The 110,641-nt window shown below is 72.9% G+C and carries 101 protein-coding genes and 4 pseudogenes (1 of these 105 cut by a window edge); 42 read left to right on the top strand and 63 right to left on the bottom strand.

The genetic code is table 11. The features are described from left to right. Together ACIF9R_RS22735 and ACIF9R_RS22730 are read right to left on the bottom strand one after the other, a co-directional pair. Positions 1–506: the 5' portion of a ribonuclease H gene (locus tag ACIF9R_RS22735; RefSeq protein ID WP_399982977.1), read on the bottom strand. 190 nt of this gene lie to the left of the window's left edge; the window shows 506 of its 696 coding nt (coding positions 1–506); the start codon lies at positions 504–506; the stop codon falls past the left edge of the window. Between the two features lie 42 nt (positions 507–548). Beyond that, positions 549–1,343, bottom strand: coding sequence for a VOC family protein (locus tag ACIF9R_RS22730; RefSeq protein WP_399982974.1), 795 nt, complete (start codon positions 1,341–1,343; stop codon positions 549–551). A 164-nt stretch (positions 1,344–1,507) separates the two neighbouring features. On the opposite strand from ACIF9R_RS22730, the gene ACIF9R_RS22725 reads away from it, so the two are divergent. Beyond that, positions 1,508–2,434, top strand: coding sequence for an SGNH/GDSL hydrolase family protein (locus tag ACIF9R_RS22725; protein WP_399982972.1), 927 nt, complete (start codon positions 1,508–1,510; stop codon positions 2,432–2,434). Between the two features lie 51 nt (positions 2,435–2,485). Here ACIF9R_RS22725 and ACIF9R_RS22720 read toward each other — a convergent pair whose 3' ends face one another. After that, the gene (locus ACIF9R_RS22720; protein WP_399982969.1) at positions 2,486–2,968 is read right to left on the bottom strand and encodes a VOC family protein; all 483 of its coding nucleotides are present in this window, start codon (positions 2,966–2,968) and stop codon (positions 2,486–2,488) included. Between the two features lie 213 nt (positions 2,969–3,181). On the opposite strand from ACIF9R_RS22720, the gene ACIF9R_RS22715 reads away from it, so the two are divergent. Continuing rightward, entirely contained in the window at positions 3,182–3,841 is a 660-nt protein-coding gene (locus ACIF9R_RS22715; protein WP_399982967.1) for an ATP-dependent Clp protease proteolytic subunit, read from the top strand. After that, positions 3,841–4,440 carry a ClpP family protease gene (locus tag ACIF9R_RS22710; protein ID WP_399982964.1) on the top strand — a complete coding sequence of 200 codons (600 nt, stop codon included), beginning with the start codon at positions 3,841–3,843 and terminating at the stop codon, positions 4,438–4,440. Before ACIF9R_RS22715 ends, ACIF9R_RS22710 begins: the two co-directional genes overlap by 1 nt. Positions 4,441–4,455: 15 nt before the next feature. Here ACIF9R_RS22710 and ACIF9R_RS22705 read toward each other — a convergent pair whose 3' ends face one another. Next, entirely contained in the window at positions 4,456–4,851 is a 396-nt protein-coding gene (locus ACIF9R_RS22705; RefSeq protein WP_399982961.1) for a helix-turn-helix domain-containing protein, read from the bottom strand. Positions 4,852–5,087: 236 nt separating this feature from the next. Between ACIF9R_RS22705 and ACIF9R_RS22700 the strand changes: the two genes are divergently transcribed. Then, positions 5,088–5,972: a SigB/SigF/SigG family RNA polymerase sigma factor gene (locus tag ACIF9R_RS22700; protein WP_399982958.1), complete on the top strand. Its 885-nt coding sequence runs from the start codon at positions 5,088–5,090 to the stop codon at positions 5,970–5,972. 24 nt (positions 5,973–5,996) lie between these two features. On the opposite strand, the gene ACIF9R_RS22695 is transcribed toward ACIF9R_RS22700, so the two are convergent. Beyond that, entirely contained in the window at positions 5,997–6,452 is a 456-nt protein-coding gene (locus ACIF9R_RS22695) for an ATP-binding protein (RefSeq protein WP_399982956.1), read from the bottom strand. Between the two features lie 146 nt (positions 6,453–6,598). Here ACIF9R_RS22695 and ACIF9R_RS22690 point away from each other — a divergent pair, with 146 nt between their 5' ends. From ACIF9R_RS22690 to ACIF9R_RS22680, 3 genes are all read left to right on the top strand, one after another. Further along, positions 6,599–7,183 (top strand): PRC-barrel domain-containing protein, encoded by a 585-nt coding sequence (locus ACIF9R_RS22690; RefSeq protein ID WP_399982953.1) that lies wholly within the window; start codon positions 6,599–6,601, stop codon positions 7,181–7,183. Next, complete coding sequence (locus ACIF9R_RS22685) at positions 7,180–7,623, top strand: PRC-barrel domain containing protein (protein WP_399982950.1); 444 nt, start codon at positions 7,180–7,182, stop codon at positions 7,621–7,623. The genes ACIF9R_RS22690 and ACIF9R_RS22685 overlap by 4 nt, the downstream gene beginning before the upstream one ends. A gap of 177 nt (positions 7,624–7,800) precedes the next feature. After that, positions 7,801–9,072, top strand: a complete 1,272-nt coding sequence (locus ACIF9R_RS22680) for a streptophobe family protein (RefSeq protein ID WP_399982948.1) — start codon at positions 7,801–7,803, stop codon at positions 9,070–9,072. A 42-nt stretch (positions 9,073–9,114) separates the two neighbouring features. Here the strand turns inward: ACIF9R_RS22680 and ACIF9R_RS22675 are convergent, their stop codons facing one another. Beyond that, positions 9,115–9,525, bottom strand: coding sequence for a hypothetical protein (locus ACIF9R_RS22675; RefSeq protein ID WP_399982945.1), 411 nt, complete (start codon positions 9,523–9,525; stop codon positions 9,115–9,117). 509 nt (positions 9,526–10,034) lie between these two features. Beyond that, positions 10,035–11,027: an L-glyceraldehyde 3-phosphate reductase gene (gene mgrA / locus ACIF9R_RS22670; RefSeq protein ID WP_399982942.1), complete on the bottom strand. Its 993-nt coding sequence runs from the start codon at positions 11,025–11,027 to the stop codon at positions 10,035–10,037. Between the two features lie 127 nt (positions 11,028–11,154). On the opposite strand from mgrA, the gene ACIF9R_RS22665 reads away from it, so the two are divergent. Together ACIF9R_RS22665 and ACIF9R_RS22660 are read left to right on the top strand one after the other, a co-directional pair. Next, complete coding sequence (locus tag ACIF9R_RS22665) at positions 11,155–12,039, top strand: LysR family transcriptional regulator (RefSeq protein WP_399982940.1); 885 nt, start codon at positions 11,155–11,157, stop codon at positions 12,037–12,039. A 27-nt stretch (positions 12,040–12,066) separates the two neighbouring features. Next, positions 12,067–12,582, top strand: coding sequence for a DinB family protein (locus tag ACIF9R_RS22660; protein WP_399982937.1), 516 nt, complete (start codon positions 12,067–12,069; stop codon positions 12,580–12,582). Here the strand turns inward: ACIF9R_RS22660 and ACIF9R_RS22655 are convergent. The 7 genes from ACIF9R_RS22655 to ACIF9R_RS22625 all read right to left on the bottom strand — a co-directional run bounded on the left by ACIF9R_RS22655 (position 12,564) and on the right by ACIF9R_RS22625 (position 19,885). Further along, positions 12,564–13,643: an adenosine deaminase gene (locus ACIF9R_RS22655; protein ID WP_399982935.1), complete on the bottom strand. Its 1,080-nt coding sequence runs from the start codon at positions 13,641–13,643 to the stop codon at positions 12,564–12,566. The two genes, ACIF9R_RS22660 and ACIF9R_RS22655, sit on opposite strands and share 19 nt — an antisense overlap. A gap of 47 nt (positions 13,644–13,690) precedes the next feature. Next, positions 13,691–14,083, bottom strand: coding sequence for a VOC family protein (locus tag ACIF9R_RS22650; protein WP_399982932.1), 393 nt, complete (start codon positions 14,081–14,083; stop codon positions 13,691–13,693). A gap of 107 nt (positions 14,084–14,190) precedes the next feature. Next, a complete protein-coding gene (locus ACIF9R_RS22645) occupies positions 14,191–15,561 on the bottom strand; it encodes a phospholipase (RefSeq protein ID WP_399982930.1) in 1,371 nt (456 codons plus the stop codon). 98 nt (positions 15,562–15,659) lie between these two features. Then, positions 15,660–16,559 (bottom strand): glycoside hydrolase family 19 protein, encoded by a 900-nt coding sequence (locus tag ACIF9R_RS22640; RefSeq protein WP_399982927.1) that lies wholly within the window; start codon positions 16,557–16,559, stop codon positions 15,660–15,662. Between the two features lie 232 nt (positions 16,560–16,791). Next, positions 16,792–16,968 carry a hypothetical protein gene (locus tag ACIF9R_RS22635; protein ID WP_399982925.1) on the bottom strand — a complete coding sequence of 59 codons (177 nt, stop codon included), beginning with the start codon at positions 16,966–16,968 and terminating at the stop codon, positions 16,792–16,794. A 156-nt stretch (positions 16,969–17,124) separates the two neighbouring features. Further along, positions 17,125–19,212, bottom strand: coding sequence for an MMPL family transporter (locus ACIF9R_RS22630; protein WP_399982923.1), 2,088 nt, complete (start codon positions 19,210–19,212; stop codon positions 17,125–17,127). A 163-nt stretch (positions 19,213–19,375) separates the two neighbouring features. Continuing rightward, positions 19,376–19,885, bottom strand: coding sequence for a MarR family winged helix-turn-helix transcriptional regulator (locus tag ACIF9R_RS22625; protein WP_399982920.1), 510 nt, complete (start codon positions 19,883–19,885; stop codon positions 19,376–19,378). Positions 19,886–20,044: 159 nt separating this feature from the next. Between ACIF9R_RS22625 and ACIF9R_RS22620 the strand changes: the two genes are divergently transcribed. Both ACIF9R_RS22620 and ACIF9R_RS22615 read left to right on the top strand, forming a co-directional pair. Then, positions 20,045–20,485, top strand: a complete 441-nt coding sequence (locus ACIF9R_RS22620) for an SPW repeat protein (protein WP_399982918.1) — start codon at positions 20,045–20,047, stop codon at positions 20,483–20,485. Between the two features lie 131 nt (positions 20,486–20,616). Beyond that, positions 20,617–20,880 carry a GlsB/YeaQ/YmgE family stress response membrane protein gene (locus ACIF9R_RS22615; RefSeq protein ID WP_399982915.1) on the top strand — a complete coding sequence of 88 codons (264 nt, stop codon included), beginning with the start codon at positions 20,617–20,619 and terminating at the stop codon, positions 20,878–20,880. Positions 20,881–20,927: 47 nt separating this feature from the next. Here the strand turns inward: ACIF9R_RS22615 and ACIF9R_RS22610 are convergent. Further along, positions 20,928–21,320 (bottom strand): annotated as a pseudogene (locus ACIF9R_RS22610) (epimerase); the annotation flags it as partial. A 9-nt stretch (positions 21,321–21,329) separates the two neighbouring features. Next, positions 21,330–22,115 (bottom strand): GNAT family N-acetyltransferase, encoded by a 786-nt coding sequence (locus tag ACIF9R_RS22605; protein ID WP_399982913.1) that lies wholly within the window; start codon positions 22,113–22,115, stop codon positions 21,330–21,332. Positions 22,116–22,198: 83 nt separating this feature from the next. Here ACIF9R_RS22605 and ACIF9R_RS22600 point away from each other — a divergent pair, with 83 nt between their 5' ends. Next, the gene (locus ACIF9R_RS22600) at positions 22,199–22,693 is read left to right on the top strand and encodes a nucleoside deaminase (RefSeq protein ID WP_399982911.1); all 495 of its coding nucleotides are present in this window, start codon (positions 22,199–22,201) and stop codon (positions 22,691–22,693) included. Between the two features lie 494 nt (positions 22,694–23,187). Here the strand turns inward: ACIF9R_RS22600 and ACIF9R_RS22595 are convergent, their stop codons facing one another. Further along, entirely contained in the window at positions 23,188–23,880 is a 693-nt protein-coding gene (locus tag ACIF9R_RS22595; RefSeq protein WP_399982908.1) for a chaplin, read from the bottom strand. A gap of 274 nt (positions 23,881–24,154) precedes the next feature. Between ACIF9R_RS22595 and ACIF9R_RS22590 the strand changes: the two genes are divergently transcribed. The 3 genes from ACIF9R_RS22590 (at position 24,155) to ACIF9R_RS22580 (ending at position 28,955) form a co-directional block, all read left to right on the top strand. After that, positions 24,155–25,759 (top strand): alpha/beta hydrolase, encoded by a 1,605-nt coding sequence (locus ACIF9R_RS22590; protein ID WP_399982906.1) that lies wholly within the window; start codon positions 24,155–24,157, stop codon positions 25,757–25,759. A gap of 346 nt (positions 25,760–26,105) precedes the next feature. Beyond that, positions 26,106–27,206 carry a chemotaxis protein gene (locus ACIF9R_RS22585; RefSeq protein WP_399982903.1) on the top strand — a complete coding sequence of 367 codons (1,101 nt, stop codon included), beginning with the start codon at positions 26,106–26,108 and terminating at the stop codon, positions 27,204–27,206. 330 nt (positions 27,207–27,536) lie between these two features. Further along, on the top strand, positions 27,537–28,955 hold the full coding sequence (locus ACIF9R_RS22580) for a PP2C family protein-serine/threonine phosphatase (protein ID WP_399982901.1): 1,419 nt from the start codon (positions 27,537–27,539) through the stop codon (positions 28,953–28,955). A 21-nt stretch (positions 28,956–28,976) separates the two neighbouring features. Here ACIF9R_RS22580 and ACIF9R_RS22575 read toward each other — a convergent pair whose 3' ends face one another. After that, a complete protein-coding gene (locus tag ACIF9R_RS22575; protein ID WP_399982899.1) occupies positions 28,977–30,467 on the bottom strand; it encodes a hypothetical protein in 1,491 nt (496 codons plus the stop codon). 234 nt (positions 30,468–30,701) lie between these two features. On the opposite strand from ACIF9R_RS22575, the gene ACIF9R_RS22570 reads away from it, so the two are divergent. Both ACIF9R_RS22570 and ACIF9R_RS22565 read left to right on the top strand, forming a co-directional pair. Next, on the top strand, positions 30,702–31,829 hold the full coding sequence (locus ACIF9R_RS22570; RefSeq protein WP_399982897.1) for an aminoglycoside phosphotransferase family protein: 1,128 nt from the start codon (positions 30,702–30,704) through the stop codon (positions 31,827–31,829). Positions 31,830–32,064: 235 nt separating this feature from the next. Continuing rightward, positions 32,065–34,044 carry an N-acetylmuramoyl-L-alanine amidase gene (locus ACIF9R_RS22565; protein WP_399982895.1) on the top strand — a complete coding sequence of 660 codons (1,980 nt, stop codon included), beginning with the start codon at positions 32,065–32,067 and terminating at the stop codon, positions 34,042–34,044. Positions 34,045–34,110: 66 nt separating this feature from the next. Here the strand turns inward: ACIF9R_RS22565 and ACIF9R_RS22560 are convergent, their stop codons facing one another. From ACIF9R_RS22560 to ACIF9R_RS22530, 7 genes are all read right to left on the bottom strand, one after another. After that, the gene (locus ACIF9R_RS22560) at positions 34,111–34,608 is read right to left on the bottom strand and encodes a hypothetical protein (RefSeq protein ID WP_399982892.1); all 498 of its coding nucleotides are present in this window, start codon (positions 34,606–34,608) and stop codon (positions 34,111–34,113) included. Positions 34,609–34,941: 333 nt separating this feature from the next. Next, on the bottom strand, positions 34,942–35,844 hold the full coding sequence (locus ACIF9R_RS22555) for a universal stress protein (protein WP_399982889.1): 903 nt from the start codon (positions 35,842–35,844) through the stop codon (positions 34,942–34,944). Positions 35,845–35,992: 148 nt separating this feature from the next. Continuing rightward, a complete protein-coding gene (locus ACIF9R_RS22550; protein ID WP_145870994.1) occupies positions 35,993–36,235 on the bottom strand; it encodes a DUF397 domain-containing protein in 243 nt (80 codons plus the stop codon). A 202-nt stretch (positions 36,236–36,437) separates the two neighbouring features. Next, entirely contained in the window at positions 36,438–37,016 is a 579-nt protein-coding gene (locus ACIF9R_RS22545; protein ID WP_399982887.1) for a TetR/AcrR family transcriptional regulator, read from the bottom strand. A gap of 124 nt (positions 37,017–37,140) precedes the next feature. Then, on the bottom strand, positions 37,141–38,709 hold the full coding sequence (locus ACIF9R_RS22540) for a phytoene desaturase family protein (protein WP_399982885.1): 1,569 nt from the start codon (positions 38,707–38,709) through the stop codon (positions 37,141–37,143). A gap of 49 nt (positions 38,710–38,758) precedes the next feature. Continuing rightward, positions 38,759–41,032 (bottom strand): tetratricopeptide repeat protein, encoded by a 2,274-nt coding sequence (locus tag ACIF9R_RS22535; protein WP_399982883.1) that lies wholly within the window; start codon positions 41,030–41,032, stop codon positions 38,759–38,761. A gap of 115 nt (positions 41,033–41,147) precedes the next feature. Further along, positions 41,148–41,519: a ferredoxin gene (locus ACIF9R_RS22530; protein WP_399982880.1), complete on the bottom strand. Its 372-nt coding sequence runs from the start codon at positions 41,517–41,519 to the stop codon at positions 41,148–41,150. A 126-nt stretch (positions 41,520–41,645) separates the two neighbouring features. On the opposite strand from ACIF9R_RS22530, the gene ACIF9R_RS22525 reads away from it, so the two are divergent. The 7 genes from ACIF9R_RS22525 to ACIF9R_RS22495 all read left to right on the top strand — a co-directional run bounded on the left by ACIF9R_RS22525 (position 41,646) and on the right by ACIF9R_RS22495 (position 47,601). Continuing rightward, the gene (locus ACIF9R_RS22525) at positions 41,646–42,026 is read left to right on the top strand and encodes a DUF6479 family protein (RefSeq protein ID WP_399982877.1); all 381 of its coding nucleotides are present in this window, start codon (positions 41,646–41,648) and stop codon (positions 42,024–42,026) included. Positions 42,027–42,238: 212 nt separating this feature from the next. Further along, positions 42,239–42,745, top strand: a complete 507-nt coding sequence (locus tag ACIF9R_RS22520) for a SigE family RNA polymerase sigma factor (RefSeq protein ID WP_399982874.1) — start codon at positions 42,239–42,241, stop codon at positions 42,743–42,745. A gap of 11 nt (positions 42,746–42,756) precedes the next feature. Further along, positions 42,757–43,269: a cellulase gene (locus ACIF9R_RS22515; RefSeq protein ID WP_399982872.1), complete on the top strand. Its 513-nt coding sequence runs from the start codon at positions 42,757–42,759 to the stop codon at positions 43,267–43,269. A 144-nt stretch (positions 43,270–43,413) separates the two neighbouring features. Beyond that, on the top strand, positions 43,414–44,715 hold the full coding sequence (locus ACIF9R_RS22510) for a glycosyltransferase (protein ID WP_399982870.1): 1,302 nt from the start codon (positions 43,414–43,416) through the stop codon (positions 44,713–44,715). Then, positions 44,712–45,986 (top strand): hypothetical protein, encoded by a 1,275-nt coding sequence (locus ACIF9R_RS22505; RefSeq protein WP_399982868.1) that lies wholly within the window; start codon positions 44,712–44,714, stop codon positions 45,984–45,986. Before ACIF9R_RS22510 ends, ACIF9R_RS22505 begins: the two co-directional genes overlap by 4 nt. A 27-nt stretch (positions 45,987–46,013) precedes the next feature. Further along, the gene (locus ACIF9R_RS22500) at positions 46,014–47,117 is read left to right on the top strand and encodes a CapA family protein (protein ID WP_399982865.1); all 1,104 of its coding nucleotides are present in this window, start codon (positions 46,014–46,016) and stop codon (positions 47,115–47,117) included. 97 nt (positions 47,118–47,214) lie between these two features. Next, the gene (locus ACIF9R_RS22495) at positions 47,215–47,601 is read left to right on the top strand and encodes a hypothetical protein (protein ID WP_399982862.1); all 387 of its coding nucleotides are present in this window, start codon (positions 47,215–47,217) and stop codon (positions 47,599–47,601) included. Positions 47,602–48,196: 595 nt separating this feature from the next. Here the strand turns inward: ACIF9R_RS22495 and ACIF9R_RS22490 are convergent. The 10 genes and pseudogenes from ACIF9R_RS22490 to putP all read right to left on the bottom strand — a co-directional run. Continuing rightward, positions 48,197–48,448, bottom strand: a pseudogene (locus ACIF9R_RS22490) (CBS domain-containing protein); the annotation flags it as partial. A gap of 17 nt (positions 48,449–48,465) precedes the next feature. Further along, positions 48,466–49,491, bottom strand: coding sequence for a hemolysin family protein (locus tag ACIF9R_RS22485; RefSeq protein WP_399982860.1), 1,026 nt, complete (start codon positions 49,489–49,491; stop codon positions 48,466–48,468). Further along, on the bottom strand, positions 49,488–50,825 hold the full coding sequence (locus ACIF9R_RS22480; RefSeq protein WP_399982857.1) for a hemolysin family protein: 1,338 nt from the start codon (positions 50,823–50,825) through the stop codon (positions 49,488–49,490). Before ACIF9R_RS22480 ends, ACIF9R_RS22485 begins: the two co-directional genes overlap by 4 nt. A gap of 181 nt (positions 50,826–51,006) precedes the next feature. Next, the gene (locus tag ACIF9R_RS22475; protein ID WP_399982854.1) at positions 51,007–51,774 is read right to left on the bottom strand and encodes an ABC transporter permease; all 768 of its coding nucleotides are present in this window, start codon (positions 51,772–51,774) and stop codon (positions 51,007–51,009) included. Beyond that, the gene (locus ACIF9R_RS22470; RefSeq protein WP_399982852.1) at positions 51,771–52,709 is read right to left on the bottom strand and encodes an ATP-binding cassette domain-containing protein; all 939 of its coding nucleotides are present in this window, start codon (positions 52,707–52,709) and stop codon (positions 51,771–51,773) included. The genes ACIF9R_RS22475 and ACIF9R_RS22470 overlap by 4 nt, the downstream gene beginning before the upstream one ends. A gap of 89 nt (positions 52,710–52,798) precedes the next feature. After that, positions 52,799–53,464 (bottom strand): response regulator, encoded by a 666-nt coding sequence (locus ACIF9R_RS22465; protein ID WP_399982849.1) that lies wholly within the window; start codon positions 53,462–53,464, stop codon positions 52,799–52,801. Next, the gene (locus ACIF9R_RS22460; protein WP_399983082.1) at positions 53,461–54,621 is read right to left on the bottom strand and encodes a sensor histidine kinase; all 1,161 of its coding nucleotides are present in this window, start codon (positions 54,619–54,621) and stop codon (positions 53,461–53,463) included. Before ACIF9R_RS22460 ends, ACIF9R_RS22465 begins: the two co-directional genes overlap by 4 nt. A gap of 164 nt (positions 54,622–54,785) precedes the next feature. After that, a complete protein-coding gene (locus ACIF9R_RS22455) occupies positions 54,786–55,781 on the bottom strand; it encodes an Acg family FMN-binding oxidoreductase (protein ID WP_399982847.1) in 996 nt (331 codons plus the stop codon). Between the two features lie 273 nt (positions 55,782–56,054). Then, positions 56,055–56,492 (bottom strand): annotated as a pseudogene (locus ACIF9R_RS22450) (pyridoxamine 5'-phosphate oxidase family protein); the annotation flags it as partial. Positions 56,493–56,639: 147 nt separating this feature from the next. Beyond that, positions 56,640–60,197 (bottom strand): sodium/proline symporter PutP, encoded by a 3,558-nt coding sequence (gene putP, locus ACIF9R_RS22445; protein WP_399982844.1) that lies wholly within the window; start codon positions 60,195–60,197, stop codon positions 56,640–56,642. Between the two features lie 398 nt (positions 60,198–60,595). Between putP and ACIF9R_RS22440 the strand changes: the two genes are divergently transcribed. After that, positions 60,596–61,564 (top strand): sporulation protein, encoded by a 969-nt coding sequence (locus ACIF9R_RS22440; RefSeq protein WP_399982841.1) that lies wholly within the window; start codon positions 60,596–60,598, stop codon positions 61,562–61,564. A gap of 146 nt (positions 61,565–61,710) precedes the next feature. Here the strand turns inward: ACIF9R_RS22440 and ACIF9R_RS22435 are convergent, their stop codons facing one another. Together ACIF9R_RS22435 and ACIF9R_RS22430 are read right to left on the bottom strand one after the other, a co-directional pair. Beyond that, positions 61,711–62,643 (bottom strand): M56 family metallopeptidase, encoded by a 933-nt coding sequence (locus ACIF9R_RS22435; RefSeq protein ID WP_399982839.1) that lies wholly within the window; start codon positions 62,641–62,643, stop codon positions 61,711–61,713. 5 nt (positions 62,644–62,648) lie between these two features. Then, complete coding sequence (locus ACIF9R_RS22430) at positions 62,649–63,038, bottom strand: BlaI/MecI/CopY family transcriptional regulator (RefSeq protein WP_399982836.1); 390 nt, start codon at positions 63,036–63,038, stop codon at positions 62,649–62,651. A 149-nt stretch (positions 63,039–63,187) separates the two neighbouring features. On the opposite strand from ACIF9R_RS22430, the gene ACIF9R_RS22425 reads away from it, so the two are divergent. After that, complete coding sequence (locus ACIF9R_RS22425; protein WP_399982833.1) at positions 63,188–63,385, top strand: twin-arginine translocase TatA/TatE family subunit; 198 nt, start codon at positions 63,188–63,190, stop codon at positions 63,383–63,385. Positions 63,386–63,424: 39 nt separating this feature from the next. On the opposite strand, the gene pflA is transcribed toward ACIF9R_RS22425, so the two are convergent. From pflA to ACIF9R_RS22410, 3 genes are all read right to left on the bottom strand, one after another. Then, positions 63,425–64,171, bottom strand: a complete 747-nt coding sequence (gene pflA, locus ACIF9R_RS22420) for a pyruvate formate-lyase-activating protein (protein WP_399982831.1) — start codon at positions 64,169–64,171, stop codon at positions 63,425–63,427. Beyond that, entirely contained in the window at positions 64,168–66,426 is a 2,259-nt protein-coding gene (gene pflB / locus ACIF9R_RS22415; RefSeq protein WP_399982828.1) for a formate C-acetyltransferase, read from the bottom strand. The genes pflA and pflB overlap by 4 nt, the downstream gene beginning before the upstream one ends. 190 nt (positions 66,427–66,616) lie before the next feature. Beyond that, the gene (locus ACIF9R_RS22410) at positions 66,617–67,540 is read right to left on the bottom strand and encodes a universal stress protein (protein ID WP_399982826.1); all 924 of its coding nucleotides are present in this window, start codon (positions 67,538–67,540) and stop codon (positions 66,617–66,619) included. A gap of 254 nt (positions 67,541–67,794) precedes the next feature. Here ACIF9R_RS22410 and ppdK point away from each other — a divergent pair, with 254 nt between their 5' ends. The 3 genes from ppdK to adhE all read left to right on the top strand — a co-directional run bounded on the left by ppdK (position 67,795) and on the right by adhE (position 74,273). Continuing rightward, positions 67,795–70,491 carry a pyruvate, phosphate dikinase gene (gene ppdK, locus ACIF9R_RS22405; RefSeq protein ID WP_399982824.1) on the top strand — a complete coding sequence of 899 codons (2,697 nt, stop codon included), beginning with the start codon at positions 67,795–67,797 and terminating at the stop codon, positions 70,489–70,491. Positions 70,492–70,592: 101 nt separating this feature from the next. Then, the gene (locus tag ACIF9R_RS22400) at positions 70,593–70,997 is read left to right on the top strand and encodes a hypothetical protein (protein WP_399982822.1); all 405 of its coding nucleotides are present in this window, start codon (positions 70,593–70,595) and stop codon (positions 70,995–70,997) included. Between the two features lie 630 nt (positions 70,998–71,627). Further along, positions 71,628–74,273, top strand: coding sequence for a bifunctional acetaldehyde-CoA/alcohol dehydrogenase (gene adhE, locus ACIF9R_RS22395; RefSeq protein ID WP_399982819.1), 2,646 nt, complete (start codon positions 71,628–71,630; stop codon positions 74,271–74,273). Positions 74,274–75,315: 1,042 nt separating this feature from the next. Here adhE and ACIF9R_RS22390 read toward each other — a convergent pair. From ACIF9R_RS22390 to ACIF9R_RS22380, 3 genes are all read right to left on the bottom strand, one after another. Then, on the bottom strand, positions 75,316–76,035 hold the full coding sequence (locus ACIF9R_RS22390) for a CBS domain-containing protein (protein ID WP_399982817.1): 720 nt from the start codon (positions 76,033–76,035) through the stop codon (positions 75,316–75,318). Positions 76,036–76,141: 106 nt separating this feature from the next. Further along, positions 76,142–77,212, bottom strand: a complete 1,071-nt coding sequence (locus tag ACIF9R_RS22385) for a zinc-dependent alcohol dehydrogenase family protein (RefSeq protein WP_399982814.1) — start codon at positions 77,210–77,212, stop codon at positions 76,142–76,144. Between the two features lie 30 nt (positions 77,213–77,242). After that, positions 77,243–77,971 (bottom strand): CBS domain-containing protein, encoded by a 729-nt coding sequence (locus ACIF9R_RS22380; protein ID WP_399982812.1) that lies wholly within the window; start codon positions 77,969–77,971, stop codon positions 77,243–77,245. Positions 77,972–78,437: 466 nt separating this feature from the next. Between ACIF9R_RS22380 and ACIF9R_RS22375 the strand changes: the two genes are divergently transcribed. Then, entirely contained in the window at positions 78,438–79,415 is a 978-nt protein-coding gene (locus ACIF9R_RS22375) for an Acg family FMN-binding oxidoreductase (RefSeq protein WP_399982810.1), read from the top strand. Between the two features lie 227 nt (positions 79,416–79,642). Then, on the top strand, positions 79,643–81,559 hold the full coding sequence (locus ACIF9R_RS22370) for a PAS domain S-box protein (RefSeq protein ID WP_399982808.1): 1,917 nt from the start codon (positions 79,643–79,645) through the stop codon (positions 81,557–81,559). Positions 81,560–81,665: 106 nt separating this feature from the next. Here ACIF9R_RS22370 and ACIF9R_RS22365 read toward each other — a convergent pair whose 3' ends face one another. Beyond that, the gene (locus ACIF9R_RS22365; protein ID WP_399982806.1) at positions 81,666–82,274 is read right to left on the bottom strand and encodes a hypothetical protein; all 609 of its coding nucleotides are present in this window, start codon (positions 82,272–82,274) and stop codon (positions 81,666–81,668) included. A 290-nt stretch (positions 82,275–82,564) separates the two neighbouring features. Between ACIF9R_RS22365 and ACIF9R_RS22360 the strand changes: the two genes are divergently transcribed. Beyond that, positions 82,565–83,254: a hypothetical protein gene (locus tag ACIF9R_RS22360; RefSeq protein ID WP_399982802.1), complete on the top strand. Its 690-nt coding sequence runs from the start codon at positions 82,565–82,567 to the stop codon at positions 83,252–83,254. Positions 83,255–83,287: 33 nt separating this feature from the next. Here ACIF9R_RS22360 and ACIF9R_RS22355 read toward each other — a convergent pair whose 3' ends face one another. The 3 genes from ACIF9R_RS22355 to ACIF9R_RS22345 form a co-directional block, all read right to left on the bottom strand. Next, entirely contained in the window at positions 83,288–84,661 is a 1,374-nt protein-coding gene (locus ACIF9R_RS22355; protein WP_399982799.1) for a PP2C family protein-serine/threonine phosphatase, read from the bottom strand. Between the two features lie 383 nt (positions 84,662–85,044). Continuing rightward, positions 85,045–85,542 (bottom strand): flavodoxin domain-containing protein, encoded by a 498-nt coding sequence (locus tag ACIF9R_RS22350; RefSeq protein WP_399982796.1) that lies wholly within the window; start codon positions 85,540–85,542, stop codon positions 85,045–85,047. Between the two features lie 138 nt (positions 85,543–85,680). Beyond that, positions 85,681–88,089: a glycoside hydrolase family 65 protein gene (locus tag ACIF9R_RS22345; protein ID WP_399982794.1), complete on the bottom strand. Its 2,409-nt coding sequence runs from the start codon at positions 88,087–88,089 to the stop codon at positions 85,681–85,683. 668 nt (positions 88,090–88,757) lie between these two features. Here ACIF9R_RS22345 and ACIF9R_RS22340 point away from each other — a divergent pair. Both ACIF9R_RS22340 and ACIF9R_RS22335 read left to right on the top strand, forming a co-directional pair. Then, positions 88,758–89,444 carry a DUF4389 domain-containing protein gene (locus tag ACIF9R_RS22340; protein WP_399982792.1) on the top strand — a complete coding sequence of 229 codons (687 nt, stop codon included), beginning with the start codon at positions 88,758–88,760 and terminating at the stop codon, positions 89,442–89,444. A 42-nt stretch (positions 89,445–89,486) separates the two neighbouring features. Then, positions 89,487–90,002, top strand: coding sequence for a flavodoxin domain-containing protein (locus tag ACIF9R_RS22335; protein WP_399982789.1), 516 nt, complete (start codon positions 89,487–89,489; stop codon positions 90,000–90,002). 150 nt (positions 90,003–90,152) lie between these two features. On the opposite strand, the gene ACIF9R_RS22330 is transcribed toward ACIF9R_RS22335, so the two are convergent. Both ACIF9R_RS22330 and ACIF9R_RS22325 read right to left on the bottom strand, forming a co-directional pair. Further along, the gene (locus tag ACIF9R_RS22330; protein ID WP_399982787.1) at positions 90,153–90,347 is read right to left on the bottom strand and encodes a hypothetical protein; all 195 of its coding nucleotides are present in this window, start codon (positions 90,345–90,347) and stop codon (positions 90,153–90,155) included. Between the two features lie 18 nt (positions 90,348–90,365). Then, positions 90,366–90,722 (bottom strand): OsmC family protein, encoded by a 357-nt coding sequence (locus tag ACIF9R_RS22325; protein WP_399982784.1) that lies wholly within the window; start codon positions 90,720–90,722, stop codon positions 90,366–90,368. Between the two features lie 144 nt (positions 90,723–90,866). On the opposite strand from ACIF9R_RS22325, the gene ACIF9R_RS22320 reads away from it, so the two are divergent. Continuing rightward, positions 90,867–91,772, top strand: a complete 906-nt coding sequence (locus tag ACIF9R_RS22320; protein ID WP_399982781.1) for a universal stress protein — start codon at positions 90,867–90,869, stop codon at positions 91,770–91,772. Positions 91,773–91,774: 2 nt separating this feature from the next. Continuing rightward, the gene (locus tag ACIF9R_RS22315) at positions 91,775–92,656 is read left to right on the top strand and encodes a universal stress protein (RefSeq protein WP_399982778.1); all 882 of its coding nucleotides are present in this window, start codon (positions 91,775–91,777) and stop codon (positions 92,654–92,656) included. A 39-nt stretch (positions 92,657–92,695) separates the two neighbouring features. On the opposite strand, the gene ACIF9R_RS22310 is transcribed toward ACIF9R_RS22315, so the two are convergent. Further along, a complete protein-coding gene (locus ACIF9R_RS22310; protein WP_399982775.1) occupies positions 92,696–93,283 on the bottom strand; it encodes a rhodanese-like domain-containing protein in 588 nt (195 codons plus the stop codon). Positions 93,284–93,435: 152 nt separating this feature from the next. After that, positions 93,436–93,786, bottom strand: a complete 351-nt coding sequence (locus tag ACIF9R_RS22305) for a rhodanese-like domain-containing protein (protein ID WP_399982772.1) — start codon at positions 93,784–93,786, stop codon at positions 93,436–93,438. A gap of 333 nt (positions 93,787–94,119) precedes the next feature. Between ACIF9R_RS22305 and ACIF9R_RS22300 the strand changes: the two genes are divergently transcribed. Continuing rightward, positions 94,120–94,374: a lipopolysaccharide assembly protein LapA domain-containing protein gene (locus tag ACIF9R_RS22300; RefSeq protein ID WP_399982769.1), complete on the top strand. Its 255-nt coding sequence runs from the start codon at positions 94,120–94,122 to the stop codon at positions 94,372–94,374. A gap of 82 nt (positions 94,375–94,456) precedes the next feature. Here the strand turns inward: ACIF9R_RS22300 and ACIF9R_RS22295 are convergent, their stop codons facing one another. Continuing rightward, positions 94,457–95,353: a universal stress protein gene (locus ACIF9R_RS22295; RefSeq protein WP_399982767.1), complete on the bottom strand. Its 897-nt coding sequence runs from the start codon at positions 95,351–95,353 to the stop codon at positions 94,457–94,459. A 19-nt stretch (positions 95,354–95,372) separates the two neighbouring features. Next, positions 95,373–96,254 carry a universal stress protein gene (locus ACIF9R_RS22290; protein WP_399982764.1) on the bottom strand — a complete coding sequence of 294 codons (882 nt, stop codon included), beginning with the start codon at positions 96,252–96,254 and terminating at the stop codon, positions 95,373–95,375. A 325-nt stretch (positions 96,255–96,579) separates the two neighbouring features. Between ACIF9R_RS22290 and ACIF9R_RS22285 the strand changes: the two genes are divergently transcribed. Then, positions 96,580–97,320 (top strand): CBS domain-containing protein, encoded by a 741-nt coding sequence (locus ACIF9R_RS22285; protein WP_399982762.1) that lies wholly within the window; start codon positions 96,580–96,582, stop codon positions 97,318–97,320. Positions 97,321–97,677: 357 nt separating this feature from the next. Here the strand turns inward: ACIF9R_RS22285 and ACIF9R_RS22280 are convergent, their stop codons facing one another. Further along, positions 97,678–98,724 (bottom strand): alcohol dehydrogenase catalytic domain-containing protein, encoded by a 1,047-nt coding sequence (locus tag ACIF9R_RS22280; protein WP_399982759.1) that lies wholly within the window; start codon positions 98,722–98,724, stop codon positions 97,678–97,680. A 479-nt stretch (positions 98,725–99,203) separates the two neighbouring features. Between ACIF9R_RS22280 and ACIF9R_RS22275 the strand changes: the two genes are divergently transcribed. After that, positions 99,204–100,079: a pyridoxamine 5'-phosphate oxidase family protein gene (locus tag ACIF9R_RS22275; protein WP_399982757.1), complete on the top strand. Its 876-nt coding sequence runs from the start codon at positions 99,204–99,206 to the stop codon at positions 100,077–100,079. Positions 100,080–100,528: 449 nt separating this feature from the next. Here ACIF9R_RS22275 and ACIF9R_RS22270 read toward each other — a convergent pair whose 3' ends face one another. From ACIF9R_RS22270 to ACIF9R_RS22255, 4 genes are read right to left on the bottom strand one after another with little or no spacing between them, the layout of a single operon-like run. Continuing rightward, entirely contained in the window at positions 100,529–101,185 is a 657-nt protein-coding gene (locus ACIF9R_RS22270) for a potassium channel family protein (RefSeq protein ID WP_399982754.1), read from the bottom strand. Further along, on the bottom strand, positions 101,182–101,841 hold the full coding sequence (locus ACIF9R_RS22265) for a potassium channel family protein (protein ID WP_399982752.1): 660 nt from the start codon (positions 101,839–101,841) through the stop codon (positions 101,182–101,184). Before ACIF9R_RS22265 ends, ACIF9R_RS22270 begins: the two co-directional genes overlap by 4 nt. Next, entirely contained in the window at positions 101,838–104,687 is a 2,850-nt protein-coding gene (locus ACIF9R_RS22260) for a cation-translocating P-type ATPase (RefSeq protein WP_399982750.1), read from the bottom strand. Before ACIF9R_RS22260 ends, ACIF9R_RS22265 begins: the two co-directional genes overlap by 4 nt. Positions 104,688–104,730: 43 nt before the next feature. Next, complete coding sequence (locus tag ACIF9R_RS22255) at positions 104,731–104,943, bottom strand: hypothetical protein (RefSeq protein WP_399982748.1); 213 nt, start codon at positions 104,941–104,943, stop codon at positions 104,731–104,733. 129 nt (positions 104,944–105,072) lie between these two features. Between ACIF9R_RS22255 and ACIF9R_RS22250 the strand changes: the two are divergent. After that, positions 105,073–105,213: pseudogene (locus ACIF9R_RS22250) on the top strand (IS3 family transposase); the annotation flags it as partial. A 353-nt stretch (positions 105,214–105,566) separates the two neighbouring features. Here the strand turns inward: ACIF9R_RS22250 and ACIF9R_RS22245 are convergent. After that, entirely contained in the window at positions 105,567–105,800 is a 234-nt protein-coding gene (locus ACIF9R_RS22245; protein WP_399982746.1) for a DUF2249 domain-containing protein, read from the bottom strand. 125 nt (positions 105,801–105,925) lie between these two features. Here ACIF9R_RS22245 and ACIF9R_RS22240 point away from each other — a divergent pair, with 125 nt between their 5' ends. Next, on the top strand, positions 105,926–106,399 hold the full coding sequence (locus ACIF9R_RS22240; RefSeq protein WP_399982743.1) for a hemerythrin domain-containing protein: 474 nt from the start codon (positions 105,926–105,928) through the stop codon (positions 106,397–106,399). A 59-nt stretch (positions 106,400–106,458) separates the two neighbouring features. On the opposite strand, the gene fdxA is transcribed toward ACIF9R_RS22240, so the two are convergent. Then, entirely contained in the window at positions 106,459–106,779 is a 321-nt protein-coding gene (gene fdxA, locus ACIF9R_RS22235) for a ferredoxin (protein ID WP_399982741.1), read from the bottom strand. A 125-nt stretch (positions 106,780–106,904) separates the two neighbouring features. Between fdxA and ACIF9R_RS22230 the strand changes: the two genes are divergently transcribed. Then, positions 106,905–107,612, top strand: a complete 708-nt coding sequence (locus ACIF9R_RS22230; RefSeq protein WP_399982738.1) for a helix-turn-helix transcriptional regulator — start codon at positions 106,905–106,907, stop codon at positions 107,610–107,612. 366 nt (positions 107,613–107,978) lie between these two features. Here the strand turns inward: ACIF9R_RS22230 and ACIF9R_RS22225 are convergent, their stop codons facing one another. The 3 genes from ACIF9R_RS22225 to ACIF9R_RS22215 all read right to left on the bottom strand — a co-directional run bounded on the left by ACIF9R_RS22225 (position 107,979) and on the right by ACIF9R_RS22215 (position 110,501). Next, positions 107,979–108,893 carry a universal stress protein gene (locus tag ACIF9R_RS22225; RefSeq protein ID WP_399982735.1) on the bottom strand — a complete coding sequence of 305 codons (915 nt, stop codon included), beginning with the start codon at positions 108,891–108,893 and terminating at the stop codon, positions 107,979–107,981. Positions 108,894–108,908: 15 nt separating this feature from the next. Then, positions 108,909–109,796 carry a universal stress protein gene (locus ACIF9R_RS22220; RefSeq protein WP_399982732.1) on the bottom strand — a complete coding sequence of 296 codons (888 nt, stop codon included), beginning with the start codon at positions 109,794–109,796 and terminating at the stop codon, positions 108,909–108,911. A 270-nt stretch (positions 109,797–110,066) separates the two neighbouring features. Then, positions 110,067–110,501: a cobalamin B12-binding domain-containing protein gene (locus tag ACIF9R_RS22215; protein WP_399982730.1), complete on the bottom strand. Its 435-nt coding sequence runs from the start codon at positions 110,499–110,501 to the stop codon at positions 110,067–110,069. Positions 110,502–110,641 lie beyond the last annotated feature (140 nt).

The raw sequence follows: 110,641 nt of genomic DNA, 5'->3' as shown, positions 1-110,641 counted from the left end.
CCCGCCGGGCGGTCCGGGGCGGCCGGCGGTTCCGGCGAACCCTGCTCGCTGCCGGCGTTCTCCTGCACGACGGCCGCCCGGCTCGCCGCGCGGTCGGCGAAGTCGTTGAGCCGGTCGCCGTCGACCTGGTGGGCGGGAACGTAACGGAACTCCACCGAGCGGTCCTGCAGCAGGTCGTCGATGCGCACGACGAGTTCCTGGTTGGCGACCGGTTTGCCGGCCGCCGTGCGCCACCCGTTGCGCTTCCAGCCGGGCAGCCAGGTGGTGACGGCCTTCATGGCGTACTGCGAGTCCATCCGCACCTCGAGCGGTACGGCGGGGTCGGTCGCCGCCAGCAGCCGTTCCAGGGCGGTGAGTTCGGCGACGTTGTTGGTGGCCGTGCCCAGCGCCCCCGCCTCCCAGCGGACCGGCGTCCCGGACGCGTCGGCGACCACCCAGGCCCAGCCGGCGGGCCCGGGGTTTCCCTTCGAAGCCCCGTCGCACGCGGCCACAACTCGTTCACACATGCGCCCGATCATGCCATGACCGGCCGGCCGGCACGTCTCCGCTCAGTCCACGTCGGTGGTCCTCGGCATCTCACCCGTGGTGGCCGTGACGTCGATCACGGAGAAGTCCGCGCCCTGCGGGTCGCTGATCGCCGCGAACCGCCCGAACGGGGTGTCCATGGGGCCGAACCGCAGCACACCACCCCGCTCGGTCGCCCGGGACACCGCCTCGTCGCAGTCGGCGACGGTGAAGTAGACGTTGATGTACGGCGGCACCTCGGGCGGGAAGTCGTCCGTCATCCGCATCCGGCCGAGCACACTGCGCTCCCCCAGGTCGTAGATCCTGAAGTCCATCCCGCCCTCGAGCTGCCTGGAGCGGTAGGAGAAGACGGCGGGGAAGAACGCGTCGGACTTCTCCGGCTCACGGGTGAAGACCTCGGCCCAGCAGTACGCGCCCGGTTCGGCCATGGCCCCGAAACCCTCGTGGGTGCCGGCCTGCCAGAGGCCGAAGACGACCCCGCCGGGGTCGCGAGCCAGGCACATGGTGCCGAAGTCGCCGACCCTCATCGGCTCCATCAGCAGCTCACCGCCGTTGTCCCGGATCCGGGCGGCGACATCGGCCGCGTCCCGGGCCGCGAAGTACAGACACCACTGCGAGCTGCCCTCCTGGCCGGGCACGGTCGGAACGACGGCCGCCACCGCCCTTCCGTCGGCGTAGGCCTGGGTGTAGTCGCCGGACTCCGGCGAGGTCTCGCCGAAGGTCCAGCCGAGAACGGCACCGTAGAAGTCCTTGGCCCCCTCGATGTCGTCGAACATCGCGTCGGCCCAGCACGGGGCCCCTTCGGGCGATACGGCCATGGCTGCGGCCCTCTCCGGACGGGTGTCGGTCCGTTCTCCTCACGCTAGCCACCGGCGTCCCCGCCCGCGCGCCGAACCGGCCCGGCCGGAACTGTCCCTTCCCCGACGGCCCCGGCTGTGCTTGCCTGGGGAGCCGTTTCGCCGGCCGGGGGGAGAGCCGCCGCATGCGCAGGGCCTGGATCGTATCCGTGGCACTCGCCACGGCGCTGCTCGGTGCGTGCACCGACCCGTCGTCCGGGCCGGAGGCCGGGCCGCCTCCGGCCGCCGCGCCCGAACCGTCGGCCACCACGCACCAGCGGCCACCCGCCGCGTCCGTGCCGCCCGACCCGTCCGCACCGGCCGTGGACCCGCCGGTGGTGCTGTATCTGGGGGACTCCCTGGCGATGGAGAACCAGAAGGTGCTCGGCGCGGAGCTGCGCGGACGGTTGCGCGCCCGCTACACCAGCGTGCCCTACTCCGGCACGACGCTCTGCGACTACCTGGAGGGATCCGCCGAGCGGTCCCTGGTGCCTCCGGCGGACAAGGCGGCCGCGCTGGTGCGGAGGCTGCGGCCGGATTTCGTGGTGCTGCAGTTCTGGGGCAACGCCTGGGGATACACGCCGTGCATGGAGGGACTCACCTACGACGGCGCGCCGGCGCGGTACCTGGAGCGGTACGCGGCCGACGCGCGGCGCCTGACCGAGCAGATCCGCTCGGCGGGCGGCAGCCGGGGCCCTCGGATCGTCTGGGTACTGCAGGGTCCGGACCCGGTCACCCCCGAGCGGGTGCGCCGGGTGAACGAGCTCTACGAGCGGCGGGCCGACGGCTCCGGAGAGCTCGTCGCCGACGCGGGGAGGACGGTGAGCCCCGAGGGAGCCCGCTACACCTGGGCGCAGTATCTGCCGTGCGACGCCCATGAGCGTGCCCACCCCGGCCACTGCACCGACCCCGGGCGGGACCGCACGGCCCTGCACCGCGACGACGACCCTCTCCATTTCTGCCTGGCGCCCACGACCTCCACGCCCAGGCCGTGCCCGGTCTCCTCCCCCGGCATCCTGCGCATCGCGCGGGCGATCACCCGGGTGATCGGCGAGCAGGTCCGGGGCGGCTGAGCGGTCCTGGCCGAGGCCAGGGAACGGCGGGGCCCCGCCCCGCCCCCGGCGTCACTCACCCGTGTACGCCTTCTCCAGGGCGGCGACGTCGAGCTTGCCCATCGACAGCATGGCCTTCATGGCGCGGTCCGCCTTCTGCCGGTCCGGGTCGCTGATCATCTCGGTCAGCCGGACCGCGTTGACCTGCCACGAGACGCCGAACCGGTCCTTGAGCCAGCCGCAGGGGCCGTGTTCGCCGCCGCCCTCGACGAGCTTCTCCCAGTAGTGGTCGATCTCCGCCTGGTCGGCGCAGTCGAGCTGGAACGAGATCGCCTCGCTGAACGTGAACTCGGGTCCGCCGTTCAGGGCGACGAACTTCTGGCCGTTGGCCGTGAACTCGACGGTGAGCACGGAGCCCTCGGCGCCGGGTGTGGCGTCGGTGTTCCGGACGGTCGCGCCGAGGCTCGAGTTCTTGAAGACCGAGACGTAGAAGTTCGCGGCCTCCTCCGCCTGGCCGTCGAACCAGAGACACGTGGTGAATCCGTCGGTGGTCATGAGTACCTCCTGGGCGTCGAACGCGGTCATCGGTGTAGACCGGCCCGGGTCGGAGAACTCATCGGTGGGCGTGGAACGGGCGGGCGGCGGGCGCTCTGCCCGTGGCGAATCTGCCGCGGGCAGAGAGGTGCCCGTCCGCCGCCCCGGCCGGTCGACAGTGGAGGCACGCGGCTCTGCCGGCCGCGTTCCGACCGACGACCACCAGGAGCGCCGATGTCCCCACTCACCGCCGTCCCCCGGCCGGCCCCGCCACAGCCCCGGGCCGAGGAGGGCGGCACCCCGCCGACCCGGTACGACGACGATCTCGCCGCCCAGCTGCTCGCGCAACGGATCGTGCTGCTCGGCACCCAGGTCGACGAGGTCTCCGCCAACCGCGTCTGCGCGCAGTTGCTGATCCTGTCCGCCGAGGACCCCCGCACCGACATCAGCCTGTACATCAACAGCCCCGGCGGCTCGGTGCACGCGGGGCTGGCCATCTACGACACGATGCGGCTGATCCCCAACGACGTCTCCACGCTGGCGATGGGCTTCGCGGCCAGCATGGGCCAGTTCCTGCTCTGCGTCGGCACGGCCGGCAAGCGTTACGCCCTGCCGCACGCGCGCGTCATGATGCATCAGCCGTCGGGCGGCATCGGCGGCACCACCGCCGACATCGAGATCCAGGCGGAGAACCTGGAGTTCACCAAGCGGACCATCGAGCGGATCACCGCCGAGCACACCGGGCAGAGCGCCGCGACCATCTCCCGGGACGGTGACCGGGACCGCTGGTTCACGGCCGAGCAGGCCCTGGAGTACGGGATGGTCGACCGGGTGGTGGAGTCGCTCGACGACGTCCGCCCGGCCGCGGCACGGCGCGCGATCGGACTGCGGTGATGGGGACGTACACGATTCCGAACGTCGTCGAGCGCACGCCGCGGGGCGAGCGGTCCTACGACGTGTTCAGCAGGCTGCTCGCCGAGCGGATCATCTTCCTCGGGACCGAGATCGACGACGGCGTCGCCAATGTCGTCATCGCGCAGCTGCTCCATCTGGAGTCGGCGGCCCCGGAGAGCGAGCTCGCGGTCTACATCAACTCCCCCGGCGGCTCGTTCACCTCGCTCATGGCGATCTACGACACGATGACGTTCGTACAGGCGCCGATCTCGACGTTCTGTGTCGGGCAGGCGGCCTCCACGGCGGCCGTGCTGCTGGCCGGCGGCGACCCGGGGCGGCGGTTCGTGCTGGAACACGCGCGGGTGCTGCTCGGGCAGCCGGCCGCGGGCGGCGCGCGCGGCACGGCGTCCGATCTGTCGCTCCGGGCCAAGGAGATGGTACGGATCCGTTCCCAGGTGGAGGAGGTGCTGGCGCGGCACACACACCACGACGTGGAGACCCTGCGGGCGGACATGGACCGCGACAAGGTGTTCACCGCCGAAGAGGCCGTGGCGTACGGCCTGGCGGACGAGGTACTGGCCCGGCGCCTGCGGGGGTGAGGCGCCGGGCACGGGTCAGGCGGCCAGGCACATCCCGTCGCGCGCGGGGCCGGGCACGACCCGGGGGGCGGGAGCCCGCCGGGCGGTGACGCGGACCAGCTCGCCGTGGGCCCGCGACAGCAGGTCGCCCAGGCCGAGACCGAGCGCGTGGGCGGCGGCCGCGAGGACCTCCGAGGAGGCCTCCTTGCGGCCCCGCTCCACCTCCGAGAGATACGGCATGGAGATGCGGGCCTCGTCGGCGACGTCCTTCAGCGTCCGCTCCTGGGCGAGCCGCTCCGTGCGCAGCACGTCACCGACGAGGTCGCGCCACAGGGGCTCTCTGGGTGGGGGTGCCGGGGCCGGCCGGGCCGGGGCGGGTCGCAGGGGGACGACGCGGGCGTGGGGGGCGTGGTGCGGCGCTCGATCGGTCACCTGCTCAGCCTAGGAATTCCGGGCCGGAGGGGAAGGGAGCGGCGTTCCGCCCTGAGTGAAGACGGTCCGGCACGCCGGGCCGGCTGCCGCGCCGGGTGTGCTGCCGTACCCTCGGAGGTGGGCAGGAGGACCGTGAGCGCCGCGTGCCGGCCGCTCGGAGATTCCGTGTGCATGGGTCCGCGCAAGCCGGGTACTCGCGAGGCACAGGGCAGCCGTGACATTCGTGGGGAGAGGAAATGAGGACCGCCGTGATCCGGTCGCAGGCGCGGGCAGTCGATGAGCGGACCGAGGCCGCGGCGGGTGACGGAGCACCGCTGGACGTGGATCCCCGGACCGTCGCTCCGCGTGACGCGAGGACGTTGTCCCGGCACTTCTTCCGCCGCCTTGCGGAGCTGGAGGAGGGCACGCGCGAGTACCAGTACGCGCGCAACACCCTCATCGAGATGAACATGTCCCTCGTGCGGTTCGCGGCCGGGCGGTTCCGCGGCCGGGGCGACGACATGGACGACATCGTGCAGACCGGCATGATCGGTCTGATCAAGGCGATCGACCGGTTCGAGCTGTCGCGCGAGGTGGAGTTCACCTCGTTCGCCCTGCCGTACATCGTGGGTGAGATCAAGCGGTTCTTCCGCGACACCACGTGGGCCGTGCATGTGCCGCGGCGGTTGCAGGAGCTGCGGGTCGAGCTGGCCAAGGCCCGCGAGGAACTCGCCGGCCGGCTGGACCGGGAGCCCACGGTCGCCGAGCTGGCCACGCTGATGAACCTCACCGAGCGGCAGGTCGTCGAGGGGCAGATCGCCGCCAACGGGTACACCTCCTCGTCGCTGGACGCCGCCCTCACCGGAGACGGCCCGGACAACGGCGAAGCCGTCCTCGCGGACTTCATCGGGGTGGAGGAGGAGGGGCTGCGGCTCATCGAGGACTTCCACACGCTGGCCCCGCTGATGGCGGAGCTCAGCGACCGCGACCGGGAGATCATCCATCTGCGGTTCGTGGAGGAGGCCACCCAGGCGGAGATCGGTGAGCGCCTCGGCTGCACGCAGATGCATGTGTCGCGGCTGATCAAGCGGATCATCACGCGGCTGCGCGAGGGCATGCTGGGCGACCTCGGCTGCGCCTGACGGGACGGGCGGGACGCCTGCCCCTCATGTGCCGTCGAGACTCAGTACGGCGCGTACCCGCTTGCCGACCGGCACCCGTTCCACGCCGACGTCCTGTGCCAGCGCCCGGACGATCTCCAGCCCGTGCCGCCCGACGCGCTCGGGGTCACGGGGAAAGACGCGGGGCAGCGTGTCACTGCTGTCGTAGACCGCCACGGTGAGCGAGGTGTCCGTACCCTCGAGCTCCAGGATGTACGGTCCCCCGCTGTGCCGGTCCGCGTTGGTGACCAGTTCACTCACCACCAGCAGCACCGCGCCGTCGGACCGCGCGTCGATCGAGGCGTCCCACTGGGTCCTGAGCTGCTCCAGGAACTCCGCGGCGAAGGCCCGCGCCTCGGCGATGCACCCCGGTTCGCCGGTGAAGTGCGCCGCCCGCCGCAGCGGTTCCACGGGTACGCCGAAACCAGTGGGTATCACTGCCCCGTCCACGTGATAGGTCATGCGTTGTCTCTCTGCGTAGCCGGCCCGGCCGGATGATCTGCATCAGTCCTGGTACCCCGGGTCCGGCGGCACAGTCCACCTGATCCGTGTTCGGCCTCGTACCGCGGGGAACCCGGATTCCGCCGGGTCCGGCGGAAGGGCGTGCCATGTACGAACTGGCGGGGGTGCGGAGCCTGGCGACGCTGCCCGTGGTGACGCTGGGCGGTGACGCCGTGGCCCATGTCAAGGACACCGTGTTCGACACCTCGGCCGGGCGGATCGAGAGCTTCACGCTCACCGGCCGGACCCTGCTGTCGGGGCCCCTGCCGCAGTATCTGCCCTGGCCGGCGGTGCACTGTCTGGGTCACCGGGCGGTCATGGTCCGCGACGCGGGAGCACTGTGCGGCATCCGGCTTTCCGCGGCGCGCCGCGAGGCGGTGCGCGGACGGCTGCTGGGGGCGCAGGTGGTGACCGACGAGGGCGAGACGGTGGGGACGGTGCTCGACATCCTGGTCGAGGGCGGCACCAGCGGACGGCTGGTCGCCTTCCGGCTGGCGGCGCACCGTGAGCTGGTGCACGGCTCCCGGCACCGGCGGCACCGGGTGTACGTGCCCCGGGGCGAGGCCCTGACCGTCACCGGCCGGACCCTGGTGATCCCCGCGCACGCCACGACGTACGTCACCGACGACCTGCCCGCCTTCACGGCCCGCGTCGGTGCCCGCCACGATCCCGGACGGGGTGCGGCCCGATGATGCTGTTCTCCCGGGTGCGGGGGCTGCCGGTACTGGCTCCGGGCGGCGCCGGCCGGGTCGGTGTGGTGCGGGCGCTGACCGTCGACGGGGCTCCCTGGCGGGTGACGTACGCCCTGATGGCGCGGGGGCGGCTGCGCAGAGGCGTGCCCGTGGCCTGGGACGCCCTGCGCGCGGCCGGCCCCGGTGCACTGGTCGTCCTCCGGGCCGGCGGCCCGGACGAGGTACCCGCCCACCATGAGCTGGTGGGGAGCAGAGTGCTCACGGAGTGCGGTGAGGAGGGCGGCACGGTGCTCGACGCGGCGTTCGATCCGGTCACCGCCCGCATCGAGGCGGTCCTGACGACACTCGGCGAGGTGCCGCCCGGCCGTCTGATGGGTCTCGGTGACCACGCTCTGGTGATCCGTGACCGTCACGCGCGTCACGGGGGCCGGGGGTTGTAGGCCTCGCGGCGGCGTCATCGTCACCTGCCCGCCCGCCTGCCCATCCGACCGCCCGCCTGCCCATCCGACCGCCCGACCGCCGGGCCGCCGGGCCGCCGGGCCGCCGGACCGCCTGCCCGGCGACGCGGACGGACCTCCCGGCAGGCGACGCCGACGCGGGCTGCTTAGCGTGCACACGTGAGTGCACGCACCTCCTCCGGCCGCACCGTGTCCCGCCACGGCTGGGCGCAGGCCTTCGTCACGGTCCTCGGCACGGTGGCCGCCATGGGTGCGGTCGCCGCGCTCGGGCTGTGGGCGGCCAGCGCCCCCGACCTGCCGGGGGGCGCCTTTCCCCAGGTGGTCGCGGCGACGGTGGTGACGGCGGTCGGCGGCACCGTGAAGCTGTCCGGCGACGCCGGCGGACTGGCCGGAACCGAGGGTGGTCTGGCGGTCGTCCCGCTGTCCGTCACGCTCACCGGAGCGCTGATCATCGGCTGGGGGTTTCTGCGTCCCCAGCGCCACCGGGCGGTCGCCGACGCGCCCGAGCTGGGCGGGTGGGCGGCGAGGATCGCCGTGCTGTGGCTGCTCGCCCTGCTCGGCCTGGCGCTCGCCGCACGACACACCTTCGAGATCTCGCTCGGCGACGGTCCGCTCGGCGACCTAGGGGACCTGTTCGGTTTCAGACCGGTGGTCGGGTTCGCCGCCGATGTGCCGCTGACCGTCCTGATCGGCCTGGTCTGGCTGGCGGGGGTGCTGCTGGTGTCGCTGGCGGTGTCCCGGGACGCGCCGCTGCCGGCCGGGCTGTCGCGCTTCCGGGCGTCGGTGCGTCCCGCCGCGCTCGCGATGGTGCGCCTGCTGCTCGCCGCCGTGGTCATCGCTCTCGTCGTCGCGCTGGTCGTCGCCGCCACCCGGGGCCACCCGGTCGAGACGTTCGCGGTCATCCTGCTGGGCCTGCCCAACGTGGCCTGGCTCGCGTTGACCGTCGGGCTCGGTGCCACCTGGGACGGCCGGGTGGAGGGGCCGTTCGGGCTGCCCATGCCACAGGTGCTCGACGAGGTGCTGCGCACCCCGGACGTCTCCGAGCTGAACCTGGGCACGCTCGTCGAGCACGACGGGGGCACCTGGTGGTGGCTGCTGGTGGGGGACGCGGTGCTGCTGCTGACCGTCGCGTTCGTGATGGCCGCCCTGTCACCGCCGCGCGTCCGGGTCTGGCAGCACGCCGTGCGCCTGGCGCTGGCGCTGGCGCTGACGGTGCTGATGATCTGCCTCATGGTCCGTATCTCCGCGCGGCTCGGTCTGTCCGTGCTCGGCATCGGTGACCTGGGCGAGGGGTTCTCCGGAGAGGTACTGCTGACACCACGGCTGTGGAGCGCGCTGGGGCTGGCTCTGCTCTGGGGGCTGGCCGCCGGGTTCGCGGGGGCGTCGATGGCGCGTGCGGCGCGCCGGCGGGACGGTGGAACAGACCCCTGATCCGGAACGGAGCTCCGAACCCTTCACCGGGAGCGGGAGCGCTCAGGCGACCGGGACGCCGAGCGTGCGGGCGGCGCGCTGGATGCGCAGCGCATCCACGGACTCGGCCAGCAGTTCGTACTCGGTGGTGTCGTCGCCGGTGGCGAGACGCACCAGACGTCCGGCGGCGAGCGCCTCGGCCACCTCTTCCTGCCGGGCGTCGTCACCGCACCACCTGCGCAGTACGGCGGGTACATCGGGCACGTCGTCGGCGACGGGGACGAGCGCGCCCGGTGGTAAGTGCTCGGCGTCGGGCCGCGGGTCGAGCCGCTCGGCGATCCAGGAGGCGCGGTCGCGCAGCCACCACAGGGCGAGGGCGAGGGTGGGGGCCCGGTAGGTGCCCAGCGGCACGCCGATGCGACGGCCGTCGCAGACCCCGTACGCCGTGACATGGCACAGGAATTCGTCGTGCACGTTCCCGTTCCCTCCCCCGCTGCGTTGCTCGCCCGCCGGGCCGGGCCGGCTGCCCGCCTCGTGGCTCGCATGCTGTGCGTGAGGGCGCCGTCGCGCGGTGTGAAGCGCTCTCGTTGTCGAGTATGTTCACCGCTGAATCACTGTCACCATGTGTTTCCGGCCAGTCTCCTGGCATATTCATGGCGATGCCTGGCCGAAACGATTCGGCTGCCGACCGGCCGACCGCATGCCCCCGCAGGTGACGGCCTTGTCCACGGGCCGTGGGCAGGGCGTACGCACCACCGGTCACCGGGACCGGAACGCGCCCACGGCCCCGCGGGGATCCGACACCGACGGCGCCCGGGCGGCCGCGAGGGTCCGGACGGCGGACGGCTCGGCTTCCGTGGCCGGGGCGGATGCGCTCACCCGCGACGCCGGGAGCCGGGGCCGTGTGGTGTACGGCTTCCCGGATCGGTTGCCCGCGAGGGCGTGACGCCGGCTTCCTCGGCCCCGCCCACCGCTGCCGTGCCCTACCGCCGCACGAAGGCTTCGATGCGGGACAGCTCCTCGTCGGTGAAGTCGAGATTGCGGGTGGCGGCCACGCTGTCCTCGAGCTGCCGCGGGCTGCTGGCACCGACCAGGGCGGAGGTCAGCCGGCCGCCGCGCAGGACCCAGGACAGTGCCATCTGCGCCAGGGTCTGCCCGCGGGACGCGGCGATCTCGTTGAGCGCCCGCAGCCGGCCCACCAGTTCCCCAGTGAGCGCGTCCGTGTGCAGGAAGGGGCTGTCGCTCGCGGCCCGGGAGTCCTCGGGTATGCCGTCGAGGTAACGTGCGGTCAGCAGTCCCTGCTCCAGCGGGGAGTAGGCGATGGAACCGACCCGGAGTTCGTCCAGGGTGTCCATCAGCCCCTCGTCCTCCGGGCGGCGGTCGAGCATCGAGTAGCGCGGCTGGTTGATCAGCAGCGGGGTGCCCAGCTCACCCAGGATGCGGGCGGCTTCGCGGGTCTGCTCCGCGGAGTAGTTGGACACGCCGACGTACAGCGCCTTGCCCTGCTGGACCGCCGAGTGCAGGGCACCCATCGTCTCCTCCAGGGGAGTCTCCGGGTCGAAGCGGTGCGAGTAGAAGATGTCGACGTGATCCAGGCCCATGCGGCTCAGGCTCCGGTCCAGCGAGGACAGCAGGTACTTGCGCGAGCCCCATTCGCCGTACGGGCCCGGCCACATCAGGTAGCCGGCCTTGGTGGAGATCACCAGCTCGTCGCGGTACGGCGCGAAGTCGGCCTTCAGCGCCTCGCCGAGGGCGGACTCGGCCGCGCCGGGCGGCGGCCCGTAGTTGTTGGCCAGGTCGAAATGGGTGACACCCAGGTCGAAGGCGCGGCGCAGGATGGCGCGCTGGGTCCCGGCCGGACGGTCGGGTCCGAAGTTGTGCCACAGGCCGAGCGAGAGCGCGGGGAGCTTCAGGCCGCTGCGTCCGGTGCGCCGGTAGGGCATGTCCGCGTAACGGTCGGGGTGTGCGGTGTACAACGCGACTCCAGAGTGGTCGGCACACGTCTTGGCGGTTCCGTCGAACCACCGCCCCACTCTGTCGTGACCTGCGGGCAGTGGTCCAACAGGAGAATCCGATGGAATTCAGCGGATACGCTTCTCAATCATGGAACTGCGTCACCTCCAGCACTTCGTCGCCGTCGCCGAGCACCAGCACTTCACCCGCGCGGCGGAACGGCTGATGGTCTCCCAGTCGGGCCTGTCCGCGTCCATCCGCGCGCTGGAGCGCGAGCTGCGGACACCGCTGTTCGTCCGGACGACCCGCAGGGTGACGCTCACCGAGGCGGGGCGGGCGCTGCTCACGGAGGCGGAGCGGATCCTGGCGCAGGTGCGGGCGGCGCACGAGGCGGTGGCGGCGGTGCAGGGCGTGCTGCGCGGCACCCTCGCGCTGGGCACCGAGCAGTGCATCGCCGGGGTGCACGTGGCGGAGCTGCTCGCCACGTTCCGCCGGCTCCACCCGGATGTGGAGATCCGGCTGCGGCAGTGGGGCTCGGCCGCGCTGGCCGAGGAGGTCGCGGCGGGCCGGCTGGACCTTGCCTTCGCCTACCGGACGGAGGCGGACCCGGAGCAGCTTCGGTCGGTGCCCCTGACCAGCGAGCCGATGACCGTGCTGTGCCATCCGGACCACCGGCTCGCACGCGCCGGGGTGCCGCTGACGCCGCACGGCCTGGCCGACGAGGTGTTCGTCGACTTCCACCCCGACTGGGGTCCGCGCCGTGCCACCGACACCGCCTTCGCCGCCGCGGGCGTACGGCGCACCGTGGCGCTGGAGGTGAACGATGTGCACAGCCTGCTCGATCTGGTCGAGCGGGACCTGGGCATCGCCGTCGCGCCCCGGCACTTCCGGCACAAACGCGAGACCCTGACCGCGCTGCCGTTGAAGGGCACCGACGAGGCCGCGTACGAGACGGTGGCCCTGGTGCCGTCCCCGCGGGCGGCCAGCCCGGCGGCGCGGGCGCTGATGGCCCTGCTGGACAGCGGGGACGCGTGAGAGGCCCGGATGCGCGAAGGTGGAGGCATGCATGCCAAGGACATCCTCATCGACGGCTTCGGCCGCATCCGGGAAGAGGTCCACGCCGCCGTCGAGGGCCTCGGCCCCGACGCACTGAACGCCCGGCCGGGCCCCGGCGCGAACTCCGTCACCTGGCTGGTCTGGCACCTCACCCGGGTCCAGGACGACCACATCGCCGACGCCTTCGGTCTCGACCAGGTGTGGCTCTTTGACGGCTGGGAGAAGCGCCTGGCGTTCGGCCTGCCCCGGCACGACACCGGGTACGGCCACACGTCGGCACAGGTCGGCAAGGTACGGGTCGACTCCGGTGATCTGCTGACCGGCTACCACGACGCGGTGCACGAGCAGACGCTGGACGCGCTCCGGTCCCTCACCGCCAAGGATCTGGAACGGGTCGTCGACGAGCGCTGGGATCCCCCGGTGACCATGGGGGTACGGCTGGTCAGCGTCCTGTCCGACGATCTGCAGCACGTCGGACAGGCCGCGTATGCGCGAGGGCTGGTTCAGAGCGCCGGGGCGTAGCCGGGCAGGATCACGTCCCGGATGAGGGCGGCGCGCTCGTCGAACGGGAGGAACGCGCTCTTCACCGCGTTCACCGTGACCGTCCGCAGATCCTCGGCCGTCCAGCCGGCCTGTTCGACCAGCAGGGACATCTCCCGGGTCATGGTGGTGCCGGAGACGAGACGGTTGTCGGTGTTGAGGGTGACGCGGAAGCCGAGGTCCTTCAGCGCGGTGATCGGGTGTTCGGCGATCGAGCCGGCGGCGCCGGTCTGCAGATTGGAGGTGGGGCACATCTCCAGGGCGATCCTGCGGTCACGCACCCAGCCGGCGAGACGGCCGAGCTTGCCGGCCGCGAGGTCCGGGATGTCCTCGGTGATGCGCACGCCGTGCCCGATGCGCTGGGCGCCGCAGACCTGCAGGGCCTGGTGGATGCTGGGCAGGCCGTGGGCCTCACCGGCGTGGATGGTGAACGGGACGTTCTCGCGCCGCAGGTGCTCGAAGGCGGCGAGGTGGTCGGCGGGCGGGAAGCCGTCCTCGGCGCCGGCGATGTCGAAGCCGACGACCCCGGCGTCCCGGAAGGCGACGGCCAGGTCGGCGGCCTCACGGACGCGGTCGAACATCCGCATGCCGCAGAGCAGGGTGCCGACCCGGACGGGCGTCCCGGCGGCGGCCGCCTTGGCCATACCGGCGGCGAGCCCCTCCTGGACCGTTTCCACGACCTCGCCCATCGTCAGCCCGCCCCTGGTGTTCAGCTCGGGGGCGTAGCGGACCTCGCCGTAGACGACGCCGTCGGCGGCGAGGTCGAGGACGTACTCCTCGGCGGTGCGCAGCAGGCCCTCACGGGTCTGCATCACGGCGAGCGTGTGCTCGAAGGTGGCTATGTAGCGGACCAGATCACCGGAGTTCGCGGCCTCGACGTACCAGGCGGCGAGCTCGTCGGGGTCGGTGGTGGGCAGGGTGTGGCCGGCCGCCTCAGCGAGCTCCACCACGGTGGCGGGGCGCATCCCGCCGTCGAGGTGATCGTGCAGGACGGCCTTGGGGAGGCGGCGGATCAGAGCGTCATCTACGCGCGTAGCGGTCATGGTGGAGCCTTCCTCGAGCGGGCGGGTTCGTGGTGTGCGAAGAGGGTTCAGGCGGCGGGCTGGAGCAGGTCCCAGCGGTTGCCGTACAGGTCCTGGAAGACGGCGACCGCACCGTACGGCTCGTGGCGCGGCTCCTCCAGGAAGCGCACGCCGGCGGCGGTCAGGCGCGCGTGATCGCGGGCGAAGTCGTCGGTGTGCAGGAAGAAGCCCACCCGCCCGCCGGTCTGGTCGCCGATCCGGGCCCGCTGCGTCTCTCCCCTGGCGCGGGCGAGCAGCAGTCCCGTGCCGGTGTGCCCGGCGTCCGGTTCGACGACGACCCAGCGGCCACCGTCCGGCCGGGGCGTGTCCTCGGCGAGCCGGAAGCCGAGGGCTCCGGTGTAGAAGCGGATCGCCTCGTCGTAGTCGTCGACGACGAGGGTGACCAGGGGGATGCGTCTCATCGCGACCTCACAGGTGGGATTGACCGGAGAGGTTATACGTAAAACCATCGCGTACGCCACTCCCGCCCCCGGGGGCGGTTTCCCCGGGGGCGGGAGTGGCGGTGCGGCTACGGATAGGTGTACGTGTTGAGCGCGGTGACGGCGGCCGCGGGGTCGCCGCGGTCGTAGTGGTCCACGGCGAGGTAGGTGGGCTTCTTGCGGGCGGCCGGCTGGCAGAAGCGGCGGGCCCGGTCGGCGAGCTTGGAGTTGTCGGTGCCGGCCGTGGAGGTGAGCGCCGTGTCCCTGAAGTGGTTCATGACGAACAGGGGGCGGAAGCCGGGCTCGGTGCGGGTCAGCGGGATGTTGGTGCCCGCGTCGTACCAGCGGCTGTAGCAGGACCAGTCGGAGGTTCCGGCGCCCGGACCCATGGACCAGTGGTTCTCGACGGTCCATTCACGCTGGTACATCACGCCGAAGGTGTCCCGGGTCAGGCCCGCGGCCCGGTCGGCGTCCCGGCTGTGGTCGCTGAAGATCAGCAGCCGCTGTCCGGCGGCGGCCAGCTGCCCCATGGCCGGCCAGCCGTTCTCACGGACGCCGGTGCGGTCCGGCCGGTACAGCACCTCCGACAGCCCCTGGACACGGGCGAGTTCGGCACGCAGTACACCCGGTTCGACGTAGTCCTCCAGGAACACGGTGACGAACTGGTCGGGGTGGGCACGCAGGAAGTCGACCATCCGCTGGAGATCGACCCACAGGGCGACGGGCCGGCGGACCAGGGTGCAGCTGTTGTGGCAGAGGATCGCGCCGTCCGGGGTCTGGTGGATGTCCAGCATGAATCCGCGTACACCGTCGGCGAGTTGACGCTCGATGCCCCGGCTCTGGTTGGGGAAGAGGTCGACGAAGGGCGGGGCGAAGCCGCCGTCGACGCCATTGGCGTAGGCGTTGTGGGCGGTGAGGAAGGTGACCTGGTCCAGGGTGCGCCGGTCCTGCGGCGGCATGGGACCGGTGACCGGGTCGACCGGCGTGAGGTACCAGGTGGCGAGGTCGCCGGTGCCGGTGCCGACGGTGAGCCGGGCGGGGTGGTTGGCGCCGGAGGGTTTCGGGGCGACGGTGAGGCGGCGGTCGGTGCCGGGGACGGCCAGCGTGAACCGGTCGGCGCCGGCCGGGGCGATCGCCCAGCGCGCTTCCGGGTCCGCACACGTGACGGTCGCGGCACGGTCGCCGGTGCGGCCGAGGCAGCTGCCGGGGCTGTCGGTGTTCTCCAGGGTGCCGTCGGCGCGCAGGTTCCACTGCTGGCGGTCCTCGTTGCCGCGCGGTCTGTGCTGCTCGACCGCACCGGCGGCGTCGGCGGCGTTGAGTCCGGTCGTCGCGCTCTGGACGTAGTACGTGCCGGGTGGTGGAACCGCGTCGGCGGCCGAGACGGGCGCCGGTGCCACGACCGTCGCGGCCAGCGCGGCGGCCGAGACGGTCGTGGCGAGGAGGGCGTGGGGGGTGCGCATGGGGATGCCCCTTCGTCCGGGCACGGCCGGGCGCGCGCGGGACGCGCGGCAGCCGTACGGATGGTCAGGGGCATGACACCATGGAGCACGGCCCCGCGTCAGCAGTACAGGTTGCCGCCCGGTGTCGTTCCCAGGAGCTGGGTGAACTGCTGATACTTGGTCACCCTGCTCTGGACCTGCGCGGGGTTCCTGCCGTCGCACTCCACCCAGCCGTTGATGGCACGGATCGTGTGGCCGAAGCCCGCCTGGTCGACCATCGCGCTGTGCGCGGTCATCGACCCGGGGCCGGTCTGGGTGTTCCAGTACCAGAGGGCCGTCTTCCAGGCGACCGCGGAGTCGTTCTGCACCAGCCAGGGGTTGTTGAGCAGGTCGATGCCGAGCGCGTCGCCCGCGGCCTTGTAGTTGTAGTTCCAGCTCAGCTGCACCGGCCCGCGGCCGTAGTACGCGGCCTGGCCGGCCGGACAGCCGAACGGCTGCCCCCAGTCGCAGTAGTGCGGATAGTTGGCGGTGTTCTGCTCCACGATGTGGACCAGGCCGCCGGTCTCGTGGTGGACGTTGGCCAGGAACGCGGCGGCCTCCTGCTTCCTCACCGTGTCGCCGCCGGTGTTGGCGAAACCGGGATAGGCGCTCAGCGCGGCGACGAGCCCGCCGTAGCTGTAGAAACCGTTCCGGCCCGGGAACATCTGGTTGAACTGCGCCTCGGTCACGACGAAGTTCCCGACCGGTGTTCCGGGGCCGTTGTCACAGGCGTACGGCTCCCAGTACCAGGTGCTGATGACGGGGTCGTAACCCGGGTTGCCGTGCTCGGCGATGTACGCCCGTCCGTCGGTGTAGCGCACGATGTCACCGGCGTTGTACCACTGCCCGGCCCTCCAGTCCGGATAGCCGGAGCAGGAGGCGGCGGGGGCGGCGGTGGCGGTCGTTGCGGGGAGGAGCACGGGGGCGCTGCCGGCGAGGAGCAGGGCGGCCGTCACAGCGGCGATGCGGCGTCTCGACAAGGGATCAACTCCTTTGCGGGACACGGCCGCCACCGGGCGAGGACATGCCGATGAGCGGGTCTCGCCCGTGCGCGCCGGCAGGGCCGGTCGCGGTGCGGAGGCGGCCGTGGTGGGGGGTGTGGGGCCCACTCAACCGCCTTGGTCTGTACCAGTCAAGGGTTTAGACCAATCAGCATGCCGGTGCCCGGTGACTCCACCGGGAGTCACCGGGCACGGGCGGGTCCGGCCGCGGTCAGTCGCCCTCGGCCGGAACCACCACGAGGAACGCGTCCGACTCCAGATCCATGACGACCGTCGCGGACTCGCCCGCGGCACGGCGGCGGGCCGCGCACTCCTCCGCGGGCCACGATCCGCGCGGGGACCCTGCGGGGAAACGCTCCAGCACCTTCGCTCCCGTCACGGTGGTCATGTCGGTGGACACCTCCTGTCGGCCGCGGCCCCGATCGCCGCCCTCGTCCGTTCGTCCGTTCGTCGTCCGTTCGTCGTCCGTGTGGTGCGGTTGCCCCGGATCGCGGCGGACATGTACGGGCGGCACGGCACACGGCTGCCCGTGGCCGCGGGACCGTCAGTCCCGCACCTGCGCGCGCTCCTTCCAGAGCCGGCCCGGCCACCAGGCGACCGGGCCGAGGTCCAGGGCGAGGGCGGGCACCAGCAGGGAGCGGACGACCAGCGTGTCGAGGAGGACACCGAAGGCGACGATGAAGGCGACCTGCGCCAGGAAGGCCAGCGGGATCACCCCGAGCGCCGCGAAGGTCGCGGCCAGCACCACGCCGGCCGAGGTGATCACTCCGCCGGTGCTGACCAGCCCGCGCAGCACGCCCTGGCGGGCTCCGTGCCGCAGCGCCTCCTCCCTGACCCGGGACATGAGGAAGATGTTGTAGTCGACACCGAGGGCCACCAGGAACACGAAGCCGTACAGCGGCACCGACGGGTCGGTGCCGGTGAATCCGAACACATGAGGGAAGACGAGCGCGGAAACACCCAGCGTGGCGAGGAAGTTGACCGCGACGGTGGCGACGAGTAGTGCGGGCATCAGCAGCGAGCGCAGCAGCACGGTCAGTACGAGGAAGATGACGACGAGGACCACGGGGACGATGAGTCCGCGGTCCCGTTCCGCCGTCCGCAGGGTGTCGTACTGCTGGGCCGTGTAGCCGCCCACCAGAGCGTCCGCACCGGGAACGGCGTGCAGGGAGGTCCGCAGCCGGGCCACGGTGTCCTTCGCGGCGTCGCTGTCGGAGGCGGCGTCGAGGGTGACGTCGACCCGGACCCGTCCGTCGACCACCAGCGGTTCGCCGCCGGGGCGGCCGGAGGCCGTCACGCCGGCCGCCGAGGCGACGCCCTCGATGTCCTCGGCCGCGGCCACCACCTGGTCCAGCCGGCCCGCGTCGGCGATGACCACGGTGGGGTTGCCGGAGCCGCCGGGGAAGTGCTCGGAGAGGGTGCGCTGGGCGGCCACCGAGGGCGCGTCGTTGACGAAGGTCTCGTCGAGCGGAACGCCCTTGGAGGTGAGGGCCGGCGAGAACGCGGCACACACCACGAGGCCCGCCAGGGTGAACGCCCACACCTTGCGCGGGGCGCGGTCGACGAGGGAGGCGACCCGCCGCCACACGCCGTCACCGGTGCGCCGTTCCTCGGCGCTGTGCGGCTTGGCGGGCCAGTAGGCCGCGCGTCCGAGCAGGACGAGCACCGCGGGCAGGAAGGTCAGGGTGGTGAGCACGGAGCACACGATGCCGATCGAGCCGACCGGCCCGAGCGCGGCAGTGTTGGTGAGGTCGCTGATCAGCAGGGCGAGCAGCCCCAGTACGACGGTGGCGGCACTGGCCACCACGGCGCCCCAGGTCTGCTTCAGCGCCGAGCGCATGGCGGTGAAGCGGTCCTGTCCGGCCACCTCCTCCCGGAAACGGGCGGTGAGCAGCAGGGCGTAGTCGGTGGCGGCACCGATGACGAGGATGGACAGGATCCCCTGGACCTGGCCGTCGACCCGCACGATGTCGTTCTTCGCGAGGGCGTACACCACCGCGCTGGCCAGGGCGAGCGCCATGACCGCGGAAATGATGATCACCAGGGGCAGCAGGACGCTGCGGTACACCAGGACCAGGATCAGCAGGACAGCCACCAGCGCGACGCCGAGCAGCAGGCCGTCGACTCCGGCGAAGGCGTCGGAAAGGTCGACCTGGGTCGCGGCGGGGCCGGCCACCTGGACCGTGGTGTCCGGGACCTGTCCGGCCGCCGCTCGGATGCGGTCAAGAACCTCGGTGAGCGTGTCCCCGTCGGCGGGTTCGAGTGGGACGACGCCCTGGAGTGCCTCGCCGTCCTCGGAGGGGATCGCCGGAGAGGCCCTGCCGACGATGCCCGGGGTGCCCGCGAGGGAGGCCAGCGAGCGGGTGGCCTCGCGCTGCCGGTCCTTCACCGGGCCGTCCGCGTCCGCGGTCCACAGCACGATCGCCGGCAGCGTCTCGTCCTGCCGGAATGCCTTCTGCTCCTCGATGACCTCGGTCGATTCGGCGCTGCGCGGCAGGAAGCCGGCCTGGTCGTTGGTGGCCACCTCGCCGAGCCTTCCGGCGTAGGAGCCGAACGCCCCGCCGATACCGAGCCACACGACGAGCAGCAGGACGGGGACGAGCCGGCGGGCCCATCGGGATGACGCGTTCATCGCTCTCCAGGTGCGGCGAGAATCATCTGAATGAAAAACTATCTCAATAATTGAAATAGATTGCGGTTGTGATCGTAGACCACGCCGGCCCTGCCGGATCTAGCAGGACGGACGGTCCGGTCAGAACGGTTCACCCGGAACGGGCAGCGCGGGCGACGGGAGGTCAGGGACGCCCGGAGGCGTCACGGAGCGCCAGTTCCTCGTTCAGCGCGGTCAGAAACCTCAGAGCGACGGCGAGTTCGGCACCCTCGAAGCGGGCGAGGGCCGAACCCGCGGCCTGAGCGAGCGGACGGAAGTAGGTCCGGGCCGCCGTCTTGGCGTCGGCCGCGTAGTACAGGTGGACCACCCTGCGGTCACTGCTCTCCCGGACCCGGGTGACATGCCCCGCGCGCTCCAGCCGGTCCACGCACGCGGTCACCGCTCCCGAGGTGAGCCCGAGGTGCTCCTTGAGACGGCCCGGGGTCATCGGCTCCTCGGCGTCCAGGATCGCCGCGAGCGCCTGGACGTCGGTGGCGTGCAGCCCCTTGCGGTGCGCGAAGCCGTGGACCATGCGGTTGATCTCGGCGTTCATCCGGCGCAGCTGGACGGCGAAGGCCTGAAGGTCGGCCGCCTCCGGCGCCGGGACACCGCCCCGTCCCGCCGTCTGCCGCTCCGCGTCGTCTGCTGTGGCCACGGGATCACCCTATAGAAGCCCCCGAGAACCGCCCCCCTCGCCGACCCGCTCCCCGCCAGGCTCTACACATAAGGGAAAAATAAGTACAGAATGGGAGAGCGCGGCACTTACCGCACACCGCTAGAAGCGGTCAGGCCCGTTAGTCGAAGGAGACGACTCATGGCCAACGTCTCGCACCCGCGCGGTGACATCGCGAGTCATCCCGATGCGCCGGAAATGCGGGCACGGTACGACCGTATGCTCGGCGGCCGCGATGTGGCCCTCGTGGACGGTCCGGTGTTCCTGCTCGGCCTCTACTGCGCGGTGTCCCCGTGGATCCTCCACTACACGACGAGCCAGCCGGCACTCGTGACCCACAACCTCGTCGTGGGCATCGCGATCGGTCTGCTCGCCCTGGGGTTCACCGCGGCTCCGGCGCGCATGTACGGCCTCAGCTGGGCCATGTGCGCCCTGGGCGCGTGGATGATCATCTCGCCGTGGATCGTCGGCAGCAGTCCTGACGCCGGCGTGATCTGGAACAACGTCGTCATCGGCGCCCTCGCCGTGGTGCTGGGCGCGGTCTGCGCCGTCACGGCGGCCAGGAGCGCGCCCAAGCAGTAGACCCGCGGCGGAAGGAGAGCCCTGCGCCGGTCCGCGGCAACCGCGGACCGGCCCTTTCGCGTCCGGCCCGGACTGTTCACGCGGGGAGGGGGCAGAAGCACGGCACCGGACGACGTGAGGAGAACGGGCAAATGGAGATCGGCGGCATCATCAGTGCCATCGTCATCGGCATTGTCATCGGCGTCCTGGGCCGACTCGTGGTCCCGGGACGGCAGCGCATCGGGATTCTGTGGACGATCCTCGTCGGCATCGTCGCCGCGCTCATCGGGTCGGCGATCGCAGCGGGCTTCGGGGTCGCCGACACCGACGGCGTCGACTGGGCGGAGTGGCTGATACAGATCGGTCTCGCCGCGGTGGGGGTGGCCGCCCTGGACCGGTCGAAGGCCGGCCGATGACGACCGCGACGGCTCCCGTCGCCTACGGCGTCACGGACGGGACAGTTTGACAGCCACTGCTCGTACCGGGTGACCGTCGCGTCCACGGCCTTCGAGCGGCGTCGGCGCCATGCCGAAGGCCGGCTCGAAGGTCGTGGAGTCCAGGATCTGCGGCTCGGCGGCCCGAAGGCGCGCGCCTCCTCGCGGGTGCTGACGGCGGGAGCGGTGGGCAGGTGCCAGGCCCGCCCGTCGCCCTCGGGCCGCTCGCCGAGCGCGGCCGGAGCGGCGGCCTCGTCCTCGATGTCGGTGGAGCAGTGCGGCAGGCCGATGTCGCCGATGCCCGGCCCCTCTTCGCCGGTGATCGCGCCCGGGAACACGGCGCTGCCCAGCGTGGAGTCGAGCACCCCCGGGCCGACGACATCGGCCGCACGGCCGATAACCACCCCGGCGCGGCCCGCACGGACCGGGCGTCACCGCGGTCCCGGCACGTACATGTACGGAGTCGTCCTGGCCAGGGCGGCGAAGCCGAGGCGTTCGAGAATGGGGTGGCTCTGTCCGGAGGCGTCCACCTGGAGGTAGCGGTAGCCTCGGTCCGCGGCGATCCGGGCCCGGTGGGCCACGAGGGCCCGGTAGATGCCCCGCCCACGCCAGTCCCGTACGGTGCCGCCGCCCCACAGCCCGGCGAACCGGGCACCCGGAGTCAGCTCCATACGGGCCGCCCCGACGGGCTCGTCACCTGCCAGGGCGACGACGGCGACGACGGTCCCGGGAGCGGCGGTCAGCTGGTCGAGCAACTGTCGGCGGAACCGGGAGGCGTCGGCGGCGAACGCCTTCTCGTGCACGTCGGCCACCAGGTCGACACCGAACCGGTCGGTGACGGACACCAGGCGGACGCCCTCGGGCGGGCGGGCGTCGAGAGTGAGCCCGGAGATCTCACCGATCATGAGCGTCTCGTCCGGCCCGGGTGTGAACCCGGCCGCGACGAGCCGCCGGCCGAGATCCGAGGGCAGGTCGTGGCCGTACAGCTTCCACTCGAACTCGCGGCCGAGTCCGGCGAAGTACGCGATCTGGTCCGCGATCACCGCGTCGGCGTCGGCGTGCTCCAGGGCGGACCAGACGACACCGTTCCAGCCGTGCGCGGGAGCGGTCTGGCGCACCACGGCGCCGACCCGTTCGACATGGGCGCCGGGGCCGTCGGGCCGCGCCCTCTCGCGCATGTCACGGTCGAACAGGGCGAGTACGGCGGCGTTGTCCATGCGGTCGACCTCACCATGAGCCCGTGCCGGGGGCAACGGGATTAGGGTGGCGGTGGATCGATGCGTCGCAAGGAGGCAGGACCATGGTCGGGACGTCCGTGAGGGACGACGAACTGCCGTACCTGCGGCGCTGTGTGGAGCTGGCGGCCGAGGCGCTGGAGTCGGGTGACGAGCCGTTCGGTTCGGTCCTGGTCGGCGGGGACGGCACGGTGCTCGCCGAGGACCACAACCGCGTGGCCTCCGGGGACCGGACCCGGCACCCGGAGTTCGAGCTGGCACGCTGGGCGGCGGCCCGGATGAGCCCCGACGAGCGGGCCGCGGCCACGGTGTACACCTCCGGAGAGCACTGCCCGATGTGCGCCGCCGCGCACGCCTGGGTGGGCCTTGGGCGCATCGTGTACGTCGCCTCCTCCGAGCAGCTGGCGTCCTGGCTGACGGAGTTGGGGGTGCCCGCCCCGCCGGTGCGGACGCTGCCCGTGTCGGAGATCGCCCCGGGTGTGACCGTGGCGGGGCCCATCCCCGGACTGACCGAGGAGATCAGGCAGTTGCACCAACGCTTCTACCGCGCACGCGGCTAGGGGCTGTCGTCGGACCCCGTCGTCGCCCGGAGGGCGGCCTCGCGGGGTCCGGTGCGTGCTGATCGGCGTGCCGGGCGGAAGGCCTCGTCCTGGGCGTACCCGGGCTTTCGGCCGGTGCGGCGAGAGTGCGTGCCGGGCGTCCCGGGGCGGACGTCAGCCTGACGTCAACCCTTGGGGCCGGTCGCGAAGGTGGCGCCGTCGCCCGGAGGGCGGCAGCGGGCGCCATCTCCGTGACAGGACCTGTTCAGGGCCTGACCGCGGATCAAGCGGTCGCGGGAACCGACGGCTTTCGCGGCCGCCGGCGAGCGGGTCGGGTGCGGCCGGCCGCACGGCGACGCAGGGCACCGGTGACCGAGGACAACGCCGTGGAGGTGCGCCTCCCACGCCTTCCGGGCGGTCGCGGGTGGGCATGCCGGGCCCCGCGCCTCCGGCATGATCCGCCGGACAGGCCCCGGGCCGGGGGCGCCGCGGGCCGTCCGGAACCCGGACCGGGGTCAGCCGTCCGTCCGCGGGCGGGCGCGGCGGTACAGCGCCACACCGGCCAGGAAGAGCGCGGCACCGGTCCCGAGAACCGGAAGGGTCCGGTCGGCCCCCGTCTCGGCCAGGGCGACGGGCTCCTGAGCGACCGTGTGCGTCGCCGGGGCCGGAAGGGTGCGCGGGGGTGCCGAGGGCTCGGGCCGGTCCGGGCGGCCGTGGCGCTCGGCCGAGGTGTTCGTGGAGGTGTTGCCGGTGGCCGCATTGCCGGCGCCGACGACGTGCACGCCGTTGCCGCTGACCTGGACCGGGAGATCCACCGGCAGGTGTACCCCGTTGCCGGACACGACGCCCGAGGAGCCGTGCGTGCCGCTCCCGGCCTTTGCCCCGGTGAAGGAACCGGTGGACGAAGCGCTGGACGAAGCGGCGGAGGAGCCGCTGGAGGAACCGGCCGAGGCGGCCTGCTCCCTCACGTCCTCGTTGACACAGGTGTTGCCGGCGGCGGAATTGAGGAGGCCCACCACGTTCGCCGTGTTCCCGCACACGTTCACCGGGAGGTGCGCCGGGAGCTGGACGGCGTTCCCTGCCACCACCCCCGGTGAACCGGCCGTGACGCCGTCCGCCCCGGTGCCGGCGTGCGCCGGCACCGCCACGGCCATGGCGCCCGACGCGGCGGCGACGGCGATCACACCGTTTCGGGTAACCCGTCTCATAGGTTCCCTGCCCTTCCAGACATGGTCGCGAGCGCTCGCCCGCACCGGATAGAACGCTGTTGTGGCATCCGGGTTATGGCTCATCCGTATGCCGCAGCCGATTCACCCCATCGGGGGCACCGACGCTCGAACTCCGGGCAAAGTCCGTCGAACTCACGACGGACGAACGCACGGTCCGGGCCACCAAGGCACCGCCGTGCGGCCGACGGGCGGGGGTCCCGCGGCCCGCCTATGGTGAGCGAGGGCGCCGGTCGGGGCGTCCCTGGAGGCACCGATGCTGGCCAAGCTGACCAAGCGAAGCCGTCCGAGCCGGTACGCGGCGTACCCCTCGGTCGGGCGCTGCGCGGCCGCCGGGGCGGTCGGGCTGGCCCTGCTGGGCACCGGCCTGACGGCGGCCGGCCGCTCCGGACCGGATCTCGACCGGTTCTACGACCAGAAGATCGAGTGGGCGGGGTGCGAGGGCGGCCTGGACCTGCCCAAGGACATGCAGTGCGGGAAGATCACCGTTCCTCTCGACTACGCGGACCCGGGCAAGGGCACCTTGGACCTGGCCCTCGCCCGCTACCGGGCCTCAAGTGCTCCCCGGGGTTCGGTGGTGCTGAACTTCGGCGGCCCGGGAGCCTCGGGAGTGATGGGACTCGCGCAAGGACGCAAGGACTTCATGGGTCTGACGGACGGCTACGACGTGGTCTCCTTCGATCCCCGCGGCGTCGGCCGCTCCGCACCGGTCAGCTGCGGCGCCGAGGCGACCGGTCGGGCGCTGGAGGCGACCGACGGCGAGGAGATCGCCGATCCGCGTGAGACGCTGCGGCAGTTGCGGGAGGTCGCCGCCGAGTGCGTCGAGCACTCGGGCCCCGTCCTCGACCACATCGGCACCGTGGACGTGGCCCGCGACCTGGATGTGATGCGCCAGGCACTCGGCGACAAGAAGCTCAACTACCTGGGATTCTCCTACGGGACCCGGCTCGGGGCGGTGTATGCCGCCCGGTTTCCCCAGAAGGTGGGGCGCATGGCGCTGGACGGCGTGGACACCCTGACCGAGCCGCTCACCGAGCAGGGGCTGGCGGGCGCGCGGGGGCAGCAGACCGCTCTGGAGAACTTCCTCACGTGGTGCACCGGGGACCTCGCCTGCCCGTTCGGGCAGGACGCGCGCGACGCCCGCGCACAGGTCGTGGACCTGGTCGGCTCGCTCGACGAGAACCCGGTGCCGACCGACTTCGGCTACGAGTTCACCGGGCAGGACCTGGCCGGTGCCATAGGACAGGGGCTCTACACCAAGGAGCTGTGGCCGCTGCTGCAACGGGCGCTCGCCCAGCTCATCGAGGACGGGGACACCAGCGGCGTGGAGGCCCTCGCGACCGGCGGGGCGGGGCTGCCCGCGCCGCAGCGGGCCGACGAGCCCCTGGCCGACCCGGAGGACGTGCCGCTGGACAATCTGCCGGCGGCGCTGATGGCGGTGAACTGCGCGGACGACCCCGACCGGCCGGACGCCGAGCGGCTGACCCGGGACCTGGCCCGGCTGCGGACCGCCTACGAGGAGGCCTCACCGGTCTTCGGCCGGTACCGGCTCGCCCAGGTGGTGCTCTGCTACGGGCGGCCCCGGGGCACCGACTACATCCGGGAGGAGGTCAAGGATCTCGACACGCCGGAGATGCTGCTGGTCGGCACCCGGGGAGACCCGGCCACGCCGTACCGCTGGACGGTGCAGACGGCCGAACGGCTCGGCTCCCCGGCGGTGGTGCTGGACAACCGGAGCGAGGGCCACACCGGCTACGGCTCGTCCGAGTGCGTCCACCGCACGATCGACGACTTCCTGCTGTACGGCTCCCTGCCGCCGAGCGGGAGTTCCTGCGGTGCCGAGGACGACGGCCGGGTCTGACCGGTCACCCGGACGCCACGCCCCGTACTCCTCACCGCCCCCGGTGCGCGCGTGTACGGCCACGAAGTCGCGGCGCGACCGGATGCTCTCGCTCCCTCACGCGGAACCGGCCGGGCCGACCGCGGCCGGTGACCGGCGTACGCCGGCCGGCGGGGAGCACCACCCGCCCCACCCACGACAGGCGGACGCGACGGTCCGCGCGTCGACGCGCCGTACGCCTCCAGGTGTGCCATCGGCGCCCGCTTCCCCCTGGGCGCGCACCCCCGACCGCCGTCCCGGCCGGTACGCGCACACCGGGATCTTTGTCCCAAATGCCCTGCCGCGGAATTCGCCCTATGGTGCTGTCATGGAGCACGATCTGAGTCCCGCGACCCTTGCCGAGCTTCGCCGCCCGCGCCCCTACCCCGCGGTGTCCCTGCTGACGCCGACGCACCGGCGCGAGCCCCTCAACAGCCAGGGCCAGAACAGAGTCCGGCTGCGCAACATCGTGGCCGAGGCCAAGAAGAAGCTGGAGGAGGACCCAGCGGTCACCCGGGACCGGCGCACCGACGTGGCCCGGCAACTGGACCGGGCGCTGGCGGAGGTCGACCTGACCCACCCCGAGGACGGCCTGGCCATCTTCGCCGCCCCGGGCGAACACCAGGTGTGGTCCCTCGCCCGCAGCGTGCCCGAGCGGGTCGTCCTCTCGGACACCTTCCTGACCCGCAACCTCGTCTCCGCCCACACGGCGGAGCGGCCGTTCTGGGTGCTGTCCGTGTCCGCCGACCGGGTCACCCTGTGGAGCGGCGGGGTGGACCGGGTGACCGAGGAACGCGCCGGCGGCTTCCCGCTCGTCCGCGAGGAGCCCAACTTCGACCCCGAGCGGCAGGAGCGGGTGGGCGACCAGCCGAGCAACTTCCGGGACGAGGACACCCGCCGGTTCCTGCGCGAGGCCGACACGGCGATGGGCGCGCTCCTGCGCCGCCACCCGCGGCCGTTGTACATCACCGGCGATCCCGCCGCCCTGTCGCTGCTCGACGAGGCCGGCAGCGTGGCCGGCGGCGCCGTGCAGATCCCGCACGGCGGGCTCGCGAACGGGACGCACGAGGCGGTGTGGCAGGCCGTGCTCCCCGTACTCGAGGAGGAGGCACGCAAGAGCGCCGAGAACGTGGCCCGGTCACTGGAATCGGCCCGCGGACGCAAGGAGTTCGCGGCCGGGGTCGACGAACTGTGGCAGAGCGCCCGGGAGGGCCGGATCCGGCTGCTGGCCGTCGAGGAGAACTACCGGATCACGGTGCGCGACGACGGCAACCATCTCGTCGTCGCCGAGGAGGGCGAGCTGGACGCCCGCGAGGACATCGTGGACGAGATCGTCGAGCAGTGTCTGGAGACGGGCGCCGAGGTCCGCTTCGTGCCGGACGGCACCCTCGGGGACGCGGACGGGATGGCCGCGGTCCTGCGCTACTGAGCGCGGTGCCGAGCGCGGGGCGAGCCCGCGGTCCGAGTGCGGGGTTACCAACCGGTCACTCCGGAACAAACACCTGAGCGTCGAACGTACGAGTGGGCGGGATTGTCGGCCCGAAGGAATCTCAAGTCACTTGAGTACCATGGCAGTTGACACACCGATCCGGCATCGGGCCGATACCTCCGGGTAACTCCGAGAAGACGGTGGCATATGCCATGGGCACCGCCTTATCGTGTGTTGCCGAATCCCTTACGGGCTGTGGTGGGCTGTGCGACAGTCGTAACGGTTCCTCCGCCGGCCCGAAGGCCGAACCGTCCCGCATCGGAGTGCGTCATGCCGTCCCACCTCTCCGCGGACCGCCCAGCCGCCCAGCCGCCCTCACGCGGCCCGGTCGATGCGCTCATCTCGCAGACCCGGCGGCTCAAGGGCGACGTGGACGCCGTACGCGGTGACGCGCCGGCCGACGAGGCGGACCTTGGGGAGCGCTGGCGGCGCGCGCTGTACGACCTGGCACTGCACCAGCTCGACGACCTGGACCGGCACCTCGCCCAGCTGCGCGACGACGCGCTCCCCGTTCAGGGGCCGGCCGCCGCGGGAGCCGCCACGCCGCGGCGGCACGACTCCCTGCTCAGCCGGGTCGGCAGTGCGGAGTGGAACCTGCTCACGGACGAGGTGAGCTGGTCCGGCGAGCTGTACCGCATCCTGGGCCGCGACCCGGCCGCTCCCCCGCTCTCCCTCGACGAACTGCCGTCGCTGGTCCTCGACGAGGACCGGCCCGGGCTGACGGCCATGGTCACCGGCTGTCTGGTCGACGGCCGGCCGATCGACGGGGAGTTCCGTGTCCTGCGTGCGGACGACGGCGTACGCACGGTGCACATGATGGGCGAACCGGTACTCGGCGCCGACGGCAGCACCGTCTCGATGTGGGCGGTGCTGCGCGACGTCAGTGCACTGCGCCGCTCCCGGCGGGCGGTGAGCGAGACCCGTGACTCGCTGCACCGCCACCGGAACGCCGCCGCGCAGACCGAGCACCGGCTCGCGGTCGAACTGCAGGAGGCCGTGCTGCCACCATGGCGCGGCTCCCTGCGGCTCCCGCACGACGGGCCGCGGGCCCTGGACATCGCCGCCGCCCGTGTGCCGCCCTCGGCACTCGCGCCGGTCGCCGGTGACTGGTACGACGCCCTGGAACTGCCCGGCACCGGCACCCTGCTCAGCATGGGCGAACTGAGCGGACACGGGATCGGCGCGGCCTCCGGCCTGGCGATGCTGCTGGGCGCCGTGCGCGGCATGGCGATGACCGGCACCGAACCGGGACCCCTGCTCGCCTGCCTGAACCGGTTACTGGACGTCTCCGCGCAGCCGGTCCTGGGCAGCGCCGTCTGCCTGAGATACCGGCCCCTGACCCGCTCCCTGGTGTGGGCACAGGCCGGACACCCCGCCCCGCTGCTGTTCCGCGGCGGGACGGGGCGGGCGCTGGAAGCGCCGCGGGGCATGCCGCTCGGCGCCACCCCGGGCGCCGCCTACGGACAGACCGAGGAGACCCTCGAGGCCGGCGATCTGCTGCTGGTGCACACCGACGGGCTGGTGCCCGGGCATGCCGGAGACACCGCCGTCCCACAACTCCTCCGTCTCGCTCCCGATTTCGCCGGGGCCCGCACCGCCCAGGACTGCGTCCGGGCCGTGATACGGGAGTTCGGCGACGGGGAGCGCGAGGACCACGCCTGCGTGCTGGTGGCCCGGGTCGCCTCGTAGCGACCCCGCGCGAGGGGACTTTCAGGCCCGGACGCTGCCGTCCTTGCCCCTGGGTTTGGGCAGCGCCAGCTCGATCTCCTCCCTGAGTTCCTGGATCCTCGGGTAGGAGGAGTACTCGGCGGTGAGCCGGTACATCTCACGCAGCCGGTCCCAGGTACGGCGCGAGGAGTTCTGTCCCATCGACACCAGCGCGAGACGCGCGAACCGGTCCGCCTGTTCGGGATCGTCGGCGATGAAGCAGGCGGAGGCCATGGACAGGAAGTCGAAGATCTTCGACCGCTGCTGTGCCTCGACCCTCAGGGCCAGTGCCTTGTCCGCGTAGTGCTGGGCGTGCGCGGCCGCGTCCGGCTCGAACTCCGCGAGCGTCCGGTACGCCAGGGCCTGCATGCCGTACAGGTCCGCCTCGTTGAACAGCTGCATCCAGTTCGGCGGCGGCACGTCCCCCTTGTCGGAGACGAACAGGTCCTCGGCGCGGCCCAGGGTGCGGCGCATCGCCTGCCCCTTGCCCATGGACGCCTGCGCCCAGGCCTCGATGGTGTGGAACATCGCGCGGGTGCGCGGCAGCACCTCCTCGCCCGATCCCGACTGGGCGAGCTTCATCAGGTCCAGGGCCTCGTCGGGCCTGCCCAGATGCACCATCTGACGAGCCGCCCGGGACAGCGCCTCACCGGCACGCGGTCGGTCGCCGCCCTCCCGGGCCGCGTGGGCGGCGATGACGAAGTACTTCTGGGCCGTGGGTTCCAGGCCGACGTCGTGCGACATCCAGCCGGCGAGCACGGCGAGGTTGGCGGCGACGCCCCACAGGCGCCGCTGGAGATGGGGTGGATGGTGGTAGGCGAGGATGCCGCCCACCTCGTTGAGCTGGCCGACCACCGCCTTGCGCTGGAGGCCGCCGCCCCGGGCGGCGTCCCAGGCACGGAACACCTCCACGGAGCGCTCCAGTTCCTCGATCTCCTGCGAGCCGATCGGGGCGGCCTCGTAGCGGTCGAACCCGGCGGGGTCGGCGCGCAGGGGATCGTGGAGACGGGGAGCGTCGGCGGTCAGGGCCGGATCGGTGTGCAGCCAGTCGTGCATGGCGCTGCTGAGTGCGGAGCCCGCGGTGAGCGCGGCGCCCGCGCCCACCAGGCCGCGTCGGTTGAGCATGAGGTCCATTCCCGTGAATTCGGTGAGGACCTCGGCTGTCCGCTCGGGCGCCCACGGCACTCCGTCGGGATGTTCCGCACTCCCGGGGCGTGGCCGTTTCCCCGTACGCCCGTGCCGGACCAGACCGAGATCCTCAATGGTCACGACACGGCCGAGACGCTCGGTGAACAGAGCCGCCAGCACCCGCGGTACGGGATCGCGCGGGATCTCTCCCATGTCGATCCACCGCCGCACCCGGGAGGTGTCGGTCGCCAGCTGGGGGTGGCCCATGGCCGCCGCCTGCCGGTTGACCAGCCTCGCGAGTTCGCCCTTGGACCAGCCGGCCAGGCCGAACAGGTCCGAGAGCCGGGTGTTGGGTTGTCCGCTCACGTCAAGCCCCCAGGTTCTCGGCTGAGTTGACAGTAGCCCGGTGCGGGTTGCCGGGCGACTATTCGCCAGGGTTCGCCAGGGTGCGCCAGATGGTGTGCCAGGGGCCATCGGGTGTCCAGTAGGAACGCGCCACCACGACCCCGTCGCCGCAGGGACATTCCCCCAGGGTGTGCCGGGCGGCCGGGGCGGGTGGTGCACTGACGTCGCAGGCACACGAAGGGATCTGTATCACCCATGTACGCAGCATCGTCCTCCGTGTCCGCCCCGCCCCGGCCGCTGCGTCCGCGTCCGTCGGACAGCGGCCCCTACCTCTCCCCCGCGCGCCCGGCGCCCCCGGTGCTCGGCGCGGGTGGCGTACGGCGCACCGCGGGACCGGGCACCCAGCCGCTCAGCGGGCGGCTCGACCTGTCCGGTCCGCAGGGCGCCCAGTTGCGCTCCGCGATCGCCTCGGTGCACCGCATCTGCCCGGAGTTCGCCCCGGTCCAGGTGCTGCGCCGCACCGGCAGGTCCGTCCTCCTGGTCGGTACCACGGGCCGCAGCACCGCGGTCGCCAAGTGCTTACTGGACCACTCCCCGGCGTGGAGTGAGCGCATCCGCCACGAAATAGCGGCATACCGCTCGTTCGTCCGGCACCGCCCGCCTGTGCGGGCGCCCCGGCTGATCGCGGCGGATCCGGACAACTGCACGCTGGTGATCGAGCGGCTGCCCGGCCGGGTGGCGGCCCTCCAGCGGCACCCGGCGGAGGCACCGCCGCGGGCGGACATCAGGGCCGCCCTCGGCGCGATCTGCCGGCTGAACTCCTGGCGGCCGCCCGCCGGGACGTTCGACGCCCCGCTGGACTACGCGGCCCGCATCTCCCGCTACCACGAGCTGGGGCTGCTCACCGACCGGGACCTCGGCGACCTGCAGAAGCTGCTGCACGGCATCGCGCTGGCGACCGGGCGGCAGGGCATGGGCCAGTTCTGCCACGGCGACGCGCTGCTCTCGAACATCCTGATCTCACCGGCCGGTCCCGTACTGGTGGACTGGGAGCACGCCGGGTGGTACCTGCCGGGCTACGACCTGGCGACACTGTGGTCGGTCCTCGGGGACGCGCCGGTGGCCCGGCGCCAGATCAGCCAGATCGCCCAGTCGGCCGGGCTCGCCTCGCGCGACGCGTTCCTGGTCAATCTGATGCTGGTACTGACCCGGGAGATCCGTACGTACGAGACGGCCCTGCAGCGCTCGATGCACGAGGCGGTACCGGCGGGGCACCCAGCCGTCGGCCCCTCCGGTGAGGAACAGCGGCTGCTGTTGCGGCGCCTGCACGACGACTGCCAACTGGCCCGCCGGGCGGTACGAGCGGCGGTGGGCACCCGCTGACGAACGGGCGGTTCCGTGTCCCGGCGCCGTGCCCGGCGTACGGCCATTGGCCTCCACCACTGACGCGTCGCAGGCCCCGCCACGACCCGCCACGAAAGAGCCGCACACCACGATCGACAAGGGAAGTGACGCCCTCCTGGGCATGATTGACGGATGATCGGCTGACCGGTAGCACTGACACGCACCGCTCGGCTCCGCGCGGCAATCCGTGCCCCGTCCGTCCCAGGAGGATGCATTGCGACAACCCCCCACCGACCCCGGCCGCACGGCCGGGCCGTCACGACGCGCCGCCCTCCCCCACTCGCGGCATCTCGCGCTGCGCGCACTCGCCGCGGCTGCCCTGACCCTGCCCCTGCTGGGCGCCGCGCCCACCCCGGCGCCGCCGGCCACCGCACGCCTGCAACAGGCCTTCGCGGCCGCCTCCGCCGAGTACGACGTACCGCAGAGTGTGCTGTTGGGCGTCTCCTATCTGCAGTCCCGCTGGGACGGGCACGGCGGCGCCCCGAGCGTGACCGGCGGCTACGGGCCGATGCATCTCACCGACGCCCGCACCGCGCTCGCCGCGGCCGACCACCACGGCGAGGGCACGGAGGACCCCCGCGGCGACGACGCCCGCCCGCCGCTGCGTCCGGGGGCCCCGGCACCGGGCACCACCGAGCTGCCGGACCGGCTCACCACCCTGCCGAAGGCGGCCCGGCTGACCGGCCTGAGCCCCGAACGGCTGCGCGAGGATCCGGCCGCGAACGTGGCGGGCGGCGCCGCGCTGCTGGCCGAGGCACAGCGGCAGCTGGGACAGCCCAGGAGCGGGGATCCCGCCGACTGGTACGCGGCGGTGGCGCTCTTCTCCGGCGCGGACGACACGGCGTCGGCACAGACGTACGCGAACGAGGTGTACGAGGTGATCCGCTCCGGCCAGGAACGGGTCACCGACGCGGGGCAGCGGATCGCGCTGGCCGCCCGCCCGGACCTCGCGCCCGACACCTCGGCCCTGACCCGCGCGGGACTGCGCGAGACCTCCGCCGCCGGGACGGAATGCCCGAGAACCGTGTCCTGCGAGTGGATCCCGGCGCCGTACGAGGAGTTCGGGGACGGCGACTACGGCAACCACGACCTCGGTGACCGCCCCGCCTCGCAGCCGATCCGCTACATCGTCGTCCATGACACGGAGGGCGCCTGGGAGGGCGTCCTCGACATGGTGCAGGACCCCACCTATGTGTCCTGGCAGTACAGTCTGCGTTCCACGGACGGCCATATCGCCCAGCACGTGAAGGCGAAGGACGTGGCCTGGCACGCGGGCAACTGGTACGTCAACGCGGGGTCGATCGGCCTCGAGCACGAGGGTTTCCTGGCGAACCCCGACGCCTGGTACACCGAGGCGATGTACCGGTCCTCGGCCCGGCTGGTGAAGTACCTCGCCAGGAAGTACGACATCCCGCTGGACCGGCAGCACATCCTCGGCCACGACACGGTGCCGGGGCCGACCGCGGCGAACGTCCCGGGCATGCACACCGACCCCGGGCCGTACTGGGACTGGCGGCACTACTTCGAGCTGCTGGGCCGTCCCTTGAAGGCGACGGCCGGCAAGCACTCCGGCGTGGTCACGATCCGGCCCGACTACGCCGCCAACCGGCCGGTCTTCACCGGCTGCGAGGGCGTGGGCGAGCCCTGCGCGACACACGGGTCCAGCGCGGTGCGGCTGTACTCCGACCACGACGAGAGCTCCCCGCTGATCCGGGACATCGGCCTCGGCTCGGCCCCGACCACCGGGGTGAACGATCTGTCCTCACGGGTCTCCACGGGCCAGCAGTACGCCGTCGCCGACCGCTGGGGCGACTGGACCGCCATCTGGTACCTCGGGCAGAAGGCGTGGTTCAGGAACCCGGAGCAGCGCCACACCGCGGTGCCCGCGAAGGGCCAGGTCGTGACCCCGAGGGAGGGACTCGACTCCGTGCCGGTCTACGGCAGGGCGTACCCGGAGAAGGAGGCCTACCCGGAGGGGGTGCCGGCGCAGGCGGTGTCGCCGCTGCCGTACACCGTGCTCCAGGGCCAGAAGTACGTGACCGGGGGCAAGGTGCCCGGCGAGTACTACTACGCGGTGACCTTCGACGGGGCCTCGCACCGGGTGGTGCGGGGCGAGGACCAGTACTACGAGATCCAGTTCGGCCACCGGGTCGGCTTCGTACGCGCGGCGGACGTCACGGTGAGCTCGCCGTAGCGACGCACAGGACCCGCGGGACATGACGAGGGCCGGGTTCCATGGGGAACCCGGCCCTCTGTGTTGTCAGCCCTGCTGGAACAGTTCCGCGGGCAGCGGCTTGAGCAGGGCGTACAGGTCGTCCGTGATGGGGCGGTCCCAGGCGGCGATGGTCACCAGGACGTTGTCGCTCCGGTCGAACTGCACACAGGAGATCCGGCCCTCGGAGAGCTTGACGCGGCGCACGATCAGCAGGTTGTCGCCCTGCATGACGGGGACGTCCTCGGTGCCGACGACGGTCACCTCCTCGTCGTTCTCCAGCGCCAGCAGCAGCTGTCCGACCTCGAAGGGGACCTCCCCCTCGGGGACGTCCCGGGCCGGGGAGTCCTCGGGCAGGTTACCGATGATCATCGCCGGGCCGCGGCCGCCGAACAGGTCGTACCGCAGGAAGACACCCTGGCAGCTTCCGTCGGGGGCGGGCAGCAACCCGGCGCCCAGATTGCCGGGCCAGTCGCCCGGGTCCATGGCCAGAACGTCGAAGTCGGGCCCGGCGGGCGTGGCACTGCGGCGGCGGAGGAACGACATGCCGCCATGGTACGTGCCCGGACCGGCCCGCGCGGGCCCGGTGGGCGCAGGAGGGTTCACCCCCCTCCCGGCGGGGTGTTCCCCCGGGAAGCCACGCACTCGGCGTCGGACGTGGCAGGCGCGCGGCTGCTCCCGGCCGGTCGCGTCCACGGGACTCGGCAGCGACGGGGGACGGCGAGGGCGGGGGCGTGCGCAGGGCGGTGCGGGGGCGCGGACGGCGAGACGGGGGGACATCCGCGGCTCGACGCCGCGCGGGGTCTCCGGCCGCCCTCGGACCCCGCTCCGGCCCTGCCGGAGCGGGGGGCGGCACGACCGGTCGTCGGCCGCGCCGGGTCACTCCTCCGGCGGAGCGGGCGGTACGACGGCCACCGGGCTCTCGGCGTGGAGCAGTACCGCCTGGGTGACCGATCCCATCATCCTGGCGGGAGCCAGAAGCCGGCGGCGATGACGCCCCACGACGACCAGCTCCGCGTCCTTCGAGGCCTCGACGAGATGACCGGCCGCGTCGCCCGGCAGCACCTCGATCCCGGCGGTGACTCCGGCATGCCGTTCCCGGAGCGGGGCGAGGGACCCCTCGGCGAGAATCCGCGTCTCGTGTTCGACCGCGCCCTGGTCGATGTCCGGCGGAGGAATCTCCCCCGGCAGCATCCAGGTCTGCAACGGCCACGGATAGGCGGCGACGATCCGGAGCCGGACACCGCGCAGGGCGGCCTCGGCGAAAGCGAAGGCGAGCGTCGCCTCGTCGGGGCTGTCGGCGTTCATGCCGACCACCACGGGACGGCCGGCCCGCGAGGGCAGGTGTTCGCCGGCGTCCTCCGCCGGGCGGGGCACCACCACGACGGGGCACTCGGCGTCACGGGCCGCCGCCAGGGAATTGGAGCCGAGCAGCAGACTGGCGAAACCCCCTCGCCCCCGGGAACCGAGCACCAGCAACCCGGCCGTCGCCCCCATCTCGGGCAGCAGGGCCCCCGGCGCCCCCTCCAGCACGACGAACTCGACGGCCGGGAGTTCGGTCTGCTTCGCCAGGTGACCGCGCACCTGGTCGAGCACGGGGTCCTCGTCGGGGTCGGGCGGCCCGGCGGCCGCGACCTCCGGCTGCGTCCAGAGCCCGTACTGGTGTACGTGCACGATCCGCAGCGGGGCCTCGCGCCGGCGGGCGGCGTCGAGGGCCCACTCGAGGGCACGCAGACTGTCTTCCGAACCGTCGACCGCCGCGACGACCGGCTGGGTGCTCATCAGTTCCTTGCCTCCGGAGTACGTTCTTCGCCTTCCCCCGGGCCAGCCTGACTCAGGCGCGGCCCGGGGAAGGCACTTCAGCGCGCGTGTCCGGAAAAACGCGGGGAACACTCCCCCGCGGCGGGCGGCCGTCGGACGGTCGCGCCGCTCACGTCAGATCGAACTCCCCCTCCCGGGCCCCCGACACGAACGCGCCCCACTCGGCGGGAGTGAAGATCAGAGAGGGGCTTTCCGGGCGGCCGCTGTTGCGCATCGCGATGAATCCTTCCACGAAGGCGATCTGGACATCGCCCCTGCCCCGGCTGCTGGACTGCCACTGCGCGTTGCTCAGGTCCAGGTCCGGCTTGTCCCAGCCCGTGAGCGGGCGCTGCTGGGTGGTGCTCTCGGCCACGTCCGTGCTCCTCCCGATTCGTCGTCCGCGGTCAGCCTAGCGACCGGGTCCTCCCCCCGACAGGCCACGGAGAAAGTAGGGCTTCCCGCCCTCGCTGCCGCACGCCGAGAGGGCCGACCCGGTGACGCCGGAGCGGTCGGGGGGCACGCTCCGGCGGGGCGTGGATCCGCGTGGGAAACGGGACCGAGGACCGGCCCTCCGGCTATTCGGGGGTGACGATCCGCTCGACCGCGGCCGTCACCAGCCGGTCGCGCTCGGCCGGTGTGAAGACGTCCGGCAGGGTGAGCTGTTCGACGATGAGCCAGTTGAGCGCGAGATAGAGGAGCTTGACGGCCGTCGCGTCGCCGGGCAGGCCCGATCCCTCGTGGTAGCCGACATTGGCCTCGACATCGGCACGGACGCGTTCGGTGAGCACCCGGCGCAGTTCCGGCCGGCGGGTGGCCTCCAGCCGGAGTTCGAGCAGGGCGAGGTAGCCGGTGCGGAACGAGGCGATGCGGCCGACCAGTTCACGCATCAGCGTCACGTAGGCGTCCCTGTCCTTCCCGGCGGTCTGTTGCCTGGCGATCGTCCCCTCGTCGGGCTGGAGCCGTTCGTAGACGCGGGCGCCGGCCTGGGTGAGAAGGTCGTCGCGCGAGGTGAAGTAGTTCGACGCGGTGCCCATCGGCACGGCGGCCCCGGTGTCCACCGCGCGGAAGGTCAGCCCGCGGGCACCGTCCCTGGCCAGCACCTCGATCGCCGCGTCCACCAGCGCGGCCCGCCGCTGCTCGTTCCGTCTCACCACTGGCACCACTCCGCCCGTCGGGCACGCCATCGCACCACTCCGGTCAGAGTACTACGCCCGGAGTCGTCCGCTTCGGCGCGGAGGCTCTCGGCCCGGTGGGACACGGAAGACGTGCTCCGGCGGGTCAGTGCTCTCCTGCCTCCAGGACCGCCATGGCGGCGTTGTGGCCCGGCACTCCGCTCACTCCGCCGCCGCGCACCGCGCCCGCGCCGCACAGCAGGACATTGGCGTGCCGGGTCTCCACGCCCCAGCGGCCGGTGCCGTCCTGGGCGTGGGGCCAGGAGAGATCGCGGTGGAAGATGTTGCCGCCGGGCAGCCCGAGGTCTCGTTCCAGGTCCAGCGGGGACCTGGCCTCCAGGCACGGGCGTCCGTCGGCGTCGGTGGCCAGGCAGTCGGCGAGGGGTTCGGCCAGATGGGCGTCGAGCTGGGCGAGGGTCGACTTCAGCAGTTCCTCGCGCACGGCGTCGTTGTCCCGCTCGAACAGCCGCGCGGGGGTGTGGAGTCCGAACAGGGTGAGGGTCTGGTAGCCCTGCGCGGCCAGGTCCGGGCCGAGGATCGTCGGGTCGGTGAGCGAGTGGCAGTAGATCTCGGAGGGCGGGGCGGCGGGGAGTTCACCGGCGGCGGCCCGGTCGTACGCGGCGGCCAGTTGGCCGTACCCCTCGGCGATGTGGAAGGTGCCGGCGAACGCCTCGCGCGGGTCGACGGAGCTGTCGCGCAGTCGGGGCAGCCGCGTGAGCAGCATGTTCACCTTGAGCTGGGCGCCCTCGGCGGGCGGCGGGGGCGTGTCGCCGGTGAGCGCCGCCAGTTCCCGCGGAGAGGCGTTGACCAGGACGTGCCGTGCGGTGGCGACGCCCTCGCCGTCGGCGGTGCGGTGGATCACCTCGGCCGTGCGGCCGTCGGTGTCGATGCGCACCGCCTCGTGGCCGGTGGCGATGACCGCTCCGGCGGCGCGGGCGGCACCGGCCAGCGCGTCGGTGAGGGCGCCCATGCCGCCGACCGGCACGTCCCAGGCGCCGGTGCCGCCGCCGATGACGTGGTACAGGAAGCAGCGGTTCTGCTTGAGCGAGGGGTCGTGGGCGTCGGCGAAGGTGCCGATGAGGGCGTCGGTGAGAACGACGCCGCGCACCAGGTCGTCGGCGAAGCGCTCCTCGACGGCGACACCGATGGGTTCCTCGAAGAGGGTGCGCCAGGCCTCCTCGTCGTCGACCGTGCGGCGCAGTTCGTCGCGGGTGGGCAGCGGTTCGGTGAGGGTGGGGAAGACGCGGCGGGCGACGCGGCCGGTCATGTCGTAGAAGCGCTGCCAGGCCCGGTACTCGTCCTCGGAGCCGGTGAGGCGGGCGAAGGCCTCGCGGGTGCGTTGCTCGCCGCCGCCGACGAGCAGCCCGGTGGGCCGTCCGCCGCGCTCGGTGGGCGTGTAGGAGGAGATGGTGCGCGTGCTCAGCCGGAAGTCCAGGTCCAGGTCCTGGACGATCTTCGGGGGGAGCAGGCTGACCAGGTACGAGTACCGGGACAGCCGGGCGTCGACACCGGTGAAGGGGCGGGTGGAGACCGCTGCTCCGCCGGTGTGGTCCAGCCGCTCAAGCACCAGCACGGAGCGCCCGGCCCGGGCGAGGTAGGCGGCGGCGACGAGGCCGTTGTGGCCCCCGCCGACGATGACGGCGTCGTATGTCCGGGATCCCTCGGGTGCGGTCATGGTTTCTTCGTAACACGTGATGATCCGCACCGGCCAGAGGTGGCTCGTCTCACGCCCCGCCGGCCGTCGGCTGCTGCCGCAGTGCCGCCACCCGGCGGTACAGCTCGGCCGCCTCCTTCCCCCGGCCCAGCCGCTCCAGGCAGTGCGCCTCGTCGTTGCGGGCGGCGAGGGTGTCCGCGTGATCCGCGCCGAGGAGCCGCTCGCGGGCGTCGGCGACCCCCCGGTACTCGGTCAGCGCGTCCGCCCAGCGGCCCAGCCAGCCCAGGCCGACCGCGACCTCACGGCGGCTGACCAGGGTGTCGGGGTGGTCGGGGCCGAGCACCCGCTCGCGCAGGGCGCACACGTCACGGGACTCGGCGAGGGCGTCCGTCCAGCGGCCGAGCCGGCCGAGGTTGACGCCGATGCCGTGCCGGGCGCGCAGGGTCTCGGGGTGGGTGGGTCCCTGCACGCGGCCGCGGTCCTCGACGAGGCCTCGGTAGAGGTCGAGGGCCTCGCCGGTGCGGCCGAGCCGGCCCAGGCTGACCCCCGTCTCGTAGCGGGCGGCGAGGGTGTCGGCGTGGTCGGGGCCGAGGGCCCTGGAGCGGGCCTCCGCCACCTCGCGGTAGGTCTCCAGGGCCTCCGTCCAGCGGCCCAGCCGGCCGAGCGTGTAGGCGACCTCGTACCGGGTGACGAGGGTGTCGGGATGCTCGGGTCCGAGGACCCGGGCGCGGGCGGCCGCCACCTCGGCCGCCATCCCGTACGAGTCCTCAAGGCGGCCGAGTCTGCTGAGGTTGAAGGCGAGGTTGTGGCGGCAGCGCAGGGTGTCCGGGTGGTCGGGTCCCATGGTCCGCTCCCGGGCGGCGAGCACCGACAGATAGACCTGGTGGGCGTCGTAGGGACGGCCCAGCCGGCCGAGGACGTACGCCATCTCCTGGCGGGCGGCCAGGGTGTCCGGATGGTCGGCGCCGAGCGTGCGGATACGGGCCTCGGTCACCTGCTTGTACTCGCGCAGGGCATCGGCGGCGCGGCCGGTGCGGCTGAGCGTGAACGCGACCTCGTAGCGGCTGGCGAGGGTGTCGGGATGTTCCGGACCGAGGTGGTGCTCGCGCTCGGCGGCGACCGCACGGTGCACCTCCCCCGCCTCCGTCCAGCGGCCGAGACGTCCGAGGCTCAGACCCGCGTTGTGCCGCCCGGCCAGGGCGGTCAGCGCCCGGGGATCCGGGGCGGGACGTTCCTGCGGTACGGGCCCCGGACGGGCGCCGGTGGCGGGGCGGGCGATCCACTCGCCGGACAGGCCGGCCGCCGGGTCGGGGGGTGCGGTGCGCGGTCCGGCGCCGGCCGCCTGGTGACCGGGGGTCATACCCCGCGTCCAGGACGGCAGCCGGGCCGCCCGCCCCACCGGCGCGGGCTCCTCGGTGCGCCGGCCGGCGGCGTGTCCCGGCGTGCCGGGCGGACCGGTGAGTAGCGGCCGGCCGGCCGCCACCACGGCCGGGACGGCCCGCAACGCTCCCACGCGGTCGGCGAGTTCGCGGGCGCTGTCCGGCCGGGCGGCCGGCTCCTTGGCCAGCAGGTCCAGAATGATCCGCTCCAGGCGCTCGGGCAGTTCGGCGCGGTGGACGCGCGGCGGCCGGGGCGGGGTGTCACGGTGGCCGACGAGGATCGCCCAGGCGTCGTCGAGGTCGAACGGCGGTACGCCGGTGGCGATTTCGTACAGCACGCAGCCGAAGGAGTACAGGTCGCTGCGCCGGTCGACCTCCGTGCCGCTGATCTGCTCCGGCGACATGTAGTGCGGGGTTCCCATGGCGACGCCGGTGCCGGTCAGCCGTGAGGTGAAGCCGATGTCGTGGCCGAGCCGGGCGATGCCGAAGTCGCAGATCTTCACGGTGCCGTCGTCCAGCCGCACGATGTTGGCGGGCTTCAGATCGCGGTGCACGACGCCCTGGTCGTGGGTGTAGGCGAGGGCCGCGGCGACCTGCCCGGCGACCTCCACCACCTCGTCCACCGGCAGCGGCTGCTGGTGGTTGTCCTCCAGGATCTGGCTGAGGTTGCGGCCCTGGAGCAGTTCCATCACCAGATACAGAACGCCCTCGGACTCCCCGAAGTCGTGTACGACGGTGATCCCGCGGTGCTGCAGGGCCGCGGCCACCCGGGCCTCGCGCCGGAACCGCTCGCGCAGCACACGGCCGAACGCCTGGTCGTGCTGCGGACCGACGGGTTTGAGGCACTTCACCGCCACGTGCCGGCCCAGTGACTCGTCCCGCGCCCGCCACACCTCCCCCATGCCGCCGCGTCCGATCCGGTCGAACAACCGGTACCGGCCGTGGATCAGCCCGCTGTCCCCCATCTCCTCGCCCGCCCCCGTTACCGTCCGCCCTCCCCTGGCTCGTCCAGTATGGCGACAACTCGCCCGAGTTTGTACGGTGCCGGACGACGGGCGGCCTTCGGGCGGCCGGGGCCGGTCAGTTCAGGGTGGCGAGGAACTCCGTGCAGGCCCGGGCACAGTCACGGCACACCTCGGCCGTCTTCGCCGCGCCGGAATGCCGGTCGAAGACCTGAGCGCTCTCCAGGCACATCTGACGGCACCATTCCACCTGGATCCGGAGGGCCGCCTCGTCCACCTGGTTCTGCTCGGACAGCACACGGCAGGTCGCGTCGCAGACCTCCGCGCACATGATGCCCTTGCGCCGGACGAGTTCCTGGTTCTCGGGGCCGTCCGGGTCCACCAGACCGGCCCGCGTGGCGCAGGCACGCGCGCACTCGGTGCAGGCCTGCGCGCAGGCGAACCGGTCCTCCAGGAACCGGACCAACTCCTTCTGCGATGTCGTGGTCACACCGTGCGGGTAGCCGGGGTACGGACGGTCAAACGTGGCTCCGGCGCGGATACGGCGCGGGCCGGGGTGCCCCGTCGCGAGGAGGGTGGGCCGGTTCGTGCCCGGGACCGGGGGTACCCGCGAGCCATGACGAAGACCGCATGGATGGAGACGGCCGACCTCGCGGCGGGCCGCGGCGCCCTCGGCATCGGGCTGGGGGTGGCGGCCGTGGCCGTACTGGCCCTGCTGATCGGCATGTTCGTCCTCGGCAGCCGGCGGACCGGGAACAGCACGACCCGCAGGCCCCGGCCCGAGGAACAGCCCCGGATGCCCGAAGAGGGCCCGGTCCGGGAGGTGCGGGAGCGGCGTGAGCCGGACGAGGTCCCCAGAAGCGACGAGCGCCTCACCCCGCACGAGTTGAGCGGCCACGGCAACACGGGCAGCCGGGCCGGCGCCTCGCAGGAGCGGCCGCGCTGGGACGACGGCAGCAGCGGGTCGTTCGGCGGCGGCGGGCCGGGCAGCCACTGACCGTCCCGCCCACCGGCCGCCTCGCCGCGGCCACCACGTGTCGCCCCAGGGCGGGCCGGGTGCTCCCGACCACCTTCCGGTGGTCGGGAGCACCCGGCCCGCCCTTTCCTGTGGGAGAAGTGAGGTGGATCACAGCTCTTGGGTGCATCGTCCCGCGGGGTCCCGGGCCTTTGTGTGGGTGTAAGGGATTGCTCGCACGCGGGACGGTGGGGATGGAGCGGTTTCGGGCCGACGGCTTCGACGAGTTCGTGGCCGCTCGCTGGTCGACGCTGCTTCATGTCGCGCGTCTGCTCACCGGCGGCGACCGGCAGCGCGCCGAGGACCTCGTCCAGGAGGCCCTGGTGAAGCTGTGGTTCGCCTGGCCGAAGGTGGCCGAGCAGGCACCGGAGGCGTATGTGCGCCAGGTACTGGTGCGGTTGGCGGCCCGTTCGGCTCGCCGGCGCTGGTGGGGTGAGCGGCCGGTGGGGGAACTGCCCGACCGGGCAGGCCCCGGAGATGTGTCCGCGGCCGTCGCGGAACGCTCCCGGCTGGAAGCCGCGCTGGCCCTGCTGCCGCCGCGGCAGCGGACCGCGGTGGTGCTGCGCTACTGCGAGGACCTGCCGGAGGGCCAGGTGGCGCAGGCCCTCGGCTGCCCGGTGGGCACCGCCCGCTCCCACGCGTCGCGCGGAGTGGCGCGGCTGCGGAAGATCCTGTCCGACTCCGTCCGGCCCGTGGGATGAGGGGAGCAGCGATGGACGACTTCGAGCGCGAGCTGGCGCGCATGATGCACGACAGCCGGAGGCCTGCCCCCTTCGAGCCCGGACAACGGGCGCGCCTGTACGAGGGCATCCGGGTCCGGCGCCGGACCCGGATGCTGTGGCGGGCCGGCGGCTCGGCCCTCGCCGTGGCCGGGCTGAGTATCGGGCTGGCCCTGCTGCCCGGCACCGGGTCGCGTTCCCTGCCCGCCGACCGCCCACCCCCGCCGGCGACCGGTCCGACGCCGTCACCGACGTCCCCGTCACCGGCGTCCCCGTCACCGACGTCCTCGCCACCGACGACCTCGGCCCCCAGCACGTTCCTCCCGCCCACGAACACCCCCGGGACGACGGAGCCAGGTCACGGCGGCACACCGGCCTCCACCCCGTCCGGCACGAGTACGCCGGCGACGTTCCCGCCCTCGGCACCGGTCTCCACGGAACCGCCGGCCACACCGCCGTACACGGCGGACTCCGGGAGTCCCTCCAGGACGCCCGGCAGCGGCTGACGGCCGCACCGCCGCCCCACCCCCGGGGACCTCGCCCCGGGACCTTCTCACCCGACACCACCACCCGGGCGCCTCCGGCATGCCTTCGCGAGCCCCTTCGGGCTCCCGTCATGCCGTACGCCGTAAGGAGACCGTGAATCCGTCATGAGAACCGCGAGGCGGCCGGCCCCGGGCGGCTGCCGCACAGCCACCGTGCCTCCCGCACACAGGGCGCTGCCGCGCCGGGACCCGCTCCCCGCGCGCCACCACCAGGAGCCCGTTCTGGACGTGGTGGTGCCCGTGCACAACGAGGAGAACGACCTGGAGCCCTGTGTGCGCCGGCTCCACGCCCACCTGACGGAGACGTTCCCGTACCCGTTCCGGATCATCGTCGCCGACAACGCCAGCACGGACCGCACGCCGCGCATCGCCGAGCGGCTGGCCCGGGAGCTGCCCGGGACCGAGTGCCTGCGACTGGCCGGGAAAGGACGGGGACGCGCCCTGCACGCGGCCTGGTCGCGGTCGCGCGCCCCGGTGCTCGCCTATCTCGACGTGGACCTGTCCACCGACCTCGCGGCGCTGCTGCCGCTGGTGGCCCCGCTGATCTCCGGACATTCGGACATCGCGATCGGCACCCGTCTGGCGCGCGGCTCCCGGGTGGTGCGCGGGCCGAAGCGGGAGATCATCTCCCGCTGCTACAACGGGCTGCTGCGCGGCACGCTCGCCGTGCGGTTCAGCGACGCCCAGTGCGGATTCAAGGCGGTACGCCGGGACGTCGCCGAGCGGCTGCTCCCGCTGGTCGAGGACCGGGAGTGGTTCTTCGACACCGAACTGCTGGTGATCGCCGAGCGGGCCGGACTGCGCATCCACGAGGTGCCGGTGGACTGGGTGGACGACCCCGACAGCCGGGTCGACCTCCTCTCCACGGCCCTGGCGGATCTGCGCGGCATGGCCCGGCTGGGTGGCGCGCTGACCCGTGGCCGGCTGCCGCTGGCATCGCTGCGCCGCAGCGAGGACCCCGGCGAGGTCGCCGGGCTGCCGCCCGCCCTGGTCCCCCAGCTGATCCGGTTCGCCGCCGTCGGGACGGCCTGCACGCTGTTCCACCTGCTGCTCTACAGCCTGCTCCGGCCCGCGGCGGGTGCCCAGGCCGCCAATGCCCTCGCTCTGCTGGCCAGTGCCGTCGCCAACACCGCCGCGAACCGCCGGCTGACCTTCGGCGTGCGGGGACGCGCCGGGGCGCTGCGCCATCAGTTCAAGGGGCTGGCGGCCTTTCTGGCCGGCCTCGCCCTCACCAGCGGTTCGCTGGCCGTGCTGCACCGCGCCGCGCCGGGGGCGGACCCCCGCGCGGAGTTGCTGACCTTGGTGGCCGCCAACCTCACCGCGACCCTGCTGCGCTTCCTCCTCCTGCGGGCCTGGGTGTTCCCGGGCCACCGCTCCGGCCGTACGACAGGAACCTCCGCCTCATGACCACCGTCGGGAGACTCCGGGCCGGTCCGGCCGCCACCCCCGTTCCCCGGTCCCGCGTCTCCCCGCCGGCCGCCCCGTCCCCGCGCGAGCGGCTGCGCCAGGCCGCCGCGCACTGCGGACCCGTCTTCGCGGTGTACGGGACGCTCAAGCTCGCGGGCTTCGCCGTCTTCATGTTCCTGCTGGACTCGGCCGGCGATTTCCGCGAGAAACATCCGCGGTTCGGCGGCGGCGCGCACGTCTGGGACGTGCTGGGCAGCTGGGACGGATGGTGGTACCAGCAGATCGTCCTGCACGGCTACGACCCGGCCCTGGAGCCCGTCCCCGGCGCCACCGGCCTGATCACGCTCGAAGGGAACTCCGCGGCGTTCTTCCCCCTGTACCCGGCGCTGATGCGGATCGTCTCGGAGGTGACCGGGCTCGGTCCGTACGGAGCCGGCATGACCGTGTCGGTCGTCTTCTCGTTCGTCGCGGCGCTCGGCATCCACGCCGTCACCGCCCGGCTGGGCGGACACCGGGCGGGTCTGGTCGCCGTCGGGCTGTGGGCGGTGTGGCCGGGTTCCGGCGCGGAGTGGGCGGTGTACTCCGAGTCCCTCTACACGGCGCTGGCCGCGTGGGCCTGCTACGCCGTGATGACCCGTCACTGGCTCACCGCCGGTGTGCTGACCTTCACCGCCGGGCTCGCCCGGCCCACCGCGGTCGCTCTGGTCGCCGCGCTGGCCGTCGCGGGACTGTGCGCGGTGTGGCGGCGCCGGGAGAGCCTGCGGCGTCCGCTGGCCGCGGTGCTGATCGCCCCGCTCGGCGCGGCCGGGTATCTGGCCTGGGTCGGCCACCGGATGGGCGACTGGGGTGGCTACAACAAGCTCCAGGACGGCGCCTGGGGACACAAGTTCGACTACGGCCGGCACAGCGTCGACGTGCTCACCTCCGTGCCGGTGGGCCGTTTCGACTACCTGTTCGCCATGCCCATGGAGGACACGATCGGGGTGGGGGTGGTGCTGCTGGTCCCGGTGCTGACCGTGCTGCTGGTGCGGCTGCGTCCGCCCGCCGTCCTCGTCGTCTACACCGTGCTGTCGTACCTGATGGTGATGACCACCCAGCAGTACTTCGGCAACGTCTCCCGCTATCTGCTCCCCTTGTTCCCGCTGTTCGTCCCGCCCGCCGTGGCCATGAGCCGCCTGGGCCGGCCCTCGCTCGCCGCGGTCCTCGGCACGGCGGCCCTGGCCTCGGGGTCGTACGCGGGTTACGTCCTGTTCGAACTCGGCGTCCCCTAGACAGTCCCCAGGGCCTACCGTGGAGAGATGGCTGCCGGCACGGTCACGCTGTTCCTGTGCGGCGACGTCATGCTCGGGCGCGGCGTCGACCAGATCCTTCCGCACCCGGGCGACCCGGCGCTGCGGGAGGAGTACGTCCGTGACGCCCGCGACTACGTGGCCCTCGTGGAGGCCGTGAGCGGCCCCGTTCCCCGTCCGGTCCCCTTCTCGTGGCCGTGGGGCGAGGCCCTGGGGGTGCTGGAGGAGACCGCCCCGGACGTGCGGATCGTCAATGTGGAGACCGCCCTCACCCGAAGTGATGCGTTCGCGCCGGGCAAGGCCGTGCACTACCGCATGCACCCGGCCAACGTGCCCGCTCTGGCGGTGGCCCGTCCCGACGTGTGCGTCCTGGGCAACAACCATGTACTGGACTTCGGCCGACCGGGACTCCGGGAGACGCTGGACGTGCTGGACGGGGCGGGCCTGAGGGCGGCGGGCGCGGGACGGGACTCCGACGCGGCGTACGCGCCCGCGGTGGTCCACGTCGAGGGCGGCCGGGTGCTGGTGTTCGGCCTCGGGGCGATGTCGAGCGGCATCCCGCCGGGCTGGGCGGCCACGGCGGACCGGTCCGGCGTGGCGTACCTCGCGGAGCCCTCGGTCCCGGCGGCCGAGGCGGTCGTCCGGCGGATGCGGCGCACGAAGGGACCGGGGGACGTCGCGGTGGTGTCGGTGCACTGGGGTTCGAACTGGGGCCACCAGGTCCCGCGGAGCCATGTCCGTTTCGCCCACGCCCTGGTGGACGGCGGGGTCGACGTGGTGCACGGCCACTCCTCGCACCATCCCCGCCCGGTCGAGGTGTACCGCGGCCGGGTGATCCTCTACGGCTGCGGCGACTTCGTCGACGACTACGAGGGCATCACCGGCCACGAGGAGTTCCGCGACGACCTGCGCCTCGCGTACCTGCTGTCGCTCGACCGGGACACCGGCCGGGCGGCCGGACTGCGGATGGTGCCCCTGAGGGCTCGGCGGATGCGGCTCGAACCCGCCGCGCCGGACGAGCGGGTCTGGCTGCGGGAGACCCTCGACCGGACCAGCGACGTGGACGTCGCGCTGGACGCCGACGGCACCCTCGCGGTCGCCGTCCCCCGGTGACCGTTCCGTACGGACCCCTCCGCACACGTGGAAGGCCACCGGGTGCGGGGCCGGTGGGCGCAGTAATCTGACCGTATTCGGCCCCGGGGAGCTGACGATGTGGAAGCGCAGGAAGCACGCACGGCGTCCCGAGACCCCCACGCCGGAACTGTGCGACCTCTGCGCGGACACGTTCCCCGCGGGTGAGGCGGTGCGCGGATACGTCGCGGACTCCTCGTCCGCCCACCCCACCGACGAGCGGCACGACGGGCTGCGCCGCGTCACCGCCTGCTGCGAGGCCCACCTCGACATGATCCGTGAGGAGTACGGGCGCCGCCCGTTCGTGGACGAGGAACTGTGGGCCGCCAAGATCAGCCGGGTCATGATGTCCGGTCCTCAGGCACTCCCCATGGCCCGGCTCGCCTGCCGGACGGGGCTCCATGAGCCCGACATCCGGCGGGCGATCGCCTGGCACAACGAACGGCGCCGCCGGCTGAACGAGTGACCGGCGTCCGGCCGGCACGGGTGAGCCGGGCCGTGGGAGGACCTCCGGTCCGGGCGGGCCGCCTCCCGATCTCGCGCGACGACCGACGAGACCGTCCGGCACGCTCCACCCGGACCGGTCCCACGCCGCCGCACCGGCTCGCGTCAAGAACATCGACGCCGTACTCGGCAAGGAGCTCCCGCGTCAGGGGCCTACCGACGTGACCGGGGCGGTCGGCCGCGCGTTCACGCACTCGGTCCCCGCGGCTCCGGCGAGACCCCCTGGCCTTTCTCCCCGGACCAGGCAGGCTCGTGACGGCTGTTTCCGGTCGGCTCGGGCGGCCGCCCGGGGCGGGCACCGGCACGTGAGGACCGCCTCTCCCACGCGGCCGGGGCCGAGCGGGATCGGCCGACGACCGACGAGCCCGCCCCCGCGTCCTCGGCATGTTCCGGCGCGCCGGAGACCAGGGCCTGTTGCGAAAGCGGGGTCGTCGCCCGAAGGGCGGCAGCGCGGTGTCCGGTGCGTGCTCTCGGCGTGCCGGCCGAAAGCCCTTGTACGGGGCGTACGCGGGCTTTCGGCCGGTGCGGCGAGGTGCGTTCCGGCGTCGCGACAGGACCTACGCCGCCTGGGGCTGCCGGAAGCGGGCCAGCAGGTCGTCCAGGCTCACCATGCCGGTGAGCGTCCCGGAGTCGTCACGGACCACGGCGAGCGAGGAGCGGCGGCGGCGCAGCAGATCGATCGCCTCGGCGACCGTCGCGTCCTCGGTCAGGCCCGGCACCGGGCGGGCCGGTGCACGGGCGCTGGTGACCCGTCCCTGGGCACGGGTCACCACGGCGTCCCGGGCGTGCACCGAACCGAGGACCGTGTCGTTCCCGGCCGGGGCGGTCAGGCGGTGGCCGGGGCCGCCGGTCCGACCAGTTCGGACAGGACGTCCTCCATGGTCACGAAGCCGATGACGGTGCCGTTCTCCCCGACGGCGGCGGCGAGGTGGCTGCCCTCGCCCCGCAGGGCGGTGAGTGTGTCGTCGAGCGGGGTGTCGATGCGGACCCGGGTGACCTTGTGCAGCGCGGTACGCGGGAAGGGCCGGTCGCGGTCGGTGACGCCGAGGGTGTCCTTGACGTGCAGATAGCCGAGGAGGGCACCGTCGGGGCCGGTGACGGGGAAGCGGGACAGGCCCGCCTCGGCGGCCAGCCGTTCCAGCCGGGCCGGGGTGACCGTGTGGTCGACGGTGCGCATCCGCTGGACGGGGACCAGGATCTCGCCGACCGGGCGGGTGCCCAGCTCCAGGGCGTCGCGCAGCCGCTGTCCGTCGGCGGGGGTGAGTAGCCCGGCCTCACTGGAGTCGACGACCATCCGGGCGAGCTGGTCGTCGGTGAAGACGGACTCGACCTCGTTCTTCGGTTCGACGCGCAGCAGCCGCAGCAGGATGTTGGCGAAGGTGTTGATGCCGAAGACGAACGGCCGCAGCGCCCGGGTGAGTGCCACCAGGGGCGGGCCCAGCAGCAGGGCGCTGGGCACGGGTGCGGCGAGCGCGATGTTCTTGGGCACCATCTCGCCGATCAGCATGTGCAGATACGTGGCGAGGCCCAGGGCGATGACGAACGCGATGGGGTGCACCAGGCCGTGCGGGATGTGCACGGCCTCGAAGCCGGGCTCCAGCAGATGGGCGATGGCGGGTTCGGCGACCGCGCCGAGTACCAGGGAGGAGACGGTGATGCCGAGCTGGGCGGTGGCCATCATGGCGGACAGGTGTTCCAGTGCCCACAGCGTCATCCGGGCGCGCTTCTCGCCCGCCTGGGCGCGCGGTTCGATCTGGCTGCGGCGCACCGAGATCAGGGCGAACTCGGCACCGACGAAGAACGCGTTGGTCAGCAGGGTCAGGGCCCCGATGGCGAGTTGCAGGACGGTCATCGGGTTCCCTCCGCGGCCTGGGCGAGTGCGGCCGGGGCCGGTTCGGTGACGCGTATGCGGTCGGCCCGGTGGTGCTCGACCTCCAGCACGTCCAGCCGCCAGCCGTCGAGGTCCACCGCGTCGCCCTTGACGGGGATGCGGGCCAGGCGGGTGGCGATCAGCCCGGCGACGGTCTCGTACGGGCCGTCCGGTGCAGTGAGGCCGATGCCGGTGAGCCGGTCGAGGCGGACGCTTCCGTCGGCCTCCCACACGGCGCGTCCGTCCTCGGTGGCCGGGGCGGGTGCCAGATCGGGTGCCTCGAAGGGGTCGTGCTCGTCGCGGACCTCTCCGACGACCTCCTCGACGATGTCCTCCACGGTGGCCACGCCCGCCGTGCCGCCGTACTCGTCGATGATCACGGCCATGGTGCGGTGCGCGCGCATCCGTTCCAGCAACCGGTCGGCGGGGAGGCTGTCGGGGACCGGCAGGGGCGGGGTGGTCAGCTCGGTGACGGGCGTGCCGGCCCGCCGCTCGGGCTCCAGGGCGAGTACGTCCCGGATGTGGACGGTGCCGATGACCTCGTCGAGGCTGTCGCGGTAGACCGGGAAGCGGGACAGACCGGTGGCGTGACTGAGCGCGGCGGCGTCGGCGGCCGTGGCGTGCGCCTCCAGCGCCTTGACGTCGACCCGCGGGGTCATCACGTTCTCCGCGGTCAGTTCGCTCAGGTGCAGGGTGCGCACGAAGAGTTCGGCGGAGTCCGCCTCCAGGGCGCCCTCGGCGGCCGACCGCCGGACGAGCGCGCCCAGTTCCTCGGCGGTGCGCGCGGAGGCCAGTTCCTCGGCGGGCTCCAGGCCGACCCGGCGCACGAAGCGGTTGGCGGTGCTGTTGAGGTGCCCGATGAACGGGCCGAAGGCGGCGGTGAACGCGCGCTGGGGCCCCGCGACGACCTTCGCGACGGCGGCCGGCCGGGAGATCGCCCAGTTCTTCGGGACGAGTTCGCCGATCACCATCAGCATGACGGTGGACAGCGTCACGCCCAGTACGGTGGCCACGGCCGGGGCGGCGCCGCCGAGGCCGAGGGAGCGCAGGGGGCCGCGGAGCAACGCGGCGAGGGACGGCTCGGCGAGCATGCCGATCACCAGCGAGGTGACGGTGATGCCGAGCTGGGCGCCGGACAGCTGAAGCGTGAGACGCCGTACGGCACGCAACGCGCTCTCGGCGCCCCGCTCGCCGGCATCGGCGGCGCGCTCCAGCTCACCGCGCTCGACGGTGGTCAGGGAGAACTCGGCGGCGACGAAGACCGCGCAGGCCAGCGTCAGCAGCAGAGCGAGCAGAAGCAGCAGGATCTCGGTCACCGTGCCACCCCCGCTCCCCTGCTGGCCGTACGGCACGGACGGGCGGTGGTGGCACGGCTGCTACTGGGAGGATCACCCATCGGGTAACCGTCGCTCCTTCTCGGACACGTGGGAGGCATGGTGTGGAAACAGGATGGCCTGTTTCCACACCAACTGTAAAGGATCCGCAAAGGTCACCGGTTCAGGCACCACGCCTACGCAGCACCGCCGCCGCTCCCGCGAGGGCGAGGGCGGTGTACCCGATGACCAGCGCGAGCGATGGCCAGGCGCCCAGGCTGCCGACTGTCTCCGCAGTCGCGTCGGAGGTCTGGGTGAGCTTCTCGAGCGCGGCCGTCGGGGTGGCGCCCGCGACCCACCGCTGGAAGTCACCGAAGAGCGGCCCGAACAGGGACGGCAGCAACAGCACGGCGATCACGCCGATGACCGCGCCGACCGCGTGCCGCAGATACGTGCCGATCGCCAGTCCCAGCAGACCGACGACGGAGAAGAGCGCCGCGATACCGAACAGCGCGGGCAGGGGTTCCCCCTGGGTGTGCGTTCCGTCGAGGATCGCGTCGCCCAGCAGGTACGCCGCCGTGCACGAGGCCAGCCCGAGCACGAACAGGCTTCCCGCCACGAGCGTGGCCTTGGCGGCCAGCACCCGTCCCCGCCGGGGCACCGCCGCAAGCGTGGTGGCGATGGTGCCGCTGGAGTACTCGCCGCACATGGTCAGGGCACCCACCACGCCGGCGGTCATCAGGGCCACCACACTGAGGGTGAGACTTCCGCCGAGGACGGTGTCGTCCTCCTGGAGGCTGTCGGTGAGCCCGACGAACACCGCGCCGACCACGGTCACGAGGGCGACCGCGGTGGCCGTCCACACCGTGGAGCGCAGTCCGGCGAACTTCGTCCACTCAAAGGCCAGGGCCTCCCGGAATCCGGGAGAGGACGTGGTCACTGTCGTGGTCATCGGAGGAGCTCCTTGTCTTCGCCGTCCGCACTTCCCCGGTACTCGACGGCCTCTCCCGTCATGGCCGTGTAGATCTCTTCCAGGGACGAGCGGAGGGGGGTGAGTTCGTGCAGGGCGATTCCGTGTTCGCGGGCGGCTTCGCCCACGGCCGCGGTGGTCAGGCCGGTCACCCGCCAGCCGCCGCGCGCGTTCAGAAGAACAGTGGCACCACGGGCCTCCAGAAGGGCGCGCATCCGGCCGGACTCGCCGTCCGGGGTGCGCAGCAGGACCGAGTCCGGTGAGTGTGCCTCGATGAAGTCCCGCATGCCGGTGTCGGCGAGCAGCCGGCCCCGGCCGATCACGACGACCCGGTCGGCGGTCAGTTCCAGCTCGCTCATGATGTGGCTGGAGAGGAAAACGGTGCGGCCCTCTGCGGCCAGGGACTTCAGCAGGGTGCGGATCCAGCGGATGCCTTCGGTGTCCAGGCCGTTGACCGGCTCGTCCAGGATCAGCACACCGGGGTCGCCGAGCAGGGCGGCGGCGATGCCGAGCCGCTGCGCCATGCCGAGCGACAGGCTTCTGGCCCGCTGGTCGGCGACCGTCTCCAGGCCGACGATGCCCAGCACCTCGTCCACCCGTCGCGCGGGCAGGGCGTGGGAGCGTGCGAGGCCGAGGAGATGTCGGCGGACCGTGCGGCCGCCGTGCACGGCCCGGGCGTCGAGCAGGGCGCCGACCTCGCACAGCGGTGCGGTCAGCCGGTCGTAGCGCCGGCCCGCCACGGTGACCGAGCCGGCGGTCGGGGTGTCCAGACCGAGGATCAGGCGCATGGTGGTCGACTTGCCGGCCCCGTTGGGACCCAGGAAGCCGGTCACCCGGCCGGGCCGGACGGTGAAGGAGAGCGCGTCCACGGCGGTCTTCCCGCCGTATCGCTTGGTCAGTTCTCGTGTTTCGATCATGTCTTCCACGCTACGGAGGGCGGTTGTCCGGGACATCCGCCGCGGGAAGTCGGTCGCTACTCCGCCGGGAGTACCTGGTCCGGGGCCGGTCAGCCCTCGCCCGCGCGCACCAGTCCGGACTCGTACGCCGTCACGACCAACTGCGCCCGGTCCCGGGCTCCCAGCTTGGCCATCACCCGGCTGACGTGCGTCTTCGCCGTCAGCGGGGACATCAGCAGGCGTGCCCCGATCTCGTCGTTCGACAGTCCTCGGCCAACCAGGGCAAGGACCTCCCGCTCACGGTCGGTGAGCGGATCCAGCCGCCCTCGGGCCTGTGCCTCGGGTCCCCTGAGCCGGGCGAACTCCTCGATCACCCGTCGGGTGACGGCGGGCGCAAGCAGGCTGTGCCCGGCCGCCACCGTGCGGATCGCGGCCCGCAGGTCGTCGGGGTCGATGTCCTTCAGGAGGAAACCGGCCGCTCCGGACCGCAGAGCCTCGAAGACGTACTCGTCGGCCTCGTACGTCGTCAGCACCAGCACCCGTACCGCGTCCAGGGTGCGATCGGCGACGATGCGGCGGGTGGCCTCCAGGCCGTCGGCGCGGGGCATGCGGATGTCCATCAGCACCACCTCGGGGCGGGTCGTGCGGGTCAGTTCCACCGCCTGTACCCCGTCGGCGGCCTCGGCGACGACCACCAGGTCGCCGGTCAGGTCGAGCAGGGCGCGGAAGCCGGCCCGCACCACGGTCTGGTCGTCGGCCAGCAGCACGCGGATCATTCGTCCGCTCCCCCGCCGGCCGCCGTGCCGGCCCCGTCGGCGGCCCGCTGTCCGGCGGGCAGTTCGGCGCGCACCCGCCAGCCGCCGCCCGGCACCGGGCCCGCCTCCACCCGGCCGCCCACGGCGGCGGCCCGCTCCCGCATGCCGACCAGCCCGAAGCCCTCGCCCGGCCCTCCGTCGGCGATCCCGTCATCGGTGACTTCAACGGTGAGCCGGTCCCCGTCGTCCCCGGCCGCCCGGCCCACCGACACCGCCGCGTGCCGTGCCCGAGCGTGTCTGATCACATTCGTCAGTGCCTCCTGTGCGATCCGGTAGGCAGCCAGCTCCACCAGGTGCGGCACCGTTCCGGCATCCACGTGCAACGTCACGTCCAGGCCCGTCGCCCGGACCCGCTCCACCAGCTCCGTCAGCTCGTCCAGCCGGGGCGCGGGAGCGGCCGGTGCCCCGTCGTCCGCCCGCAGCACTCCCACAGTGGCCCGCAGTTCGCGTACCGCGTCCTTGCCGGACGCCCGTACCTGCCGCATCGCGGCACGCGCCACCTCCGGCCGGGTGTCGAAGGCGTCCAGGGCCAGCCCGGCCTGCACGGTCATCGCGGACACGGTGTGGGCGACCACGTCGTGCAGTTCGCGCGCGATCCGCACCCGCTCCTGCTCCACCCGGCGGCGTGCCTCCCGTTCCCGTTCCGCCTCCGCACGCCTGGCCCGGTCCGCGTACTCGCGCGTCAGCTCGCGCCGCCCGCGTACGGCCTCGCCCAGCAGCAGCGGCACCAGCGGCACCAGCATCTCGAGCAGCGGCGCGCCCTGCGGCTGTGGCACCTCGATCCCCGCGATCAGTGAGACGGCCCCGAAGACGAGCGCGGCGATCACGCCGGTACGGACGGTCCGGGTCCGGTTACCTCGCACCGCGACGGTGTAGAGGGCGACCATGACCGGCAGGTTCAGCAGTTCCCCGATGTGCCCGTACAGCGCCCACCCGGCGCACGCCGCCCCGGTGACCAGGGCAACCGGCACCGGCCACCGGCTGCGCACCAGCAGCGCGCCGGTCGACACCGCGAACAGCAGCCAGGTCAGCGCGTCGGCCTGCCGGTACCCGGGGGCGTTGACCGCCACGTCCGGGCCGGTGAACAGCGCGACGACCGCCGCCACCGCCAGATCCACAAGGGGCGGTGGCAGCGGACGGGAAATGCGAACGGGTCGCCGGCGGCGCAGAGATCGGCTCACAGGCTCACGGTAAGAGCTCTCCGGGGCGGACGCGTACGCCCGCGGGAGTACACGCCGCACCACGTGGGGTGCCCGCACCCGCCCGGACGGGACCGGCGGCGTCAGACGATCTCCAGTACGTCCTTCACGGGGCGGCGGGGGGTCGCCGGGCCGCGCGGGCCGTAGCCGAGGCGCAGCACCATGTGGACCTGCCCGATGCCCGACGCCGGGTCGCGGGCCAGCAGCCGCAGCGCCCGGTCCTCCAGGGCGTGCGAGGTGAGAGAGGTCGCCAGGTCGGCCAGGGTCGCCTCCAGCAGGACCCGTTGCATCGCCTGACCGGCCCGCAGCCAGTCGGCGGGGCCGTCGCCCCTGGTGCTCAGCAGGGCCAGGTGCGGGATGTTCTCGAACGCGGTGGTGCCGCGGTCGGCCACCGTCCGGCGCCCCGCGAAGTCACGGAGGGGAGCCCGGCCGCCCAGTTTGCGCGGCCCGAACGCGTACTCGGGGATGCCGTCGACGGCGGTGTCCGCCTCGTCACCCAGCCGGGTCCAGCGGAGCACGTCCTCGTTGGGGACGGGAGCCACGACGTCGCGGCTCTCCGCGTCGCGGACCAGGTCGAGCACGGTCTCGGCGTGCCAGGAGCCGGGGAAGAGGAGCTCGGCACCCTCCTGGGCGGCGGCCTTCTCCAGCGCGGCCCGCACATCGGCGGGGATGTCCTTCTCGGCGAAGGGGTGACGGCTGGTGTGGCGCTGCCGGACGGCCGGGTACAGCCGGCTCAGCTCCGTGTCCGCGGGACGGTGCGGGAGCGGGGCGGACAGCCGGACGGCGGCGAGCAGCAGGGGATCACCGGGCTCGGGCAGCAGGTCCGTGTCCGCGACGAGGTCCGCGTGCGCGGTGGCGACCCGCAGATTGAACAGGGCCGCGCCGCAGCCGAGGTGCAGCGACCGGCTGTCGGGATCGGAGTGGGGCATGGCCCGCTCCGGGTCGGCCCTCAGCAGCAGGAGACGCTCCGCGCTCAGATAGCGGAAGAGCCACGGCTGGGCGTTGTGCATGGACGGCGCCGCGGTCGCCGCGGCGACCAGCGTGGCCGCCGTCCTGTCGTCGAGCGGTAGCGAAGCCATGCCGTCCTCCTCGCACCGGCCGGGCCCGGACCCGACCCTCACTACACCGACGGGTTCCCGTTTCCGGCTCCGGGCAACCGGGGAGCGTCTCCCCGGCGCCGGACGCCCTCCGCAAGTGTGCCGGACACCCGCGGCGAAGGGCGTGCCATGGTGGTGGTCGTTGCTCCTTCAGTGTCCTGCGGGCGAGGCTTTCGCCGGAGGGGCCCCAGGGCCCGGATCGCGGGCCCGGACGACCCTGCGCCGGGGATCTCCGGGTGCTGCCGGACCGTCCACCGCCGCGAGGTCCACGCCGTACAGGGTGCGTCCTGCGACGAGTTCACGCCCGGTGACCAGCTCGGGTTCGATACGGACGAAGACCTCCTGCCGCGCGGGAACCCAGGAGACCGGGCCGGTGCGGGACAGCCGCTCGCGCTCGGCGAGGTCGGTCACCACGGCGGCCGGGCCCGTGACGACCACGCTCCAGCCGGACTGCCGGACTGCGTCGACGACGTCGGCCTCGAAGGCGACCACCGCACCGTCGATCGCCTGGACCAGCGCCGAGCCCGCGGCGGTGCGCAGCAGCACGGCACCGTCGCGGTCCAGGGTGAAATTGACCGGCAGCACGGCCGGCATGGCCCGGCGCGTATAGACGATGCGGCCTACGGGCACCGTGGCCATCAGCCGCAGTGCTTCCTTCCGGCCGAGTTCACGGAAACCGTCATTGGGATACATCTGCCAGTCCGTTCTTTGGTCGCGGGTACAGCGGTACCGCGTCCTTCAACTCTGAGCCGGGCGGGTCCCGGACATGAGGGCCGACGGTCCCCGATACCGCCGGAGAACGGCCCGGTCTCCCCTGCGCCGCACGGCCCGCCGCGCGGCTCAGGAGCCGACGAAGGGCTGTTCCGTCCAGATGACCTTGCCGGACGGTGTGTGGCGGGTGCCCCAGCGGTGGGCGAGCTGGGCCACGATCATCAATCCGCGTCCGCCCTCGTCCGTGGTGCGGGCGTGGCGCGGGCGCGGTGATGTGCCGCTGCCGTCGGAGACCTCGCAGACGAGGGTGCGGTCCCTGATCAGTCGCAGGGCCACGGGGCCCGACGCGTGGCGGATGGCGTTGGTGACCAGTTCGCTGACGATGAGCTCCGTGGTGAACGCCAGGTTGTCCAGACCCCACTCCGACAGTTGCCGGACGGCGGCGTTGCGGGCGTCGCCGACCGCGGCCGGGTCGCGGGCCAGGTCCCAGGACACGACCTTGTCCGGCGAGAGGACCCTGGTCCGCGCCAGGAGCAGCGCGGCGTCGTCGGGCGGCGGTCCGGTCAGCAGGGTGTCGACCGCGATCCGGCCGGTCTCCTCCAGCGTGCGTCCGGGCACGGCGAGCACGTCGCCCAGCCGGGTGATCCCCACGTCGATGTCCCGGTCGGTGGTCTCGACGAGACCATCGGTGTAGAACGCCAGGAGGCTGCCTTCGGCCAACTCCAGTTCGACGGATTCGAACGGCAGGTATCCGAGGCCGAGGGGCGGCCCCGCGGGCAGGTCCAGGATCTCGGCGGCGGCGGCGGGGGGCACCAGAACGGGCGGGAGGTGGCCCGCGCGGGCCAGCGTGCACCGTCTGCTGACCGGGTCGTACACGGCGTACAGACAGGTCGCTCCCATGAAGCCGGCGCCCGCTTCGGCCGCGTCCTCGCTGTTGTCGTGCGCTCCCATGAGCCCGATGACGAGGTCGTCGAGGTGGGCGAGCAGTTCGTCCGGGGGAAAGTCCAGGTTGGCGAGCGTGCGCACCGCGGCGCGCAGGCGTCCCATGGTCGCCGCCGCGTTCATCCCGTGTCCGACGACGTCCCCGACGACGAGGGCGACCCGTGCCCCGGACAGCGGGATGACGTCGAACCAGTCGCCGCCCACGCCGCTGGGAACCCCGGCCGGCTGGTACCACGACGCGACGTCGAGTGCGGATCCCCCGGTCAGGGCCTGCGGCAGCAGGAACTCCTGCATGGCCCGGGCCGCCGTGCGCTCACGGGTGAAGCGGCGGGCGTTGTCCACGGACACCGCCGCGCGGGAGACGATCTCCTCGGCGAGGCGCACGTCGTCGTCCTCGAAGGGGGCGAAGCGCCCCGACCGGGCGAAGGTCGCCGCGCCGAGGGTGACGCCGCGCGCCCGCAGCGGCACCACCATCACCGAGTGGAAGCCGTACTTGAGGATCGTCGCGCCCAGGGAGGGGTCCTCGGTCACCCAGGGGCTGGCGACGCGGTCCAGCGTCCGTTCCACAAGGGTCCTGCTCTGCTGCAGGCAGCCTGTCACGGGCGAGGAGGGGGCGCGCCGCACCGCTTCCCCCACGGCCAGGGAGCCCTCCGGACAGCCCTCGCGCATCGATGCCTGTCCCGCGCGGCGGATGACGGGTGCCATGCCGACCGGCCCCGGGGCCGGCTCCTCGCCCCGCATCACGGAGTCGAGCAGATCGACGGCCACGAAGTCGGCGAGGGCCGGCACGGTCTCGTCCGCCAGTTCCTGCGCGGTCCGCCGGATGTCCAGCGTGCTGCCGATCCTGGCGCCGGCGTCGTTGAGCAGCGCCAGGCGTTCCTGGGCCCGCCGGCGATCGGTGACGTCGATGAGCATGTACAGGATGCCCACCGTGCGCTCGCGGCGGTCCTTCATCCCGAAGAACGAGGCGGACATCGCGCGGGCCCGCTCGGGATCGTCGGTGGTGGTGCGGAACTCGCAGTCCATGACCGGAAGCCCCGTGTCGAGGACCGAGCGCATCTTCTCCTCGAAGAGCGCCGCCTCCGCGGCGGGCAGCACCTCACCCACCCGCCGTCCCAGACGGTCGCCCAGGGGCACGACGCGGTCCAGGGGGGCGTTCACCCAGACGTAGCGCAGATCGGTGTCCACGACCGCCAGGCCGACCGGGGCGTGGGCGAGGAAGGAGGTGAGCATCAACTGGCTCATCCCTCCCCCGGGCATCCGCCAGAAGGCCCGCTTCGGCGGTCGGCCGGCATACCGCCCGAACACCAGGGCGGCGGCCGTGGCCACCAGGACGCCCGGGACCATCTCGTAGACACCCGATTCGATCGGTCCGAGCAGGGGGTTGATCCAGTCCCACAGCAGCACGGTGCCCGCGCCCGCCACGATGCCCGCCATGGCCCCCGCCCAGGTCATGCGGGGCCAGTACAGGGACAGCAGCACCACGGGGCCGAAGGCGGCTCCGAAGCCCGCCCAGGCATGGGCGACGATGCTCAGCAGTCCGTCGCCCCTGAGCGCGATGACGAAAGCCACCAGGATCACCAGGACCACCGTGCCGCGTCCCACCCACACCAGCGCCCGGTCCGTGGCGCGCCGGTTGAGGAAGGCCCGGTAGAAGTCCTCCGTCAGCGCCACGGAGGAGACGAGGAGCTGACTGTCCGCGGTCGAGATGATGGCGGCGAGCACCGCGATCAGCATCACGCCGGAGATCCACGGGTTGAGCAGTGCCTGGGACAGGGCGATGTACACCGTGTCCGGAGCGGCCAGCGCGGGGGTGAGTTCCCCGATCCCCGCCAGGCCGACGAGCGTGGCGCCGGCGAGTACGACCACGACCCACGCGGTTCCGATGCGCCGGGCCGCGGGGACGTTCCGGGCACTGCGGATGCTCATGAAACGGGCCAGGATGTGGGGCTGCCCGAAGTAGCCGAGGCCCCAGGCGAGGAGCGAGACGATCGCCACGGCTCCGAGCGTCCCGTCGGCCGACCACAGCCCGTCCCCGTAGTCGACCCGTGCCCCGGGATCGCGCAGTGCGGGCTCCCGGCTGTCGAGTGCGTCGCCCAGGGCGCCGAAACCGCCGAGGGCGACGACGGCGGTCACGGGCAGCACGACCAGCGCGAGGAACATGAGCGTGGCCTGCATGACATGGGTCAGGCTCACGGCCAGGAAGCCGCCCAGGCACGAGTAGACGACGATGACCAGGGCGGTGAGGCTGACCCCCAGCCCGAAACGGAGATCGAATACGGTTTCGAACAACAGTCCGCCCGCCACCAGGCCGCTGCTGACATAGAGCGTGAAGAACACCAGCGTGACGGCGGCGGAGACCAGTCTGAGCATCCGGGTGCGGTCCTCGAACCGCTCCTCCAGATACGCGGACAGACTCACGGCGTTGCCGGCCCGCTCGGTGTAGGTGCGCAGCCTCGGTGCGACGAAGAGCCAGTTGAGGTAGGTGCCGGCCGCGAGGCCGAGAGCGATCCAGGCGGAGCCGATGCCTGCCGCGTAGACGGCGCCGGGGAGCGCCAGGAACAGCCAGCCGGACATGTCACTGGCGCCCGCCGACAGGGCGGCCACGGACGGCCTGAGCCGGCGCCCGCCCAGGGCGAAGTCCGAGAAGGTGCGAGTGCGGGTCAGGGCCCAGAACCCTGTTCCGACCATCGCGGCCACGTACAGCACGAACGTGGTCACGATCGGCGCACTCAAGTTGAACATATGTCCTCGCCCGGGAAGTCCGCGATCAGGGATACACCCGTCCGGCCGACACGCCAATGCTTTGGCGCCAAATCTACCGATTTCACGCACCCGCAACCATGCGGGTGCCCAGGACCCGGCCCTGGGACCACTCGATGGCGGAGCCCGGCACCGGTCGGTGAGGCGGCTCGAAGGCGAACCGGATCGCCTCGTCGCACCGGTGCGGACGGCGCGGAACGTACGCATGTGCGACCCCAACCCGCTTCTCCGGAGGCCGACTTGAGACGGCGAACGAGGACGGGGGCCGCCCTGACCCCCTATGCTTCTACTCGCTTGTAGAACGACCGCGGTGCCCTCCCGGTGTGCGGCGCCGTCGTCATGGAACACACACGTATGCCCAGTAAGGAGCGGACGCCACCATGGTGTTCAAACGACTGCTCGGCTCGCTCGGCGTGGGCGGCCCCACCGTCGACACGGTCCTCACCCCCGGCCCCGCCCTGCCCGGCGGAGCCCTCACCGGCACGGTTCATCTCAAGGGCGGCGACGCCGCCTTCGACATCGAGCACATCACGCTGGAGCTGGTGGCGCGAGTCGAGGCCGAGCACGAGGACGGCGAGAGCGAAGGCGTCGTCGTCTTCGACCGGTTCACGGTCGGCGGGGGCTTCCGGCTCGCCGAGGGCGAGGAACACGGTGTGCCGTTCAGCGTGACCCTGCCGTGGGAGACCCCGATCACCGAGCTGTACGGGCAGCCGCTGGGCATCGTGCTCGGAGTGCGGACCGAGCTGTCGGTGGCGGGCGCCAGGGACAAGGGCGATCTCGATCCGCTGACCGTCGGCGCGCTGCCCGCCCAGGAGCAGATCCTCGACGCCTTCGGCCGGCTCGGCTTCGGCTTCCGTTCGGCCGACCTGGAGTACGGACACATCGGCGGCACGGGGCAGCGGCTGCCCTTCTACCAGGAGATCGAGATCGTCCCGTCGCCCGAGTACGCGCACCTGATGAACGAGATCGAGGTGACCTTCCTGGCGAACCCCGGCGGCGTGGAGGTCGTCCTGGAGGCCGACAAGCGCGGCGGTCCCTTCTCCGGCGGCCACGACGCGCTCACCCGGTACACCGTCGGACATCACGACGCGCGCGACTGGAACACCGAGGTGGACGGCTGGGTGCGCCGGCTGGCCGAGCAGCACGGGCACGGCGAGTACCCGGGACACCACGGGCACGACGCTCACCACCACGACACCCACCACCGGTCCGGACCGGGCATGGGCACGGTCGTCGCGGCGGGCGCCGCGGGCCTGGCGGTCGGTGTCGTCGGCGGCATGGTCGCGGCCGAAGTCGTCGACGAGGTGGGCGACCTCTTCGAGGGCGACGAGGAGGAGGAAGAGGAGTGACGGCAGTGGGCGGCCACCACCGCTCACGCGCCCGACGGCGGCTCCGGCACGGTCGACAGGGATGAGCAGGCCCTGGCAGGCCGGGGCGCCGGCCCGCCGCCGTCACCCCGGCGCCGGCCCGCCGGCCGTCTCCCACCCCGCCCGGGTCACAGGGGGGTGGCCGCGTACAGGATGAGGGCCATCGTCACGGCGGAGTTCGCGGACGACATCGCGGAGAGGGCGGCTCCCGCGGCGGCGCCCCACGCCGCCAGCCCCACCAGGGTGAACAGCGGCGGCCAGCGCCGTACGGCCGGGGCGGGCCCGAGCAGCGCGGCCACCCGGCGCGGAACCGGTCCGGCCGCGGCGAGGCCCGCAAGAGTCGGCACCGGGGTGCCCCGCGACACCAGGGCCGCCGTGCCGATCGCGTGCGCCACCGCGCGGCGGCTGCCGACGGCCTGCGCGGCGTCCTCGTCCGCCCACCGTTCCGTCGTGTACGCCACAGCGGTCCGCAGCGGCCGCAGGAACGGGTTGGCCCGCGCGGCCAGCTGGACCGCGAGGAGGAAGCGGTGGTGGCGGGCGGCGAGATGGGCCCGCTCGTGCGCGAACAGCGCACGGCGTTCGGCCGGTCCGAGGTGCTCGAGCAACCCCGTGGTCACCACCACCCGGCCGCCTCGCCCGCCCGGCAGCGCGTAGGCGTACGGCACGCCGTCCGGCAGGACCGCCACCTCGCTCCCGCGCAGCCCGGCCAGCGCCCGGTGGGCCCCGCGGCGCACCCGGCCGTGCCGCCACAGCGTCCGGCCGCACGCCGCCAGGACCGCGCACAGGGCCGGGATCGCCGCCTTCCCGACGACCTCGTCGTACGGGACGGCGGCGCGCACCTCGGGGTCCGACCAGCCGTCGGGCAGGGGGTTGCCGGGCAGCTGGGCGGTGCCGACCACCATCACCAGCGCCAGGCACACCGTGCTGCAGACCGCCATCACCGCGGCCACCGACGTCAGCAGCCGGGTCGCGGTGCGCGGGTGCAGATGATGTTCGGCGAGGCGCGCAATCGGCCAGGCGGTCAGGGGCAGCACCAGCGGCAGGAAGACGAACACCCCCATGCGGCTCAGGCTTCCCCGTCGTTCCCCGGCCGGCCCAGCAGCTCCCGCAGGAGGCGTTCGTCGTCGGGTCCGAGGCCGGTGACGAAGCTGGCGAGGACGGCCTCCCGGTCGTTCTCGGCGTCCAGCACCTTGCGCATCTTGTGCGCGGCCAGGCCCGCCTGGTCCGAGGCGGACGTCCACACGAACGACCGGCCCGCACGCCTGCGGGTGACCGCGCCCTTGGCGAGCAGCCTGGTCAGGATGGTGATGACGGTCGTGTAGGCGAGGTCCGTGCCGAGGCGGTCCTGCACCCAGCCGGCCGTCACCGGGCCGTCCGCCTCCCGCAGCGCCGACAGGACCAGCGCCTCCAGCTCACCCTGCCCCCGCCGCCGGGACCGCTGCCGCTGCTCCGTCACGCCCTGACTCCCTTCCGCCACCACCGGTTTCCCGGGCAGTCATCGTATAGACGCCCTCCCGGAATCCCGGCGCAGCCCACAGGAACCCCCATCCAATCTACAGTGATGTAGATTCATGACCGGGCCCCGGAGAAGGAGACAGGACATCCATGTTCGGACTGAGCGAGCTGGCCGTCATCCTCATCGTCGTCATCGCCGTCCTCGCCGCCAAGAAGCTTCCGGATCTCGCCCGCTCGGCGGGAAAGTCCGCCCGCATCCTCAAGGCCGAGACCCGCGCCATGAAGTCACCCGCGCCCGAGCCGCCCGAGTACCGGGTCGGCACGCCGCCGCAGGACGGCAGGCCGTAGGCCGGTGAGGCGGGGGGGGGCGCCCTGTGGCCTTCGGGCTCACAGCGCCCGAAGGCCGTGCTCCCGGAACTGTTCACGCACCCGCTCGATCAGGTTCGCGTCCGGGACGGGGGTGTCGCGCAGGGCGAAGGGGATGCCCAGCGCGTCGTACTTGTGGGCGCCGAGCTTGTGGAACGGCAGGACGTCCACCCGGTCGACGTTGCCCAGCCCGGCGAGGAAGCCGCCGAGGCCGTCGACGGCGGCCGGGTCGTCGGTCCAGCCGGGGACGAGGACGTAGCGGATCCACACCGGGACGCCGAGCCGGTCCAGACGGGTGGCGAAGTTCAGCGTCGGGGCGAGGTCGCCGCCGGTCAGCCTGCGGTAGGTGCGTACGTCGAAGGACTTGATGTCCAGCAGCACCAGGTCGGTGTCGGCGAGCAGGGCGTCGCCCGCCCGGGCCCCGAGGAAGCCGGAGGTGTCGAGAGCCGTGTGCAGGCCCATTTCCTTGCAGCGGCGGAAGATCTCGGCGGTGAACGCCGGCTGGAGGAGGGCCTCGCCGCCGGTGAGAGTGACGCCACCGCCGGCGGTGGTGATGAAGGCCCGGTACTTTCCGATCTCGGCCATCACCTCGTCGACGGTGGCCGGCTTCCCGTCCCGCATGTGCCAGGTGTCCGGGTTGGCGCAGTACAGGCAGCGCAGGGGGCAGCCGCTGAGGAAGAGCACGAACCGGGTCCCGGGACCGTCCACTCCCGTGGACAGGTCCCAGGAGTGGATCCGGCCCGTGACCGGCTCGACCGTGGTGCTCACAGCGATCCGTGGAACGTGCGGCCGATCACGTCGAGCTGCTGCTCGCGGGTCAGGCGGACGAAGTTGACGGCGTATCCGGAGACCCGGATCGTCAGCTCCGGGTACTTCTCCGGGTGCTCCATGGCGTCCCGCAGCACCGCACGGTCGAGGACGTTCACGTTCATGTGGAAGCCGCCCGAGGCCGTGTACGCGTCGAGGATGCCGACCAGGTTGCCGGCGCGCTCCTCGGGAGCACGGCCGAGCCCGTCGGGGGTGATGGTCGTGGTCAGGGAGATGCCGTCCCGGGCCTGTTCGTACGGCAGCTTCGCCACCGAGAGCGCCGAGGCGGCCACCCCGTGCCGGTCCCGCCCGTTCATCGGGTTGGCGCCCGGCGCGAAGGGCTCGCCCGCCCGCCGGCCGTCGGGCGTGTTGCCGGTGTGCGCTCCGTACACCACGTTCGAGGTGATGGTCAGCACCGACTGCGTGTGCTCGGCGTCGCGGTAGGTGGGGTGCTTGCGCACCTTGGCCATGAACGACTCCACCAGGTCCACGGCGATCGAGTCGGCGCGGTCGTCGTTGTTGCCGTAGGCGGGGAACTCCCCCTCGGTGCGGAAGTCGACGGCGAGTCCGGTGGCGTCCCGGAAGACCTTCACCCGCGCGTGCTTGACGGCGGACAGGCTGTCCACGGCGACCGACAGCCCGGCGATGCCGCACGCCATGAACCGGTGCACCGGGTGGTCGTGCAGCGCCATCTCCAGGCGCTCGTAGGCGTACTTGTCGTGCATGTAGTGGATGACGTTCAGCGCGTCGACGTAGGTCTTCGCCAGCCAGTCCAGCACACGGTCGTACGCCGCCGACAGCTCGTCGTGGTCGAGGTACTCCCCCGTCAGGGGCGGCATCGGGGGCGTGATCTGCTCGCCGGTCATCTCGTCCCGGCCGCCGTTGACCGCGTACAGCAGTGCCTTGGCCACGTTGACCCGCGCGCCGAAGAACTGCATCTGCTTGCCCACCGCCATCGCCGACACGCAGCAGGCGATCGCGGTGTCGTCACCGGTGCGTGGCCGCATCAGCTCGTCGGACTCGTACTGGATGGCGCTGGTGTCGATGGAGACCTGCGCGCAGAACCGCTTGAAGCCCGCGGGCAGCCGCGGCGACCACAGGACGGTCAGATTGGGCTCGGGAGCCGGGCCGAGGTTGTAGAGGGTCTGCAGGAAGCGGAAGGACGTGCGGGTGACCAGCGGCCGGCCGTCCCTTCCGATGCCGCCGATGGACTCGGTCACCCAGGTGGGGTCGCCGGAGAACAGGGTGTCGTACTCGGGGGTGCGCAGGAACCGGACGATCCGCAGCTTGATCACGAAATCGTCGATCAGCTCCTGGGCCCGGGTCTCGTCGAGGGTGCCGTCCTCCAGGTCCCGCTGGAGGTAGACGTCCAGGAAGGTGGAGGTGCGGCCGAGCGACATCGCGGCGCCGTTCTGCTCCTTCACCGCCGCCAGGAAGCCGAGATAGAGCCACTGCACCGCCTCGCGCGCGGTGGCGGCGGGGCGTGAGACGTCGCAGCCGTAGGTGGCGGCCATCTCGGTCAGCTCGCCCAGGGCGCGGATCTGCTCGGCCAGTTCCTCGCGGTCACGGATGACGTCCGGGCTGGAGGGCTCCGTGTCCAGCAGGGCGCGCTCGGCGCGCTTGGCCTCGACCAGCCGGGCCGTGCCGTACAGCGCGACGCGCCGGTAGTCGCCGATGATCCGGCCGCGGCCGTAGGCGTCGGGCAGGCCGGTGATGATGCCGGCCCTGCGGGCGGCGCGCATCACGGGGGTGTAGGCGTCGAAGACACCGTCGTTGTGGGTCTTGCGGTAGGAACCGAACACCTTGGTGACGAAGGGGTCGGGTGCGTAGCCGTACGCCTTCAGCCCGGCTTCCACCATGCGCAGGCCGCCGTTGGGCATGATCGCGCGCTTGAGCGGTGCGTCCGTCTGCAGACCCACGATCAGTTCGCGGTCCCGGTCGATGTAGCCGGGGGCGTGCGAGGTGATCGTGGAGGGAGTGGCGGCGTCGACGTCGTAGACGCCACGGCGCCGTTCCTCGGGGAAGAGGGCGCTGACCTTCTCCCACACCGCGCGGGTGCGGTCCGTCGGCCCGGCCAGGAAGCGGGCGTCGCCCTCGTACGGGGTGTAGTTGGCCTGGATGAAGTCGCGTACGTCGACGCGCTCGCGCCACCCCGTCCCGGCGAACTGACGCCAGGCGTCGGCGGTGCGAGGGCCGGCCGTCACGGTCGCGGTCATCACGGTTCCTCTCCCTTGGTGGGCTCTCACCACCGATGTTCGTCGCCCGCGGGGGGTGCGGGCAGTGCCGGACAGGGCACCGGCCCGGCTCCGTCCGGCCCTCGTGGGCCGGGACCTTCGGCAACGGCCGGCATGCGAAACCGGCCGCACGGCCCGCGGGGTCCGGGGCCGTACGGCCGGCCGGCCGCGTTCAGGCGTGCGGTATCACGGCGACGGGGCAGGCGACGTGGTGCAGGACGGCGTGGGTCACCGGGCCGGTGTGGGCACCGAGCCGCCCTCCACCCGTACGGCGTCCGACCACGAGCAGACCGGCGTCGCGCGCGGCGCGCACCAGCGCCGCGGCGGCCCGGCCCCGGGTCACGGTCCGGGTCACCCGGACCGTCGGGTACTTCGCGCACCAGGGCGCCAGAACCGCGGTCACCGCCCGTTCCTCGGCGGCGAGCCCGTCCGCCGCGGCCACCGGGGCCGGTGGTGCGGCCGGGGCCGTGATCAGCGACGCGTCGAGGACGGGCCGTGACAGCGCCCGGAACGCGTGGACGACGCGCAGGCCGGCGCCCCGGCGCCGCGCGGCGTCCAGGGCGAACTCGATCAGTTCGTCGCACGGGTGCCGGATGTCGAGCCCCAGCACGACGTCGCGGCAGGGCGTCCGGGGAATCTCCTCCGGGGCCACGCCGTCCGCGGCCGGGAGATGCTCCTGCGCGGCGCTCCACCCCGGCCTCACCAGCACCACGGGACAGGACGACCGGGCGACCACCCGCTGGGACACGGACCCCGTGACGAACCCGCCGACACCGCTCACCCCGTGCGATCCGAGGACCAGGAGCTCGGCCTCCGCGGCTTCGGCCACGAGGGCGGCGACCGGGGCGTCGGGGACGACGCGGCCGGTGATCCGCAGCCCGGGATGGGCCGCGCGTACCCGGTGCACGGCCTCCTGGACGGTCCGCTCGGCCGGGTCCTGCCGCACGCCGTCCGCGGGGGCGTGCGGCACGGGACGACGCGTGGCGTGCACGACATCGAGTCCGGTGCCCCGGCGCAGCGCCTCCGCGGCCGCCCAGTGCGCGGCCGCCGGACCGGCGGAGGATGCATCGACTCCCACTACCGCGTTGCGAGGCATGGCACGTCCCTCCCGGGCCCCGGATCCCTTCCGGTGCTCCTGACACCCGCCAGGCTCTTCCCCGTGTGGCCGACCGCCAAGGGCCGCACAGTCCTCGCAGGGCTCCTTTCGGCCCCCCATCCTCGAAGGGGGCCATGCCGGACGGGCCGCCACGGGTCCATCGGCCCCCGGCCCGGGTCGGCCGGCACCTCGCGCCCGGGGCGCGCACGTCCGACGCTGGAGGTATCACGCCCCTAGTGGAGGAGCAGGGTGTCATGGTCCGTTACGTGTACGACTTCGCCGACGGCGGCCGCGAGATGGCCGACCTGCTCGGCGGCAAGGGCTCGAACCTGGCCGAGATGACCCGGCTCGGGCTGCCGGTTCCGCCGGGTTTCATCATCACCACCGAGGCCTGCCGGGTCTTTTTCACCACCGGTGGCGAACCGTCGGGCATGTCACGGGAGGTCTCCGACCATCTGGCGGCCGTCGAAGAGGCCGCCGGCCGGCGGCTGGGACAGCGGGACGATCCGTTGCTGCTGTCCGTCCGCTCGGGGGCCCGGTTCTCCATGCCCGGCATGATGGAGACGATCCTCGACATCGGACTCAACGACGACTCGGTCACGGGCCTGGCCAAGGCCTCCGGCAGCGAGCGGTTCGCGTGGGACTCCTACCGGCGCCTCGTGCAGATGTTCGGCAGTACGGTCATGGGTGTCGACGCCGCCCTGTTCGAGCGGGAGATGGCCGAACTCAAGGAGCTGCGGGGCGCCCCGGACGACGTGCACCTGGAGGCCGGTGACCTGGCCGAACTGGTGGAGACGTACAAGTCCGTGATCCGCCGGGAGACGGGCGAGGACTTCCCGCAGGCCCCCTCCGAGCAGCTCCGCCGGGCGATCCTGGCCGTCTTCGAGTCCTGGAACGGCGAGCGGGCGCGCCTGTACCGCCGGCGCGAGCACATCCCGGACGACCTGGGCACCGCCGTCAGCGTGCAGCGTATGGTCTTCGGCAATCTCGGCCCGGACTCGGGCAGCGGCGTCGCCTTCACCCGTGACCCGGCCACCGGGCATCCCGGGCTGTACGGCGACTACCTGCCCAACGCCCAGGGCGAGGACGTCGTCTCCGGTATCCGCAACACGGTGCCGCTGAGTGAGCTTCAGCGCCTGGACCCGGAGTCGTACGCCCGGCTGCGGACCCACATGGAGACGCTGGAGCGTCACTACCGGGACCTGTGCGACATCGAGTTCACGATCGAGCGCGGCACGCTGTGGATGCTCCAGACCCGGGTCGGCAAGCGCACCGCGGAGGCGGCCTTCGCCCTCGCCGCCGCACTCGCCGACGAGGGGCTCATCACCCCGGACGAGGGCCTCGCCCGGGTGAACGGCGAGGAACTGGCGCGGCTGATGTTCCCGCGCTTCGACGCCTCGGAACACGGCGAACCCCTCGCCCACGGTCTCCCGGCGTCCCCGGGTGCCGCGGTCGGAGCGGCCGTCTTCCACTCGGCGGAGGCGGTACGGCGTGCCGCGGCCGGCGAGAAGGTGGTCCTGGTCCGCCAGGAGACGAACCCCGACGACCTGCCCGGAATGATCGCCGCGCAGGCGGTGCTCACCAGCCGCGGCGGCAAGACCAGCCACGCGGCCGTGGTGGCCCGCGGCATGGGCAAGGTCTGCGTGTGCGGGGCCGAGGAACTGACCGTGGACACCGAGGCGCGACGCTTCACCGCAGCCGACGGCACGGTCGTGGAGGAGGGCACCGTCATCTCCGTGGACGGGTCCGCCGGCACCGTGTATCCGGGGGAGGTGACCCTCGTCGACTCGGCTGTCATGCGGTTCCTGGAGACCGGCGGCACCGACGAGGGGGCGGCCTGGACGGTCGACGCGGTGGCGCGGGCACTGGCGCGGGCCGACACGGTCCGGCGGCTGGAGGTGCGGGCCAACGCGGACACCCCCGAGGACGCTGCCCGGGCCCGCCGGTTCGGCGCCCAGGGCATCGGACTGTGCCGCACCGAGCACATGTTCATGGGTGAGCGCCGCAAGCTGGTGGAGGAGATGATCCTGGCGACCTCACAGGACGGGCGCGAGCGTGCTCTGGCGGCGCTGCTGCCGCTCCAGAGGCGGGACTTCGCGGCCATCCTGGAGGCGATGGACGGGCTGCCGGTCACCATCCGCCTGCTGGACCCGCCCCTGCACGAGTTCCTGCCCGACCGGACCGGACTCGCGGTGCGGATCGCCACGGCCGAGGCGCGCGGCGATCTGCCGGCCGCGCACGACGTCGAGCTGCTGACCGCGGTGAACCGGATGCACGAGGAGAACCCGATGCTCGGGCTGCGGGGCGTGCGCCTCGGCCTGGTGATTCCCGGACTGGTCGCCATGCAGGTACGGGCCATCGCCGAGGCCGTCGCAGAACGCACCCGGGCTGGCGGCGCACCCCGGGCGGAGATCATGGTTCCGCTCGTCGGGGACGTCCGTGAACTGCGTATCGTCCACGACGAGGTGCGGCGTGTCCTGGCCGAGGTCTCCGAGGAGTCCGGCGTCCTCGTCGACTGCCCCGTCGGCACCATGATCGAGCTGCCGAGGGCGGCCCTGACGGCGGGCCGGATCGCCGAGGAGGCGCAGTTCTTCTCCTTCGGCACCAACGACCTGACCCAGACCACCTGGGGCTTCTCCCGCGACGACGTCGAGGCCGAGTTCTTCTCCGCCTATCTCGACAAGGGCGTCTTCCCGGTCTCCCCGTTCGAGACCCTCGACCGGGACGGCGTGGGCCGGCTCATCTCGCTCGCCGTCGCCGAGGGCCGCGCCACCCGGCCGGACCTGAAGATCGGCGTGTGCGGCGAGCACGGCGGTGATCCGGAATCGGTTCACTTCTTCCACGCCGCCGGCCTGGACTACGTCTCCTGCTCGCCGTTCCGGGTCCCGGTGGCCCGGCTGGAGGCGGGGCGGGCAGCGCTGGAGGACACCGAGGTGAGCGACAGCCGGTGACCGGGACCCCCGGCCGGTGCCCCGGGGCCGGTAGGCCCTGGGGCCCGGGTGGGGGACGCGGCACTCTGAGACTGCCGAGACCACCGGAAGGAGTGGGGCGAATGACCACCGAGAGCACCGGCACCCGTGGCATCACCGTCGCGGTGCGGGTACGGGCCGACGGGAACGTGGACCAGGGGGCGCTCGACTACATGCGGGAGAAGGTCGGCGCCGTGCTCGGCCGTCCCGGGCTCCCGCCCGTCAGCGGGGAGGTCCGTGTCACCCGGGCCTCGGCGGCCCACGTCGTGCTGCCCTGGTTCGCCGGGGCCGAGATCCAGGTGGGCGACGACCTCGTCGTGGTGCATGCCCGTGAGGCGAGCGCCCGGGAACTCGCCGACCGGCTGCAGGACAGGCTGCGCAGCCGTACGGAGCGTACGGCGCACCGCCGGGTGGAGGCGCGCAGGGCGGCCGCGCCGCCGCCGTGGCGCGGCGGCCCGCGGCGTCAGGAGCACCAGCACGCCGGGTGAGGGCGGACCGTCGCGGCACCATGCGCACGGCTCGGGGCCAATGGCCCCGGGCCGTCGCCCGTCTCGGCGAGCCGGCCCCTGCCGGTCTGCGCGTCCTCGGCGCGCGGCGAGGCGATCGCCGCGTCCCGCGCGATCCGGCTCACCCCGGACGGCACCGCCGTCCTGCGCGGCGCCGCGGCCGCCGGCTCGTGGCAACGGCGGCACCGGCGTGCAGTTCCGCCAGGCCGTGCCGTGGGTCGGTCGTCGGCGGGACCGTCAGGACAACCGCGCGGTGGTACACGGCAGTTGAACAAGGAACCGGCCGCCGTGCCGGACGTGGGACGGAGACGGAGAACGGCCCGGGGCCCCGGCCCCGGGCCGTACGTGGTGAGGGGCCGTGACATCCATGAACCGATCCCCCGGACCGCCCCACGGCGCCCGACGCCGCGGCGGCCGGCAACGTCCTCCGGAACGGACGGACGGCCCCCGCGGCCCGGGACGGACGGTCCGGGAAGGGGACCTTCGGCGGCTGCGCGACCCAACGAAGCTCAGGGACAGTGGAGTTGTGAGCGGGGCCGGCAGTCAAGGCACCGGCTCCCCACCTGAGGCCGTACGAAACGACGGCCCCACACCTTGGAGGCGCAACTCCGCATGACCCGACACGACGAAGGAACCACGGCCCCGGCCACCCTCACCGCCGGGCCGTCCGACAGCGCCGTCGCCGTGGACCGTCTGGTGACGGCCGCGCTCAAGGCACTGGACGACTACGAGGCCCTGACCCAGGAACAGGTCGACCACATCGTGAAGAAGGCCTCGGTGGCCGCACTGGAGCAGCACACCCTGCTGGCGCGGCTGGCGGTGGAGGAGACCGGGCGCGGCCTCTTCGAGGACAAGGCGGCGAAGAACATCTTCGCCTGCGAGCATGTCACGCACAGCATGGGCCACATGAAGACCGTCGGTGTCATCGCCCGCGACGACATCGAGGACATTGTCGAGATCGCCGAACCCGTCGGAGTGGTCTGCGCGATCACACCGGTCACCAACCCGACCTCCACCACGATCTTCAAGGCGCTCATGGCGCTGAAGACCCGCAACCCGGTCGTGTTCGCCTTCCACCCGTCGGCGCAGCGCTGCAGCGCCGAGGCGGCCAGGATCATACGCGAGGCCGCCGTCGAGGCGGGGGCACCCGAACACTGCGTCCAGTGGATCGAGGCACCGTCCGTCGAGGCGACCGGCGCCCTGATGCGTCACCCGGGCGTCTCCCTGATCCTGGCCACCGGCGGCAACGCCATGGTCAAGGCCGCCTATTCGGCCGGGAAGCCCGCGCTCGGCGTGGGCGCCGGCAACGTCCCCGCGTACGTGCACAAGAGCGCGGAGCTGCGCCGGGCCGTCAACGACCTGGTGCTGTCCAAGTCCTTCGACAACGGCATGATCTGCGCCTCCGAGCAGGCCGTCATCCTGGACGACGAGATCTACGACGCGGCCCTGTCCGAGTTCCGCACCCTGCACGCCCATCTGGCGACCGCCGAGGAGAAGGCGAAGCTGGAGACGTTCCTGTTCCCCGCCGCCGGCGGCTCGGGCGGCGGCTGCGAGCCCAAGGTCAACGCGGCCGCCGTCGGGCAGAGCCCGGCGTGGATCGCCGAGCAGGCCGGGTTCTCCGTCCCCGGCGACACCTCCGTCATCCTCGTGGAGGCCGAACGCGTCGGACCGCACGAGCCGTTGACCCGTGAGAAGCTCTGCCCGGTGCTGGCCGTGCTGCGCGCCCGGGACACCCGGCAGGGATTCGACCTGGCCGCCGACATGGTCGCCTTCCACGGGCAGGGACACAGCGCCGTCATCCACAGCGAGGACCGCGAGCTCGCGGAGGCGTTCGGCAAGCGCATGAAGACCGTGCGGATCATCGTCAACGCGCCGTCCTCCCAGGGGGCCATCGGCGGCATCTACAACAACCTGCTGCCGTCGCTGACGCTGGGCTGCGGCTCGTGGGGGAGCACTTCGGTGTCGAACAACGTCTCGGCCGCCCAACTGCTCAACGTCAAGCGGGTGTCCACCCGGCGCAACAACCTCCAGTGGTTCAAGGTGCCGCCGAAGATCTACTTCGAGCCGCAGGCCATCCGCTATCTGACGTCCATGCCGGACGTCCACCGCGTCACGGTGGTCACCGACGCGACGATGACCCGTCTCGGCTTCGTCGACCGTGTCACGCGGGTGCTGCAGCGGCGCCGCGAGCCCGTGACCGTCCAGGTCATCGACAACGTCGAGCCGGAGCCGAGCATCGACTCGGTGCAGCGCGGCGCCGAGCTGATGCGGGACTTCCGCCCGGACACGATCATCGCGCTCGGCGGCGGCTCCCCGATGGACGCGGCGAAGGTGATGTGGCTGCTGTACGAACAGCCCGACGTCGACTTCGCGGACATGCGGCAGAAGTTCTTCGACATCCGCAAGCGGGCCTTCCGCTTCCCCGCCCTCGGTGACCGCGCCCGGCTGGTCTGCGTGCCCACGACCTCGGGCACCGGCGCCGAGGTGACCCCGTTCGCGGTCATCTCCGACCCCGCCACCGGCAAGAAGTACCCGCTGGCCGACTACGCGCTCACCCCCAGTGTGGCGATCGTCGACCCGTTGCTGGCCACCGAGCTGCCTCCGGCGCTGGCCGCCGACAGCGGCTTCGACGCCCTCACCCACGCCATCGAGGCGTATGTGTCGGTCTACGCCAACGACTTCACCGACGGCCCGGCACTCCACGCCATCCGCCTGATCTTCGACAACATCGAGGCGGCGGTCAACGACCGCGCCGGCTCACCCCGGGCCCAGGAGAAGATGCACAACGCCGGCACCATCGCGGGCATGGCCTTCGGCAACGCCTTCCTCGGCATCGTCCACGCCATGTCCCACACGCTGGGCGCGACCTTCGGCATCGCGCACGGCCGCACCAACGCGGTCCTGCTGCCGCACGTCATCCGCTACAACGGCAGCGTCCCCACGAAGCTCACCGGCTGGCCCAAGTACGAGAACTACCGGGCCCCCGAACGGTTCCAGGACATCGCCCGCACCCTCGGGCTGCCCGCCGCGACGCCGGACGAGGGCGTGGAGTCGCTGGCCTCCGCGGTCGAGCGGCTGCGCCAGGCGGTGGGCATCGAGCCGTCGTTCCGGGCGCTCGGCGTCGAGGAGCAGGCCTTCCTCGACGCACTGCCGCAACAGGCCCTCAACGCCTACGAGGACCAGTGCGCACCGGCCAACCCCAGGATGCCCATGCTCGACGACATGCAGGACCTCATGCGCGCGGCCTACTTCGGCTGACAGCGGCGGCTGCCTTCCGGCAGACGGGAGCCGGCCGGCCGGGGACGTGACACCCCGGGCCGGCCGGCTCCGGCATGCCGCGGCACCCCGGGGCCGGCACACCCCGCCGGGCCCGCGTCTCCCGGCCCGCTGCCCCGGGGCCACCCGGTTCGTCCGGGTCCCCGGGCGGGGCACTGTCCGGCCCGACGGGGCACAGTCCGGGTCCGGGGCGAGTCGGATCCGGTCCGGGTCCGGGTCGTTCCAGGTCCGGGTCCGTTCCGAGGCGATCCGGCTCCGTGCCGGGGGGTGGGGGTCGCTGCGGCACAGTCCGGGTCCGTTCCGGGTCCGGGTCCAGGTCCGGGTCCGTTCCGGGTCCGGGTCCAGGTCCGGGTCCGTTCCGGGTCCGGGTCCAGGTCCGGGTCCGTTCCGGGTCCAGGTGCAGGTCCGGGTCCAGGTCCAGGTCCGGGTCCGGGTCCGGGTCCGGGTCCGGGTCCGGGTCCGGGTCCGGGTCCGTTCCAGGTCCGGGTCCAGGTCCGGGTCCGGGTCCGTTCCAGGTCCGGGTCCAGGTCCAGGTCCGGGTCCAGGTCCAGGTCCGGGTCCAGGTCCAGGTCCGGGTCCAGGTCCGGGTCCGTTCCGGGTCCAGGTCCGGGTCCGTTCCGGGTCCGTTCCGGGTCCAGGTCCAGGTTTGGGTCCGGGTCTCCGGGTCCAGGTCCGAGTCCGGGTCCAGGTCCGTTCCAGACCGGTTCCGCGTCAGAGGGTGCAGGTCCGTGCCGGACCCGGGCCCGGCTCGGAGCACGGTAACCGGACCGGGCAGGGGCACGGTCCCGGTCGGGTGCGCCAGGGCGCGCGCCCTGGAGGGTCACCGAGCAGACCCGTGCGGAGGGCGCCACGTGCACGGCTGAGGAGCGAACTCGGCCGCGCGGTCGCCGTACGGCGGCACTTCACCCGCGTCCGGCGCCTCGGCCGCTACGCCCGCGTACGGCAGCGCGCGGCGCCGGACGGCCGGCTGCCGTCCGGCGCGCGCGGAAGGTCCGGCACGGGCCGGGTGGTCGTCACCCGCCGGTCACCCGCCGAGGTCCTGCGGCGCCCGTCGGGGCTCGGCGTCGTCCGGGAAGTCCGGATCGAGGGCCGGCCGGCGGTGCGGGGCCGACAGGGTGCAGTGCACGTCCACGACTCCCTCGACGGCGCGGACCAGACGCTCGGCGAGCGGCACGAGGGTGGTGTCGGGGACGTGGCCCGAGAGGGTGACCACTCCTTCGCGCACCTCCACGCGGACCGAGTCCATCGACGCCGGGAACCGGCCGCCGACGACCTCCGCGCGGATCTCCCGGGCGATCTCCTCGTCGTCGCGGAGGAACACCTTCAGCAGGTCGGTACGGCTCACGATGCCCTTCAGCACCCCTGTGCCGTCGACCACCGGCAACCGCTTGACCCGCTGCCTGGCCATGATCCGGGCGGCCGTGGCGAGCGTGGCGTCGGGGGGCACGGTCACGGCGGGTGTGGTCATGAGTTCTTCCGCGGTGACCGCAGCGGCCTTGTCCGGCCCGGCCGGCCGACGTCCGAAGGCAGGCCGGTGCGGGTCGCTGTCGCGGACCTCCTCCTTGCGCAGCAGGTCCGCCTCGGAGACGACTCCGATCACCCGGCCCGCGCCGTCCAGCACGGGCAGGGCGCTGATCCCCCACTCCTCCATGGTCTTCGCGATGTCCTTGAACGACGCCCCGCCGGCCAGGGCCACGACGGTGCTGGTCATGACATCGCTCACTACGCTGGGGCCGCCGTGCATGATGCCCTCCCGTCTCCTCGAGTGCCGTCGGACGGACAGTTTCAGGTTCGGTCATCGAGCCGTCCCCCGCAGGGAACGCGGGGGCCGGCTCCGGGCGGATGACACCTCATGCCGTGCGTACGGCGACGGCGTCGTGCTGTTCCTCGCCGAGCACGACCTTGAGGGCGCCGGTCTCGGCGGCGTCGGCGAAGACCTCGTAGGCCTCCTCCATCCGGTCCAGCGGGAAGGTGTGGGTGACCAGCTGGGACGTCGGGAGCCGGCCTGCGGACGCCATCCGCAGGAGGGTGGGGGTGGAGTAGGTGTCGACCAGACCCGTGGTGATGGTCACGTTCTTGATCCACAGGTCCTCGAGGTGCAGCGCGACGGGCTTGCCGTGCACGCCGACGTTGGCCACGTGCCCTCCGGGCCGCACCATGCGGGTGCACAGCTCGAAGGTCTCGGGCACACCGACCGCTTCGATGACGACGTCCGCGCCGAGCCCTTCGGTGAGGTCACTGATCAACTGTTCGGGGGTCTCCCGGGCGTCGGCCACCGCGTCGGCTCCGAAGGCGCGGGCGGCTTCGAGCCGGGAGGCGGCCAGGTCGACGGCGACGATCCGCTCGGGCGCGAACAGCCGGGCGGTGGCGACGGCCGCGAGTCCGATGGGGCCGGCGCCGACGACGGCGACGGTGTCTCCGGGCCGTACCTTCCCGTTGAGCACGCCCACTTCGTAGGCGGTGGGGAAGATGTCGGCCAGCAGTACGGCGTCCGCGCTGGACACCGCGGCGGGCAGGGGATGCACGGAGAGGTCGGCGTAGGGGACCCGGACGTACTCGGCCTGGGTGCCGTCGATCCGGTGCCCGAGGATCCATCCCCCGCCCCCGAGGCACTGGCCGTACATGCCTTCCCTGCAGTAACGGCACCGTCCGCAGGCGCTGATGCAGGAGACCAGCACCCGGTCTCCCGGGCGCACGGTGCGCACGTCGCCGCCCACCTCCACGACCTCGCCGACCGCCTCGTGGCCGAGCACGGTGCCGGGCCGTACCTCGGGCACATCGCCCTTGAGGATGTGCAGATCCGTCCCGCAGACGGTCACCGCGGTGACTCGTACGATCGCGTCCGTGGGTTCCTTGATGCCGGGGTCCGGGACCTCTTCCCACGCGGCCTGTCCAGGCCCGTGGAAGACATGGCCTTTCATGCTGCTCCTCCCTCTCTCACAGTCGTGTTCTCACGGCCGTGGCAGTCCGTCGGCCAGGCCGTACGGCGCACGGTGGCTCGCGCGGGGCCGCTCGTCGTCGAACCGATGGGTGAGCTTGTTGACGACGTCGACCACTCCGTCGATCCGCCGGGTCATGGCTGTCGCGATCTCCGCCTCACTGCAGCGCTCCACCTGACCGTCCAACGTCACGACCCCTTCCGTCACGGACACCGAGACGCTCGTGGGAGGCAGCCACAGAGAGCGCGTCAGCACCTCCTCGACGACCTCGGCGCGGATGTCCGCGTCGGACCGCAGGAACACGCCGAGCAGGTCGCGGCGGGTGACGATGCCGACGAGCCGGTCCTCCTCGTCGATCACCGGCAGCCGTTGCACGCGTCGCTCGGTCATCGTCCGGGCGGCCCGCGCGATGGTGTCGTCGGCGTGCACCGTGACGGGCGGCCGGGACATCAGCCGGCCGGCCGTGCGGGCGCGGGCCTTAGCGGCCCTGCGCCGCGCGCCGGCTGTGAGCGAGGCGAGCCGGAACCGGCGCTTCGCCTCACCGGAGGCACGCGTCCGGGCCTGACGCATCACCAGGTCCGTCTCCGAGACGACACCGATGACCTGCTCGTCCTCGTCGACCACGGGCAGTCCACTGATCCGGTGCCCGGCCAGCAGCCGGACGACCTCCTTGAACGGGGCTCCGTGCTCGACCCGGACGACGTCCGTGGTCATGACCGATCCGACCTTGTGGTGCTTCATACCGGATTCCTCCTCACCGGAATCGGCGCGGACAGAGGTTGTGGTGCCGGCCACGTCGGCGGCCCAGGGGGGGCGCACCGGCGGTTCACCGCGACGAACCTCGTACACGACCTCTCCGGCGACATCTCCTCCGAGCCTCGCGACACTTCAAGCGTCCGGCGGTTCACTGCCGGGCGCCATGGGCTGTCCGGAACCCTCCGAGGGCCGACCGGCCCCAAGCCGCACCGGTACCGGTGCCGGAGCTCCTGGACCACGGCAGGACGGTCGCGGGCACGAACGGACACGGGGGAACGCGCCGGAGTCCTCCCCCGGGCAGCCCCTTGGGCACCCCGGGCAGCCGTCCCGGGCCCTGCCGGGGCCCTGCGGGGGCCCGTACGGCCCCTGGCGCCGCCTCTCCCCCGGACCCACGCTGGAGACCACGACACGCCCCTCCACGATCCGTGGATGAGGCCGGGAAGGAGTTCCCATGAGCACCACGACCGTCGACGTTCCCGTCCTGGAGCGGATGATCGCCGCGGCCGCGGCCGCGCCGTCCCTCCACAACACCCAGCCCTGGCGCTTCCGGCTCACCCCGGACACCCGCACGCTGGAGGTACGAGCCGCCCCGGAACGCGGGCTTCGGCACATCGACCCGGCCGGGCGCGCGCTCCATGTCTCCGTGGGGTGCGCCCTCCTCAATCTGCGCGTGGCGGTGGCCCACCACGGCTGGGAGCCCGTCACGCGACTGCTGCCGCGCCCCGGCCGGCCGGACCTCCTGGCCACCGTCCGGCTCGCCCACGCGGCCGGGGGAACGTCGCTCCCCGACCTGTACGACGTCCTGTGGCACCGGCACAGCAGCCGGTTCCCGTTCTCCGGGCAGCCTCTGCCGGCGAGCCTGCTCGCGGAGCTCACCGACGCCGCACATGCCGAAGGGGCCCTGCTGTGGTTCCCGGAGCCACGGGAGACGACCCGGGTGCTCCAGGCCACCCGGGAAGGGGAGCACCGCAACACGGCGGACGCCGACCGGGCGGCGGAGAGCCGCCGCTGGGTGCGGGCCGCGGACCACTCGCGCCTCGGCGTCCCGCCCTCGGCCCTCGGTGTCCAGGACTTCCGCGGCCACGTGCCCACGCGCGACTTCGGTGCGCACCGGCATCCGGCGGTGCTGGAAGCCCGCCCGTACGAGTCGCGTCCGCTGATCGCCGTGGTGTGCACCTTGCACGACCGGCGCGCGGACTGGCTGCGTGCCGGTCAGGCGCTGGAACGTGTCCTGCTGGCGGCCACCGCGCACGGCGTGCGCGCCTCGATGCTGCACCAGGCGATGGAGTGGCCGGATCTGCGCCGGCACCTCCGGGCGCTGACCGGAGGGCGGAAGGGCTACCCGCAGATGGTGCTCCGGCTCGGATACGGCCCGGAGGGGCCGCCGTCGCCACGTCGCACGGCGCTCGACGTCCTGGAGGTCCTGTGACGGCTCGGGCCTGCTCACCGGGAACCCGGACGCCCCCAGCCGGTCACAAGCGGTTCATCGCCACACCCCGCACGACCCGATAACGACAGTTGCGGACAAACGGGTCCGTGCCGCGTCACGGTGCGCTGGGATGGCCGGAAACGACTGGCAGCAGGGCGGCTGGGGCGGACATGAGCGACAAGACCGGCGGTACGGCCACGCGCCACGGTGCGCCTCCCGGCCCAGGCATGTCTGCGATCCCTTCGCAGGCCGACGAGCCGGGCGAGGAGCGGTTCCGCGGACTGCTGGAAGCCGCGCCGGACGCCATGGTCATCGTCGACGGCACCGGAGCCATCAGACTCGTCAACGCCCAGACCGAGGCGCTGTTCGGCTATCGGCGGGAGGAACTCCTGGGCCAGTCCGTCGAGTTGCTCGTCCCGCACCGCCTGCGCGGCCACCACACCCTGCACCGCGACGGGTACGCCGCGAACCGGCAGGTACGCCCGATGGGCGCCGGTCTCGACCTCTACGGGCGGCGCCGCAACGGCAGTGAGTTCCCGGTCGAGATCAGCCTCAGCCCCCTGGAGACCGTCGACGGGCTGCTGATCTCCGCCGCCGTGCGCGACGTGAGCGACCGCAAGGCCGCCGAGGAACGCATCAGCGAGCTCGCCGCCCTGGTGGAGTCCTCCCAGGACGCCATCCTCGCCAAGACCCTCGACGGGTACATCACCTACTGGAACACCGCCGCCCAGCGGCTGTACGGCTATACCGCCGCCGAAGCCATGGGCCGGCACATCTCCCTCCTCGCCCCGGGCGATCACCAGGAGGAGATCACCGCACTCCTGGGCCGGCTCCGGCTCGGCGAGAAGGTGGAGCACTTCGAGACGCTGCGCGTCACCAAGTCCGGCAGACTGCTGGACGTCGATGTCACCATGTGGCCGAGGCGAGCGCCGGACGGCACGGTCATCGGCGCGTGTGCCATCGTCCGCGACATCAGCGACCGCAAGCGGGCCGAGGCGGAACTGACCGCCCTGTACGAGCAGCAGCGCCATGTCGCCCTCACCCTGCAGCGCAGTCTGATGGGCACCCCGCCCGCCGTCCCCGGTCTGGTCACCGCCAGCCGCTACCGGCCGGCCACCCAGGGAGCCGGCGTGGGGGGCGACTGGTTCGACCTGATACCGCTCGGGGCGGGCCGGGTCGGCGTGCTGATCGGCGACGTGATGGGCCGCGGGCTGGAGGCGGCCGCCGTCATGGGGCAGATGCGCTCGGCGGCACACGCGCTGGCCAAGACGGGGATGCAGCCCCGGCGGCTGATGCAGGCCCTGGACGCGTGCGTGGCGGACCTGGACGTGCCCGATCAGCTGGTCACCTGCTGCTACCTGGTCGTCGCCGCCGACGACGCGGAGGTGACCCTGTGCTCCGCCGGGCACCTCCCGGTCCTGGTCGCCGTGCCCGGGGACGGGGCACGACCACTGCCGGCCCCGGTGAACGCCCCGCTCGGCGTGGGCGACATCCTGTACGAGCAGACGTCGGCGGCCGTGCCGCCGGGCGCCACCCTGGTGCTCTACACCGACGGCCTGATCGAAACCCCCGGCTGTGACATCGAGGACAACCTCGCGGCACTCGCCGTCACCTGCGGCGCCCTGTTCACCGCCGAACCACCCGGCCTGGACGTCGTGGCCGACCGCATCCTGTCCGCCCTGCGGCCGGACGCGGAGGGCCACGACGACGACGTCACTCTCCTGCTGGCCCAACTGCCCGCCGCCCCACTGGCGTCCGCCACGACCACCCTGTCCACCCGCCCCGAGTCCGTGTCCGAGGGCCGCACCTTCCTCAGCAAGGCTTTGGCCGCCTGGGACTGCCACGACAAGGGCGACGACGCACGACTCCTCGTGTCCGAACTCCTGACCAACGCCGTGCAGCACGCCCAGGGTCCGGTGACCCTGCACGTGTGCCGTACGGCCGTCGAGCTCACCGTCGAGGTGGGCGACGGCAGTCCGCACCTCCCGGAACCCCGGCATGCCGACGAGGACGAGGAGTCCGGCCGCGGCCTCAACCTCGTGCGCGTCCTGGCCGACAGCTGGGGCGTGCGCCCGACCGACGTGGGAAAGACGACCTGGTTCACCCTGCGGCTGGGCACGTCGGATCCCCTGGAGCGGTCATGAGCCGGCCACAACGCGCCCGCCGTGGGCGGGCGTCCGGCAGGAGGGCGCGCCAACGCCCTGGGTGCCACCGCGTTGTCGCGGTGGCACCCAGGGCGGTAGGAGGAGGTCAGAGGAGCCAGCGGTTGCGGCTGACGAACGGCAGCCGCTCCCACACCTTGCCCAGCCCCCAGGTGGCGCCGGCGCCCGCGGCCGCGAGGGCGATCAGGACGACGGCGTAGACGAGGTGGTAGTCGGCGAACGGGTTGGTCGACATGCTCACCGACCCGTCGGAGAGGTGCTTCGCGGGCGGCCACTCGGCGATCCACATCAGCGCCATCATCACGGTCCCGGCGACGGCGGCGAGCCGCAGCGCCACACCCGCGGTGAGAGCGATACCGATGCCGAGCAGGCCGAGCATGAACAGCCAGTCCGCCCACGCCGCCCCGGCCCAGGAGTGGAAGGTGGACTCCATCGGTCCGACGGCGACGCCGCCGAGGAAGCCCTTGGTGGGCGACCCGCCGTTGATCCAGGCGTTGCCGGACTGGGTGGCGTAGCCGAAGCCGAACGTCTTGTCGAGGAACGCCCAGAGGAAGACGAACCCGGTGAGCAGGCGCAGCCCGGCGAACACGTACGCGCTGGTCGCGGCCGATTCGGCCACCGCCGGTGCCGTCGCGGACCTACGCAGGGACGGCAGGTGGAATCCGGTGTGCCGGTGCGGGTGATCGTGGACTGACATGATCCTCATCCCCTTCGCGGGAGCTGCTCCTGTGTGTTTCTCCGGTTCTCGTTGCGCTTTCAATGTCTCGTGCCGGACGCGTCCGGCACAGGGGGCCGGCAGGCCCGACTCACGGCCCGAACGTCCCCTCGGCGCTTGGCCGTTCGGACATGCGCCACCGCGCGCCGGACCTCATGGGGGGCCGGCCCCGCACACGGGGTGCCACGAACGCGCTGTGCCAGAATTGGGACAAAGAGACCTCCTACGACCCGCCCCCGACCCGGACCCGGTACGCGGCAAAGGAGCATCCGATGCCCGAACAGCAGTCACGCCGACGAACGGGAGCCCGTCCGCTCGCCTTCCCGGCGGCCCTCGCCACCCTGGCGTTCTACGCGCTGCGGTGCCGGCCGAGGCTCCTGACCTGGGGTGCGACCCGGGACGAGACGGCTCGCTCCTACCCCGGCGACGAACTCGTGCCCGACCCCGACGGTATGTCGACCATGGCCACCACACTCCCGGCACCACCCGAGCGGGTCTGGCCCTGGCTGGTGCAGATGGGGTACGACCGCGGAGGCTGGTACAGCTGGGACTTGCTGGACCACTACGGACGACCCAGCGCGGACCGCATCGCACCCGAGTGGCAGACGCTGGAGGAAGGGCAACGACTGACGGCGGTACGCGACGGCAGGTCCTGGTTCACCGTGGCGCTGCTGGACCCGAACCGCACCCTGGTACTGCGCTCGGACCTGAACCTGCCCCAGGGACGCTCCTTCGACCCGCGGACCGATCCCGAGCCGCGGGCGCGGCTGGACGGGATCTGGGGCTTCCATCTGCGACCGGCCCCCTTCGGCGAGACACGTCTGGTGGTCCGCACGCGTGGCCGGGGCCACCCCCGGTGGCTCACCCGGCCCTTCGACCTGGTGCTGGGCGAGCCCGCGCACTTCATCATGCAGATCCGCCAGTTCCACAACCTGCGCACCCGGCTCGACGCGGAGACATGAGGCCAGGGCCTCCCCGTCGTCCCGCGAGCCCGGTCAGCCGGCCGGCGCGCCGGTCGTGCGCGCGGGGTGAGGGGAAGCGCCGGGAGGCGGCAGCCTCAGTGCGAGGAGGGCGAGGTCGTCGTGCCCGTCGCTCGGGTGGCCCTCGGCCAGAACCGGGCACAGCTCATCGAGCGACAGGCCGCTGTGGACGGAGGCGAGGGCGGCAAGGTCGTCCATGCAGTCCTCCAGGCGCCGGCGAGGGTGCTCGACGAGACCGTCGGTGAACAGCAGCACCGTGTCCCCCGCACTCAGCGGGTGGCTGTGGTCGGGTCGCGGCAGCCCGTCGTCGACCCCGAGGGGAACGCCGGGTTCGGCGTCGAGATAGCGGGTGCGCCCGTCGGCGGCGACGACCAGGGGCGGGAGGTGGCCGGCCGTGGACCAGTGCAGGTGCCAGCCGTTCTCGTCGGATTCGATGCGGGCGAGGCACGCGGTGGTGACCGGGGCCTCGGTGATGGCGTGCAGGGTGTGGTCGAGACGGCGCAGGACCAGACTGGGCGGGGTGCGGCGGTCGTAGAGCAGGGCGCGCAGCATGTTGCGGATCTGCGCCATGGCCGCGGCTGCCGTCAGGTCGTGGCCCACCACGTCGCCGATGATGGCCGCGCAGCTGTCGTCCGGGAGCAGGAGGGCGTCGTACCAGTCCCCGCCGAGGTGGTGGCCGGGGGCGGTGGCGGGCCGGTAGACCGCGGCCGCGGAGAAGGGCGTGAGGTCGGGCAGGGTGGGCAGCAGCAGCCGCTGGAACTGCTCGGCGGCAGCGCGGGTCTGTTCGTAGAGGCGGGCGTTCTCGATCGCGATGCCCGCCGCACCGGCCAGCGCGGTCACCACGGCCTCGTCGTCGTCGTCGAACGGCTCGCCGTCGGCACGATCGCAGAGGTAGAGGTTGCCGTAGATCCGCCCGCGCACGCTGATCGCCACCCCGAGCAGGGTGCGCATCGGAGGGTGGCCCGGCGGGAAACCGACGGAGTCGGGGTGGCGCGGCAGGTCGGGTACGCGCAGCGGCTCGGGGTGGTGGATCAGGTGTCCGAGCAGGCCCAGACCGTGCGGGAACTCGGACCCGGCCAGGTCCTCGTACTCCCCGTCGCTCAGGCCGAGGGGAATGAACTCCTCCAGGGCTGTCGCGTCGTCGTTGAGCACGCCCAGTGCGCCGTAGCGGGCACCGACGAGTTCCATCGCGGTGCTCACGATCCGTCGGAGCACCACCGGCAACTCCAGTTCCCGGCTGACGGCCAGGACCGCCCCGAGCAGGCCCGACATGCGCCACTGCGCTCTGGCCAGGTGATCGTTCGGATCGGGGACGCGGTCCAGGTCCTTCCGTTCACCGGCGCCGGGAAAACCCGGGCTTCGCCGGCCGTCGTCCCGGGCCACGGCCATCCACCTCTCTTCGCCACCGGGCGCGGGCACCGGAGCACGCACCCGAGAACATCGTGACCCGCGCTCCCGCCTCCCGCACGCGGGCCGCCTCCCCGTCCACCCGGCGACCGGGGGCTGTCCGCACTCGCCGGCTCCCCGTGTCGTGTACCGGCCGCCCGTGGCCGTGCAGGAGCCACCAGTGCCGCGGCAGGCAACGTTCGCCCGTCAAGGAGCGGCGTCCGGTGCGTGCTCTCGGCGTGCCGGCCGGAAGTCCTCGTACCGGACGTACTCGGGCTTCCGGCCGGTGCGTCGAGTGGGGGCACCTCCGACGCCCCGCGACGGGGCGGACGTCGCCTGTCGGGGCACTGGTCTCCTACGACTCCGGCAGGGGCCGCCGACGCCGGTCAGTCGCGCGTCAGTTCCCGGGCGATCCCCGCGGCCCACGCCTCGATATGGCCGAAGTCGCGGAAGTCCCCGCCCTTGCCGTTCCGCAGGATCATCCGGGCGACCCAGCCCTTCGCGCCCTCCCGCAGACAGCCGCCGAAGGTGACGTGGTCCCTGGCGTCGAGCCGGACCACGGCCTTCCGCACCCAGGGCACCGGCTCGATGTCCCGTTCCGAGGCGGAGGCGTCGAGCGGTCCGCTGCTGAAGAGCCACAGCGGCCGGTGGGCCAGGTCCTCGCCGTTGCGGCGGACGAATCGGCGGGCGTCCCGGTGCCAGCGCCCGGCGTACAGTCCGCCTCCGACCACGACCGCGTCGTACGGCTCCGTGCTCCCCACGGACCCGGCGGCCAGCGCCTCGGCCGTGAGCCCTTCCTTGCGCAGGACCGCGGCGACGCTCTCGGCGATCTCCGCCGTCGCTCCGTTGGTCGTCCCGTAGGCGACCAGCACGTTCTTCGGCATGGGCGGTGCACCTCCTCGCACAGCCCGCGCGGCCGGTGGCCGGCCACGCGGTGCGGCGACCGTTCGTTCGACTGTAGCCGGGCACCGCCCGGCGTGCGCGCCTGCCGGTGTTCCGCGGCAGGCCTCCGACAGAGCTGATCAGTTCGCCGGCAGCCGGAGGGTACGGGTCTCTCCGGGAGCGACGGTGGCGGCCCGTCCGGCCAGGACGACGCGGAGCGGTGACTCCTCCGAGTCCGGTACGGCGAGTTCCATTCGCCCGTCGTGGAACCGCAGGCCGATCCCCCAGTGACCGCGGTAGCCCAGCGCGACCCGGTACTCCGACAGCGCCGGCAGCGGCACCGGATCCAGCGACAGGACGTCCCCGCGGGCCGACAGCCCGGTCAGGCACCGCTGGACCAGATCGAGGGTGCCGGCCATGGCCCCCAGGTGAATGCCTTCCCCGGTGGTGCCGCCCTGGATGTCGGTGACGTCCGCCTCCAGGGCCTCGTGGAAGTACTGCCACGCGTCGGCCCGCCTGACCCGGGCGAGGACCCAGCCGTGCACCAGTTCGCTGAGTGTGGAGCCGTGGCTGGTGCGCTGGAGGTAGTAGTCGACGGTTCTGCGCCAGACCTCGTCGTCCAGGCGGTGTCCGAGGCGCCGGAACAGCCCCTGCAACTCCTGCGGCGGGAACAGGTAGCCGAGCATGAGGACATCCGCCTGCTTGGACGCCTTGTAGCGGTTGACCGTGTCGCCCTCCGCCTCCAGGATCCGGTCCAGCCGCCGGATGCTGTCGTAGCGCGCCCGGTAGGCGTCCCAGTCCAGCTCGGCCAGCTCGCCGTAGCCCTCGAACTGGCTGATGACGCCCTGGTGGTAGGGCACGTGCAGCCGCCGGGACACCTCCTCCCACTTCGGGAGTTCACCGCCGTCCAGCCCAACACGCTCGAACAGTTCATGCCGGAGCCGGACGGGGAGGAAGCCGACGAGCTCCAGGGCGCGGGCGACGACCCAGGCGGCGGTGACGTTGGTGTACGTGTTGTCGTCCAGTCCCGGCCGGGCGGCACCGGGGTAGGCGTCGTGGTATTCGTCGGGGCCGACGACACCGCGGATGCGGTAGCGGCCCGTCGCGGGGTCGAGGACCGCGCTGTCCACCCAGAACCGGGCGATCTGCAGCAGCATCTCCGCGCCCTTGGTGTACAGGAACTCGGTGTCGCCGGTGGCCTCGTAGTACCGCCAGACGTTGTAGGCGACCGCCGAGCCGACGTGGTGCTGCAGCCGGGAGTTGTCCGGCAGCCAGCGGCCCGAGCGGGGGTTGAGGTGCAGCTCCTGGGTCTCCTCGCGGCCGTCGCTGCCGCTCTGCCACGGGTACATCGCCCCGGCCCGGCCGATGGCCGCGGCGGCCCGGCAGGCCCTGCCGAGGCGCCGGTGACGGTAGGTCAGCAGGGCCCGGGACACCTCGGGGAGATGCAGGTTGAGGTAGGGGAGCACGAAGAGTTCGTCCCAGAACACATGGCCGCGGTACGCCTCGCCGTGGAGCCCTCGGGCGGGCACCCCCACGTCCAGGTCCGCGGTGTGCGGGGACAGCGTCTGCAGCACGTGGAAGAGGTGCAGCCGCAGAACGCGGCCCGCCTGGCCGGGGACATCGATGTCCGCACGCCGCCACAGCTGCCGCCAGGCGGTGGTGTGCGCGTCCAGCAGGGCGGGGAAGTCCGGTGCCGCGGTCACCCGGTCGACGGCGGCGCCGAGCGGCTCGCTGATCGCGGTGTCGCGGGAGGTGTGCAGCGCCACGGTCTTCTCCACCTCGACGGGCCGGCCCGGAGCCATGGGGACCACCAGGCGGTGGAGCGCGCGGCGTCGCTCGGGGCGCGGCTGGGACGAGGAGGGGGACGACGCCCCCACGACGACGGTCCGGGCGGCCATGGCGATCACGATGCCGGAGGTGCTGGTCCGGCAGTGCAACCACATCGTCCCGGGCTCCCGCACACCTGTCCGTACGTGGGTCAGGTGGTGCTGTTCGAGAGCCCGGTACCGGTGGACGTTGGCGTTGATCACCTCGCCGTCGAGGGCGGACTCCACCTCGACGTCCCCGGACCAGTCCTCGGCGGTGAGCACCGTCCGCAGCGCCGCCAGATGCGGGTCCCCCATGTGCACCAGACGGGTCTGTTCGACTCGGAGCGTTCTCCCCGTCCTCTCCCGGTAGCGCGACGTCCGGATGAGCAGGCCCCGGCGCAGGTCCAGGACCTGCCGGTGGTCGAGCAGAGCCGTTCCCCTGGCGTCCGGGGAGAGCCAGGGCCCCCACGTCCCGTCTCCCGCCCGCGTCCGGAACCGCAGCGGCAGCCAGTTCGGAAGGTTGACCATGTCCTCGTTGACGACCCGGCGCCCGGCCACGGTGGACTCGAGGCGGTTGTAGCACCCTGCCACGTAGGTCCCCGGGTAGTGCACCAGGCCGGTCCTGCACTCGGGCATCGCACCACGGGTGGCGAAGTAGCCGTTGCCGAGCGTGCAGAGCGATTCCCGCAGGCGCTCGGCGGCGGGGTCGTACCCCTCGTACTCCCACGTCCACTCCGACATCGGCCCCTCCCTCGTCTCCTCGCCGGACCGTGCAGGCGTGTGCGACAGCACCGACGTCGGACCCGTCGCGGGACGACGGCGACCGGGCACCTCGCGCGGGCGGCCACCGCCACGGGACCGGGATCCGATCGGCCGGCCCCCGCCTCGACGGGAAGTTCCATGGTCGCCACCGCCTTCCTCCCCTACCGCTCCGGAGGGCCCTCGCACTTACCGTCGCACTGCCCGCGTCGCTCCGCGACCTCCGGAAAGGCCCGGGGTGCCCGGAGGCGCCCGGAGAGGTTCGCACGACGGCGCGGAGGAGGTACCGCGATCATGGGCCGAAGGTCCCCGCGCGACATCCCATCAGGCCGTCGCAGTGGCGCGGGACGCGACCGGCTTCCGGCACCGTCCCACGGGGGGAGGACGGCGACGGAAGCCGATACGCACTCACTCTAGCCGGGCGGGTGGGCCCGGCACAGGGACGATGGGCCCGGGCCGTGCCCCGCTCGGCCCATGCCTCTCGCGCCGGTCCACGGATACTGGGAGGAGGGCGGCGGAGCCGCCACCACCCACATTGCCTGGCGAATGGTTTACCGGTCGGCACCTGTGCCCACCCGTTTCAGCCGACACGAAACGGGACGACCACCCACCCCCGTGATCGTCACCGGAGCCCGAAGGGACCGGTCGCCATGAGCACGAACATCAAGCCCCCGGCCGAACCGCCCACCGGGATGACGCCTCCGCCTCATCCCGCGCGGCTGACAGCGGTACTCGACGCACCGCTGTCCCGCTGGCTGTGGCTGGTCAAATGGCTGCTCGCCCTCCCCCACTACGTCGTCCTGGCCTTCCTGTGGGTGGCGTTCGCGGGGGTGAGCGTGGTGGCCTTCTTCGCCATCCTCTTCACGGGCCGCTACCCACGGCCCCTGTTCGACTTCAACGCCGGTGTGCTGCGGTGGAACTGGCGTGTGGCGTACTACGCGTACGGTGCGCTGGGCACCGACCGCTATCCGCCGTTCACGCTCGCCGACGTCCCCGACTACCCGACGCACTGGGAGTTGCCGTACCCGGGCGAGCTCTCCCGCGGCCTTGTCCTCGTGAAGTGGTGGATCCTGGTCGTCCCGCACTACCTGATCCTGGGCTTCCTCCTCGGTGGGGCGCGCATGGCCTGGTTCTCGGGGGGCCTCATCGGACTGCTGGCCCTGTTCGCCGGAGTCGCCCTGGCCTTCACCGGCCGCTATCCCCGCGGCCTGTTCGATCTGCTGCTCGGGCTGAACCGCTGGGTGCTGCGGGTGGCCGCCTACGCGGCCCTGCTCACCGACGTGTATCCGCCCTTCCGGCTCGACCAGGGCGGTCGGGAACCGGAGCCGTCGCCCTGAGTTCTCCCCACGGAGGCGAACACCTCATCAGGAGGTACTCCCATGGACGTCCTCGTCGGGTACGCGACCGCCCACGGCTCCACGCGGACGATCGCCGAACGGATGGCGGCCGTGCTGAGCCGTGCGGGACTGACGGCCGAGGCCAGGCCGATGACGGAGGTCGAGGATGCCGACGCCTACCGGGCGTTCGTCCTCGGCAGCGCCGTGCACGGACAGAGCTGGCTGCCCCCGGCCGTGGACTTCGTACGGAACAATCCGGACGTGCTCGGCCCCCGCCCAGTGTGGATCTTCAGCGTCGGGATGCCCGCGGCGCTGCGCGGGCCGTGGCGCCGTCTGGCTCCCAAGGAACTGCCGGCCATCGAGGACGGCCTGCCGCCGGATCTGCGGCACCGGGGTCACCGCCTGTTCTCCGGGGTCGTCGGACCGGATCAGCTCCCGCGCACCGGGCGCGTACTCTTCCGGCTGGTGGGCGGGCGGTTCGGCGACTTCCGGGACTGGGACGCCGTCGAGGCGTGGGCTACGGACATCGCCGGGGAACTCCGCGCGGATCATCTCTGACGACGTGGGTGCGCGGCCGGTGTGTCACCGGCCGAGCACAGAGACAGCGCCCCGCCTGTCCCGTCCGGCCTGCCGCACCGGGACGGTCCCGGTGTCCCGCGTGCCCTCGTCCACCGGCCCGCACGTGGACACGCCGCCCCGGGGTGTTCCTCAATCGCTCCCGGCGGCCGCCTCCCCGGACGCGCACCGGACGTCCAGCCCGACCTCCGGCGCCCGGGCCAGGGTGTTGGTGACCGTGCGGTGGGAGACGACCGCACGCAGTGCGGCCAGGCGCCGCGGGGGCAGGGAGGGGGCCAGGACGGTCACGGCGAGCGCCGCGACCCGGGCCGGCCGGTCGTCGGCCATGCGGTACTCGGCGCGGACCTACAGACCGTCGCGGGAGACTCCGTGGCGGTCGAGAAAACGCCCCGCGTAGTGCGCCGCGCAGGACGCGACCGCGGCCACGAAGAGCTCCACCGGTGTGGGGGCGGTGTCCTTTCCCCCGTCGGACAGCGGCTGGTCGACCGTCAGGGTGTGTCCGCGGACCCGTATCCCGAACGCGTCCCCCGCGATCGGCGTCACCTCGACGAGGCCCGGCCCGACCTCGGGTTCCGGAGCCACGGCCGCCGCCCGGAACAGCAGCAGCCCGGCCAGGTGCCGGGCCTCCTCGGCTGTCAGCGACGCCCACGGTTCGCCCGCGTCGTGTGGTGCGAAGGACGTGTCCGGAACGACTCGTCCCATGGTGGCCGGCCACCCGGGTCCACCGTCAGGTGGGCATGGTCCCCCCGGCCCTCGTTTGAGATGGGGCGCGCGGCCCACTCTGGTCACACGGGGCCGTCCGGCTCGCAGTGACGCGGGGGCGACAGACCGCTGGAGGTGTTGGCCATGCCGGCCGATGGACGAAAGCCGATCGTGATCGGTGTCGATCCCGATCCCGACAAGCGCTCGGCGCTCGCCTGGGCCGCCGACGAGGCGGACCGGCGCCGCCTCCCCCTGACGCTCGTGTGCACGCAGGGCGAGCCCGTTCCCGGGTTCCGGCTGGAGGGCACACCGCCTTCGTGGGAGAAGTGGCGGGACGACCTGCACACGGCGGGCAACGACGTGCTCGAGCGCGCGGTCGCGTTCGTCGAGGCGCGCCGCCCCGGCCTGGACACCTCGGTGGTGCTGGCCGAGGGACATCCGGCATGGGTCCTGGCCAAGCACTCGCACCACGCCACCCAGGTCGTGGTCGGCTCCTGGCACCTCGGCCACGCGCGGGAGCTGTTCGGTTCGGCCGCGGTCGCGCTGCCGCTGACCGCCCACTCGGCGTGTCCGGTCGTCGTCGTCCGCGAAGGGGAGCACACCGCCCAGCAGCCGCCGTACTTCGTCGTCGGTGTCGACGGCAGCCCCCACTCGGCCGCCGCCGTGGACCTGGCGTTCGAGGAGGCCTCGCTGCGGGGCGCGAACCTGCGGGCGCTGTACGTCTGGCGGACCCCGCTGCTCGGGGTCCTGGACGAGGACGCGACGCTGCGGGAATGCCGCCGGGTGCTGTCCGAGACGGTGGCCGGGCGCACCGCGGACCATCCCGGGGTGGAGCTCCACCACGAGGTCGTGAAGGGGCACCCGGTGCGGGAGCTGACGAACGCTTCCGCGCACGCGCTCGGCCTGGTCGTGGGCACGCGCGGGCACGGTGGCTTCAGCGGCATGCTGCTGGGATCCGTCAGCCAGGGCGTGCTGCACCACGCGCACTGCCCCGTCCTCACCGTCCCCCACCCGGGCGCGAACGGTGACGGCGCCCGGCAGGGAGGGTAGCCATGGGACAGCCGGTGATCGTGGGGGTGGACGGTTCACCGTCGAGTCTGGACGCGGTGGAGACCGCCGCCCACGAGGCCGCGCTGCGGGGCGTGGCCCTACGGCTGGTGCACGCCTTCGGACGGCCGACCCCGCACGTGCCGCGCGGCGGCCCGCCGTGGGACCGGGCCGAAGCGGGGGTGCGGGAACTGGTCGACGGCACCCTGACCGAGGCCGAGCGGCGGGCCCGTCGCACCGGTCCGGGTGTGGAGATCGCCCGCGATGTCGCCGTGGGCGATCCGTCGGAGGTACTGGTGATCGCCTCGCGCACGGCCTCCCTGGCGGTGGTCGGCAGCCACGGGCACGACGCCGTCGGCCGACTGCTGCTCGGCTCGACCGCCGGGCAGCTCGCCGCACACGGCCGGTGCCCGGTCCTGGTCGTACGGGGACGGCCGGCGCCCGGCGGGCCGGTGCTGCTGGCGGTCGACGACGCGCCGGCCTCCGCGCCGGCCGTCCGTTTCGCCCTGGCCGAGGCGGGTCTGCGCGGTGCGGCCCTCACGGCGGTGCACGTGTGCCGGCCCGGGAGCGCGGACGCCTACGACGGCCCCGCCGACCCGCCCTTCGTGACCTACGACCGGAGACATCTGCGTGATCACGCGGAGCACGTGCTCGACGGGGCGCTGGCCGGGCAGGAGAACCGGTACCCGGACGTCGCCGTGCGGACCCGGCCGGTGATCGGCCGGGTCCGCCACACCCTCATCGAATCGAGCGCGGACGCGCAGCTCCTGGTCGTCGGGGCGCGCGGCAGGGGCGGTTTCGCGGGTCTGCTCCTCGGATCGGTGAGTCAGGCCGTCCTGCACCACGCGCGGTGTCCCGTCGTCGTGGTGCGGGACGGCCGGGAGTGAGTCCCCCGCGCTCTCACCGGGCGGGCGGCCGGTGGCGTGTCACCGGCCGCGCAGAGCGGCGAGCGCGGCGTCGAGATCGGCCGCGCGGGGGCGGTTGTGGGGCAGCTTTCCGAGCATCACGGCCATGCCGCAGGTGCCGGTGAGGGCGGAGAAGACCAGGCCGGCCGCGATGCCCGCCGCGACGAACTGGAAGGCCGGGTGCACGAGCAGGCCGAGCACGAGGCCGAGGAGGACGAGCGCCCCGGCCGTGAAGCGGACCTGGCGTTCCATGCTCCAGCCGGCCCGGGTGTCGCAGGCCGCGGGACGGTGCAGGTCACGGCCCTCGCTCTGCCAGGCGCCGGTGCCACCGGCGAGCGTGGCGGTGCGGACGCCCTGCTCGGCGAGGAGTGCGCAGGCCTTTTCCGAGCGTGCCCCGGAGGCGCAGACGACGAGAAGGTCACCGCGCTGCGCGGCGTCCCGGATCTCCGGCAGGGCGCGTCGGACGTGGTCCAGGGGGATGTTCACGGCGCCGGGCAGATGCCCGGAGGCGTACTCGCCGGGCGTGCGCACGTCGATGACGGTGAACTCGTGCAGCCGGGCTCCGGCCTGGCCGGTTTCCAGGGTGATCGGGGTGAGAGGGCTGGTCATGGCGGCTGTGTGATCCTTCGTGGTCGACGAGATACCGCATCGGGACGATGAGTACCCCTGGGGGTATTATACGGTGGAGTGCGGGGTGGGGGTTCGACGCCCGTGCCGGACAGTCCGCGGCGGGCGCAGGACGGACCGCCGGGGTGGAACACTCACGCGACGCCGCCGCTCCCTCCGCGATCGTTCACCAGCGGCAGGCCGGCTCCGGCCCACTCCTCCATACCGCCGATCACATCCACGGCCTCGGCGCCCAGCGCGGCGAGAAGAGTGACGGCCTGCAGCGAGCGGTTGCCGGTACGGCAGATCAGGACCAGGGGCCGCGCCTGCGCGTCGGCGGGCAGTCCCGCCCCGGCGGCGAGTGCGGACATCGGCAGGTGTACGGCGCCTGGCGGGTGCCCTGCCTGCCACTCCCAGGATTCGCGGACATCGACCAGCACGGCGTCGGCATGCGTGCCGACCGCGTCGTCGTGCCCGGTGAGCGCTGCGGCCACCTGGACGCTCACGCGTTCCTGGCCGCTCCGGCTCCATCGGAAAGTCATGCAGCTCTCTCGCTTCCGCGGGTGCGCCGCCGACCCGGCCGGGGGATCCGGACGGCGAGTCCCGCCCTCCCGGCGGGGGCGAAGACCCACCCGCACCGACGACCGGCGGCTGCGCGGAGTGCGGACCGGGCCGTCGGCACGGCCGCCCGCGCGTCACCTCCGCCGGAGAATTACCCATAGGGGTATACGCAGACGGTAGCACCACTGTCCCCCGCGGGTCACGGCCGCCCCTGTGGGGTTCAGTGAGGCGCCTCCCCGGGGTCGCCCGTCACACCACATGGCGGGACAATGGGCGCTATGGCCCGAAATGCCGCACACACCCATGACCCGTCGACCGTGACGGTCAAGGGACACGACGTCAGGCTGCGCACCATCGGCTTCGTGGTACTGGCCGGCCTGGCCATCTGGTTCATCGCAGCCAACACGAAATCGGTCACCATCAGGCTGTGGATCCCGACCGTCACGCTCCCGCTGTGGAGCGTCCTCACGGTCACGCTGCTCGTCGGCATGGTCCTCGGCCTGCTCGTCGCCCGCCGACGCGCCCGCCGGTAGAGCCTCCGGACGACCGGCCGGGCCGCACGGCTCAGGGCAGGGGCACGGGGCGCACCGGACGAGGGAGAGCGCCCGCGTCCCGTCAGTCGTGCGGCACGATCGCCACGGGGCAGCCGACGTGGTGGATCAGGGCGTGGGCGACCTGGCCGGTGCGCGAGCCGATCGCGGCACGCCTCCTGCGGCGGCCCGCCACCAGCAGGCCCGCCCCGCGCGCCGCGCGGACCAGGACATGGGCCGGGGGACCCTCGTGCAGTTCCTCCCTGACGAACACGGCGGGGTACTTCCGCTGCCACGGCTCCACGAGCGCCGAGAGTTCCCGCTCCGCGGCCCGCCGGATCCGTACCCGCTCCTCGACGTCGATGAGGCCCCGCCCGAGCGGTACGTGCCAGGCGTGCATCGCACGCAGTGGAGCCCGGCGCAGTTCGGCGGCGCGGAACGCGAACTCCAGCACGTCGTCGCACGTGTCGCCGACGTCGACGGCGACCGCGACATCACGGAACACCGTGTGGGTCACGGGCCTGCCCGCGTCGTCCGGCAGGTGCTCGTGTTCCGCCTTCTCGCCCGCCCGCACCAGGACGACCGGGCACGCGGCGCGTGCGACGGTGGCCGTCGCCACGGACCGGGTGAGGAGTCCGCCGACCGCGCCGAGCCCCTGGCTGCCGATGACGAGCAGTTCGGCCCGCTCCGCCTCGGCCAGCAGGGCCGGGCCCGGTGCCGTGCCCACCTGTTCGGCGGCGATGTACAGCCGCGGATACCGTTCGTTGATCCGGTCGAGGGCCCGGCGCAGCACCTGGCATGCCTGGTACCGGGGCGCGTCGAGTTCGGGCCTGCGCTCCTCCGCGTCGCCCGCGGCCGGGTCCTCCCGGGCCTGCACGAGCCGCAGTGGCAGTCCTCGGCGCAGTGCCTCCCTGGCGGCCCAGTCCGCTGCCGCCATGCTCTCGCGCGAGCCGTCGAGGCCGGCCACGACTGGTTTCAGCACGGGGATCACCTCGGGTGGTTCAGTAGTGGGGGACGACGGCCACGGGGCAGCCCGCCTGCTGGATCACCGCGTGGGTGACCGGGCCGGTACGCGCGATCCTCGGGCGGTCGGTGATGCCGTGACCGACGACCAGCAGTTCCGCGTTGGACGCCGCCTTGCTCAAGGTCCGTGCGGGCTTGCCCTCGACCACGGTCTCGAGGACCTCGACGTCGGGGTACTTGTCGCGCCACACCTGGAGCACGGCGGAGAGGAAGCTCAGCCATTCCTCGGCCCGCTCCGGATCGCTCACCAGACCGATCTCGCCGGGTCCCAGGGTGAGCGGGTCGGGCGCCCGCCAGGCGTACAGAGCCCTCAGCCGGGCGTGGCGGGCGCGGGCCGCCTCGAAGGCGAACTCGATCACCTCGTCGCACGGCTCCGCGACATCGACGCCCAGGACCACGTCCCGGCGGCCGGTGCCGGCCGGTTCCCGGTCCTCACCCGCCGTGCCGTCGGCCCGGACGAGGACGACGGGGCCGGACGCCTTCGCCACGACCCCGAGGGCGACCGACCCCACGAGCAGTCCGCTGAGCCGCCCCAGCCCGCGCGAGCCCAGTGCCAGCAACTCGCCGTCGCCCGCCGCCTTCACCAGGGCGGCGGTCGCCGGCCCTTCGACCTGCTCGTCGTCGACCCGCACGCCGGGGCACACCGCGCGAACGCGTTCCTCGGCCTGTCGCAGGACGCGCCGGGCCCGGTTCCGCTCGGCCGCGTGGGTGATCTCCACCTCGCCCTGTCGCGGATGCCAGTTGCGCACATGCAGCAGGTGCAGTGCCCGTCCACGGAGAACGGCCTCGTGGGCCGCCCACTCGGCGGCGGCGAGGCTCTCCGGTGAACCGTCGACCCCGGCGACAACAGGTGAGAGCATGACGTACACCTCCAGGAAAGGCCTTTTCTCCCCCTAGGTCAGCGTCCCGCGGGAGCGGCGCCCGGGGCAGGGGCCACCGGGTCCACCCGGAGGGGCCATCGGGCCCCTGTCCGGCACCCCTCACACGGCGGCGGCCCGGTACGACCGCGACCGGCCCGTGCGCGAGGGCGCTTCCGCGGCGCCGCCGGGCCGGTCGGCCCTGACCCCGAGTCCCCTCGGGCCCTGGGCCGCGCGGGCCGCACCCGGGAGGCTGGGGTCGAAGGTTCCGTGGGACGTTCACGTCGGCGCCGCCGACAGGGCCCCGACCGGTCGAGGAGGATCAGTCATGAAGGTCACCAGGGTCGGCTCCATCATGACCACCGACGTCATCACCGCCGAGTACGGCACCCCCTTCAAGGAAGTGGTGCGCCGGCTCGAGAACCACGGCATCAGCGGCCTCCCGGTGATCGACGAGGACGACAAGGTCATCGGCGTGATCTCCCAGTCGGACCTCATGCTCCGCCAGGTCCGTTCCGCCGGGTCCGGTGACACGTCCGGTGTCTGGACGCAGCGGCTCCGGGGGCTGAGCCGCCGGGTCCGCCACGAGGCGGCCAAGAGCCGGGCACGGACGGCCGGCGGGGTGATGTCCGCTCCCGCCGTCACGGTACGGGCCGACGCCACCGTCTCCGAGGCCGCCAGGCTCATGACCGAGCACGGGATCAAGCGGCTGCCGGTGGTGGACGAGGAGGACCGGCTCACCGGGATCGTCACCCGGCGCGACCTGCTCCAGGTCTTCCTGCGCACCGACGACAGCATCGAGCACACCGTACGCAAAGAGGTCCTCGGCCGCACCCTCTCGCTGGGACCGTACGCCGTCGCGATCAGCGTCCGGGACGGTGTGGTCACCCTCACCGGCCGGCTGGAGCGCCGCAGCGACATCGCCGTGGCGCTGCGCACGACGGGCCGCGTCGACGGGGTCGTCGCCGTCGTGGACCAGTTGTCGTACCGCGTCGACGACACCCGTCTGCGGCCGGCCGAACCCCCCGCGGTGCACGGTGTGGCCGACGGCTGGATCAGCCGCCTGTGAGGCGGTGATCGTCACCACACCAGCGCTGTGGGCCGGACAGGGCGTCCTGAACAAACAGGGCGTCCTGAACAGGGGTGTCCTGAGCGGCCCTCGCAGCCATCGGCCTTCAGGGCGGGTGGGGGCCGGCCGGCCCTCCCGGCCGGGGCCGTTCGGCCCTACGCCCGGCGGGCGGGCGGAGGTGTCATGGAAGGGAGCCGAGGGCCACAGCAGACACGGAGAAGCGGAGCGAGACCGCGCACCGTGCAATGAGGGCCCGCAAGAAGCGGGCGGCCCTCGGCTCCATCGCGGCCCGGCAGCGGCCGCCACCCGCCCTCCGACCTCCCTGATCCCTGACACCCCGCGGGTGCCGGAGGACGGCTACGGGGACGGCTCCGGCAACTCGCGGTGCAGCACCACCTTGAGGGCGCCGGTGTCCGGTCCGCCGGAGAAGACCTCGTAGGCGTCCTCCATGCGGTCGAGAAGGAATCTGTGGGTGACGAGCGGGAACACCGTGAGCCGTCCGTAGGCCACCAGGTCGAGGAGCCAGGGCGTCGAGGACGTGTCGACCTGACCGGTGCTGATCGTCAGGTTCTTCCGCCACAGGGACTCCAGATGCAGGGTGGCCGGTTTGCCGTGCATCCCCACGTTGGCGATGTGTCCTCCGGCGCGCACCACGCGCGTGGCCAGGACGAAGCTCTCCGGATCGCCCGCCGCCTCGATGACGACGTCGGCGCCGGGGCCCTCCGACAGATCGGCGACCATCCGTCCGGGCAGTTCGGCGGCATCCGCGCCCACTCGGGTGGCCGCCTCCAGCCGGGAAGGGGACAGGTCCACCGCGACGATCCGCCGGGGCGAGTAGAGGCGGGCGATCATGACGGCGGCGAGCCCCACCGGGCCCGCGCCGACCACGACGACGGTGTCCCCCGGGCCCACGTGTCCGCTGCGCACCCCCACCTCGTAGGCCGTGGGCAGAAGCTCGGCGAGCAGGACCCCGTCGTCGGGAGAGAGGTACGGGGGCCGCCGGTGCGTGGAGTGGTCGGCGAACGGGACGCGGACGAACTCGGCCTGCGTCCCGTTGATCTCCCGGCCCAGGATCCATCCACCGCCGCCCCGGCACTGCCCGTACATGGCGTCGAGACAGGGTGGGCAGTGGCCGCAGGCCGACACGGACGACACGATCACCTGGTGCCCGGGCCGCCGGGTGTGCACCGCCCGGCCCACCTCCACCACTTCGCCGACCGCCTCGTGCCCGAGGACGGTCCCGGGCTTGACCTCGGGAAGGTCGCCCCGCCGGATGTGCAGATCGCTTCCGCAGACGGTGGTCGCGTCGACCCGTACGATCACGTCGGTGTCCTGCTCGATCACGGGATCGGGGACGGTGTCCCACGATGTCCGTTCGGGGCCGTGGTAGACGAGTCCGCGCATGGCCGCTCCCTCGCTCGCCGTGTCCTCTCCACCGTCACCCGCCGGGGACTGCCGGGCAACACGGCGCTGCCCGCGCCCGCCCCGTGCCGCACGGGCGCCGGGCGCGCGCGACCCTGCTGCGCACCCGTGACGGGCACCGGCCACGGCCCGAAGGGGAGGGCTTAGCCCGGTCGGCCCACCAGCACGGACTTCCGACGCCCGTCCGGGGTACCCGGCGAGCGGCGGTTCGTCTCCGCGGCCGGAAGCACCGCGGATCCGCCACCGAGGAGATATGACCGATGACACCTCCTGCGCTCCGCAGCAGGGTTCCGCTCCGCGGAGGGGACCCGCTCAGGGAACCCGCGGCCAGGCCCCCGCAGGGCGGATGCCGGGCGTGACGGGACGGCGCCCGCCGCCACCGTTCCCCGGCGGTCCGCTGCGCCGGGCCTCGTGAGGGGGGCAGTCGCATTCACCGGTACGGTGAGGAAAGGGCGGCCACCATGCACGCTCACCTGGGCGATCAACTCGTCGTCGAGAGTCCGGCGACGGGCGTCCCGCGGCGCGACGGCGAGATCGTCGGACTGCACCACGACGACGGCACACCCCCCTACGACGTGCGCTGGTCGGACACACAGGACGTGACACTCGTCTTCCCCGGCCCCGACGCCCACGTCAAGCACCTCGGACACGAACCCGGAACCGACGCCGGCCCGCCTGCCCCCGCCGGCCCGCCGGACCCCGGTGACATCGGCCGGCGGGTGGCCACCGAACGCAAACGGCGGGGCCTGACCCGGGAGGAGACGGCCCGCCGCGCCCGGATGGCACCGGACTACCTCGCCTACCTGGAAGAGCATCCCGGCGACCCCAGCATGGCCACCCTCGTCCGGCTGGCCACGGCACTGCACACCAACGTCCGGACCCTGCGCGGCGCCGGCACCGACCTGCCGCCCGGCCAGGGCGTGGCACTGCTGCACCCCCGCCTGCGGGACCTCGGGCCCGACGAGTGCCGGACCCTGCTCTCCACACACGGTGTCGGACGCGTCGCGGTCGGCACACCCGAGGGACCCGCCGTGATCCCGGTCAACTACGAGGTCGTCGACGACGCGATCGCCTTCCGGACCGCTCCCGGCTCCGTGCCCGCGGCCGCCGCGGGCACGGAGATCGCCTTCGAGGTCGATCAGCTGGACGAGGCCATGAGCCGGGGCTGGAGCGTGCTGGCCGTCGGCCCCGCACGGGCCGTCACGGAGCCCGACGAGGCGCGACGGCTGAGCGAACGCGCCCACACCACGCCGTGGGCCGGGGGCACGCGCGAGATGTGGGTGTCGTTGCGGCCCGCCCGCCTCACGGGACGCCGCATCACCCCGGCCGAGGGGTGAGCGGAGAAGGCCACTCCCACGACTCCCCGGCCGCCGCGCGTCACCCCGCGTGTCGTGTCCCGTGTCGCGCGGTGCAGGGGAGAAACCCCGAGCGTTCCGGGAGCCGTCCCGGGGCAGCACGCCCGGTGCCCAGGGCGCGGTACCGCTGCCGCCGGCACTGGGGCCTGTCCGGCGGATCGAGTCGGAGGAAAGCTACGGCGCCTTGCAGCCCGGGTGAGCGGGGTCTGGTGCGTGCAGCTGCAAGGCGGAGGAGGGAGTCGACGCGATGGGGGTTCCCCACTCGAGCGAAGCCGAGAGTGGGGGAGTCGGCGAGTGACGACAACGCCGCAGATGGGCGTGCCAGGCCCCGCGTCTCCGGCATGATCCGCCGGACAGGCCCTAGGGCCCCGCACGCCGCGACGTCCGGCCCGGACCTCCTTGTCGTCCTGCTCCTGACCGGCGCGTGCCGGCTACTGAAAGGCCGCGTGGATCTCCCGCTCGGTGGCCGCGTGGGAGACGAGGAGGAGTTCGTCGCCGGGCCGCAGCCGCATCCCGGGGGTGGGGACCGTGGGCTGTCCCTCCCGGACGACGGTCGCGACGACGGTGCCCGCGGGGAGGACGATGTCGGCGAGCGTGCGGCCCGCGGCCCGGGACTGTGGGGTGATGGCGGTCTCGATGACGTCCACACCCGCCTTGCTCAGGCGCAGCAGTGCGACGGTGTCGGTGGCGCCGGTCGCCTCCTCGATGAGGGAGATCAGGGGTGTGGCGGCGGGGACCGCGGTGTCCACGCCCCAGTTCTCGTCGAAGAGCCAGGTGTTCTCCACCTCGTTGACCCGGGCCGCGACGCGGGGCACGGCGAACCGCCGCTTGGCGAGGAGGCTGATGACGAGGTTGTCCTCGTCGGCGCCCGTGGTGGCGATGACGAGGTCGGCCGTGAGGATCCCGGCATGCTCCAGGAACGCGGGTTCGCACGCGTCTCCGGCCAGGAGGCGCACCGGCAGCCGTCCTTCGAGTCCGGCGACGCGGTCGTCGTCGATGTCGACGAGGGTGACATCGTTGTGGGCGGCGGCGAGGACCTGCGCGATCTGCGTGCCCAGGCGCCCGGCGCCGACGACGAGGGTCTTCACGTTCCCAGCTCCTTGTCCAGGAAGCCGCGCAGCCGCCCGAGCGAGGTGGCGGCGACGGCGAAGGTGACCAGGTCTCCGGCCTCGGCCGGGGTGTGGTGCGCGGGGACGAGCGAACGGCCCGCCCGGGTCACCTCGACGACACGGATCTCGCCGTCGACGTCGAGTTCGGTCAGCGGCCGGCCGGCGAGATAACCGGGCAGGTGCGAGCGGATCAGCAGTGTCTCGCCGTTGCCGAAGGTGACCTCCGGGGTGAGGTGGCGGTGCAGCAGCCTCTGGTGGATCTCGTGCACGGTCCAGCGGACGCCGGCGACGGTGGGGATGCCGAGGTCATGGCAGATGTCGGCGCTGCGGGGGGCCTGGACCTGGGCGAGGACGGCCGGCACCCGATAGGCCTCCTTGGCCGTCCGCGCGCCGACGATGTTGGTGTTGTCGCTGGAGGTGACGGCGACGAACGCGTCGGCGTGCTCGATGCCGGCGGCCTCGAGCACCGTACGGCTGTAGGCGCTGCCCTCGTGGAAGCGGCCCGGGAAGCCCGCGGGGAGCAGCCTGCGGCTCCTGGCGTCACGGTCCACGACGCTGGTGTCGTGGCCCTCGGTGACGAGTCGGGCGGCGAGCAGGGAACCGGCCCGTCCGCAGCCGGCGACGATCACTCTCATCGGGTCTCTCCTTCCGGGGCCGTGCGTCGGCGGCGCAGCCACGCCTTCCTGAGTTCCTCCGCGACCAGCACCAGCACGCCGAGACCGGTGAGGAGCGCCCAGTCGCCGGCGTCCAGCGGGGCCGTGTTGAACAGCGCCTGGAGCGGGGGCAGATAGCTGATGCCCGCCATGACGACGATGCCGACGCAGCCGGCGGCCAGCAGCCAGCGATTGGACAGCGGGCCGGTGCGCAGCAGGCTCTGCCGGTCGGTGCGTACCGCGAGGGCGACGAAGAACTGGCTGAGCACGATTCCCGCGTGCACCAGCGTGACCGCCTCCCGGTAGACGGGGTCGTCCTCGGTGATGTCCCCCCACGGAATACCGGAGGCGTGGATGTGCCAGAAGAACACGGCGGTCACACCGATGGCCTGGATGCCGCCCAGGAACAGGATGCGTCCCATGACCGCGGTGGAGAACAGCCGTTCGCGCCGGGAGCGGGGCGGCCGGTCCATGACGTCGGACTCAGGGGGCTCGGCGCCGAGCGCCAGGGCGGGCAGCACATCGGTGCCGAGGTCGATGGCGAGGATCTGCACGGCACTGATCGGCACCAGCGGGAACCCGGCGAAGGTGGCGGCCACGATCGGGACGAGCTCGCCGATGTTGCTGCTGAAGACGTAGACGAGGAACCTGCGGATGTTCTGGTAGACCGAACGGCCGAGCCGCACCGCGGCGGCGATGGAGGCGAACGAGTCGTCGAGGAGCACCATCACGGCCGCTTCCCGGGCGACGTCGGTGCCGGAGGCGCCCATCGCCACACCGATGTCGGCATGCTTGAGTGCCGGGGCGTCGTTGGCGCCGTCGCCCGTGACGGCGACGACCTCGCCGCGCCGGTGCAGGGCGCCCACGACCCGCATCTTGTCCTCGGGGCCGACCCGGCACAGCAGCAGTTCCCCGGGCCGGCCCAGGAGCGTGTCCAGGCCGTCGTCGTCCAGGGCCTCGAAGGCGGCTCCGGTGACCACGGTGGGGGCGGGGCCGGTGACGATGCCGACCCTCCGGGCGACGGCCTCGGCGGTCAGCGGGTGGTCCCCGGTGACCATCACGATGCGGATGCCGGCCCGTCGGCAGGCGGTCACCGCCTCACTCACCTCGGGCCGCGGCGGGTCCAGCATCCCGACGAGCCCCAGCAGCGTCAGCTCCGACTCGGCCGTCTCCCGGCCCGGACGAGGGCCGGGCACCGGCCGCCGGGCCACTGCCAGCACCCGCAGCCCCCGGGAGGCCATCGCGTCGTTCGCGGCGACGATCTCCGTCCGCAGCGCGTCGGTCAGCGGCCGGCGCTCCCCCGCCCAGTCGGCGGCGACGCAACGGTCGAGCAGTTCCTGTGGCGCGCCCTTGGCGTAGACGTGGTAGCCGTCGGTGTCCTGGTGCACGGTGCTCATGAGTTTGCGGCCGGAGTCGAAGGGATGCTCCGCGACGCGCGGTGTCGCGGCCTCCTCCGCCGCCAGGTCGAGCCCTGCCTTCGCCGCGACGACGAGCAGCGCCCCCTCGGTGGTGTCGCCGAGCACCCGCCATCCTGCGTCGTCCGAGGGCGGAACCAGCCGGGCGTCGCAGCACAGGGCCGCCGTCCTCAGCAGCCCGCGCACCGGTTCCGGGTCGGCGATGTCGCCGTCGGGCGCGTAGCCCACGCCGGTCACGGCGTGTCCGGTCCCGCCCGCCCATACGTGGACGACGGTCATCTCGGCCCGGGTGAGGGTCCCGGTCTTGTCGGTGCAGATCACCGTGGTGGACCCCAGTGCCTCCACCGCCAGCAGCCGCTTGACCAGGGCGTGCCGCCGGGCCATCCGCCGTACACCGATCGCCAGGGACACCGACATCGTCGCGGGCAGGCCCTCGGGAACGAGCGCGACCATGACGCCGAGGGCGAAGACGAAGGTCTCGACGAACGGCTGCCCGGTCGGCAGGCGTACGAGGAACAGCAGCGCACCGATCGCCAGGGCCGTCCCCGCGACCCTGCGGGCCATCAGGGCGATCTGACGCTGCAGCGGGGTCCGCCGGCCGGGTGCGGCGGCCGTCAGCCGGTAGATCTTGCCGAACTCGGTGGCCGTACCGGTGGCGAACACCACCGCCTTCGCGGTGCCGGCCACCACGTCGGTGCCCATGAACACGCAGTTGCGGGCCTGGAGGACCGGTCCTTCGGCCACGGGGTGGGCCGTCCGGCCGACGGCGTCGCTCTCCCCGGTGAGCGCCGCGTTGTTCACGGAGACCTCGTGCGCCTCCACCAGCCTGCAGTCCGCGGGCACCGCGTCGCCGGCCTCCAGGACGACCACGTCGCCGGGCACCACGTCCTGGGAGGGCACCTCGCGCGGATCCCCGTCGCGCAGCACCCGGCAGGTGTGTCTGACCATCGCCTGCAGCGACTCGGCGGTCCGTTCGGCGGAGTACTCCTGGGCGAAGCCGATGGCGGCGTTCAGCATCACCACGCACACGATCGCCACGGCGAGCTGCAGCGTGCCGGCGTCCCTCGGGTCCTGAAGTCCGTAGGCCAGGAAGGTGATCGCGGAGGCGACGAGCAGGACGACGGCGAACAGGTCGGTGAACTGGCCGGCCAGTTGCCGCCACGGTCGTCTCCGGTGCGCGGAGGGGAGTTCGTTGGGGCCCAGCCGGGCCCGCAGGTCCTCGGCGGCCGCCGAGGTCAGCCCCCGCGGCGAGGTGCCGAGCGCGGCGAACACCTCGCCGGTCGGCAGGGTCCGGACCGCGGCGGCGTCCCCGGTCGAGGGGGCGGTCGCTCCGCGGTCCCCGTACCCGTTCCCCGGCGGCCGTACGGACGTCCCGGCAGCCGTGGCGGAACGCCCGGCTTCCTGCCCCGTCACGAGCCGACCGCGCACGGCCCGCCACCCAGCGGCGCGCGACGCCTCACGACGTCCTGGCCTTCCCCGCATCGGCCGCCGCGATACGGCCGATGGTGTGAGGGGCCGGAATGTTCCCGACGTTCTCGCGGCGGCCGGTCTCCCGGCGGGTCATGGTGTCCCGGCGGGAGACAGCGTTGATCGCTGCCGCCTGCTCCTCGTGCGTCCGGCCCGCGTCCCGCCGGAGCCGGAGGCGCGGGTCGGCGAACGGATCTGGCATGAGTGCGACCTCTTCGGTGGGCGTACTCCCATCATGGCCCGAGGCCGGTGGCAGAGTTCGTCTTCCGCGGGACTCCAGGGTGAATCCGGCCGTGGAACGCGGCCTGTCGATGCGGTCCCGGACGGGGCCGAGGCCGACGCCGGCGAACGGAACGACATGCTCACTACCGAGGAGAAGGACGAGCTGGCTCAGCTGCGGCGCGAGGTGCGGGAACTGCGACGGGCGAACGAGGTCCTGCGGACGGCCTCGGCTTTTTTCGGAGGAGAGCGGTTGCAGGAACGTCGTTCGCCGTCCACGAGGCGTCGCCCCCGGCGTGTCGGCGCAGGGGCGAGCCGGGCGCGGAGGGTGCGGAGGGCGCCGAGACGCTCCTCGTCGAACTCGACGGCGGGATCGGCCTCGACGAACGTCATGACGATTCCGGCCGGCGCCGGAGCGTCGTCGTCACCGGTGCCACTGCCGCCCCGTCACGGATCCGGCAGGCAGGGCGCGTTACCGGGCGGTGCTGCGACCCCGTCAGGGGGCCGGGGCCAGGGCACAGGCGGGTCCTCCGGACGCGTGCGGTCCGAGGGGTGCGGCACCGGCCCGACGCCGGGCACGCACTCGGACCGCACGCCTGGCGGCTCTCAGCCGGCGAGCCGTCCGATCCGGACCTTCCACACCTCCGGGCCCTCCTCCAGGTACTCCCAGGTGAACCGGCCGGCGTGCTCGGCGGCGAACTGGTAGTACAGCGGCTTCGGGTCGTGATCGTTGACCAGGACGAACTGCTCGTCGGCGGCGAGCGCGCCGTAGGTGCTGAAGATCAGTTCGTGTCGGCGTGCGGGGATCTCCTGGCGGATGTCCAGTTCGGCGCTGGCCATGTCCTTCTCCTCGGTTGCTTCGCTTTGTACGTCCAACTTGTTTTTACAGTATCACTCGTTAAAACTAGGTCACGCCGACGGAGCCGTGGAACGACGGCGCAGGACAGGAAGAAAGGTGCCGCCCGATGGGTGTGGAGACAGTGGCCGAGGCGCTGGAGCGCGAGCATCACGAGATCGACGAGGGCATCGAGAGGTTCGCCGCCGGGCTCGCCGCCGGCGAGCCCGACCCGCGGCCGCTCGCCCGCGCGGTGGCGGCCCTGCGCCGGCACATCTACCTGGAGGAGGAGTTCCTCTTCCCTCCCCTGCGGGCGGCGGGGCTGGTCATGCCCGTGTTCGTGATGGTGCGTGAGCACGGGCAGATGTGGAGCCTCCTGGACACGCTCGACGGCGACCCGGGCGACGCTCCCGCGCGCGCGGCGACCGCGGACCTCCTGCGGGAACTCCAGGAGCAGCTGGACGCCCACAATCAGAAGGAGGAGCGGATCCTCTACCCGCAGACCGAGCGGGCCCTGACCGAGACGGAGAAGGCCGGGCTGCGGGAACTGCTGGAGACGGGGCGGACCCCCGAGGGGTGGGTGTGCGAGGCGCTCCGGTCCTGACACCGGGCCGCGCCGCCCGGCGCGCAGGCGGGCGGCGCGGCCCGATGGCTCGCACCCCCTCACTCCCCCTGCGGGGGAAGCGCGGCGATCAGCGGATGGTCGCGCTCGATCGGCCCGAGCCCGGCCGCACCACCCGGCGACCCGAGAGCGTCGAAGAACTCGACGTTCGCCCGGGTGTACTCCTGCCACTCGGCCGGCACGTCCTCCTCGTAGAAGATCGCCTCGACCGGGCAGACCGGCTCGCACGCCCCGCAGTCCACGCATTCGTCCGGGTGGATGTACAGCGACCGCTGCCCCTCGTAGATGCAGTCCACCGGGCATTCCTCGACGCAGGCCTTGTCCTTCACGTCCACGCACGGCTGCGCGATCACATAGGTCATCGGCGCACCTCCTCCTCATGACCCGAGGGTTTCCACTGGTTTTTACAAATACTACCTGTTAAAAACAGCCCCGCCCCTTCGGGTGCCCCTCGTTTCCACCACATGCGTTGGGTAGAATCGGTCATATGAGTGAGCGGACGGTGCATGATGCGGCCCCTGCTCCCGCCGTGGGCGAGAGCAGGGGCCGCGTGCTCGACGTACTGCGCGCCGCGCCCGAGGGAGCGGGGGTCCGGGAGATCGCCGAGCAGACGGGTCTGCACTCCAACACGGCCCGGTTCCACCTCGACATCCTGGTCAAGGAGGGACTCGCCGAGCGGGGCACCGGGGGGCACGGCCGGCCGGGCAGGCCCCGTACCGTCTACCGCGCCGCCCCCTCCCCCCGGGTGCCGGCGGGCCGCCGCAGCTACCGGCTGCTCGCCCAGATGCTCACCGGTCTCGTCACCGAGGCGCTGCCGCAACCGGCGCAGGCCGCGGTCGGCGCCGGTGAGGCATGGGGCCGTTATCTCGCCGACACCCCTTCGCCCACCCAGCGCGTCGACACGGAGGAGGCCCTCCGGCGGCTGGCCCAGGTGCTCACGGACGTCAGCTTCGCCCCCGGCCCCGTCGAGAACCGTCCGGGCCCCGTGATCCCGCTGCACCACTGCCCGTTCCGGGAGATCGCGGCGGACCACCGCGACCTGGTGTGCTCCCTCCACCTGGGCCTCATGCGGGGTGCCCTGAAGGAAGTACGGGCCCCCTTGGACGTCGACCGACTGGAGCCCTTCGTCGAGCCCTCACTGTGCCTGGCCCATCTCACTCCCGTGAAGCAACGCCGACCGGATCACGACGCCTGACCGCCCGCCGACGTCGGCGGGCGGCTCGAAACGGGTGGCCCCACAGGCCACCCGGGGCTGGGGGAGCCCGGGTCCCCGAGGGTGACGGAGCCGACTCCGAGGGCCGATGGGCGGCCCGGCCCGACGATGGCCAGTCTGCGGGTGCGCGGGGGCATCGGCGTCGAAGCGGCGGTCGCCCGCTGTCGGCGCATGAGCCGCGACTCGCTCCCGGCACCCCGCGCGCCGCCCGCGCCGCGGCCCGGCGGAGACGGCGTCGTGAGCATCCTCACCGGCGCGTTCCCCGCCCTGGTCGGCGGCCGCCTGCTCGGCGCACGCGGGGACATCGGCCTCGGCGAGCCGGTCTCCGGCGGAGCGGCCGGCCGTCGGTCAGGCGTCGCCCTCGCGGTGCGGCACCACCACGACCGGGCAGGCGGAGTGGTGCAGCAGCCCGTGGGCGACCCGGCCGAGCTGCAGCCCGAAGTGCCCGTCCCGGCGACGGGCGCCGACGACCAGCAGGTCGGCCCGGTGCGAGGCGTCCAGGAGGACCCGCCGGGCGTACCCCTCGACCGTGCGCCGGTACACCTGGAGGTCCTCGGGGACGTCCCGCAGCGCCGCCTCCAGTTCCTCGGCCGCGCGCTCCTCGTGCAGACGGGCGGGCTCCCCGGCCATCAGGGGATGGTCGGCACTCTCGTGCGCGGGGCACCGCCAGGCACGTACGGCCTCCAGGGCCACCCCGCGCCGGCGCGCCTCCGCGACGGCGAAGCGCAGGGCCGCCGACTCCTTGGGGTCGTCGCCGACTCCGACGACGACCCGGCCGTGCACCGGCGGCGTCGCCTGGTTGTCGTGACTGCCGCGGAGCACGATCACCGGGCAGTCCGCGTGGGCGGCGACGGCCAGGCTGACGGAGCCGAGCAGCAGTTCGGCGAGACCGCTGCGACCGCGGGTACCGACGATCAGCGCGGCGGCGTCGCGGCCCTCGCGCACCAGGGCGTACTCCGGCTCCTCCGGCACCACGTCGGTGGTCACCGGCAGGCCGGGGTGCCGGGCGTGGGCGCGCCGGGCACCGGCGTCGGCGATGTCCTGCGGCGACGGCGCCCGCGCCGGACCACCGACGTCCTGGGCGAGCGCGGCTCCCTCGTACCGGTCCCACAGGTGGGCGTACACCACCCGCAGCGGTACGCCGCGCAGCACCGCCTCGTCAGCCGCCCAGTCGACGGCCCGCAGGCTCGGCTCGGAGCCGTCCACACCCACGACCAGGTACTCGCCGTCGCCTCGTCCGACCGCTGCGTTCATCATTCTCATTCCTTCGTGTCGTGTTCAGCCGTGGGCGACCACGGCCACGGGGGCGGTGGCGTGGTGCAGCACCGCATGGGTGATCGGTCCGATGTGGGCGCCGACGTGACTGTGGCGGATCCGGCGGCCGACGACGACCAGGGACGCCTCGTGGGAGGCGCCGATCACCCGGTCGGCGGGACTGCCGCAGCGCGCTTCCTCGATCACCTCGACGTCCGGGTACTTCTCCCGCCAGGGGCGCAGGACCGCGGCCAGGGACTCGGCCTCCTGCCCCTCCAGTTCGGCGGTGAGTCCCGGGTAACCGGGCAGGGCGTAGGCGTAGTAGGGCGGCAGGTTCCAGCCGTGCACGGCCTTCAGCGCGGTGCCACGGCGGGCGGCCTCCTCGAAGGCGAAGGAGATCACCGAGTCATGGGCGTGGTCGGTGTCGACACCGACCACGACGGGCCCGTCCGCGGCCCCCGCGGGCAGCTGGTCGTGCCCGCCCGTGGCGTGCCCGACGGAGCGTACGAGGACGGCGGGGGTCTCGGTGTGGGCGATCACCACCATGCCCACGGACCCGACGAGAAACCCTCCGAGCCCGCTCAGCCCGCGCGAGCCCAGAACCACCAGCTCCGCGTCCTTCGCCACGTCGGGGAGCACGTCCATGGGTCGTCCGGGAATCTGTTCCACGGCGACGTCGAGCCCCGGGTGCCGCGCACGCAGGCCCGCGGCCGCCTCGCGCGGAAGCCGCTCGCTCCAGTGCCAGAGTGTTCCGCCCCTGGACGATGCCTCCGCCATGGGTTCCGGGACGGGTTCCCAGACGCGCACCAGCAGCAGTCGCGCACCGCGCAGTTCCGCTTCACGGGCCGCCCAGTCGGCAGCGGCACGGCTCTCGGGCGAGCCGTCGTAGCCCACGGTCACGGTGCCGGACATGGCGTCCACCTCCTGGGTCGGTGTGTTCCGATCCCAGAATGACGAGGCGGGAGTTCCGGGTGCAGTGACCGCAGGTCCCGGTCCCCGGGCCGAAGGGCCCCGGTGATGGCCACGGCCGCAGGACCTGCCCCGGCCTGCCGACCGGGACGGCTCCCCCACTCATAGGGGACTGCGGCAAGGCCATCCACACCCAGGCCGAGTCCACCGACACCTCGCTGACTGTCAGCCCGGATCCCGTAGGCCTGTACTCCCCCGGTCGACCGACGTGTGCTACGAGACCATACGCCCGGGAGATTCCTCGCTCACGCCCACATGAGTCGTCACCCATTCAACGAGCGTCGCCATCGAAGTGCCCGGCGTGAACAGTGCCGTGACACCACTCTCCAGGAGAGTTGCCACGTCGTCCTCCGGGATGATGCCGCCGCCGAACACGACAATGTTTGACGCGTCCTCCTGCTGGAGCAGTTTCATGACTTCCGTGAACGCGGTCATGTGAGCTCCGGACAGCACAGAAAGTCCAATGCCATCAGCATCTTCCTGAACGGCAGTCGCAACGATCTGCGCCGGCGTCTGATGCAGTCCTGTGTAGATGACTTCCACACCCGCGTCACGCAACGCTCGCGCGACCACCTTCGCTCCCCGATCATGGCCGTCGAGACCTGGCTTGGCCACGACGACCCGTAGTGGTGACGATTGCACTGACAACTCCTCGCTCCAGGATCCGTGTTGGAGTTGGCTCTAGACATCGGCCGGCACGTAGGTGCCCCACACCTCGCGCAGCGCGTTGCACACCTCGCCCACCGTCGCGCGGGCCTTCAGGGCGTCCTTCATCGGGTACAGGACGT

Origin of the sequence: Streptomyces sp. NPDC086080 (genome assembly GCF_044540255.1) — a bacterium.
In the GTDB taxonomy this organism is placed as follows: Bacteria; Actinomycetota; Actinomycetes; order Streptomycetales; family Streptomycetaceae; genus Streptomyces.
Note: the sequence above shows the minus strand (reverse complement) of the source record. Positions and strands in the feature narration are given on the sequence as shown.

Bases quoted from the DNA above. Each gene is read 5' to 3' on its own strand.
- ACIF9R_RS22300 (WP_399982769.1), top strand. From the start codon at position 94,120: ATGGCCCGAAATGCCGCACACACCCATGACCCGTCGACCGTGACGGTC.
- ACIF9R_RS22285 (WP_399982762.1), top strand. From the start codon at position 96,580: ATGAAGGTCACCAGGGTCGGCTCCATCATGACCACCGACGTCATCACC.
- ACIF9R_RS22650 (WP_399982932.1), bottom strand. From the start codon at position 14,083: ATGAGACGCATCCCCCTGGTCACCCTCGTCGTCGACGACTACGACGAG.
- ACIF9R_RS22275 (WP_399982757.1), top strand. From the start codon at position 99,204: ATGCACGCTCACCTGGGCGATCAACTCGTCGTCGAGAGTCCGGCGACG.
- ACIF9R_RS22375 (WP_399982810.1), top strand. From the start codon at position 78,438: ATGAGCACCACGACCGTCGACGTTCCCGTCCTGGAGCGGATGATCGCC.
- ACIF9R_RS22440 (WP_399982841.1), top strand. From the start codon at position 60,596: ATGGTGTTCAAACGACTGCTCGGCTCGCTCGGCGTGGGCGGCCCCACC.
- ACIF9R_RS22620 (WP_399982918.1), top strand. From the start codon at position 20,045: ATGGCCAACGTCTCGCACCCGCGCGGTGACATCGCGAGTCATCCCGAT.
- ACIF9R_RS22540 (WP_399982885.1), bottom strand. From the start codon at position 38,709: ATGACCGCACCCGAGGGATCCCGGACATACGACGCCGTCATCGTCGGC.
- ACIF9R_RS22340 (WP_399982792.1), top strand. From the start codon at position 88,758: ATGAGCACGAACATCAAGCCCCCGGCCGAACCGCCCACCGGGATGACG.
- ACIF9R_RS22655 (WP_399982935.1), bottom strand. From the start codon at position 13,643: ATGACCGCTACGCGCGTAGATGACGCTCTGATCCGCCGCCTCCCCAAG.
- ACIF9R_RS22500 (WP_399982865.1), top strand. From the start codon at position 46,014: ATGGCTGCCGGCACGGTCACGCTGTTCCTGTGCGGCGACGTCATGCTC.
- ACIF9R_RS22570 (WP_399982897.1), top strand. From the start codon at position 30,702: ATGTACGCAGCATCGTCCTCCGTGTCCGCCCCGCCCCGGCCGCTGCGT.
- ACIF9R_RS22365 (WP_399982806.1), bottom strand. From the start codon at position 82,274: ATGTCAGTCCACGATCACCCGCACCGGCACACCGGATTCCACCTGCCG.
- ACIF9R_RS22645 (WP_399982930.1), bottom strand. From the start codon at position 15,561: ATGCGCACCCCCCACGCCCTCCTCGCCACGACCGTCTCGGCCGCCGCG.
- ACIF9R_RS22590 (WP_399982906.1), top strand. From the start codon at position 24,155: ATGCTGGCCAAGCTGACCAAGCGAAGCCGTCCGAGCCGGTACGCGGCG.
- ACIF9R_RS22665 (WP_399982940.1), top strand. From the start codon at position 11,155: ATGGAACTGCGTCACCTCCAGCACTTCGTCGCCGTCGCCGAGCACCAG.
- ACIF9R_RS22220 (WP_399982732.1), bottom strand. From the start codon at position 109,796: ATGTCCGGCACCGTGACCGTGGGCTACGACGGCTCGCCCGAGAGCCGT.
- ACIF9R_RS22580 (WP_399982901.1), top strand. From the start codon at position 27,537: ATGCCGTCCCACCTCTCCGCGGACCGCCCAGCCGCCCAGCCGCCCTCA.
- ACIF9R_RS22400 (WP_399982822.1), top strand. From the start codon at position 70,593: ATGACCACCGAGAGCACCGGCACCCGTGGCATCACCGTCGCGGTGCGG.
- ACIF9R_RS22380 (WP_399982812.1), bottom strand. From the start codon at position 77,971: ATGAAGCACCACAAGGTCGGATCGGTCATGACCACGGACGTCGTCCGG.
- ACIF9R_RS22280 (WP_399982759.1), bottom strand. From the start codon at position 98,724: ATGCGCGGACTCGTCTACCACGGCCCCGAACGGACATCGTGGGACACC.
- ACIF9R_RS22310 (WP_399982775.1), bottom strand. From the start codon at position 93,283: ATGACCAGCCCTCTCACCCCGATCACCCTGGAAACCGGCCAGGCCGGA.
- ACIF9R_RS22350 (WP_399982796.1), bottom strand. From the start codon at position 85,542: ATGCCGAAGAACGTGCTGGTCGCCTACGGGACGACCAACGGAGCGACG.
- ACIF9R_RS22370 (WP_399982808.1), top strand. From the start codon at position 79,643: ATGTCTGCGATCCCTTCGCAGGCCGACGAGCCGGGCGAGGAGCGGTTC.
- ACIF9R_RS22240 (WP_399982743.1), top strand. From the start codon at position 105,926: ATGGGTGTGGAGACAGTGGCCGAGGCGCTGGAGCGCGAGCATCACGAG.
- ACIF9R_RS22525 (WP_399982877.1), top strand. From the start codon at position 41,646: ATGACGAAGACCGCATGGATGGAGACGGCCGACCTCGCGGCGGGCCGC.
- ACIF9R_RS22345 (WP_399982794.1), bottom strand. From the start codon at position 88,089: ATGTCGGAGTGGACGTGGGAGTACGAGGGGTACGACCCCGCCGCCGAG.
- ACIF9R_RS22630 (WP_399982923.1), bottom strand. From the start codon at position 19,212: ATGAACGCGTCATCCCGATGGGCCCGCCGGCTCGTCCCCGTCCTGCTG.
- ACIF9R_RS22555 (WP_399982889.1), bottom strand. From the start codon at position 35,844: ATGAGCACCCAGCCGGTCGTCGCGGCGGTCGACGGTTCGGAAGACAGT.
- ACIF9R_RS22510 (WP_399982870.1), top strand. From the start codon at position 43,414: ATGAGAACCGCGAGGCGGCCGGCCCCGGGCGGCTGCCGCACAGCCACC.
- ACIF9R_RS22245 (WP_399982746.1), bottom strand. From the start codon at position 105,800: ATGGCCAGCGCCGAACTGGACATCCGCCAGGAGATCCCCGCACGCCGA.
- ACIF9R_RS22455 (WP_399982847.1), bottom strand. From the start codon at position 55,781: ATGGCTTCGCTACCGCTCGACGACAGGACGGCGGCCACGCTGGTCGCC.
- ACIF9R_RS22505 (WP_399982868.1), top strand. From the start codon at position 44,712: ATGACCACCGTCGGGAGACTCCGGGCCGGTCCGGCCGCCACCCCCGTT.
- ACIF9R_RS22725 (WP_399982972.1), top strand. From the start codon at position 1,508: ATGCGCAGGGCCTGGATCGTATCCGTGGCACTCGCCACGGCGCTGCTC.
- ACIF9R_RS22315 (WP_399982778.1), top strand. From the start codon at position 91,775: ATGGGACAGCCGGTGATCGTGGGGGTGGACGGTTCACCGTCGAGTCTG.
- ACIF9R_RS22690 (WP_399982953.1), top strand. From the start codon at position 6,599: ATGTACGAACTGGCGGGGGTGCGGAGCCTGGCGACGCTGCCCGTGGTG.
- ACIF9R_RS22495 (WP_399982862.1), top strand. From the start codon at position 47,215: ATGTGGAAGCGCAGGAAGCACGCACGGCGTCCCGAGACCCCCACGCCG.
- ACIF9R_RS22695 (WP_399982956.1), bottom strand. From the start codon at position 6,452: ATGACCTATCACGTGGACGGGGCAGTGATACCCACTGGTTTCGGCGTA.
- ACIF9R_RS22475 (WP_399982854.1), bottom strand. From the start codon at position 51,774: ATGACCACGACAGTGACCACGTCCTCTCCCGGATTCCGGGAGGCCCTG.
- ACIF9R_RS22720 (WP_399982969.1), bottom strand. From the start codon at position 2,968: ATGACCACCGACGGATTCACCACGTGTCTCTGGTTCGACGGCCAGGCG.
- ACIF9R_RS22465 (WP_399982849.1), bottom strand. From the start codon at position 53,464: ATGATCCGCGTGCTGCTGGCCGACGACCAGACCGTGGTGCGGGCCGGC.
- ACIF9R_RS22660 (WP_399982937.1), top strand. From the start codon at position 12,067: ATGCATGCCAAGGACATCCTCATCGACGGCTTCGGCCGCATCCGGGAA.
- ACIF9R_RS22485 (WP_399982860.1), bottom strand. From the start codon at position 49,491: ATGACCGTCCTGCAACTCGCCATCGGGGCCCTGACCCTGCTGACCAAC.
- ACIF9R_RS22585 (WP_399982903.1), top strand. From the start codon at position 26,106: ATGGAGCACGATCTGAGTCCCGCGACCCTTGCCGAGCTTCGCCGCCCG.
- ACIF9R_RS22615 (WP_399982915.1), top strand. From the start codon at position 20,617: ATGGAGATCGGCGGCATCATCAGTGCCATCGTCATCGGCATTGTCATC.
- ACIF9R_RS22470 (WP_399982852.1), bottom strand. From the start codon at position 52,709: ATGATCGAAACACGAGAACTGACCAAGCGATACGGCGGGAAGACCGCC.
- ACIF9R_RS22700 (WP_399982958.1), top strand. From the start codon at position 5,088: ATGAGGACCGCCGTGATCCGGTCGCAGGCGCGGGCAGTCGATGAGCGG.
- ACIF9R_RS22520 (WP_399982874.1), top strand. From the start codon at position 42,239: ATGGAGCGGTTTCGGGCCGACGGCTTCGACGAGTTCGTGGCCGCTCGC.
- pflB (WP_399982828.1), bottom strand. From the start codon at position 66,426: ATGACCGCGACCGTGACGGCCGGCCCTCGCACCGCCGACGCCTGGCGT.
- ACIF9R_RS22600 (WP_399982911.1), top strand. From the start codon at position 22,199: ATGGTCGGGACGTCCGTGAGGGACGACGAACTGCCGTACCTGCGGCGC.
- ACIF9R_RS22265 (WP_399982752.1), bottom strand. From the start codon at position 101,841: ATGAGAGTGATCGTCGCCGGCTGCGGACGGGCCGGTTCCCTGCTCGCC.
- ACIF9R_RS22385 (WP_399982814.1), bottom strand. From the start codon at position 77,212: ATGAAAGGCCATGTCTTCCACGGGCCTGGACAGGCCGCGTGGGAAGAG.
- ACIF9R_RS22255 (WP_399982748.1), bottom strand. From the start codon at position 104,943: ATGCCAGATCCGTTCGCCGACCCGCGCCTCCGGCTCCGGCGGGACGCG.
- ACIF9R_RS22320 (WP_399982781.1), top strand. From the start codon at position 90,867: ATGCCGGCCGATGGACGAAAGCCGATCGTGATCGGTGTCGATCCCGAT.
- ACIF9R_RS22595 (WP_399982908.1), bottom strand. From the start codon at position 23,880: ATGAGACGGGTTACCCGAAACGGTGTGATCGCCGTCGCCGCCGCGTCG.
- ACIF9R_RS22710 (WP_399982964.1), top strand. From the start codon at position 3,841: ATGGGGACGTACACGATTCCGAACGTCGTCGAGCGCACGCCGCGGGGC.
- ACIF9R_RS22605 (WP_399982913.1), bottom strand. From the start codon at position 22,115: ATGGACAACGCCGCCGTACTCGCCCTGTTCGACCGTGACATGCGCGAG.
- ACIF9R_RS22685 (WP_399982950.1), top strand. From the start codon at position 7,180: ATGATGCTGTTCTCCCGGGTGCGGGGGCTGCCGGTACTGGCTCCGGGC.
- ACIF9R_RS22730 (WP_399982974.1), bottom strand. From the start codon at position 1,343: ATGGCCGTATCGCCCGAAGGGGCCCCGTGCTGGGCCGACGCGATGTTC.
- ACIF9R_RS22410 (WP_399982826.1), bottom strand. From the start codon at position 67,540: ATGCCTCGCAACGCGGTAGTGGGAGTCGATGCATCCTCCGCCGGTCCG.
- ACIF9R_RS22330 (WP_399982787.1), bottom strand. From the start codon at position 90,347: ATGGCCGACGACCGGCCGGCCCGGGTCGCGGCGCTCGCCGTGACCGTC.
- adhE (WP_399982819.1), top strand. From the start codon at position 71,628: ATGACCCGACACGACGAAGGAACCACGGCCCCGGCCACCCTCACCGCC.
- ACIF9R_RS22390 (WP_399982817.1), bottom strand. From the start codon at position 76,035: ATGCACGGCGGCCCCAGCGTAGTGAGCGATGTCATGACCAGCACCGTC.
- ACIF9R_RS22335 (WP_399982789.1), top strand. From the start codon at position 89,487: ATGGACGTCCTCGTCGGGTACGCGACCGCCCACGGCTCCACGCGGACG.
- putP (WP_399982844.1), bottom strand. From the start codon at position 60,197: ATGTTCAACTTGAGTGCGCCGATCGTGACCACGTTCGTGCTGTACGTG.
- ACIF9R_RS22230 (WP_399982738.1), top strand. From the start codon at position 106,905: ATGAGTGAGCGGACGGTGCATGATGCGGCCCCTGCTCCCGCCGTGGGC.
- ACIF9R_RS22290 (WP_399982764.1), bottom strand. From the start codon at position 96,254: ATGCTCTCACCTGTTGTCGCCGGGGTCGACGGTTCACCGGAGAGCCTC.
- ACIF9R_RS22635 (WP_399982925.1), bottom strand. From the start codon at position 16,968: ATGACCACCGTGACGGGAGCGAAGGTGCTGGAGCGTTTCCCCGCAGGG.
- ACIF9R_RS22435 (WP_399982839.1), bottom strand. From the start codon at position 62,643: ATGGGGGTGTTCGTCTTCCTGCCGCTGGTGCTGCCCCTGACCGCCTGG.
- ppdK (WP_399982824.1), top strand. From the start codon at position 67,795: ATGGTCCGTTACGTGTACGACTTCGCCGACGGCGGCCGCGAGATGGCC.
- fdxA (WP_399982741.1), bottom strand. From the start codon at position 106,779: ATGACCTATGTGATCGCGCAGCCGTGCGTGGACGTGAAGGACAAGGCC.
- ACIF9R_RS22560 (WP_399982892.1), bottom strand. From the start codon at position 34,608: ATGTCGTTCCTCCGCCGCCGCAGTGCCACGCCCGCCGGGCCCGACTTC.
- ACIF9R_RS22360 (WP_399982802.1), top strand. From the start codon at position 82,565: ATGCCCGAACAGCAGTCACGCCGACGAACGGGAGCCCGTCCGCTCGCC.
- ACIF9R_RS22325 (WP_399982784.1), bottom strand. From the start codon at position 90,722: ATGGGACGAGTCGTTCCGGACACGTCCTTCGCACCACACGACGCGGGC.
- ACIF9R_RS22515 (WP_399982872.1), top strand. From the start codon at position 42,757: ATGGACGACTTCGAGCGCGAGCTGGCGCGCATGATGCACGACAGCCGG.
- ACIF9R_RS22425 (WP_399982833.1), top strand. From the start codon at position 63,188: ATGTTCGGACTGAGCGAGCTGGCCGTCATCCTCATCGTCGTCATCGCC.
- ACIF9R_RS22225 (WP_399982735.1), bottom strand. From the start codon at position 108,893: ATGAGAATGATGAACGCAGCGGTCGGACGAGGCGACGGCGAGTACCTG.
- ACIF9R_RS22715 (WP_399982967.1), top strand. From the start codon at position 3,182: ATGTCCCCACTCACCGCCGTCCCCCGGCCGGCCCCGCCACAGCCCCGG.
- ACIF9R_RS22355 (WP_399982799.1), bottom strand. From the start codon at position 84,661: ATGGCCGTGGCCCGGGACGACGGCCGGCGAAGCCCGGGTTTTCCCGGC.
- ACIF9R_RS22535 (WP_399982883.1), bottom strand. From the start codon at position 41,032: ATGGGGGACAGCGGGCTGATCCACGGCCGGTACCGGTTGTTCGACCGG.